A 115,343-nucleotide genomic window follows, 5' to 3' on the forward strand; every position below is an offset into this window, starting at 1 on the left:
GAGCGCCATAGACGCTCGACGATCCAGGACGCCCCCAGGGCAATGCCGCCGTGTGCGCCGAATGCCTTGGACATCGAACCACCGGCCACCACCCGGTCGCGGGAAATGCCGCACGCTTCCACCAGCGCGTAGCCATAATGCCTGGCCAGCTGCGAATGCACGCCGAAGCGGCGCAGTGCGTCGACCCCGGCTTCGATCAGGTCCGGGTGGGCGCCAAGCCCCAGGTAGCCCGACCCGCCAAAACTCAGCAGGGTCCGCCCGTCCACGTCGACCCGGGCGCAAGCAGGCGACTCCACGCGCCGCAGCGTCGTCTCGGTGATGACCGCCGCGCTCATGCCAGCTCCGGCGCCGGGTTGGCGACCGCAGGATAAAACACCTTGCCGCGCCGGCGATAAGGCAAGCGCGCGAAGTCCATGGACAGTGCGGCGCCGGTCTCGATGACGTGGCAGTTGCGGGAAAGCCTGGAAAACTCGGCGTAGTAGTGATGACTGGATTTCACCGCGATCACGACGGCTTCGTGCAGCGGCACCCCGAGATTGGTGAACGCGGTCGGCGACAGGGTTTGCTGGCGGCGGCTGACCAACACGATGTCCACCGCGCCACAACGGACCCAGGCCGCCCGCCCCAAGGGATCGACGATCGTACCGACCTGCTGGCTGTGCCGTTCGGCCAGGCCCGATACGTGCAGGGCCAGCCGCAGCGGCTTGCCGGAAGCCGGGCCCGCCTTGCCGCCGATGGACAGGTTGATGACGGCGCCGATGCCGGCCCGATGGCAGGCGTCGACCGCGGCCGGATCCCATAGCGGGCCGAAAGCGCAGCGCAAGGCCGGCCGGCGCAGCAGGGCGGCCAGCAGGACCGTATGGTCGCACGGCGCGCCGCCGCCGGGATTGTCGCCGGCATCGGCCAGGATCAGGGGGAATGGCCCGGCGGGCGCCGGGTCGAGCACCTGCTCGACGCTTTCCAGACGGGGCAGCAGCGCGTCGCGCTGCCGGTAGATCGCCTGCGCCAGTTCGCGGGCGGTGCGCGCAGCCAGCTCGCGGTCGCGGTCGGCCACCACCAGCACCTTGGTTCCGGCGTCCGGCACATCGCCCCAGGGGAAGCCATGCACGTAGCTGGCGGACAGGATGCCGGGCCGGCGCTCGACCTCCGCCAGCAAGTCGACCAGGCCGCGCATCGGTTGCGCGGTGGTGGGGTAAAAGCCCACCATGGCGCAGTCGGCGACTTCCATGACCGGCCGGGTGGCGCCGGCCGCGGCCGCGCGGCACAGTTCGAACAATTCCACGGCGCGCGCCTCGTAGTCGGTATGCGGATACTCGCGCATCAGGATGACGGCATCGGCTTCGGTTGCCATGGCATGGCTCATATGGCAATGGGGATCGAGCTCGACGCCGATCACGCAGTCCGGTCCGGCGATGGCGCGCACCGCTGCGATGAGGTCGCCCTCGCAGTCGTCCGTGCCGTCGGCCACCATGGCGCCATGCAGGAACAGCAGGACCATGTCGACCGGCATGTGCTGCTCGAGTGCGGAGAGGATTTCGGTGCGCAGTTGCTGGTAGGCGCCGGCTTCCACGGTGCCGGCCGGTTGGGCAATGGCATACACGCCCTCGTGGACCGTATCCCCATATTGTCCGGCCAGGTGGCGCCACTGTTCGACGATCGGCCCGACGTCGCTCAGCATGTCGCCCGCTATCGGGCCGCGCACGATGCCCAGTTCCTCGAACGAGCGCAGCGTGGTCGGGAAGGCGGCGAACGTATTGGTTTCCGTGACCAGCGCGGAAGTAAAGATTCTCATGCGTTGTGCTCCTTGATGGAGTGCGCGCCGGTGCACGCAGTGAAGGGCAACAGGACCAGCAGCGCCGCCAATAGCGCCGCTGCCGGCGCGCTGACGAACAGCAGGCCCAGGCGCCGCACGGCCTCGGGTGCCGGTGTGCCCTGCAACGGGCCGACCCATTCCAGTCCGAAGCCGACCACGATGCCGCCCAGGGACTGGCCCAGCTTCTCGGCTGAAAACAGGATGCCCAGGTACAGGCCCAGGCTTTCGCCCTGGCTGGATGAATGGGTGGCCGCCTCCATGGCCAGCGTCGAAATCAACACGGTCAGCATGCCGCACGACAGGCCGAACAGCACGCCGGCGGCGATCATCGATGTGTTCTCGCGGGGGCCGGCCGCGAACCACACAATGCCGGCGAGGGCGGTCGACAGCGCGGCCGCCAGCACGACATTGGGGCGCATCCGCCGCGTCAGCGCGGGCGCCGCCGCGACGCCGACCAGCAGCGCGACGAAGATCGGCGTGAGCAGCGTCGACAGGTGTTCGGGCGCGGCCTTCAGCAAATGCTGGTTGGCATAGGGGAGCGCTGCGAACAGGGCGGTCGAGCTGGTTCCGAGCAGCACCAGGATCAACACCACGCAATAAAAGGCGCGGTTGCGCAGGGTGGAGCGCAGGGCCGTCAGCAATGGCGCGGCTGCCTTGGTTTCCACCCCGACAGCCAAAGGCGTGCGCCGCACGGCAAGCCAGCACAGGCCAAGCGCCAGCGCCGACGCGGCGGCCAGCGTGCAGGCCATGGCCAGGTAGCCGCCGGCGCCGGAACCGAAGGCGCCGACCAATTGCGGAGCGAGCATGGACACCGTCAAGCCGGCGAAGGTCTGGCCCAGCGCGCGGGCCGACATCAGCGTGCTGCGCCCGGCAATCGTGTCCGTGATGTCGCTGGCGATCGCGGTGTGCGCCACCGAAAACACGGTAAAGATCAGCGACTGCGCCACCAGCAGCACGCCGATGACCGACACGCGCAGCGGCAGCGGCAGGCCGCCGGCCGGGATGAACAGCAGCACCAGCATGGACGGCAGCAGCAGCGCATTGGCTGCCAGCAGCGCGGCGCGGCTGCCTGTCCTGCGCGCCCAGCGGTCCGACCAGCGGCCGAGCCATGGATCCAGCACCACGTCGGTGAATTTCGGTATCGCCAACAGCAGGCCCGCCAGGGCGGGTGGCACGTGGGCGAATTCGGTCAGGTAGAACAGGAACAGCAAGGGGACGACGCCTGAACTCAGCGTCGCCCCCAACGCCCCGGCGCCGAAGCCGGTCCGCAGCCCGCGCGATGGGAGGAAGGTATCAGCCATGGGCAGGGCGCTCCTGCAAACGCAAGCTGCGGGTGCGCGAGGTGTCGAGTATCAGTTCGCGGCTTCCGGACGCGCCCTGCGCCAGCCGCACGGTGCCATTGAGCGGCAGGTGTTCATCGAGGCTGCTCAGCAGGCAGAGGTCGTGCCGCAGCGGCAGCAGCTTGAACGCGTTGCGGCCATACAGGCCAGCGATGCGCAGCGTATCGTGTTCGCCCGTTTCCACCACGATGTCGGCGCCCAGCTCGTCGCTGCGCCATTTGCCGTAGAACCGCTCGACGCTGGCGGCGTCCGTGCCTGCTTGCCCGATGCGTTCGCAATAGTGGGTCCTGCCTTGTTCCATGACGTTGATGGCCGTCACGACGTCGCGGCTGTCGCGCACCGGCGCGACGCCCAGCACTATCACGGACAGCAAGTTCACCTTGAACGCGGCGTCGCCGTCCCGCAGCAGCGGCAACGGCATGCCAAAGCTCTGCAGGAACATCTTCCCGTCGCGCACTTCGATGGCGAAGTGCCTGCCGCTCTGGCTGCAGTAATAGTCGCCGCTGAGTGCCTCGCCCGATTGCGGATCGGCTGGCTCGTCTTCGGATGCCAGTTGTGGCGCCACCAGCGCGACCAACAGTTTCTCGGCAATGTCGGCTGCCGAGATGTCGCTGCGGTTGCTCATCACGATGACCTGGATGTCCTGTTCCGGCGCCGCCAGCATCTGGCACGTCCCGCCCACGACGCCGCCGGCGTGGTGGAGCACGGTAATGCCGCGCCAGCGTTCGTGGATCAGCCCGAAACCATACGGATTGACGTAACCGTTGGGCAGCGTGGTTGGCGTCATCAGTTCATCGGACAGCGAATGCGGCCACAACGTCGGGTTGATCAAGTGGCTCAGCCAGCGCTGCATGTCGTCCAGCGTCGAGGCGACACCGCCTTCGCCCAGGATGACCGACGGGAATGTACTCTTGGTGAAATTGCCGTCGGGGTGGGCCAGGTGCGTCGTTGCGCTGCCCGGCAGTGGTTGCACATCGGTGCTCCACAGGACGGTGTCGTACATCGACAGCGGCTCGAACAGCCGTTCGCGCATGACTTGCGCAAGCGGCTTGTCCAGCACGCGTTCGATCAGCAGTGACAGCATGCGATAGCCGCCGTTGTTGTACATGAACTGTTCGCCCGGCGTGAAGTTTTCTTCCTGCTGGCGGCACTGGTAATCAAACGCGGCTTGCTCGGGCAAGATGGCCAGGCCGTTGGACAACAGCGACAGGTCCAGGTAGTCGCGCGTGCCGCCGGTATGGTTCATCAGTTGGCGCACTGTGCGGGCGCTCTGGGAGGGCGGCAGTTCTGGCAGCCAGCGTGCGATCGGCTCGTCGATCTGCAGCTTGCCCTCGTTGCGCAGCATCAGCGCCAGCACGCAGCAGAAATGCTTGGTGGTCGAGCCGATCCGCATTTTGGTGGACGGCGAATTCACCAGCCCTGAATCCAGGCTGGCCAGGCCGCAGCCACGCCGAAGCAGGGGCACGCCGCCACGCAGCACGCTCGCGATCACACCGGGGCCGCTGTCGATTGCCAAGCCGGACAACACTGCTTCAAGTTTTTCCATGTCATTACTGGTCATTGCGAACTCTTTCAATATAAAATGAATAAACAATCATTCTTTTTTAAATCCCATGCCTAAACGAGATCCTGGCCATATGGCCGCCGTGCGTCAGCAAATCCTGGCCGCAGCGCGTGCCGTGTTTGAGCGCAAGGGCCTGTACGAAGCTTCCGTAAGCGACATCAGCAAGGAAGCCGGCCTGTCGGTCGGTACGCTGTATGTGCATTTCCGTTCCAAGGAAGCCATCCTGGTCGCGCTGATCGAGACGGCCGAAGTCAAAGGCGAAGTGTTTGCCGAATGTGACAGCGCTGGCGCTCTGCTGAAGCTGGTGGAAACCATCCTGCGCCGCCAGGAAGCGCCCGACATGGCGGCGCAGGCGGCGCGCACGGCACTGGAGGTGGCGGCCATAGCCCGTCGCAGCGCCGAGGTGCAAGCGGTGGTGGTCCGGAACTACGAGCAGATGCGCGGCGCCTTGCTGGCGGCGGTGTCCAGGATCAATACGCAAGATGCCGGGCTTGGCCCTGCCGAGGTGCTGGCCATCGGCGAAAGCCTGCTGTCGCTGCTCATTGCGGCGCAGTCGCAAATGCTGATAGGCGTCCCGGCCTCGACCGAAGCGAAGATCGGCGCGGCGCGTATGCTGATCAGCCGCCTGCATGGCGCGCCTGTACGGAAGAAGCGCTGACGCTGGAGGACGACAGCACCGGCTGCGCATAGGCTGCCGGATCGAAATCGATGCGGCCACCCACGTAGCTGGCGGACGGCGCGCTGTCGTTGGCCATCAGCAGGGGCGCGTCGAGGTCCACCAGGTCGGCGGCCTGGGCCGCGATGAACGCGGGCAGCAAGGCCATCGAACGGCCGCCCATGCATCCCACCATGACCTCCAGTCCGAGTTGCCGTGCGCTGGCGGCCAGCGTCAGCGCCGCCGTGAGCCCGCCATACTTGTCCAGCTTGATGTTGGCGACCTGGTAGCGCTGCGCCACCTGTTCCAGCTCGTCCTGCGTCTGCAGCGATTCGTCGGCGGCCAGGCGGATCGGAGAGCTGAAGTGGTCCAGCGCCGCGTCGCTGTTGGCCGGCAGTGGCTGCTCGATGAGCTCGACGCGGTGCTCCAGCAGGGTGCCCATCATGCGGTCCAGGTGTGCGATAGTCCAGCCTTCGTTGGCGTCGACCGACAGGCCGACATCCGGCCGCGCCCGGCGAACGGCGGTGACCCGTTCCGCGTCCTCGGCCGAGCCATCGAGCTTGAGCTTGAGCGCGCGGGCGAAAGGATAGTTCAACGCCATGGCCGCCATGTGTCCGGCGGCGGCGACGCCCAGCGTGACCATGGTGGTCCTGGCGCGCAGGCCTGGCAGATGGGCCAGACTGTACGCAGGTATGCCGCGCTGCGCCGCCTCCAGTTGCCAGACGATCCAGTCGAGCGCATTGCGCGCGCCGCCTGGCGGCATCTGCTGGACCCGGCTCCACATGTCGGGCAGGTCGCCTGGCGGGTCGGCCAGCCACTCGTGCACCTGCCGCTGCATCGTGGCGCCGGATTCGCCGCGATAGAACACGCCGGCCGCTTCGGCTTCGGCCACCCAGCCGCGGTGGCGCGCCGAGATCCGTAGCACCTGCTGGCCCACCAGGGTGCGCCCGGCAATGGACAGAGGCTGCTTAAAGACGACCTCTTCGACAAAAGTTGATATCAGCATGGGAAGTCTCCGTCAGAAGAAGGCGTAGGAAAGTTGTATGCCCAGCGTGCGGGGCGCCGCGACATTCACGCGGGCCGGGCCGCCAAGCGCGCTCAGTGCGGTGTCCGCGGAAGTCTGCGCCCGGCGGTCAAGCAGGTTGCGGACAAACATGCCGACGCTGGCACGCCCGAATTCAAGGCCGCCGCGCAGGTCGATCATGGTGTAGGCGGGGAGCCGGTAGAGCGGATTGGCCGGCGGCCGCGCGAAAGCGTTGAAGCGCTCGCCGGTATATCGCAAGGATGCGCCCCAATAGGCATGGTTGCCGTCGACCGAGAAATCGCGCTCCAGCTGCAGCGCGCCGGCCACCCGCGCCGTATCGGGCAGGCGTTCGCCTGCTTTGCCGCCGAGCTCGGGACTGTCGTCGAGCAGCTGCGCATCGATCAGGCTGAGTGCCGCGGCCAAGCGCACCCCTTCGGCGGGCCTGGCGCGCAACGTCGCCTCGATACCGCGCGAGCGGGCGCTCCCGGCATTGCCGATGCCGGAAAATCCCGCGTTGGAGGTGAACACCTGCATGTTTTTCCAGTTGATCTGGTAGACGGCCAGCTCGGCCGACACATTGCCGGGCACCACGTCACCTTTCCAGCCAGCTTCATAGCTCCACAAGGTGTCGGAACCGAACGACGGCTTGTTGAGCGGCTCGCCGGTCAGCGGATTGCGGATGATCGCCAGCGGGCCGCCGGGACGGTAGCCGCTGGCGGCGCGCAGGTACAGCGCCTGCCGCGGCGCCGGGCGCCAGCGCGCTGTCGCCATCCAGGTCGTGACGTCTTCGGACGACTCGGCCGCCGGCTGCGGGGCAGGGGCGAACAGGCCGTCGAAGCGCTGGTCCAGGTGCTGGGCGTTTTGGCTGTGGCGTACGCCAAGGGACACGTCGGTGCGCTCGTTGAGGAAATAGGTGCCGGTTCCAAACACGGCGGCCTCGCGGAAAGTGGAGGGAAATTGAGCGTCGGCCAGCAGCGGCTGGGCCGGCTCGAAGGCGGCGGTCAGCGGCTGCAAATGCTGCGACTTGAAGCCGGTCTCGTTGGTATAAAAGGCCCCGGCCAGCCATTCGAAGGCCCGGCTGGCGGGCGAGGTCAGCCTGACCTCCTGGGTTGCCTTGCGGTTGTAAAACGCGTAATCCATGGCATATCCCGGCGCGTTGATGCCGAGCGGCGCCAGGTAGGGCACGTACAGGACGGACGGGTCGGCCCGTCCATCGTTGCGCGAGCGCTGCCAGCCGCTGATCGCGTCCAGCGTGGCCCAGTGCAGGTCGGCTTTGATGGCCAGCGACACCAGGTCGTTGCGCACATTCACCGGCTCGGCGACGAACAGCCGCTTCGCCTGGCTTCCGTCCAACGGTTGTCCGGTAGCGATGCTGGTGTCTTCCGTCGATGAGCCATCACGTTTGTGGGACTGGGACAGGGCCGTGAAGCGGACCGACAGATCTTTGCCGGGGGTGAGCAGCAACGCCACCCGGGCGCCGTTGGTCATCGAGCCGTCGGCGACGCGGTCGCCATGGTTACGGTCATGCACGAAGCCGCCTTCCTTCCGTTGATACAAGGTCGCGCGCAGCGCGGCGACGCCTTCGCTCAGTGGAATGTTGAGCACGCCTCGCGCCACATGGCTCAACTCGCCATGCCTGGCGTTGGACAACTCGGTGGTGACATTGGCCACCCGTTCGCTGGCGTCGGGTTCGACCGCGACATACTTGATCAATCCCCCCATGGCGCCGGCGCCGTAGAGCGTGCCCTGAGGACCGCGCAAGACTTCGGCGGCCGCAAGGTCGAACAGGCCCAGGTCCAGCGCGCTCGATCCACCTCCCGCATAACCGGAGCTGGAGCCGAACGGAACATCGTCGATGTACATGCTGACGGTAGCGCCGACCTGGGCGCCGGTCGAGATGCCACGCATGGTGACCTGGCTTTGTCCCGTACCACTGCCGGCTTCATTGTAATTAACGCCCGGCAGCAGGGCGGCCAGGTCGCCCAGCGACTGGTAGCCGGATCGTTCGAGCGCCTCACCCCTGACGACATCCGCGCTGAGAGGCACTTCGCGCGCAGGCTCGCGGCGGCGCTGCGCAGTGACGACCACCGTTTCAATTGGCTCGGACGCCGCCGCGGCATCAGCGCGGGCGTTCTGCGCCTGCGCGCCAATCGGAAGGACACTGAGCGTGGCCAGCGCCGCAAGAGTCAGTGGGGCGCCGCTGAAGGTGGGGCCGGAACCAGGTATTCGCCTACGCATCTTGTCTCCTTTAATGAATGATCGCTCGTTTTTTTTAAGGATTATGGATTCACTATTCATTCGAGGCAAGAAGAATTTGCAAACTGTTGCAAGGCGGTCTGTCGCGCGGTTTTCCAGGGCGGTGCTAGAATCTTCCGCTCTACCGTTGTTCCCAGACCAAATCAAATGAGGCTTTCCATCGCATCCCAAACCAGGCTGAAGCCATTTTTCGCGTTCGTGGCGGCAGCCGCAATGCTGGCGCCAGCCTATGGCGGCGAAGTTGCGAGGGCGAGGCTGGATGTTTTGCAGTGGCCGCGCATGTCCGTGCGTGATTTTGGATGCATGCTGGAACAATCGCTCGGTCATCGCGAACCAAAATTCAATTGCTCTTTGAAGAAATTCAAGCCAGTGGAAAATCCCTGCGCAAGCGCGTACTACGAAGGGTTCGAATTCCCCCCCGCGCTGGTTTCAAAGGTTCACCCGCTTCTAAGCAATATTGAACTCGCGTGGGAGCATGGTCAGTTGCAATCGGTGTCCCTCGATTTCAAAAGAAAAATTGACGCGAATGCGTTAAGAAAAGCGTTTGGCCTCGATAAAACCCCGGCCTATCCCGAAAATGTCATGAGTGTGGATATTCAGGATTGCAGCCGTGACAGCGTGTGCTTGTTGATACAAGGTTTCGATCACATGGGAGCGGGCGACGTCGACTGCGGTAAATGAAAACGGAATAGACATCGATCAATCGCTGCCGCCCCCGCCGCAGCCCCCGCCGCAGCCCCCGCCGCAGCCGTCCCCGCCGCCGCCATCGCCACCACAGCCTGAATCCGAGCCGGAATGGCCGTGCGCCCCGTCGCCGGAATCGCCGCCGCAACCGGCGGCGGATCCACCCAGGTCTGCGCCACAGTAGATCGTGGCGCCGCCACCGGCCTGGCGTGCGACGCCGCTGCAATCGACGGCATAGGTAAAGCCATTTGGCACGTTCAATTGGGCGTCCAACGCAAACAGCAAAGGAAGCCGGGTGGGGCGGCGCGGGTTGATATTTTCCTGGTGACAGACCTGGAACCAGCACCGGTGTATCCCCGCATTGCCCCGCTGGCGCTTGCTCAACACGGCGGCTGGCGAATGATGCAGGAATTGGCCGAAGCCACGACGGCAGAATTGCTGATAATTTTTAGTGTGGAGTATGAATTCGTGCCACAGGTCGTCAACGATCTGGGATCGGTGTCATGGGGCAGCTCCCAAATTGGTGATGCCTGCCGGACTAATATTCCATGGCTTTGAGGAGACCGCAAGTGGATATGGCAAGAAGCGTTATCGCAGCGCGCTGGCCAGGTCGCCCGCGTCCGCGCAGGCTTGGCACAGATACATGAGCGCCATGGCCTGTTCCGCGCCGGGATGGTCGAGATAGCGGCGCAAGGCATCGGCCACCAGATCGAGTCCGCTGGCGCGCAGGAAGCTTTGCATGGAGGCGAGGCTGTTCCGGTCTTCGCCCGTCACGTGCAGGCGGCCGGTGAGCGCCTTGTCTTCCATGATGAGCCGCAGGTGCTCCAGCCAGTCGCTGTGCGGGGCCGCCGGCGCCGCACCGGTTTCGGGCGCGCCGGATTTGAACAGGCGTGAGATCCGCTGCAGCAGCGACATGCCGGCGCGATTGGTCGGCGCCTCATAATCCAGCGAGACGGCGCGCAGCGCGCCATTCCGTTCGACGACCAGCGACAGCGGTTCCAGCCTGCAGCCGTGCAGGTCGCGCTCCAGCCGCGCCAGCACGCCGCGAATGACCGGCCCTTGTTCGGCCCATCCCTGGATATTGTCGATGCGCAGATGGCGCTCCGGGCCGCAGGACAGGCGCAGCGTCAGCGCCTCTCCATGCACATCGCGCAGCGTCCAGCTGGAGACCTGGCGTATCTCGTCCAGCACCGGCTGGTCGAAATCGGCTGGCTTGAGCAGCACGCAGTCGATGTCCTCGCCGCGCAGGCCGGCGCCTTGACGTATGGCCTCGGCCAGCGTGGTCCAGTCGTCATGGCCGGCGGCCAGCCAGCGCGGGTCGTCGGCGCGCCACGGCGGCAGCATGCCGGCGCTGGTTTCGGCACTGAGGCTGATGCGGTGGTCGTCCGATGCGCGCACGTTCGCCAGCGCCAGCGTGCCGCCGCCCAGCGCGCACACCGCGCCCACGCCCGGCCACAGGGCACTGCCGCTCCAGGCGATATCGCGGTTGAAAGCGCGGTCGGCGCCATCGCGCCGCGCCAGCGACGCCTGCATGATGCGCTGTCCGGCGGGATCCCAGAACGCCATGGTCAGGCCGCGCGCACCGCCGCGGAGTTCCCACCAGTGCGCGCCCAGCGGCAGCAGTTCCAGCGTGCCGGTGCCATTGAAACTGCGGCGCGCCGACCCGCGCAAGTCGCGCAGCAAATCGCCCCGGGCGCCTTCCAGCGCGTGCGACAGGGCATAGATGCGTACCGCCAGCCGGATGGCCTGGCGTTCATCGGCGCCCAGGTCGCGCTTCGCCAGCAGGTCGGTGGTGCCGGCCAGCGTGCGCAGCATCGCGGCCAGGCGCGGAAAGGACTCGATCCGCGCCGACATCGCCAACGCGCGCAATTGCGCCGGCATGATCTCGCTGACGTGCGCCCATCCACCCTGGCAGATTTCCTGCACCAGTGCGCGCAGGCGGACCAGGAACTGGCGCTCGTCGTCGGACAGGCCGTCTTCCGCTGCGGCTGACGGCGCGGCTGCGGCAAGGGCCTCCGGCCAGGCGAACTCCCTGCCGTGGCGGCGCCAGACCGCGAGGAGCGCCAGCAGATGGACGACCGCGCGCGAGGCGGCGGGCGCTTCGGACACCATGCTGGCATAGCCGCCGCCGGCGATGTAAAGGCAGGGAGCGTCCAGCGCCGGCAGCTGTATCGACAGCGCGCCGGGCGTGCCGGTGATGACGGCGCCCTCGGTGTCCGCCAGCAGCGCGGCGGCCTTGCGGGTGGCGGCCACGCCTGCGGCCTTGAAAACGGCGGCCGGTTCCAGCCGCAGCACTTCGGCCAGCACGTCCACCGGCGCCGCCTCGCCGTCGGAGGAGGAGGGCGCGGCGGCGCGCAGCCACAAGGCGGCGGCCAGTATGTGCTTGCAGATGCCGGGCGCGGGACAATCGCAGCTGGCCTTGGCCGGGCCGCCAGGGTTGAGCGTCACCAGCTGGCCGTCCGCGCGCAGCGTGGCATGCTTGCCGTCCGGCGGCGACGCCCACGCCACCTTGTCCGCATCCACATCCTTGGCGGCGCGGCGCACCAGGCCTGTGCTGGCCAGCGCCGCCAGCGCGTTGTCGTCGAAGTTGCGGTAGATTTGCAGCCAGTCCTGTTCCATGCGCTACCCCATGACCTCGGCCAGCCACTCGGCAAAATGCGAGGGCGTGAGCGCGGCGATTTCCATGCCGCGCCCGGCCAGCTTTTGCGCCATGCTGCGGTCGTAGACCGGCTGCGCGCCTTCGTCCAGCGCGGCCAGGCCCAGCATCTTCACGCGCGACTCGGCCAGGCGCTGCACGCTGTTCAGCAAGGGGCCGGGGAACGCGCCTTCCTCGAAGTCGCTGATGAGCGCCACCACCGTGCGGTGCGGCGTCCGCACCAGCGTTTCGCAGTATTGCAGCGCGCGGCCGATGTTGGTGCCGCCGCCCAGCTGCACGGTGAGCAGCACCTGCACCGGATCGGCCGCGATGTGGGTCAGGTCGACCACGTTGGTGTCGAAGACCACCAGCCGCACATTGACCGCCGGCAGGCTGGCCAGGATGCCAGCCACCACGGCGCTGTACATCACCGAATCGAGCATCGAGCCGCTCTGGTCGACGCACAGGATCACGTCCCAAGGCAGGTTGCGCTTGACGCGCGCGTTGAAGATCGGCCGTTCGATCACCAGCCGCTTGCCGGCCGTGTCGTAGTGGCGCAGGTTGGCGGCGATGGTGGCGCGCGGGTCGAAGTTCTGCGCGCTGGGCACGTGCGATCGGCGGAAGCGGTTGCGCCGGCCCACCAGCGCGTTGACGAACTGCGGCCGCAGGCGGCGGTTGATGTCGTCCACCACCTTGCGGATCACTCCTTGCACCACGTCCCTCACTTCCGCGCTCAGGCGGCCGCGCAGGCCGAGCAGGGTGCGGGCCAGCGCCTGGTTGGGCTCCAGCGAGCGCAGCACCGCCGGATCGTCCAGCAGTTCGGTCATCTGGTAGTTGTCCACCGCGTGGTGCTGGATGCGTTCGAATACCTCCTGCGGGAACAGCTTGCGGGTGCGCTGCAGCCAGTCGATGGCGGTGACGGCGCTGCCGTCCAGCGATCCGCCGCTGCCCGCCGGCGCGCGCATCATGCCGCGGCCTTCGTACTCGCGGCTGTACAGGTAATCCAGCGATTGCTCCATCAGGCGATCGCGGTCGCTCATCACCGCCCGATCCATGGACTGTTCGGCGTAGCGGCCCAGAATCAGGCGCCAGCGGCGCAGCATTTCCTGGTCAACCATGCGATGCTCCCGATGTTCCCAGCCATGCCCCGAGGCCGTCGCGCGCTAGGCTGTCGGCCAGCGCGGCCTGCATGGCGGCACCGGCCAGCAGGTCGGCTTCGGTGGCGTTGTAGTGCAGTTCGGCCAGCAGCTTGTCCTGCCGCGCGCCGGCCAACGCCTCCGCCAGTTCCGCGGTCTCCCGTGGCCTGAGCGCGGCGAAGGTCTGGCGCAGGTCCGGCAGGAAGGAGACGAAGGTCTGCTCGTCCCAGCCGGACATGACGGCGTTGAGCGCGGTGCGCAGGCTGGCTTGCGTCAGCAGCAGTTCGGGCGCCGCCGCCATCAGGCCTTTCAGCGCGCGCACGGCATCGCCGGGCAGGGCGCCGGGGCCGAAGCACGCTTGCAGCATGGCCGCCAGCTGCGCCTCGTTCCAGCTGCCGTCGATGAACAGCATGGCGCCGGCGGCGCTGCCGACGCCAGGCGCCTCGGGCGTCGCGGCGAGGCGCCGCAGGTGCTGGCGCCACAGGGAGTGATCCACTTCGTCGTCCGCCAGTTTTCGCAGGGCGCCGTGCAGCGTGTGCATGGAGCGCAGGCTTTCGACGGCGGCGGCCTCCTCATCCCGCTTCATTTGCGCCAGTTGCGGCATCAGGAAAAGCGCGGTGCGCCAGGCTTGCAGCAGCAGCCGGCGCAACTGCGGGTGCTCCTGCAAGCCGAGTGGTTCGCGGCCGCGCCACAACAGCAGCAGCTTGTGGGCGCAGGCGATGACGGAACCGGCATTGGCATCCTCGTCCAGCGTGGACGATATCAGCTCCAGCAACGCGGGCAGCTGGCGGTGCAGGCCTATCAGGCAGGCGCGCGTCAGCAGGTCGGTCGCCTGTACCGCCGAACGTCCCTGGCCCTGCGCCGCCAACTGCTCCTGGTCCTTGCGCAGGCGCGCCATGGCGACGGCGGACAAGGACGCGCCCAGCGTCGCCAGCTCGATCAGGCGGGCTTCCACCATCGGGTTCCAGGCCACGCGCCATTCCTCGGCCAGCATGTCCAGCGATGCGCCGCCGATGAAGTCGGGGCCGGACCGCCATTGCGCCAGGCCGGTGTCCAGATACGCCATCAAATGCAGGAAGCGGCTGCGGGCGCGGTGCCTTTCCTTGCGGTAGATGTCCAGCCGCACGATGCGCGGCAGGCTGTCGTCCACTCGGATACGCATTTGCGCGGCGGTGCGGCGCGCGTCCTCCACCAGCGGCGGCGAGCCTGCGGATGGCGGAATGTCGCCAAGCCTGCTGCCGCCCAGGAAGCGCTGGAGGTCGGCGGCCAGGCCGCTGGTGCCGTCGTCGATGGCGCTTTTGATGAAGCAGGAGCGCACCGCGTCCAGCAGGTCCTGCCGGCCCGGTCCCGCATGACCGCGCAGTTCGGCCAGGCGCGTGGCCTGCAGCAGCGCGGCCTGCACGTCGGCGGTGGAGATTTGTTCGGCCAATCCCAGTTCGCGCGATTGCCGCGCCAGCGTGGTCAGCGCGCCGGCCGCGACGTCCAGCAACGCCGGGCCGTCCGCCGCCGCGTTGGCGCTGTCCCATACCCATTGATAGTAGGCCGGCGCCGGCATGCCCGCCGCGTAGCCGCTCAGGGCGTCGAGCCGGTCAAAGCTGTAGCGTATCAGCCAGTTGCCGATGCGCTTGCCCGTCACGGCTTCCGCCGGCGGCGCGTCCAGCTCCAGCATCTGCTGCAGGGCGATGGTGTGGAAGCCGCCCGTCACCACCACGATGGCGCCGTCGGTCCTGGCCCGCCAGGCGCGCAGGTGGGCGGCCATGTGCCGCTCGCGTGGCAGGCTGCCGTCGGCTTCCAGCACGGCGGTTTCGTAACCGGCGCGCGCCATGGCGCAGTAGGCGAAAACGTCGGCGAACAGGCGCCGCCAGTCGCGCAGGCCGGCGGCCTCGCGCAGCTCGAACAGATGGTCCCACAGTTCGTCCTGGTCGCGGCAGCCGCTGCGCGCGGTGAGTGCCTTCAGGGCCTCGCTGTGGGCCAGGTAGCGCTCGGACATCAGGCTGCGCACTTCCTCGTCGTGCTCATCGCCGCCGCCGCGCCAAGGGCGGTCGATGAAGGCCAGTTGCGCGCCCAGCGCGCGGCCCTCGTGCAGCGCCACCCATTCCGGACTGTAGTCGCAGAAGGGATAGAAGGCCGAGCGCACGCCCGCCGGCGGCGCGTCTTCCTGCGGTAGCTGCTCCGCCAGCGCCGCCTGCGACAGGATGGCGACCGGCGGCCGGGTGGCGGGATCGAGCAGCAGCGGCAGCAGCGCGTCGAAGTCGTCCGGTCCTTCGATCAGCACCACGGCCGGACGCACCTCGCGGATCAGCGCCTGCAGCGCCAGCGCGCAGGCGGGGCTGTGATGACGGACCGGCGCGAAGTACAGGCCATCGGCGGCCAGCTTCTCCAGCCCCGCCTGGACTTCCCGGCTTATGGCCACAGGCCGCGTGCGGCGTCGCGGAACGCCTTCCAGTTGTCGTCGCGGCGGGCGCGTTCGCGCACCACGGTGTCGAAATAGTGCTGCACGCGTTTCAGGTCGTCCGCATTGTCCTTCAGGACCACGCCCTGCAGCTGGTTGGCCAGTTCGCGCGGCGTCAGGCGGCCATCGCCCAGGTAGCAGGCTTCCAGCGCGGCGGCGTAGGCGACGTTGACCGCTTCGGCGGTCGACATCACGGTGTCCGGCGTCTTGATCGCCGTGCCTTCCTGCGTCTGGCCGGCGCGCAGTTCCTGGAAGGTGGTGACCAGCAGGGCGATGACGTCGCGCTCGATCCGCACGCTGGCGTTGGCGCTGCCCAGGTCGCGCTGCACCTGGCGCATCACCAGTTCCACCTCGAAGGCGTGATCGCGTATCGGCCGCACGGTCTCGAAATTGAAGCGGCGTTTCAGCGCCGACGACATCTCGTGCACGCCCCGGTCGCGCAGGTTGGCGGTGGCGATCACGTTGAAGCCGCGGTTGGCGTGCACGCGCGCCTGGTCGCCCAGCTCCGGCACCATGACCTGCTTGTCGGACATCAGCGAAATCATCACATCCTGGATCTCCGGCGGGCAGCGCGTGATCTCCTCGAAGCGCACGATCTTCCCGGCCACCATGGCCTGGTACAGCGGCGAGGGCACCATGGCGCGCTGGCTCGGTCCTTCCGCCAGCAGCAGCGCATAGTTCCACGAATATTTGATGTGGTCCTCGGTGGTGCCGGCCGTGCCCTGGATGGTCAGCGCCGAATCGCCGCTGATGGCGGCGCTCAGCAGCTCGGACAGCAGTGATTTCGCGGTGCCCGGCTCGCCCACCAGCATCAGACCCTGGTGGCCCATCAGCGTGACGACGGCGCGGTCCACCAGCGGATCGTCGCCGTAGAATTTGCGGCTCACGCCCAGCGCCTCGTCGCCGAGGATGAAGCGGCGCACGGCGCGCGGCGACAGGCGCCAGCCCTGCGGGCGCGGGTCCTTGTCGGTTTCCTGCAGGCGCAGCAGCTCCGCCTGGTGGCGCAGTTCGGCGCTGCTGCGCAGGATGTCGGTCGTACTGGATGTACTCTGTGTGCTCATGCGGTTCCTTACCAAGGCATTTTCTTTTCCCACTCCGGATCATAACCGCTGCACGCGGCCGCCACGGCGAGATAATCGCCGTAGGCCTCGGCCAGCAGCACCGGCGGGATCTGGTCCAGCGCGAGCGGGCGATGGCCGTGGCGCTGTCCGTTCATGCTGCGGAATTGCAGGGACTTCAGCGCCGCCGGCAGGTTTTCCTCCGGCAGGGCATTGCCGGTAAACTCAACCACCACCGTCATGCCGACGCTGGCGAATTGCTTGGTGTATTCCATGAAAACGCCGCCATCCTCGGCCGAGCCGCGCTGGTAGCCGCGCTTGTTGAAGGCGCCGCGCAGCGTGAACGTGTCGCTCACCCAGCCCAGGCGGTCGGTGTTGCTGTCGCCGCTGCGCTGTGCCGGCGGCTTGTGCGCCATCTGCGCGAACAGCGGCTTCAGTTTGTAGTCCTTGAAGTGGGCCAGCCATGCGGCGGCCTCGCCATCGTCCAGCAGGGCGCTGTGCGCCAGGCGCACGCTGGACCCTTCCTCCAGCGTGACCTCGTCGTCGTTGGCGTCGATCAGGCTGCCGTCCTCGGTCGGGCGGAACAGGCGCACCGCCTCGCCGCCGGCGGACACCTCCTGCCACACCAGCTGCTGCACCAGGCGTCCGACCACCGGGTGCCGCTGCAGATAGGCGCGCCATTCGTCCACCGGCCATAGACGGCTGGCGCACATGGCTTCGTACAGGCGGCCGGTCTGCATCTCCACCACCTGCTTGACTTCCTTCTTGCAGGCCGTGAGCTGCTGCTTGGCTTCCTTGACCGCTTCCGGCGCGTCGTTCTGGCGCGGCGCGGGCAGGGCGCCGACGGTTTTGCCTTCCTCGTTGCTCAGCACCGGCTTGAGCGCGGCGTCCAGCGTCACGAAGTACTGGCGGCTGCCGTATTGCAGCGTCATGCGGCCGCTGTCATCCAGGCTGCAGGATGGCACGGTGCGGTCGCCTAGCTGGTCCTGGGTCCAGTCGTTGCGCTCGGCGATGCGCTCCACCAGCTCGCGCGCCTTCTGCTGCACCGAGGCGGTACGGTAGCGGCGCGCGATGCCCAGCGTGAACTGGATTACGCTGGCGTCATTCGACACGCAGGCGGCTTCCAGCAGCGCTTCGATCTGGGCGCGGCGCAGATAGTGGTCGCGCATGTAGACCTGGATGACGCTGACCAGCTCATGGCCAGGCACGCCGGAGACCAACGCCAGCAAGCCCCTGTCGTTAAGGGCGCTGCCCAGGTAGACGCCCATCTTCTCGCGCTTGACTTCCTCGAACACCTGCTCCGGCGTCAGCTTGCCCTGCGCCTCGTAGTAATCCGGATAGCGCTTGGCCGCGTCCTGATAGTTCTGGTAGCGCTGGGGCGCCTTGGCCTGCGCCCACGCGATGCCTTCCTCCAGCGACGGGTGTACGGTGTCGCGGGCGATGAACTGGTGCAGCAGCCAGCCGCCCAGCGTGGCGCGGGACGGCTGCGCCAGCAGGCCGAGATAGCGCTCCAGCAGGCCGTTGCCGGCGGGTTCCTTGAGCTTGCAGGCCAGGATCACCCACCAGCGGATGATCTCCGGTTCGACCGGCGTGCCGTCGCTCCAGGCGCAGGCCGGCGCGCCGTCCAGGGCGAGCCAGGATATGCTGCTCGGCGCCTTGCCCTTCAAGCCCTTGCGCGCCTGCTTGAGCAGCGTGGCCGGCGCCAGGTACGGCGAGATGTCGTCGCCCAGCTGCTCCAGCGCGGTCATGATGGCGGCGCTGGCGGTTTCGCGGCTCTCCTTTTCCAGCGCGGTGCGCAGCGCCGGAACGCCGGCGCGGTAATCGAGCGTGGCCAGCCAGCGCGCCGCTTCAATGCGCAGTTCCTGTTTGCTGGACTGCAGGGTGTCGCTCACCAGCTTGCCGATATTGGACATGCGCGACAGCACCTGCTGGGCGGCGGCGCGGTGGGTCTTGCCTTCGCCCAGCGCCAGTTCCATCAGGCGCGGCATCCAGCGGGCGGGAATCACCGGGAAGGTGTCCAGCACGGACAGCGTGGCGCCCAGCTGCGGCGCGCCATACTCGCTGCTGGAGGCGTCCGCCATGCCCAGCCCTTGGTCGATCAGGTCCGGACGCGCGGCAAACAGCGGCCATACCCGGTCGGGCGGCAGCACATCTTGCGGCGCCAAGCGGCCAGCGTATGAATCGAACAGACACACGCGATAGATCGACTCCGGGTCGCCGCCGCATCGCGCCGTCAGCGCCGCCAACTGGCGCAGGTCGACGCCATCCTTGTCCTGCCGTCCCAGCCAGGACTGGAAATGGGGATGGTTCCACACGCCCCAGCGGCGGCCGCGGTCCTGGGCGGCGGTCCAGCGCAGCACCTGCAGCAGGCCGAAATCGGCGCGCGCCTCCATGCGGCCGGAGGCCGCCAGCGTCATGCCCACCTCCGAATCGCCGAGGATGGAATCGACGGCCTTGCCTTCGCCGTTCAGCGCCTTGATGGCGGCGCGCAGCTGGCGCTCGTCGAGGCGGCGGTATTGCGCATAACTGTCCTGCCGATACGTGGATTTGTATTTGGCGGTGCGATTTTCTTCGACTTCCTCGGCGGCTTCCCGGCGGAAGCGTTCCAGCAGCTCCTCGCGATTCTTCAGCAGCAGGTCCAGCACATCGTCGGCCAGCACTTCCCGCGGCTCGGGCGGCAACGGCGGCGGTTCCGGCAGCTGCAGGTCGCCGGCATCCTCCACCACCTGCAGGCGCGTGATGGCGTTCTGGATCGCCTGCCGCACCGGCTTGCCGGTCTCGCCGGCCAGCGCCGCCTCCAGCACCGGCAGGGCGCTGTCGCCCTGGGTGCGGGCCAGCAGCTCGGCCGCGTTGGCGCGTTCCTCGGGATGGCCGGTGCGCAGCACCTCGGCCAGCAGCGCGGCGGCCTGTGTCCGGTCCATGTTGCCGATCAGGCTGGCGGCGCTGGCCGCTGCGATCTTGCTGTCGCCGACGGCCACCTTGACCAGCACCGCGCCCAGCGCCGCGACCAGCCGTGGCTGAGCGCCGATGCGCTTGACCAGCAGGTTGCGGCCCACGGCGGAAAGGGCCTTGACCGCCGCGTCCACGGCGGGGACGTTGGCCAGCAGGTAGTCGTCCAGCGCGCCCGGGGCGAGCATCCGGCCGAACAGGTATTTCTGGTGGTAGCTATCGAGGTCGCGCCGGTCGAACAGGATGGGCAGCACCATCCCTTGCGGATAGCCCTCGGCCGCCAGCAGCGCGGCCAGCAGGTTGACGTCCCAGGCCGGGCGATCGTCATCGGCGGTTGTCGTGTCGCCGCGCGGACAACAACTCCACAGCGCGTCGTTGAGCAGGTACTGCAGCCAGTCCGGCGCGAAGGTGCCGGTGTAGGTCAGCGAGTGCTTCTGGTCCGCCGCTTCCAGCACCTTGCCCAGGCGGGCCAGCATGGCGACGTGCGCCTCGTCGTGGACCACCCGCCGGTACAGCGCGTGGCGGGCGGCGAGGCTGGCCTTGGCCGCGGCGTCGCTGGCGTCGCCCCTGGTGTGGGTGGCCCAATCCAGGTGGCCGGGACGCCCGAGCACCACGCCCGCCGCGCCACGGCTGCTCGCCAGCTCCAGCAGCACCGCCGGATCGCCGCCGTTGGCGACAAAATCGGCCGCGCGGCTGGCGAGCTGCTTGCCGATCAGGTCCAGCCCGCCCAGGCCGTCGGCGATCGCTGCCTGTTCCGACGAGCCGAACGCACGCCGCGCGCTGTCGAGCACGCCCAGTATTTTATTTAACATTGGTTATTTTGTAAGTCAGCACAGCCGCATGCTGCCATGAAAAACCGCTTTGGGCAAACGACGCGGCGTCTCTGCTGTGCGGTCCGCCGTGCGCGAACTGCTGTTGCAATTTTGTAACAGCAGGAGGGCGCGGACCTTGCCGCCGGAATTCGGGACTAGAATTGACTCATATGCACAAATCTCCCGCCGACGCGATCGCCCGCTTCACCGACCTGCTGATGGACGCCGTCTGCATGGTCGATGTTGACGGCCATTTTGTGTTCGTCAGCGCCGCCTGCGAGCGCATCTTCGGCTACGCGCCGCAGGAGATGGTCGGCATGCGGATGATCGACCTGGTGGCGCCGGCGGACCGCGAGCGCACGCTGGCGGCGGCGCGCGCCATCATGGACGGCCAGCCCAACTCCCGCTTCGAAAACCGCTACATGCGCAAGGACGGGCAGATCGTCCACATCATGTGGTCGGCGCGCTGGTCGGAGGCGGACCAGCTGCGCGTGGCGGTGGCGCGCGATGTCACCGCCAGCAAGCAGGCGGAGCGGATGCAATACACGCTGTATGCGATCTCTGAGGCGGCCCACGCCAGCGACGATCTGCCCGCGCTGTTCCAGCGCATCCATCACATCGTCGGCGCGATGCTGCCGGCCAGCGGCTTCGCGGTCGCGCTGCGGGACGAGCAGGGCAGGGGCCTGCGCTTCGCCTATCACGCGCACCCCGGCGGCGACGCCGCGCCGCACACGCTGGCGCACTGGCTGGGCGAGGAAGTGCTGCGCGGCGGCGCGCCGGTGTTGCTGACGCCGGCGACGTTGGCGCTGGCGCCGCCCCCGGTGCGGGCCGCGGCGGGCGCCGAGCCGGATTGCTGGATAGGCGTGCCGCTGACCACCACCCAGGGCGATATCGGCGTGCTGCTGCTGCAGGGCGGGGACGCCCCCGGCCAGGCCGGCTATACCGACCAGGAGCAGGAGTTGCTGACGTTCGTCTCCAGCCAGGTGGCGACGGCGATTCATCGCCAGCAGCTCAATTCCAGGCTGCGCTTCATGGCCCAGCACGACGAGCTGACCCAGTTGCCCAACCGCCGGCTGTTCCTCGACCGGCTGCAGATGGCGCTGGCCCGCGCCCAGCGCCACCAGGGCCAGCTGGCGCTGCTGTTCATCGACCTGAACAAGTTCAAGCTGGTCAACGACGAGCATGGACATGACTGCGGCGACGAGCTGCTGCGCGAGGTGGCGCGGCGGCTCAGGCACTGCGTGCGCGAGTCCGACACGGTGGCGCGCCTTGGCGGCGACGAGTTCGTCATCATCGTGGAGGAGGTGCTGGTGGCCGACGACGCCTTGCGGATCGTGGAGAAGATCCACCAGGCCCTGGCGGTGCCGATGCGGCTGGCCGATGGCGTGAGCCTGGGCGCCACCGCCAGCATCGGCGTGGCGCACTACCCTGAACATGGCGACGACATCCATCAGCTGATGCGCCAGGCCGACCAGGCCATGTACGTCAGCAAGCTGCAGGAGGTGCATTCGAACTAGGCCGCCGTTGCTGGCGGCGGTGAAAAAATCAGCTTGAATGTTCGTAATATATTCAATACAATCGGGCTCCGCCGCCCGCTCTCGCGGGTGCTAATCCCAATAACGAGAATGGTATGAAGAGACGCGAAATTCCGCAGCAAATGGCCGGTGGCGCCATGATCAAACCCCTGTTGACGACGCTCGCGGCGGCGCTGCTGCTGCCGCTGGCGCAGGCTTCGGCCGCGCCGGCGCTGGTGTCGTCGCCCGACGGGCGCACCTCCATCCGGATCGACGACGACGCTGGCCGCTTCACGGTCGCGCGCCGGGGCGAGACCGTCATCGCACCGTCGCCGCTGGGGCTGGAGCTGGACGGCGTGCCGGAGCTGGGCGCGCTGCGGCTGGAGCGGCGCGAGGACGTCAAGGTCGACCGCACCATCGCGCTGACGGCCACCAAGGCCGCGCAGGCGCGCGACCGCTATCGCGGCGCCACGCTGGTGTTCCTCGAACAGGCGCCGGCCGGCCGCCGGCTATACCTCGACGTGCGCGCCTATGACGACGGCGTCGCCTTCCGCTACCGGCTGGACGGCGCCGAACCGGTGCGCCTGCGCGGCGAACGCACCGCCTTCGTGCCGGCCGGCGATCCGGAGTGCCTGGCCTCGGTGGCCGACGGCGCGCACGAGGTGCCGTTCGAACGCATGAAGGTGTCGCAGCTGCGCGCCGGCCAGGCCTACGACGTGCCGCTGGTCTGCACCGCGCCGTCCGGACGCACCGCGTACGCCATCACCCAGGCCAGCCTGGCCGGCTACACCGGCGCGGCGCTGCTGTCCGAGGGCGGGGCGTTGCGGATACGGCTGTCGGCGCCGCCCAAGCGGCCGGCGCCGGCCTTTGTGTCGCAGGCCGGGTTGACCACCGCGTGGCGCGTGGTGATGATGGGCGACCGCATCGGCGACATGATCCCGTCCCAGCTGATCGGCAACCTCAACCCGCCGCCGCAGGGCGACTTCAGCTGGGTGCGGCCGGGCAAGGCGGCGTGGGACTGGTGGTCCGGCCCGCTGGTGGGCATGAAGCCGGGCATGGACAACTACAAACGCTTCATCGATTTCGCCGCCGCCTCCGGCCTGCCGTACTACTTGATCGACGCCGGCTGGGCGTCCGGCCCGGGCGGCTGCTGCGACGCGAATCCTGCCACTGACGTCACCCGCGCCGCCGACGGCATCGACATGCCGGAACTGGTGCGCTACGCCGCCGCCAAGGGCGTGGGCCTGATGCTGTGGGCGCACTGGGAGCACGTGGCGGGGCGCATGGACGAAGTGCTCGACACCTACGCGCGCTGGGGCATCAAGGGCGTCAAGATCGACTTCATGAACCGCGACGACCAGGACGTGGTCGACTTCTACCAGCGCGTCGCGGCCGCCACGGCCAAGCGCCACATGCTGCTGGACCTGCACGGAGCCTACGTGCCGGCTGGCCTGCAGCGCAGCTATCCGAACTTCATCACGCAGGAGGGCGTGCGCGGCGCCGAGTGGGACAAGATGGACAAGTCGATCACGCCGCGCCACAACCTGATGCTACCGTACACGCGCATGCTGGCCGGCCCGCTCGATTACACGCCGGGCGGCTTCCACAACGGCACGCCGGCCACCTTCGCGGTGCGCGAGGTCATGCCGCAGACCCAGCACACGCGCGGCCAAGCGCTGGCGATGTACGTGGTGTACGACAGCCCGCTGCAGATGGTGTCCGACGATCCCGAGGTCTATCGCGGTGCCGCCGGCTTCGACTTCATCCAGCGCGTGCCGACCGCCTGGGACGAGACGCGCTTCCTGTCCGGCACACCGGGCGAGGACATCGTGCTGGCGCGCCGCCAGGGCCGCGACTGGTATCTGGGCGCGATGACGGCGGACGAAACGGCGGGTGGGCGCGCCGAACCGGTGTCGCTGGGCTTCCTGCCGGCCGGCCGCTTCCGCGCCACGCTGTGGGAGGACGGCGACACGCCCAATGAACTGCGCCGCGTGGAACGCGAGGTGACGGCGCGCGACACGCTCACGCTGCGCCTGGCGCCGGCGGGCGGCGCGGCGGTGATCCTCGAACCATTGCACTGACACCCCACCATCCACTTGACGAGAACGACATGAAAAGACGTGAACTCCTGCAGCACCTGGCGGCGGCCATTCCCGCCATCGCCTTGCCCCGGCTGGCGCAGGCGGCGGGCGGTCCCGGCCAGGAAGCGATGGCGGCCGGGCCGTTTTCCCCGAGCTGGGCGTCGTTGACGGCCTACCGGACGCCCGACTGGTTCCGCAACGCGAAATTCGGCATCTGGGCGCATTGGGGGCCGCAATGCGAACCCGAGTACGGCGACTGGTACGCGCGCGAGATGTATATCGAAGGCAGCGCCGCCTACAAGCACCATCTGCGGAAGTACGGGCATCCATCCGAATCCGGCTTCAAGGAGGTGATACGCCAGTGGAGGGCGGAGCGCTGGGACCCGGACGCGCTGGTGGGCTTGTACAAGCAGGCCGGCGCGAAATACTTCGTCGCGCTGGCCAACCACCACGACAACTTCGACCTATACGACAGCAAGTACCAGCCCGGCTGGAACGCCACCAAGCTGGGGCCGAAGAAGGACCTGATCGGCGGCTGGAGCAAGGCGGCGCGCCGGCACGGCTTGCGCTTCGGCGTCAGCGTGCATGCCAGCCACGCGTGGAGCTGGTACGAAGTGTCGCGGCGCGCGGACCAGGGCGGCCCCAAGGCCGGCATCCCCTACGACGGCGGGTTGACGCAAGCCGACGGCAAAGGGACCTGGTGGGAAGGCCTGGATCCGCAGGCGCTGTACGCGCAAAACCATCCGCTGGGCGAACGCAGCGCCGACAACGGCGCGATCCACCAGCAGTGGGGTTGGGACAACGGTGCGGCCGTCCCCAGCCAGGCGTATTGCGAGAAGTTCCACGACCGGACCATAGACCTGATCAACTCCTACGATCCCGACCTGGTGTACTTCGACGATACGGCGCTGCCCTTGTGGCCGGCCAGCGAGGTTGGCCTGCGCATCGCCGCCCACATGTACAACCGGAGCGTCGCGCGCAAGGGCGCGGTCGAAGCTGTCATCAACGGCAAGATACTCGATGCGGTCCAGCGCAAGACCATGGTGTGGGACATCGAGCGTGGCCAGAGCAACCAGATCGAAGCGTTGCCGTGGCAGACCTGCACCTGCATCGGCAACTGGCACTACGACCGCCCGCTCTACGACAGGAAGGGCTACAAGAGCGCGCAGACGGTGGTGCAGACGCTGATCGACGTGGTCAGCAAGAACGGCAACCTGCTGCTCAGCGTGCCGGTACGCGGCGACGGCACCATCGACGAGCAGGAACGCGCCATCGTCGAGGAAATCGGCCGCTGGATGGCCGTCAACGGCGAGGGCATCTTCGACAGTCGTCCATGGTCGGTGTTCGGCGAGGGCCCCGTCATGGAGACTGCCGCGCCGATCTCGGCACAAGGCTTTAACGAGGGCCGGAACCAGCCGTTCACCTCGGCCGACATCCGCTACACCGTGAAGGGCAACGCCGTGTATGCGTTCGTGATGGGATGGCCGGCCGACGGCAAGGTGGTTCTCAAGTCCATGGGCAGCGCCAGCGCGCACCTGAAGCAGCGCGTCGCGCGGGTGGAGCTGGTGGGGCGGGGCGATCCACTGCCGTTCAGGCAGACGGCGGAAGGCCTGCACCTGACGCTGCCGGCCGATGCGCCAGCGCTGTCCTATGCGGTCGCGCTCAAGGTGAGCTAGCCGTCAGGCGCCGCCAGCCAGGGTACGGGTCACGCGCTGCAGATGGACGCGCATCGCGCTTCGCGCTGCGACCGGATCGCTGCCGGCGATGGCGTCGTAGATCGCGCGGTGATCCACCAGCGTGGTCTTGCGCAGTTCCTCGGTCCGGTAATGCTCCTTGAGCCGGTGCCACAGGCTGCTGCGCTGGCGCCACAGGTAGTCGACCACGCCCACCAGCGCCGTGTTGCCGCTGGCGCGCGCGATGGCCAGGTGAAAGTTGCGGTCCGCCTGTTCGTTGCTGGAGCGGTCTTCATGGCTGCGCTCCATCTCCAGCAGTGCCGCACGGATGGCGGTCACCGCGGTGGCGGTGGCGTTCTTGGCGGCCATCGCCGCGACTTCGGTCTCGATCATGCTGCGGGCGGACAGCACCTCGAACGGTCCCGGCCCGGCCTCCGGAACGGTGGCCGGCGATGTCCCCGATTCGCACACGTACACGCCGGAACCGCCGCGCACCTCGACCACGGCGCCCAGTTCCAGCGCGATCAGCGCCTCGCGCAGGGACGCGCGGCTGACGCGCAGCGACGCGGCCAGTTCGCGCTCGGCGGGCAGGCGCTCGCCGGGGGCGATGCCTTGTTGGGCGATCAGCTCTTGAATGCGTTCAGCCACCACGCGGTACATGCGCGGCTCGGACGGGCGGTTGGCCGATGTCTGCGGTTCGGTGAGAGTGGCAGGTTGCATATCAATCGATCCGGTAAAAGCGGCGGGCGTTCAGGCCGAATACGGCCGAGCGCTGCGCCTCGTTCAAATGGGCCAGCAGCGCCTCGCTGGCAGCCAGCCACGCCGCGTAGCCGGAGGCCAGCGTGAGCACCGGCCAATCGCTGCCCCACATCACGCGCTCCGGCCCAAAGGCTTGCAGCACATGCTGGGCGTAGGGGCGCAGCTGCTCCACGGTCCATTCGGGACCGGCCTCCGTGACCATGCCGGACAGCTTGCATTCCACTTGCGGCAGCGCCGCCAGCTTGTCCATGTCGTCGCGCCACTGCGCGTGCGGCGCGCCATCCATGGCCGGCTTGGCCGCGTGGTCGATCACGATCGGCAGCTCGGGATGGCGGCGTGCGAAGGCCAGCAGCGCCGGCAGATGGTGCGGCAGCACCAGCCCGTCGAGGCGCAGGCCGTGGCGCAGCATGGCGTCCACCGCCGGCGCCAGCGCGGGATCGTCGATCCAGCGGTCGTCGTCCAGATCCTGCAGCATAGGCCGCAGGCCGCGCAGTTTGGGGTGCGCGGCCAGGGCGGTGATGCGTTCGGGCGCGTCGGCCGCCTTCAGGTCGGTCCAGCCGACCACCGCGCCGATGAAGCTGTGGCGGTCCGCCAGGTCCAGCATGTAGCGGGTGTCCGCCTCGCTGGGCATGGACTGCACCAGTACTGTGGCGGCGACGCCGTTTTCCGTCAGCAGCGCGCTCAGGTCGGCGGGGTGGAAATCGCGGTGGATGGCGGCGAGTTCCGGCGGCGGCCATGCGCCCTGGCGCGCCGCCAGTTGCCAGAAATGCTGATGGGCGTCGATGCGCATCAAGGCTCCGTGTTCAAAGAGGGAAGGGCTGCAGCCGGTATGATAGCGCCCGGATGCGTCACCACGGCGGCGGCCACCGCGCAGCCGAATTCCGCCGCCTTGACGCTGGACGCGCCGCGCAGGCGTTGCGCCAGGTAGCCGGCGTTGAAGCTGTCGCCGGCGGCGGTGGTGTCCACGGCGCGCACGGGCAGCGCGGGGACGTGCGCCGCATGCTCCGCCGCGCCGCCGATCAGGCAACCGTCGGCGCCCAGCTTGAGCACCACTTCCGGCACGCCGAGCGCCGCGATGCGCGCCAGCGCCTCGGCCGGACTGCGGTCGCCATGCAGCAGTACCTCGTCGTCAAAGCTGAACAAGGCGTGGGTGCAGACCTGCGCTGCGCGGTCCATCCACTCGCGCGCGGTGGCGACATCCCACAGCGCCGGGCGGTAGTTGTTGTCCAGCGCGACCCAGCCGCCGGCGGCACGCACCTGCGCCGCCAGCGACAGCAGGGCGGCGCGCCGTTCGTCGTCCAGGATGGCCAACGTGATCCCGGTCAGCAGCAGCACGCGGCACTCGGCCAGCCGCCCGCCCAGTTGCGCCAGGTGCGGGGCGGACAGCATGCCGCGCGCGGCGGACTGCGCGCGCCAGTAGGTGAAGCGGCGCTCGCCGTTGGCGTCGGTCGCGATCGCGTACAGTCCCGCAGTGCCGCCGGCGCGGATGTCGATCAGGCTGTCGTCAATGCGCTCGTCCCGCATGTGTTCGCGGATCAAACCGCTCATCGCATCGTCGCCAAGTGCGCTGACGTAGCGTACCGGCATGTCGGGCACCAGCCGTTTCAAATAGACCGCCGTGTTGTAGCTGTCGCCGGCCGCCGCGTGGGCGAGGGTGCCGTGCGATTGCGGACGCAGCTCCAGCATGCACTCGCCCGCGGACCAGAAGGCGCCGCTCATATGTCCGTTCATGCCGCCTCCCGTAGCAGCGCGGCGCGCAGGCGCGGCTGCGCCAGCGCCAGGCCTTGTTCGGCGGCCAGTTCCACCACCGGCAGCAGGCGGCGCTGCTTCTTCTGCTCGTGGTTCTGCGCGATATCGGCCAGCCGGTGCGCCAGGAAGGGATTGGTGAAGCGGTCGCGCACTTGTGCCAGGTATGCGCGCGCGATGTCGGCCTCGCCCAGTGCGTCGAACACCGGCAGCACTTCCTCCTCCCACAACGCCTCCAGCTGTGCGCGCAGATCAGGATCGGCCATCGCCCGCAGCACCGTCTCGTCGATGGCGCGGCTGGTTCGCAACCATTGCTCGGCGAGGAAGGTATGGCCCAGGTTCAGCAGGAACAGCTTGCGCCGCTCGTACGGCTCCAACTGTTCCGTGACGACGATCTGCGGATGGGTGCAAGGCAGCACCATGCCGGGCTGCGCCTCGATCACCCAGATGGCGTAAGGCTCGGCCACCGCGCCGGCCGGCTCGATCGGCTCGGAGACGATGCGGTCCACCAGTGAATTGATCCACACACAGGCGCCGCCCAGGTAGGCGAGGAAGCCATCGTCCAGGCCCCACTCGCGCGCCAGCCGGCACACCAGCTCACGCAGCACGCTGCCGTTGTTGGCTACCAGCTCGCACGGATACAGCGTGACCGGCGCGGCGCCTTGCAGGTAGCGCCCGTGCAGCAGCACCAGCAGCTTGGCTGGGAAGCTGCGCGGCGGCGTGTCCGCGTCCAACAGCGCCGGGCCGTCCTGCGCCGACAGCTCGTAGCCACGGTCGCCCGTGTTGGAGACGATCACCCGCACCGGGCCGGCGGCCAGGGCGCGGATCGCCGGCCAGTCATGGTCCGCCTGCAGCGCGGCCTCGATGGCGGTCACGCGGTGCTCCTGCTCGACCACCGCGCCGTCCGCGCGGCCACGGATACGCACCGGATAGCCGCCCGGCGCGTTGAACGCCGCCACCCGCTGCGCACTCTGGGCGCTGCCGGTGGTTTGCACCACGGTGATGCGGCCCAGCGCCTGTCCGCTTTCCAGCGCCTGCTGGACGAACAGGTCGACGTGCGCCTGGAGGAAGCGGCTGGTGCCGAATTGCAGAATAGGCGAGGCCATTTACACCTCGACGATGGCTTTGATGACGCCCGCCGCCGGGTCCATCCACTGCGGCAGCACCGACACGAAATCGGACAGCGTGGTGCGGTGCGTGTTCATCAGGCCAGTCGGCACCAGGCCCGCCTTCATCGCCGCCAGCACTTCGCGGAAATCGTCGGCGGTGGCGTTGCGGCTGCCCAGCAGGTTGGTCTCGCGCTTGTGGAATTCCGGGTCGGCGAAGGAGATGCGGTCCAACACGATCGACACCAGCACATAGGTGCCGCCGTGCGCGACGAATTCCAGCCCGCGCTCCATGGCCTTGACGTTGCCGGTGGCGTCGAACACCACGTCGAAGAACTCGCCGTTGGTCAGTTCCGACAGCTGCGCCTTGTCCTGGTCGCCCAGCGCCACGGTGCGCGGGATGTCGAGCGCATCGCGGCAGAAGGCCAGGCGGTCCTCGCGCCCATCCAGCACCGTCACGCTGCCGCCCTTGAGGCGCGCGAACAGCGCGGCGGCGATGCCGATCGGACCCGCGCCCACCACCAGCACGTTCTGGCCGGGCCGCACGCCGCCGCGCCGCACCGCGTGCGCGCCGATGGCGAGGAACTCCAGCATCGCCGCGTCGTCGAGGGAAATGCCGTCGGTCTTGAACACGAAGCGCTCGGGCAGCGCCAGGTATTCGGCCATGCCGCCGTCGCGGTGCACGCCCAGCACCTGGATATTGGTGCAGCAGTTGGTCTTGCCCTGGCGGCAGGCGATGCAGCCGCCGCACGACAGATAGGGCATCACGTAGACCTGGTCGCCGGCCTTCAATTCGCTGCCCTCGGGCGCGGTGACGATCTCGCCGGACAGCTCGTGGCCCATCACGCGCGGATACTGCAGGAAGGGCTGGGTGCCTCGGAAGATATGCATGTCGGTGCCGCACAAGCCGATGCGGCGCACGCGCACCAGCACTTCGCCGGCCGCCGCCTGGGGCACCGGGCGCTCGACCAGTTGCAAGTCGCCGGGAGAGAGGCAAACAACGGTTTTCATCATGGATTTTTTCCGTATCGAGGTTGGATGTGCTTGTATTGTACGTGATATATCGAATACAATCGAGCGGTTGATGCCGACTTTTATGCGTAAGGAACCATCCATGTCCACACCCATTCCCCCTTCGGCGCCGCGTTTGCTGCTGATGGCGCCCGAAGACAACTGCCTGATCGCCCGCGTGCCGCTGGTGGCCGGCGAAACGCTGGAGATCGACGGCGCGGCCGCCGTCCTGGCCGAGGACATCCCACTGGGTTACAAGGTGGCGCGCCGCGCCCTCAAGGCCGGCGACAAGGTGCTGCGTTACGGCGCCATCATCGGCACCGTCACGGCCGACGTGGCGCCCGGCGCCATGCTGCACACGCATAATCTCGTCAGCGACTACATCCCGACCTACACCCTGGCGTCGGACGCCCATTCCTTCATCGGGAGCACCCACTGATGTCTCACGCCTCACTGCCCGCACTGTCGGGATACCTGCGCGCCGACGGCCGCAAGGGCATCCGCAACGTCGTCGTCGTCGCCTACACCGTCGAATGCGCGCACCACGTGGCGCGCCTGATCGTCAACGCCTTCCCCGGCCAGGAGGTGCACCTGATCGGCTTCCCCGGCTGCTATCCCAACGACTACGCCGACCGCATGATGAAGCGCCTGGCCACCCATCCGAACGTTGGCGCCGCGCTGATCGTCTCGCTGGGCTGCGAGAGCTTCAACCGGCGCGGCCTGGAGGAGGAAGTGGCGGCCAGCGGCCGGCCGGTCCACACCATCACCATCCAGCAGAACAGCGGCACCCGCACCAGCGTGGCCGACGGCGTGGAATGGGTGCGCTGGGCGCGCGAGGCGCTCGACACGCAGCAGCGCGTGCCGATGCGGCTCGATGAACTGGTGGTGGCCACCATCTGCGGCGGCTCGGACAGCACCAGCGGCATCACCGCCAACCCGGCCGTGGGCGTGGCCTTCGACCAGCTGGTGGCGGCCGGCGCGGCCTGCATCTTCGAGGAGACGGGGGAACTGGTGGGCTGCGAGTTCCACATGAAGAGGCGCGCCGCCACGCCGGAGCTGGGCGAGGCCATCGTCGCCTGCGTGAACAAGGCGGCACACTACTACACGGTGCTGGGCCACGGCAGCTTCGCGCCCGGGAACGCCGACGGCGGCCTGACCACGCAGGAGGAAAAATCGCTGGGCGCCTACGCCAAGAGCGGCGCCTCGCCGATCAGCGGCATCCTCAAGCCGGGCGACCAGCCGGACGCCGGCGGCCTGTATCTGCTGGACGTGGTGCCGGACGGCGAGGTGCGCTTCGGCTTCCCCAACATCTCCGACAACGCCGAAATCGTCGAGCTGATCGCCTGTGGCGCGCATGTCACGTTGTTCACCACGGGGCGCGGCTCGGTGGTAGGCTCGGCGATCTCGCCGGTGATCAAGGTGTGCGCCAATCCTGCCACCTACGAGCGCCTGGCCGAGGACATGGACGTGAACGCGGGACGCATCCTGAGCGGCGACGCGACGCTGGAGCAGGTCGGCGCCGAGATCGTGCAGCTGGTGGCGCAGGTGGCCAACGGCGCGCAGAGCTGTTCGGAGGCGCTGGGGCACCAGGAGTTCATCCTCACGTATAAACAATTCGAAGCGTCCGGCCCCGGATGCTTCCCCTTGAAAGCGGCCTGACATGCAAGTCGACGACCCGCGCATCCTGCCGCGCAGCGGCATGGCGCTGAGCAGCCTGGGACTGGGCTGCGCCCAGCTGGGCGGCCTGTACGAGGCGGTCAGCGACGCCGAGGCGCGCGCCATCGTCGATGCCGCGTGGGACCTGGGCATCCGCTATTTCGACACCGCGCCATACTACGGCTACACGCTGTCCGAGCACCGGCTGGGCGCCGCGCTGCGTGAGCGTCCGCGCGACAGCTTCGTGGTCAGCACCAAGGTCGGGCGGCTGATGCGGCCCGACGCCGGCGTGCGGCCCGGCGAATCCGGCTGGGCGCAGCCGCTGCCGCTGCGGCCACACTTCGACTACAGCTACGACGGCGTGATGCGCTCGCACCAGGACAGCCTGCAGCGCCTCGGCATGGACCGTGTCGACATCCTGTATGTGCACGACATCGGCCGCGTCACCCACGGCGAGCGGCACGGCCATTACTGGAACCAGCTGACGCAGGGCGGCGGCTTCCGCGCGCTGACGCAGTTGCGCGACGAAGGCAGCGTGGGCGCCATCGGCCTGGGCGTCAACGAATGGGAGGTGGTGGCCGACGCCATCGACGCCTGCGATATCGACTGCGCGCTGCTGGCCGGCCGCTACACCCTGCTGGAACAAGCCGCGCTGGCGCCGTTGCTGGACCGCTGCGCGCAGCGCGGCATCGGCATCGTGATCGGCGGACCATTCAATTCCGGCATCCTGGCCGGCACCCGCAAGTTCAACTACGAGGACGCACCGGCCGACATCGTGGCCCGCGTGGAAGCCATCGCCGCGGTCTGCGCGCGGGTGGGCGCGCCGCTGCAGGCGGCGGCGCTGCAGTTTCCGATGGCGCATCCGGCGGTGGTGTCCTGCATCCCCGGCGCGCAAAACCCGGCGCAACTGCGCCAGAATGCCGAGTGGTTTGCGCAGCCGCTGCCCGCCGCGCTGTGGCAGGCGCTGATCGAACAGGGCCTGGTCGACCGCAACGCGCCGACGCCGCCGGGCGCATGAATTTTTTGAAGTGACGTATAAGGGAAATCAATGAAATTGTTACGCTTTGGCCCAAAGGGCAATGAAAAACCGGGCCTGATCGATGCGCAAGGCCAGCTGCGCGACCTGTCCGGCGTGCTGCCGGACCTGACCTCGGCCCACCTGGGCCGCGCCAGCCTGGATCGCATCGCCTCGATCGACGCCAGCCAGCTGCCGGCGGTCACGGAGCCGGTGCGTTACGCGCCCATCGTGGCCGACATCGGCAAACTCATTTGCGTTGGCCTGAACTATTCGGATCACGCGGCCGAATCGGGCATGGCGGTGCCGTCCGAGCCGGTGTTGTTCGCCAAGGCCACCAGTTCCATCATCGGCTGCAACGACCCGGTGGTGCTGCCGCGCGATTCCATCAAGAGCGATTGGGAGGTGGAGCTGGGCGTGGTGATCGGCACCCGCGCGCGCTACGTCGAGGAGAGCGAGGCGCTGGACTACGTGGCCGGCTACTGCGTGGTCAACGACCTGTCCGAGCGCGAGTACCAACTCGAACGCGGCGGCCAGTGGGACAAGGGCAAGGGCTGCGACACCTTCGGCCCGGTGGGCCCGTGGCTAGTGACCGCCGACGAGGTGCGCGATCCTCAGAACCTCGACATGTGGCTGGACGTGAACGGCAAGCGCTATCAGACCGGCAGCACGCGCACCATGGTGTTCACGGTGGCGCAGCTGGTGAGCTACATCAGCCGCTTCATGACGCTCAATCCCGGTGACGTGATCAGCACCGGCACGCCGCCGGGCGTGGGCCTGGGCCAGAAGCCGGAGCCGGTCTACCTGCGCGCGGGCGACCGCATGGTGCTGGGCATCGAGGGACTGGGCCAGCAGAGCCAGACCGTGCATGCCTGGGACCCGGCGCTGATCGACGGCTAAGCCCAGCCAAGTTGTGGTAACACCGCCGCGCCCAGACAGCGCGGCGGCTGAAGTGGATAGTAGAACACAAAGGCGCACAAGCGCCGCATACGGAGACTCCATGACACCAACCGCACCAGCAAGCGGGCATTCCTACCGGTTTGCCTTTGTGATGATCACCACGCTGTTCTTCATGTGGGGCTTCGTCCATAATCTCGACCCGATTCTGATTCCTCACCTGCGCAAGTCCTTCAGCCTGACCGTGCTGCAATCGGCGCTGGTGGATTCGGCGGTGTTCATCGCGTACTTCGTGATGGCGCTGCCGGCCGGCCTGTTGATCCGCAAGGCCGGCTACAAGAACGCCATGCTGACCGGCCTGGCGCTGTTCGCCACGGGCGCGCTGCTGTTCATTCCGGCCGCTGACACCCAGCGCTACGTGTTCTTCCTCGGCGCGCTGTTCATCATCGCCTGCGGACTGACCGTGCTGGAGACGGCGGCCAATCCCTACATCACGCTGCTGGGCCGTCCCGAGCACGCCACCCGGCGCCTCAACCTGGCGCAATCGTTCAACGGCCTGGCCGCCACGCTGGCGCCCATCGCCGGCGCCCGCGCCATCCTGGTCGGCGGCACCAGCGACGCAGAGCTGCAGACCATGTCCGACGGCGCGCGCCAGGCGGTGCTGGCGGCGGAGGCGGCCAGCGTCAAGGGCCCGTACCTGCTGGTGGCACTGGTGATCATGGCCATCGCGCTGGTGTTCTACTTCCTCAAGCTGCCGGCCACCACGGCCGCCGCACACAACGCGCCCGCCAGCGGCGCCATCCTGCGGGCGCTGCGGCGCGCGCCGATCCGGCGCGCCGTCATCGCCCAGTTCTTCTACGTCGGCGCTCAGGTGTGCGTGTTCAGCTTCTTCATCCTGTACGCGTCCAAGGCGGCCGGCATCTCGCAGATCAAGGCGGCGGACTACCTGGGCTGGGGCTGCGGCGCCGCCTTCGTGGTCGGCCGCTTCGCCGGCACCTGGCTGATGAAGTACATCGCGCCGGCGCGACTGCTGCTGGCCTATGCGCTGGCCAGCGTGGCCTTGTCGGCGCTGGCGATGTTCGCCAGCGGAGCGGCCAGCCTGGCGGCGGTGATCGGCATCGCCTTCTTCATGTCCATCATGTTCCCCACCATTTTCTCGCTCGGCATCGGCAACGCCGGCGCCGACACCGAGATGGGCAGCAGCTTGATCATCATGTCCATCGTCGGCGGCGCGGTGCTGCCGCTGATGTTCGGCGCGATCAGCGACATCACGCACAACCTTCAATTCGGCTATGCCGCACCCTTGCTGTGCTTCCTCGTGATCGCGTGGTTCGCGCGGGCGGCGCTGCGGGAGGCGCGGCAGCCGGCCGTCATCACCTCGACTGGGAGTATCGAAACATGTTTGAATTAACGGGTAAACGGGCCGTCGTCACCGGCGGCGGCAGCGGCATCGGCGCGGCCATCGCCACGCTGTTCGCGCGCAACGGCGCCGTGGTGCACATCCTCGACGTCAGCGAGGCCGCCGGCGCCGGCGTGGCGCGTGCCATCCGCGAGGAGGGCGGCCAGGCCACGGCGCATGGCTGCGACGTCACGCGCCAGGCGCAGGTAAGGGCGCTGTTCGAGGAGATCGGCGCGATCGACATCCTGATCAACAACGCCGGCATCGCCCACGTCGGCAAGGCAGATACCACCGGCGAGGAGGATTTCGACCGCGTCATCAATGTCAACGTCAAGGGCGTCTACAACTGCCTGCACGCGGCCATCCCGCAGTTGCGCAAGAACGGCGGCGTGATACTCAACATGGCGTCGGTGGCGGCGTGGGTGGCGGTGCCGGAGCGCTTCGCCTACTCCACGGCCAAGGGCGCGGTGATGGCGATGACGCTGTCGGTGGCCAAGGACTACCTGGCGGACGGCATCCGCTGCAACTCGATCTCGCCGGGCCGCGTCCACACGCCGTTCGTCGACGGCTTCCTGGCCAAGAACTACCCCGGCCAGGAGGCGGAGATGTTCGAGCGCCTGTCGAAAACGCAGCCTATCGGCCGCATGGCGCGGCCGGACGAGGTGGCGGCGCTGGCGCTGTATCTTTGCAGCGACGCGGCGTCCTTCATCACCGGCAGCGACTACCCGATCGACGGCGGTTTCATCACGCTCAACGCCTGATCCGGCGCGGCGTCACTGCGGGTGGGCGTGGTTCTCGCGGTGGTGCAGCGCATTGAGCATGGTGGAGCGCGACGAATGCAGGTGCTCGCGCATCGCCGCCATCGCGGCCGGCACGTCGCCCCGCACCAGCGGGCGCAGGATGGCCAGGTGCTCCTGCACCGCGTGCTGGTTGCGCGGCAGCTCGTCGCGCTTGTCCCACTGGTAGTGGTAGTGGTACACCATCGACACCGCCTCGTTCAGGTTTTCGGCGAAGCGGTTGTCAAGGAGGCCGATCAGGAAGGTATGGAACTCGCGGTCGAGCGCGGGGAATTCGACATGGCTTTCGGCCGATTCCTTGCCCAGCGCCTCGTGGCGCGCCAGCAGCTCGCGCAGGCGGGCGAAGGCCGGGTCGGACGGCGGCAGGGCGGCGATGCGTTCGATCGCCTTCAACTCGAACATCTCGCGCACCTCGCCCAGTTCCTCGGCGAACTTGGTGTCGAAGGCGCACAGGCGCCAGCTGCCGCGCGGGGTTTTTTCGATCAAGCCGTTGCGCGAGAAGCCGATCAGGAACTCGCGCACGGCGATGGTGCTCACGCCGGCCGCGCGCGACAGCTCGACCTCGGTGAATTCCGCGCCGGGCGGCAGGTCGCGCTCGTAGATGCGCTCCATCAGCACCTGCTGCAGCTGTTCGGTGGCGCTGTGCAGTTCGGCCACGTTGAAGTAGTCGCTGGGCTTGGGCTTGCGCAGCAGGTAGCGTTGCTTCATGCCGGCGATCAGGCCATGCTCGACCAGGTGGGCCAGCGCGCTGCGCACCGCCGTGCGGCTGCTCTCGACGATCTCGGTCATCCGCATTTCGGTCGGCAGGGCGTCGCCCACCTTCAGGTTCTGGGCGGCGTGATCGAGCAGCAGGTTGATGCTGCGCCGGGTGGTGATGGGAAGCTTGGCCATGGTGGCGGCGAACAGAGTAAAAGTGGCATTTTACCTTTTTATCCAATCAAATGAAGGAGAAACGATGGAACGCATGGGCATGGTGATCGGGATCGTCCCCGAGAAGATCGACGAATACAAGGCCTTGCACGCGGCGGTGTGGCCGCGGGTGCTGGCCACGCTGGCCGCGGCGAATGTGCGCAACTACTCGATCTTCCTGCGCGAGCCGGAGAATCTGCTGTTCGGCTACTGGGAATACCACGGCAGCGACTTCGACGCCGATATGCGCGCCGTGGCGGAGGACCCGGAGACCCAGCGCTGGTGGACCTTCTGCGGCCCGTGCCAGCGCCCGCTGGCGAGCCGCGCGGATGGCGAGCATTGGGCGATGATGGAGCCGGTGTTCCACGTCGACTGACGAATACACCAACCACCATCCTCAGGCGCCGGCGGCGAGGGCCGCGCCCGACCGGCCGTCACGGCGCCGGCTTGCGTTCCGGCGCCATGAAGGCCACGCCCTCCTCGAAGGAGCGCAGCACCACGTCCACGTGGGGCTGGACGGCGGCCAGCTCGGCGGCGTTCTCGTCGAACAGCGGGCGTATCGTCGCCAGCAGCGTCTGCGGCAGCGCTGCGCGCAGCTCGGCCACCGCCGCCGTCCACGCGGCCAGCGTGTCCTGCAGCGGAAACGGAATGAAGACGGTGGCCAGCAGGCGCGCCTTGTCCGGCCCGTGCTCGTCGTAGGGCAGCGGCAGCGTGATGCTGCGGGCGTCGATGCCGGCGCCGCGCAGCGCCCGCACCAGCAGCTCGCTGGCCAGTTCGTCGCGCTCGGCCGCCAGGCCGGCGCACAGCACGATCGGTGCAGCGGCGCGTCGAGCGAGCCTTGCCAGCGCCCCAGGCGCGCCTCGCGCAGCGCTGGCGCAGGTGGGCGCCGACGTTGGCGTCGAGCGGGGAGACGTGGCGCCGGCGCCGGCCGCGCGCCGCGACGCCGGCCGGCGCCAGCGCCTCGGCCACCTCGGCCACGGTGCGGCGCGGCTGCTCGCCGCTGGCCGGCGGCGATGTGCCCGGCGCGCAGTTCGGCCACCGTCGCCAGCGCCAGGCCGGGCAGCAGGATGTGGTCGCAGTAGCGCGCGAAGCCGGCGCGCCGCAGTACGGGCAGGCGTCGCGCACGATGGCCAACGGTCTCGCCCGACAGCGCGCGCCGGTAGAAGCGCTGCGCCGCGCTGACGTCGGGCGCTCGCCCAGCAACACCGACAGCGGCTCCAGCGCCCGCACGTGGCGGCCCGCCACCACCAGGCACACCGTCAGCGGCGTCGAGATCAGCAGCCCGACCGGTCCCCACAGCGAGCCCCAGAACAGCGCCGAGATGATCACCGCCAGCGGCGAGATGCCGGTGCTGTGGCCGTACACCTTGGGCTCGACCAGGTTGGCGACGATCAGCTCCAGCGCCGCGAACAGGCCCAGGCAGGCCAGCGCCGTGCCCCAGCCCGGATCGACCGCGGCGGCGAACACGGCGATCAGGGCGCCGCTGCCCAGCGCGCCCAGGTAGGGCACGAAGCGCAGCACGGCGCTCAGCGTCCCCCACAGCACGGCGTGCGGGATGCCCAGCAGCGCCAGGCCGGCGCCGATCGCCAGGCCGAAGGTGGCGTTGACCACGAACTGCGAGAAGAAGAAGCGCGCCACGCCCTGCGCGGCGTCGGCCAGCGCGCGCACGGTGCGGCTGGTCTCGGACTGGCCGGCCAGCCGGATCAGGCGGTCCTGCAGCGACTCGTGTTCCATCAGGATGAACAGCAGCAGCACCAGCACCGCGCCGGTCTCGCCCAGCGGGCCCCAGGCGGTGGCCAGCAGGCGCCCGATGGTGTCGGTGGTGGACGGGCGGGCGGCGCGGATCTCGACCGGCACCGGCTGGCCGGAGGCGGCGGCCTGCGCCAGGCGCTGTCCGGGGTCGCCGTCGAACGACAGCGGGCCGACCGCGTTCAGGCCGGCCTCGAACCAGGCGAAGGGGCGCTCGGCCAGCGCGCGCAGCTGGTCGGTCTTGCGCTGGATGGCGGCCTGGTACTGCGGCAGCTCGGCCGTCACGTTCATCAGCTGCACCGTCAGGATGGCGGCGGCGCCGGCGGCGACCGCCCCGGCCAGCGCCAGCGCCGCCAGCAGCGCGGGCAGGCGGCGCAGGCCGCGCCGGTACAGGCTGTGGATCAGCGGCGCGATGATCAGGCTGAGGATGACGGCCAGCGCGATCGGCTGCAGCACCGCGCGGCCCTCGCGCAGCAGCAGTAGCGCGCAGGTGGCGCCGATCAGGGTGGTGGAGGTCGGGCGGGCGGGTGTCTGCATGGTCGGGCGGTGGCGGTCGGTAGGGAATCGCCGGATTGTATCATAATGTACGACATGTCATTATGAATCGGCGGCCGCCGCCGGTTTGATTGACCGACTGTCATAATGACGATATACTCAATATGAAATCGCCGGCGCCGTGCCGGCCGTGCCGTCTATTGAAAGGAAATCGTATGTCGTCTTCCACCCTCCGGGGGCGGGCGTGAGGCTGCGCCGGGTCTGGCTGGGCCTGTCCGCGCTGGCGCTGGCGACGGTGCTGCTCAACGTGGCGCTGGTGCTGCTGATCCAGCGCGCCCACACGCAGGCGGTGGGCGCCCAGGCGCAGCGCCAGCTGGCCCAGGGCCTGACCGCCGAACTGCAGCAGGAGGCCGAGCAGCTGGCCAGCCTGGCGCGCAGCTACGCCGCCACCGGCCAGCCGCGCTACCTGTGGACTGCTACCGCGACATCCTGGCCATCCGCGCCGGCGAAAGGCAGCGCCGGACGGCCTTCCAGCCGGCCACCTACTGGAAGGAGGTGATCGCCGGCGAACGGCCGCACCGCCTGCCGGCCGGCGGCGCGCGGCGCTCGGTGCGGGCCCGCATGCGCGAGCTGGGCTTCGGTGCCGACGGAATTCGCCGGACTGACGCCGGTGACGGCCATCGCCGGCGCGCTGCGGGGCGATCGAAGCAGGCCTTCGACGCGGCCCAGGGCTGGCGGCGGACGGCGCCGGCCGCGCCGGCGCGCCGCGTCCGGCGCAGGCCGGCGTGCTGCTGTACGGCGCGGCGTACAACCGGCTGCAGGCCGAGGCGGCGAAAGCAGGCCGGGGCTATTGGCCGCCGCCACCGGGCTTCCGCACCGACGCCGCCGTGCGCGCGGCGCAGGACCAGCTGCGCCGGCTGACCGAGGCCACTGGCCTGCCTGCACAGCCAGCGTGGCGCTGGTAACGCTATTGGCCACGCAGGTGATGCATCGCCAGGTGCTGCGGCCGCTGCGCCGGCTGTCCTCGGCCGCCCGCGCGCGCTGGCGGCGAACTACGCCAGCCGCGTCGGCGCCGGGCCGCTGGACCACCGCTTCGGCGCCCAGGAGCTGGTGGCGCTGGGCCGCACCTTCGACGGCATGGCGCGGGCGATCGAGCGCGACCTGCACCAGCGCGCGGCGGCCCAGCAGGCGCTGGAGCAGGCGCGCCAGCAATCCGAGGACGCCACCCGCGCCAAGTCCATGTTCCTGGCCAATATGAGCCACGAGATCCGCACGCCGATGAACGCCATCATCGGCATGACCTGCCTTGCGCTGCGCACCGAGCTGACGCCGCCCCAGCGCGACTACGTGGACAAGGCCAACCACGCGGCCACCGCGCTGCTGGGCATCATCAACAACGTGCTGGACTTCTCCAAGGCGGAGGCGGGCAAGATGGAGCTCGACTGCGCGCCGTACCGGCTGGAGCAGGTGGTCGGCAACGCGCTGGCGCTGGTGCAGCTGCCGGCGCTGGACAAGGGGCTGGAGCTGGTGCTGGACCTGCCCGACGACGAGCTGTTGGACGAGGGCGCCATGCTGGTGGGCGACGCCATGCGGCTGGGCCAGGTGCTGACCAACCTGCTGGCCAACGCCGTCAAGTTCACCGAGCGCGGCGCCGTGCGGCTGTCGGTGCGGGTCGAGCGGCGCGATGCGCGGGGCGTCGACCTGCGCTTCGAGCTGAGCGACACCGGCATCGGCATGGACGATGCCCAGCTGGCGCGGCTGTTCCAGGAGTTCGCCCAGGCCGACGGCTCGACCACGCGCCGCTACGGCGGCACCGGGCTGGGGCTGGCGATCGCGCACAAGCTGGTGGAGTTGATGGGCGGGCGGATCTGGGCCGAGAGCGCGCCCGGCGTCGGCAGCAGCTTCATCTTCACGCTGCGGCAGGCGTGCGCGGCGGGCGGACCGGCCGTCGCCGTCCCGCGGCCCGCCGTGGCCGCGCCGGTCGCGCCGCCCGCCGGCCCATCGCCGGCCGCCGGCCCGCCGCCGGCCGGCTGGCAAGGCACAGCTGCGCCAGATGATGGACGCCTGCGACGGCGAGGCGCTGCCGCTGTCAGGAGCGCTGCAAGGCCGGCGGCCATGCTGTGGGGCGCGCAGGCCGCGCGCCGCATCGGCGTCGCCCTGGCACATTTTGAATTCGACCGGGCGCTCGCCGAGCTGGCGGCGCCCCTCCGCACTGAAGGCTGAAACCATGAACACCCCAGCCGCCGCCGCGCCACCGTGCTGGTGGTCGACGAAACCACCCCATAATCTGAGCCTGCTATCGGAGCCTGCTGCGCGACAAATACCGCGTGTTGCTGGCCAGCTTGGCGGCGCCAAGGCGCTAACTGTAGGGCGAGCGCCCCGCGCTAATCCTGCTGGACGTGATGATGCCGGAGATGGACGGCTACGAAGTATGCCGCCGCCTGAAGGCGAAGCCGGGCTGGCGCAGGTGCCGGTGCTGTTCCTGACGGCGCGCGCCGGCATCGAGAGGACGAGGCGCGGCCTGGCGCTGGGCGCTGTCGGCTTCATCCACAAGCCGATCAGCCCGCCCATCGTGGCGGCGCGCATCAGAGCACAGCTGGAGGTGCGGGCGTGGCAGGACTTCCTGCACGACCGGAACGACTGGCTGCAGGCCCAGGAATCGCAGCGGCTGGCCGAGATCCACCATTGCAGGACGCCGCCATCGACGTGATGGTGTCGCTGGCCGAGTTCCGCGATGAGACCACCGGCAGCCACGTGCGCCGCACCTCGGAGTACGTGCGCCTGCTGGCCGCTGCAGCCTGGCCGCCAGCCGCGCGACGCGCCGCGCAGCTGACGCCCGAGACCATCGGGCTGATGGTGAAATCGGCGCCGCTGCACGACATCGGCAAAGATCGCCATCCCCGACCACATCCTGCTCAAGCCAGGCAAGTTCGAAGGAGCCGGACGGAAGTGGGCCGTCATGCAGACCCACGCGCAGCGCAGCCACGGCATCCTGCGCGCGCCGGCGACCAGATGGGCGTGCGCGGCCGGTTCCTGGCGACGGCCATGCAGATCGCCGGCAGCCACCACGAAAAATGGGACGGTTCCGGCTACCCGGAGGGCGCTTGCCGGCGAGGCCATTCCGCTGGCCGCGCGCCTGATAGCCGTGGCCGACGTGTTCGACGCGCTGGCGCGCCGCCCGTACAAAGGCCGATGCCGGCCAGCGTCGCCGCCGGCATCTCGCCAGGGACGCGGCACCCACTTCGACCCGTGAACGGACGCCTTCCTGCCTGCTGCCACCGGTTCGAGCGGGTGGCGCTCCGGCTGGCCGACGCCGCCTGATCGCAGCCCGCTCACCACAGCGATCCAGCCGGACCTGCGTGAAGGTTCCCGCCGCGTTGCGCGAGGCGGTGGTGGCGATGTACTGCCGTCACCACCGTGTCAGTGGGCGCGATCTTCGTGGTGAAGAAGGCGCCGGTGTTGGTCGAGCTTGGAAGCGGCTGGTGCCGAAGCGGATTGTGGTCATCGTCGCTGGTACTGGCGCAGGTGGATCGCGTGCAGCCCGACCACGCCGACCGGCGTCTTGTAGCCGGCCGCCAGCTCCGCAGCCCAGTTACCGCTGCGGAGCTGGTTGTCGTGGTTGCGGCTGTTCAGGCCCAGCGACGGCAGCGGCCACCGCCACGTCGAGCGTCGGCAGACCAGCAGTTGCAGCGTGGGCCGCAGCGTGGTGTAGTGGCCGGTGCCGATGTGGGCGCCGGGCCGCTGTCATGCTTCCGGTCGGCAGGATCACCGAGCCGCCCGCCAGCACCGCACCCGTTCCCCCACATACAGCCAGCCGTTGCGGCTCGATGCCCGTCGCCGATGCCGCTGAGCGTTCCGGTGGCGTCGGCGCCTTCCGCCGCCAGCGCGCCCTGGTACTGCGCGCCGAACTGCCCCTGCACGGCGGCCTGGGTGGCGGCCGGCACCGCCGGGTTCCACTGCAGCGCCGGCGTCGGCGCACCCGCCACGATCGATTGCTGCTTGCGCGCATACGGCAGGTCGACCACGAAGGCCAGCCGGCCGTCCCGCGTAGCAGTCGGTGGTCAGGTGATAGGCCAGCACCATGTCCGAGCGGGTGAATGTGCCGGTGCCGTCGATGGTAAGCGCGGTTGCCGGCATACGAGGATACAGCGCCGGCGGCGCAGCAGCGCAGCAGCAGCGCGCCGCCGGGGATGGGCTGGCCGAGCTTCTGGCCGTCGTCGCCGATCACCTTCTCGACGCGGATGCGGGTGACGGCCAGCGCGCGCCGGCCCAGCCGGTCTGGTCGGGCGGCGCGAACAGCTCGCCGCCCAGGCTGCCGGCGAGGTTTGTAGCGCGGTTCAAAGCCTTCGGCGCGCGGGCCGCGCCGCCGGCCATGACGGCAAACGCCGCGAACGCCGCGGGAGCAGGGGGTATCGATCGGGTCATGCTGTCTCCTTTGTGGTGTGCTTCGATGATTTTTATAATGACATGTTAGTCATCCTGAAAATGATGTCAATCAATTTTCGAAAAGCGTCCAAAAAATCCCGCCGCATTGCTGCGGCGGGACAAGCACCCGGTGCGATGAATCACTGGTGGGGCCGGGGAGGAGTTCGATTTGTTTAGCCGGCGGCCCCAGCAAGGCCAGGGCGGTGCCGACGATGTCGTCGACCTGTTCCAGCGGGCCGTGGTAAAGCACCGATGCGGTCAACCGCACCACGGCCACCCAGCCGACCAGCCGCCGCGTTCGGCACCAGGCAGTCGGTCATGTCCTCCCACGAATCGGCCGCGCGCTGGCTGGCCGCGATGGCGCAGCTGCACGACCGCGGCCGCCGGCGCGCTGCCAGCGCTCACAGCGCCGGGCTGAGCGCGACCACGCGTCGCAGCCAGAAGCCGATCAGGTTCAGGTGCGGCCCCAGCGCGTCGTCGCTGGGCGGGCAAAAGCGTGGCGGTGCCGCTGCGCACCAGCCTGCGGCGGCAAGCCGCCGCGCACCAGGCGCGACCGGCCCGTCCAGCTGGAACAGGCCCCGTCCGAAACGGTTCTGCGGCCCGATCTTCCGGGTCCTGGAACCGGGCGCGCGTCACCGGCAGCCGCTGCAGCAGCGCCATCAGCCGTGCACGCCCAGCGCCGCCAGCGGTTGGCCGGCATCCCACCAGCCTGCCCATCAGCGGCGCCAGCTGGATGATGGACTTGGCGTGCGGACGGCGCTCGGTGTCGTAGCTGTCGAGATGGCCGGCGACGCCCGCCCGTGCACCACCACGCCAGCTTCCAGCTCAGGTTGGCCACGTCGCAGGCCGGCCACCAGGCCCTGGCCCACGAACGGCGGGTTGTGATGTGCGCGGCGGCGTCGCCCGCCAGGAACCGCGCCCGCGCGAAGCGCTCGACGATGCGCGCATGGAAGCGGTACACCGCCGTGCGCTCCACCGTGACCAGATTGGTGTCGCACCACGGCGCCAGCAGCGCGCGGATCTGCTCGGCCGTTCCATCTGCTCGCGGGTTTCGCCCGGCGCCAGCTTGAACTCCCAGCGCTGGCGCCCGCGGCGCCACCATGTGCGGCGTCGGCCGGCGCCGGATCGCAGATGAATTCGATGTGGTCGATCGGATCGGGCACGCCGATCGCGTCCACCACCAGCCAGTCGCTGAAGGTCTTGCCCTCGAAGCCCAGGCCGGCGCGGTGGCGCACCGGCGAGCCGGCGCCGTCCACCCCACCAGGTAGCGCGCGTGCACCGTGGCCGGCGTGCCGTCAGCCGCCTGAGGTCTTGACGGCCACGCCGTCGGCGGTCTCGGCGTAGTCCAGCATCTCGGTGCCGAGCGCGGTCTGCACGCAGGCATATTGCGCCAGCCGCTCGCGCAACACCAACGCTCGAGCTCCCGGCTGATGAAGGTGACCAGGCGCGGATGGCCGTCCAGGTCGCCGGCGGTGTTGTACGCGTACGGTCGAACAGCGGCGAGTGCATCTGCACCTTGGAATGGCGTGCACCGCGAACGCGCGCCTTCCTCAGGCCGGCCAGCTGCAGGATGCGCAGCGCCTCGTTGTCGAGCGCGATGGCGCGCGGCATCGTGAACACCTCGGTCGCCTTGTCGATCGCCAGCGTGCCGCGTACGCCGGCGGCCCAGCAGGTTGGCGGCGGCCGCCGACGCCGGCCCCAGGCCGATCCAGCAGCAGCACGTCGACCGACTCCGGCAGGGCTGTGCTAGGCGCAGCTCATGTTGGCTCCTTTCCGCCCGCCGGCGCCAGATCGACCGGATAGCCGTAGCGGGCCAGCGCCGCGCCCGGGCCTGCTTTCGGCCTGCGGCGCGGTCACATCGACCACCGCACCGCGCCGCGCGCCGGCTGTCGGCCCGCATCGCGACGCCGGCCGCGATGCAGCTGCTCCAGCTTCTGGCCGAACACGTGGGCGGCGGCGCGCATGCAACTCGGCCTTGGCGATCTTGCCGATCGCCGTCAGCGGTATCTGCGCCAGCAGCTCGGTACGTACCGGCGCGGCGGCCCGTTCGGCCACCAGCTCGCGCACCTCCGCCAGCAGCTGTTCGGCCGCGATCGTGGCGCCGGCCTTCAGCATGACGTAGGCCACCGGCAGCTCGCCGGCATGCTCGTCCGGCGGCCGACCGCCGCCGCCTGCCGCCACCGCCGGATGGCGCAGCAGCGCGTCATGGCCGGGTCGATATTGTGGCCGCCGCGGATGATCAGGTCGCCCGGCGCGCCCGGTCAGGTGCAGAAAACCGTCCGCGTCCAGGTAGCCCGGAGTCGCCCGTGTTGAGCCAGCCCGGCGCCAGCCAGATGCGCTGGTTGATCGTGCGCGTTCAGGTAGCCAGGGGAACACGTTCCGGCCCGGCGATGCCGATCACGCCCACTTCGCCGGCGGCGCAGGCGGCGCTCGCCAGGCCTGCGCCGTCCACGCGCCGCGCCTGCAGCGACTGGTGCGGCGGGCACGGCCGCACTGCCGGCGCGGTGGCGCCGCCCGGTCGGGTTGACGCTGGAGGATCACGGGCGCCCTCGGTCAGGCCGTAGCCCTCGCACAGCCAGGATGCCGGCGGCCGCCTCGAAGCGGCGCGCACCTCGGCCAACAGCGGCGCCGGCGCCGCAGAAGGCGTGCCCTGGCGAGGATATGTCGGCGCCGTCAGCGCGGCGCCAGGTTGGCCAACGCCGCGAAGATGGTCGGCACGCCGCTGAAGGTGGTGGCGCGGAAGCGCTCCACCAGCCGCCAGAATTGCGGCAGCACGTCCTTGCCGCGATAGCCCTGCGGCGTCAGCATCACCACCTCCCAGCCGCCGTGAAAGGCGGCCAGCCCGGTCACCATCGCGCCGTTGACGTGGAACAGCGGCAGGCCGCACAGCACCACGTGCGTGCGCGGCTCCAGCGCGCCCAGCATGCAGGCGACGAAGGTCTCGTTCAGGTGGGTGTGGATGGCGATCTTCGGCAGGCCGGTGGTGCCGCCGGTGTGGAAGTAGGCGCAGCGCTCGGCGCCGTCGATGACGCGGCCCGACACCAGCCGCTCCGGCGGCTCGGCGCGCAGCGCGTCGTCGAACAGCACGATGCGCAGGCCGTCGCGCCGCGGCTTGGGCGCGGCCTGGTACAGCGCGTCGAGCGCGGCGCGCGTGGCCGGGTCGAGGCAGGGCGACGGCGCCACCACGAACAGCGTGCGCAGCGACGGGCAGCGCTCGGCCACCGCCACCGCCTTGGCCCAGATGTCGCTGTCGGGCGCGGGCGCCAGCGCCACCAGCGCGACGGCCCCGGTGGCGTCGACGATGCCGGCGATGTGCTCGACGTCGAGCATCAGATTGACCGGGCTGGCGATGCCGGCCGCCTGCGCGCCCAGCAGCGCGTAGTGGGTGGCGGGCGGGTTGGGCGGCAGCAGCGTCACCGCCTGGCCGGGCGCGACGCCGGCGCAGTGAAGAAACCGTTGGCGGCGCGCGTCACCTGCTCGTGCAGCGTGCGGTAGTCGACGGCGTATTCCGGCGCGTCCGGCGCGCCGGTCGGCACGAAGCGCAGCGCGGTGCGCTGCGGATGCCGCGCGCAGGCCTGGCGCAGCAGCTCGTAGGTGCTGCGGGCCGGCAGCCGCTGCTGCCAAGGGGTTTGCTCATAGGCGATCAGCTCGTCCAGCGAGCGGATGCCGGCGGGGGTAGGGTCGGACATGGATGGTCTCCTTTTTTTTGGTTTAAAAATGATTGGGCAACAGCACGGCGCGGCCGAGGCGGCGCTCCTCGACATGGGCGTGCGCGGCGGCCACGTCGCCCATGCGGAAGGCCTGCAGCGTCGGCGCCACCTTGCGCGTGACCGCGTACTCGGCCAGCCAGTCGAGCGCGCCGTGGTCGGGCCGGAACACGGTCCACGCGTAGCGGCCGCCGGGCGGCGCCCCGGCCGCGCTGCGCCGCTTGCGCAACAGCGCCGCCAGCGCGCCGCCGGCCAGGCCGTAGCGGTCGATCTGCGCCAGCAGCGGATGCACGGTGGTGGCGTGGCCCAGCGCGTCCGGCGCCAGCCGCGCCACCAGCGGCGCGTCGTCCTGCCAGTGCGCGAAGTTGAGCGTGGCGGCGAAATGGCGCGGCAGCCGGTCCAGCGGATGCAGGCGGCGGTCCAGCACCAGGTCGGCGCCGGCCGCGCGGCAGGCCGCCAGCCCGTGCTCGCCGGCCGTGGTGGTCACGTGCGCGCCCAGCTGCTTGAGCAGGGCGATGGCGATCATGCCCAGCCCGCCCGACCGCCGTGCACCAGCACCGTGCGGCCCGGCGCGCGAAAGCGCAGACCGAGCCGGCGCCGGCCAGCGCGCGGCACACGCACGGTCAGGAAGTTGTACGGCAGCGTCGCCAGCTGGACCGGAGCGATGCGGGCCGGCTGCGCCAGCAGGTGGCGCGCGTCGACCGCCACGTGGCTGGCGTGGGTGCTAAATGGCGCGGCACAAGCAATGGCGCCGGGCTGCGGCGTCGCCCTCGCGCCAGTTGGCCACGCCGGCGCCGACCGCGCACACGGTGCCGGCGAAGTCGTTTCAGTACGGCCGGGCGCCGCGCCCATCAGGCCGAACGGCTTGCGGCCGTAGCCGGCGCGCCGGCGCACGTCGATCGGGTTGATCGACGCCGCCGCCACCCCGCACCACCACTTGGCCGCGGCCGGGCGCCGGCGGCGGCGTCTCGCGCTACGCGCGCACGGCCGGTGGACGTCGCCGAACTGCTCGACGACGGCCGCCATATGAGACGCGCTCGCCGCTACCGCAGTTCTGCCGCTGCTCGCCCAGGTCGAGCCGGCCGTCGTCGCTGCGGATGGCGGCGGTGACCACGTCGCCCGGCCGCAGGTAGGCCGGATTGTCCAGCCCCTTCCGGATGAACAGCCGCCATTTGGTGGCGTCCGACATGAAGTGCTTCATGATCCACATCACCAGCTTGCCCGGCGCGCGCGCGGCGCAGCCGGCCGGCGTGCCGGTGGCGATCAGGTCGCCCGGCTCCAGGTTGTGCAGGCCCGACACCTCGGTCAGCGTCTGGTGCGGCTTGTAGAGCATGTCGCCGCACAGGCTGTCCTGGCGCGGCTGGCCGTTGACCGCCAGCCGCATGCGCAGCTCCGGCCAGCGCAGCCATTCGGCCGCGTCCAGCAGCAGCAGGTAGGGGCCGGCCGGGCCGAAGGTGCGGTAGCTCTTGCCCTTGTAGAACTGGCCCTGCGGCAGCTGCACGTCGCGCGCCGAGATGTCGTTGACGATGGTGACGCCGGCCAGCCAGTGGTGCAGCTCGCCGCTGCCGATGGTGGCGGCCGCGCGCAGCGGACGCTTCATCACCAGCCCCAGCTCGATCTCGTAGTCCAGCAGGCGTACGTGGGCCGGCCGCACCACGTCGTCGTGCGCCGAGGCCAGCGACGATGGCGCCTTGGTGAACAGCGTGTTGAAGCCGATGCGGGCCGGGTCCATGCCGGACTCGCGCACGTGGCTGGCGTAGTTGATGCCCTGGCACAGGAACTGGCGGTCGCTGGTGATGGGCGAGAGCAGCGTCACCAGCTCCAGGTCGAGCAGCGCCTGCTGCGGTGTGCTGGCCTGGGCCGCCGCCATGCCCTCGTTGATGAAGTCCGCCGTGCTGGCGTAGCGCTGCGGCAGCGGCGCGATGCGGCCCTGGTGGACCACGCCCCAGGTGGCGTTGCCCTCGTGCAGAAAGCGGACCACGGTGATTGCCATATTGTTCTCCTGTCTTGAATGGGTGGGGATGAAGAGGCGCGGACTACAGCCACGGACGCGGGCGGCCCATGGCGCGCCCCAGCAGCTTCAGGCGGGCCAGCGAGAGCCGGCCCTGCCACAGCAGCCGCGCCACCTTGAACAGCGTGCCGAGGTCGCGCCGCACGCCCATCGATGCCGGCACGTCGTCGCCCCAGGCCCAGATGCTGGCCAGCTCCAGCGGCACGTAGTGGGTGGGATGGTCGGCGGTGAACACGTCGCCGTCGGTGTAGTGCTCGAACTCCATGCCGTCCGGGTCGTACCAGTAGTCGAACAGCTGGCTGCCCAGCACGTGGCGGCCGATGCCCCACATGTGGCGGTGGCCGTTGGCGCGCAACACGTTGTGGCCCTGGCCCAGCGCGTCCAGGTCGACCACCTCGTAGGCGCTGTGCTCGTACTTGTCCTCGATGCCGCCGGCCAGCACGAAGCTGTGGTGGTCGGCCGGCGCCGCGCCTAGGTCGAGCCGGAAGAAGCACAGCGTGGGCGTGCCGTCCTCCAGGTACTGCACGTCGGTGGGGATCAGGCCCAGGTGGCGCATATACCACTGCGCCATGTTGGCGAAATCGACCGTCTGCAGCACCACGTGGCCCAGCCGCGCGATGGCGGCCGGCTCCAGCGGCGGGCGCACGGTGGCGTTGATGCGCGGCAGCAGGCCGACGCTGTTGGTGTGCGGATGCAGCGGCGCGCGCAGCGGCAGCGGCGCCAGCGTCTGCTGACCTGGGCCAGCCAGCAGGTTGCCGGCCGGGTCCACCAGCTCGACGCCGCTGCCGCCGCCGGCGCCGCGCCGGCCGGCAGGCGGCGCACCGACCACCTGCGCTTCGAGCCGCGCCAGCCGGCCTCGCCGGCCACGCTGAAGGCCGCGCCCGTAGCGCGAGCGGCTCGCCACGCCGCGCCAGGTGGATGCGGGGGCGTCGCCGGCGCCGCGCATCAGCAGCCGCTCGCCGTCGCGCGCCACCTGCCGCATGCCGAAGTCGGCCAGGAAGGCGGCCGTCGCGTCCAGGTCGGGTTTTTCAAACATCAGGAAGGCCAGCGCCTGCGCCTTGACCAGCGCGGCCGGGCGCGGCAGTTTTTGCACCCCCGGCGGCAGCGCGTGTTCCGGATAGGCCTGCGGGGTGCGCAGCGGGGTGCGTTTCGATCCGTTCATCATGTCTCCTTGAGGACGGTGTCGCCGTGGCGGCGATCGGTTATGGTTTGAAAGTGACATTATCGTCAGAATGACTTTGATGTCAATGGAAATTTTCGTATAATCGAAGGCCAGGCGCGGCATTGCGCCGCACAGAACCAACTATGAATCCAGACGAGATACCCAACCACCGCACCAGGGTCGCGGCCGAACGCCGCGAGAAGACCCGCGCCCGCCTGCTGGAGAGCGCGCTGCACGTGTTTTCCCGCAAGGGGCCGCAGGCGGTGATCGACGACGTGATCGCGCAGGCCGGCATGGCGCGCGGCTCGTTCTACAACTACTTCCGCACCAACGAGGAGCTGCTGGCGGCGCTCGCGAGCGAACTGAACAACGAACTGATACGGGCCATCGACCCGCTGGTGCTGGGCCTGGACGATCCGGCCGAGCGGGTGGCGCGCGGCGCCCGCATGCAGCTGCACGCGATCACCCAGTTCCCGTACCTGGGCGCCTTCATCTCGCGCCTGCCGTTCCCGACCGCCAACAGCAGCCTGCTGGGCCTGCGCTTCCTGACGCGCGACATCGCGCACGGCATCGCCGCGCAGCGCTTCCGCCAGATCCAGCCGCGCGTGGCGATCGACCTGGTGGCCGGCGTGGTGCTGAGCGCGGCCTACGCGCTGGCCTGCGAGCCGCTGGCGGCCGACTATCCGGAGCAGAGCGTGTGCCAGATGCTGCAGGGGCTGGGGGTGGACGGGGCGGAGGCGCAGCGCATCGTGGCGCTGCCGCTGCCGGAACTGAGCTTGCCGGACAGCGCCATCTTGTTGCGCGTCGGGGCTGATTCCGCGTAGCGCGATCTGGTATGATCGCGGGCAGAGCCAACTGCCCGACGAGAAAAACCAGAATGCCAGCCGCCACCAAAGACACTATCAAAGCCGCCACCGACCACCGTCCCCGCGTCGCCGCCGAGCGCCGCGAGCGCATGCGCAAGCGCCTGATCGAAAGCGCCTTGATCGTCTTCGCCCAGAAAGGCGTGGGCGCCAGCGTGATCCCGGAAGTGGTGGCGGCGGCGGAGGTGTCGCAGGGTTCGTTCTACAATTATTTCCGCACCAACGAGGAGTTGCTGACGGCCGTCAGCGAGGAGCTCAGCAACGAGATGCTGCAGCTGATCGAGGGCGTGGTCGGCGCCATCGCCGATCCCGGCCTGCGGGTGGCCACGGCGCTCCGCTGCTACCTGCAGCTGGCGCGCGGCAACCGTCTGGCGGCGCGTTTCCTGGCCAGCGCCGGCATGCGCGTCGGCGGCGAGCACAGCATGGTGTACGACGTGCTGCCGCCGGACTTGGAGGAGGGCGCCCGCCTGGGGCAGTTCGACCCCGCCGCGCTGACGGTGGCGGTGGACGTCATCAAGGGCACGGTGCTGATGGCCATGCACCGCATGGCGCACGGCCGCATCGCCAAGGACTACCCGGAGCAGATGGTGCAGGCCATGCTGCGGTCACTGGGCATGGGCACGGCCGACGCGGTCCGCCTGACGGCTGTGCCGCTGCCGCGCCTTGCCATCCCGGCCGAATCGCTGCTGGCCCGCGTGCAGGCCCGCGCCGCCGTCAAGGCCGCCGAGGGCTGATCGCGCCGCGCGGCCGGCTACGGCGCCAGCGACGGCACGGCGGCCGCCATCTCCAGCCGGATCACGGTGTCGACCGCATCCCGCTCCCCGGCCGGCACCTCGACCGACACGCCGCTCGCGCTCTGCTCGACCAGCACTTTGCGCCCGTCCATGCGCGTGGCCGCGATGACGCGCTGCGCCAGCGGCGGCAGGTTCAGGCGCTGCCCCGGCCACGCCAGCACATGCAGATAGACATCGCGTCCCTTGACGGTTGAACCGTACACCCCGTCCACCGGCTGATAAGGCCCCGGCCTGGTATCCTGCAGACTGGCGCCGTTGCGCCCCATCCACGCGCCGATCGCGCGCAACGCCGCCACCTGGTCCGGCGGGACATCGCCATCCGGGTCCGGGCTCATGTTGACCAGCACATTGCCGTTGCGGATAGCCGCGTCCACCGCCAGCCGGATCACCCGCTCCGGCGCCAGCGCGCCGCCGCCCGGCGTGTAGCCCCAGGCCCGCAGCGACAGCGAGAACGTCTTCTCCCAAGGCTTGGCCCGCACCGGCCCGGTGATCGGCGCGTCGCCTTCCTCGGTATCGAAGTCCCCCTGCCAGCCCGAGCGCGGATTGATCACCACCTTCGGCTGATAGCCGCGCACCATCTTGTTGAGCACCTCCGGCTGCCAGAACCAGGCCGCATCCGCGTCCGAGCCCTGGTGCGCCAGCCAGCCGCCGTCGTACCACAGCACGTCGATCTGCCCGTAATTGGCCATCAGCTCGCGCACCTGCCCGTAGGCCTGCCGCTTCATCAGCGCCGCGTTGTCGGCCAGCTCGCGCGGCGCGAAATAGCCGGGGAAGCGCCAGTCCATCGGCGAATAATAGATGCCGACCTTGAGCCCCTGCGCGCGCGCCGCCCGCACATAGCCGGCGATGAAGTCGGTGTGGGCCGCCGAACGCATCGCGTCGTAGCCGCCGTAGCTGGACGGGCTGTCGAACATCGCGAAGCCGTCGTGATGGCGCGCCGTCATCACCATGTAGCGCGCGCCCGCGTCCCTGGCCAGCGCGGCCCAGCCCTCCGGCCGGAAGCGGGCCGGATGGAAGTCCTGCGCCAGCCGCGCATACTCGGCCGCCGGCACCTTGTCGTTGTACATATGCCATTCGCCCTTACCGGGCAGCGCATACAGCCCCCAGTGGATGAAGATGCCGAGCTTGGCGTCGCGCCACCAGGCCATGTCCTGCGCGGACAGGCGCAGCTCCGGCGCCAGCGAGCCCGGATCGGCCAGCGACTTGGCGGCCGAGCGCTGCTCGTCGGTGAGTCCGGCCTGGCCGAATGCCGGCTGCGGCGCGTGGGCCACCACGCAACAGGCGAGGGCGGCCAGCAACTGCAAGTAGGTGCGCTTCATATTTTCCAATCAAAAAACATTGTGATGACCGGCGATTCTGCCGCCGCCGCCCGGCCGTGGCAATTGCAAAAACCACCAACACCGCCAACAAAATTGACGTTCTTCCCACAGGAAATTTGTAACAAAAGTGAAAATGAACATAGCGTCATAATGACAAAGACGTCGTTATGGTATATATTGCCCTCATTAAACACTTTTGCCGGCCCGGATGGGACGGACTACAGACCCCGACAGGAGGATGGAAAATTGAAAACGCACTACCAGTCCACGGCCCTCGCCGTCATCGCCGCCCAGCTCCTGGCCGGCTGCACGCCCGCGCCCACGGCGCCCCATGAGGAGGTGCGTCCGGTGCGCACCGTGGTCGCCGGCCGCAGCGCCGGCACCGTCGGCGCCGCCTATTCGGGCGAGATCCGCGCCCGCTACGAGAGCCAGCTCGGCTTCCGTACCGGCGGCAAGATCGTCGCGCGGCTGGTGGAGGTCGGCGCCCATGTGCGCCAGGGCCAGCCGCTGCTGCAGCTCGATCCGTCGCAGGAACAACTGCAGATGGCCGCCTCCGGCGCCGACACCGACGCCGCCCGCAGCCGCGTGGCGCAGGCGCGCACCGACCTGCAGCGCCTGATGCAGCTGCAGGCCCGCAACTTCGCCTCGGCGGCCGAGCTCGACCAGCAACGCCTGGCGCTCGACCAGGCCGAGGCGCAGCTGCGCGCGGCCCAGGCGCGCCAGCAGATCAACAGCAACCTGCGCGGCTACACCACGCTGGTGGCCGACCGCGACGGCGTGGTCAGCGCCATCGGCGCCGAGGCCGGCCAGGTGGTCGCGGCCGGCCAGCCCATCGTCACGCTGGCGGCCGACGGCGAGCGCGAAGTCACCATCAGCATCCCGGAGTCGCGCGTCGACGAGCTGCGCAACGCCAGCGCGCTGCAGGTGACGGTGTGGGCCCATCCCGGCCAGAGCTGGAAGGGCGCACTGCGCCAGCTCAGCCCCGACACCGACAGCGTGACCCGCACCTACTCGGCCCGCATCACCATCGTCGAACCCGATCCGGCGCGGCTGCGCCTGGGCATGACCGCCTCGGTGGCGGCGCCCGACGTCGACGGCCAGAGCGCGATCCGCCTGCCGATGACGGCCATCGTCGACCGCGACGGCCGCCGCCAGGTGTGGGTGGTCGATCCCAAGCAGGGCCGCGTGGCGCCGCGCCAGGTGCAACTGGGCAGCGCGCAGAACGACAGCGTGCTGGTGGTGGGCGGCCTGGCCGGCGGCGAGACCGTGGTCAGCGCCGGCGTCCACATGCTGCAGCCGGGCCAGCGCGTCGCGCTGGAAGCCGGAGGTGCCAAATGAAGGGCGTCAACTTGTCCGAATGGGCACTCAAGCACCAGCAGATGATGGCCTTCCTGCTGTTGCTGCTGTCGGTGGCCGGCGTGCTGGCCTACTGCAGCCTGGGGCAGAAGGAGGATCCCGAGTTCACCATCAAGACCATGGTGGTGCAGGCCAACTGGCCCGGCAGCTCGGCCCAGCAGATGGCCGACCAGGTCACCGACCGGCTGGAGAAGGCGCTGCAGGAAGTGGCCGAGGTGGACTACCTGTCGACCTACGTCAAGCCGGGCGAGACCCAGATCAAGGTCAACCTGCGCGAGGACGTGCCGCCGCGCGTGGTGGCCGACGTCTGGTACCGCGTGCGCAAGAAGGTGGGCGACATCCGCCACACGCTGCCGCCCGGCACCCAGGGGCCGTTCTTCAACGATGAATTCGGCGACACCTTCGGCAACCTGTACGCCATCACCGGCGACGGCTTCAGCTACGCCGACCTGCGCAAGATGGCCGACGCGGCGCGCAACGAGTTCCTGCGCGTGGGCGACGTCAACAAGGTCGACCTGGTCGGCCGCCAGGACGAGAAGATCTACGTCGAAACCTCGACCGCCAAGCTGGCCTCGCTGGGCGTCGATCCGGCGCTGATCGCCGCCACGCTGGCGCAGACCAACGCCGTGGCCGCCGCCGGCACCGTGCAGACCACGGCCGAGCAGGTGCGCCTGACCGTCAGCGGCGAGTTCGACTCGGTGGAGAACATCCGCGCCATCGGCATCCGCGCCGGCCAGCGCACCTTCCGCCTGGGCGACATCGCCGACGTGCGGCGCGGCTTCGTCGAGCCGGCCACGGCGCGCATGCGCTTCAACAGCCAGCCCGCGCTGGGCCTGGCGGTGAGCATGCGCAAGGGCGGCGATGTCATCAGCCTGGGCAAGCAGCTGGAGGCGACCGTCAAGCGGGTCCAGGCCAGCCTGCCGGTGGGCGTGCAGATCCACGCCGTCAGCGACCAGCCGCAGGTGGTGGCGCACTCGGTGTTCGAATTCAAGAAGAGCCTGGCCGAGGCGGTGCTGATCGTGCTGGCCGTGAGCTTCTTCTCGCTGGGCATGCGTACCGGCCTGGTGGTGGCGCTGTGCATCCCGCTGGTGCTGGCCATGACCTTCCTGGCCATGTATGTGATGGGCATCGACCTGCAGCGCATCTCGCTGGGCGCGCTGATCATCGCGCTGGGCCTGCTGGTGGACGACGCCATCATCGCCGTGGAAATGATGGCGCTCAAGCTGGAGCAGGGCTGGGACAAGTTCCGCGCCGCCACCTACGCCTACACCGCCACCGCCTTCCCGATGCTGACCGGCACCCTGATCACGGCGGCCGGCTTCCTGCCGGTGGGCTTCGCCAAGTCCGGCACCGGCGAGTATGTGTATTCGCTGTTCCAGGTGGTCGGCATCGCGCTGGTGCTGTCGTGGATCGTGGCGGTGCTGTTCACGCCCTACATCGGCTTCAAGCTGCTCAAGGAGCACGCCCACGCCGGCCACGACGAGGACGCGGTCTACCAGCGCGGCATGTACGTCAAGTTCCGCCGCCTGGTCGAGCTGTGCCTGCGCCGCCGCCACTGGGTGATCGGCGCCACGCTGGCCCTGTTCGCCGGCTCGCTGCTGCTGTTCCAGCTGGTGCCGCAGCAGTTCTTCCCGGCCTCCGACCGCCCCGAGCTGATGGTCGACCTGTGGCTGCCCAAGGCCGCCACGTTCGAATCGAGCGAGCGCGAAGTGCGCCAGATGGAGGCGCTGCTCAAGGCCGACCCGGACGTCGCCGCAGTGACCAGCTTCGTCGGCAACGGCAGCCCGCGCTTCTACCTGCCGCTGGACGTGCAGACGCCCAACCTGAACCTGGGCGAGCTGCTGGTGATGACCAAGGGCGGCGAGGCGCGCGAGCGCGTCATGGGCCGCCTGCAGCAGATGTTCGACCAGCGCTTCGCCAACGTGCGCGGACGCGTCAACCGGCTGGAGAACGGCCCGCCGGTCGGCTATCCGCTGCAGTTCCGCGTGTACGGCAACGACAACGCCAAGGTGCGCGAGATCGCCGACCAGGTGGCCGCCATCGTGCGCGCCAACCCCGACGTGCGGCGCGTGAACCAGGACTGGGGCGAGCGCGTCAAGCGGGTGCGGGTCGACGTCGACCAGGACAAGGCGCGCGCGCTGGGCATCAGCTCGCGCCAGGTCAAGGAGACGCTGGAGGCGTCGCTGTCCGGCACGCCGATCACCGAGTACCGCGAGGAAGACCAGAGCATCGCCGTGGTGGCGCGCCTGGTGGCCTCCGAGCGCACCGACCTGAACAACCTGAAGGACGCCCGCGTCTATCTGCGCGACGGCAAGTTCGTGCCGGTGTCGCAGCTGGCCCGCCTGACGCTCGACAGCGAGGACAGCGAACTGTGGCGCCGCAACCGCATCCCGACCCTGACGGTGCGGGCCGACATCGCCGGCGCCCAGGCCCCGGACGTCACCCGCGCTCTGCTGCCCAAGCTGGACGCGCTGGCCAAGACGCTGCCGCTGGGCTACGGCATCGACACCGGCGGCGCCTTCGAGTCCAGCGCCAAGGCGCAGCACTCGGTGTTCGCGGTGATGCCGGTGACGCTGATCGTGGTGCTGGTGCTGCTGATGGTGCAGCTGCAGGACATGAAGAAGATGGCGCTGGTGCTGCTGACCGCGCCGCTGGGCCTGATCGGCGTGAGCATCATCATGGCCGCCTTCCGCATCCCGTTCGGCTTCGTGGCGATGCTGGGCGTGATCGCGCTGGCCGGCATGATCATCCGCAACTCGGTGATCCTGGTGGTGCAGATCGACCACGAGGTGGCCAACGGCATGCCGCTGTGGACCGCCATCGTCGAATCGGCGGTGCGCCGCCTGCGCCCCATCGTGCTGACCGCGCTGGCCGCGATCCTGGCGATGATACCGCTGACCGAGTCGGTGTTCTGGGGCCCGATGGCGTGGGCCATCATGGGCGGCCTGGCGGTGGCCACGCTGCTGACGCTGATCTTCCTGCCGGCCCTGTACGCGGCCTGCTACCGGGCCCTGCGCCCCAGCGCGGCCTGAGCGCCGCAACGAAAGGATACGCAACATGAAACAGTTTTCTCATCTGGGCCGCGGCCTGCTGCTGGCCGCCTCCGCCGCGCTGTGGCTGGCGCCGCAGGCCGGCCGGGCGCAATCGCTGGACCTGGTGGCCGCCTACCGCCAGGCGCTGCAATACGACCCGACCATCCAGGCGGCCGGCCAGGCGCTGGCGGCAGGCCGCGAGCTGGCGGTGCAGGGCGACGCCCTGCTCAAGCCGCGCGTCAACCTGCAGGCCGGCGTGAGCCGCATCCACGAGCACATGGACAGCGAGCTGCCGGGACCGGCGGCCGGGCTGCTGCCGTCCGACAGCAGCGGCACCGCGCGCCAGGCCACGGTGCAGCTGGTGCAGCCGCTGTACCAGCAGGGCGCGCGCGCCACGCGCCGCCAGCTGCATGAGCAGAGCGCGCTGGCCGGCACCCGCTACGACGGCGAGCGCGAGCAGCTGGTGCTGCGCGTGGCCGAGGTCTACCTGGGCGTGGTGGTGGCGCAGGAGGCGCTGCGCGTGGAGCAGGCCGAGCTGGCCGCCGTGCGGCAGCAGCGCGACCGTGCCCAGGCCCGCTTCGAAGTCGGCCACGGCAAGATCACCGAGGTGCACGAAGCCCAGGCGCGGCTGGACGCGGTGCGGGCCCGCCTGCTGACCGCGCAGTCGCAGCTGGAGCTGAGCCAGGCGCGGTTCAGCGAAACGGTCGGCAGCGCGCCGCAGCAGCTGGCGCCGATGGCGGACGGCTTCGCGCCGCGCCTGCCGGAGCCGGCCAGCCTGGCCGCGTGGCAGGCGCGCGGCGAGGCCGGCAACACGCTGGTGCGCAGCCAGCGCTCGGCGCTGGACATCGCCGGCGCCGAGCTGGACAAGAACAGCCTGAAGGCCCGCCCGACCATCGACCTGGTGGCCAGCTACGGCGCCAAGAACCAGAGCGGCGGCCTGTCGGCGCTGGTGGCGCCGAACGGCGAGCGCAACGCCTCGATCGGCCTGCAGTTGAACGTGCCGCTGTACGCCGGCGGCGGGCTCGATTCGCGCCAGCGCGAGGCGGTGGCGCGGCGCGCCGAGGCCGAGCAGCAGCTGGCCGCCGCACGCCGCGACGTGCGCCTGAAGGTGCAGGAAGGCTATCTGGCCGTGACCACCGGCGTGGCCCGCGTGGCCGCGCTGGAGCAGGCGCTGCTGTCGGCGCGCAGCGCGCTGCAGGCGACCACGCTGGGCCGCGACGTCGGCACCCGCACCGCGCTCGACGTGCTGGACGCGGAGCAGCGGGTGGCCTCGGCCGAGCGCGAGCTGGTGCAGGCGCGCGCCGACTACCTGCTGGGCCGCCTGCGCCTGTCGGCGGCGGCCGGCGAATTGAGCGAAGAGAGCCTGCGCGCGCTGGGGCCCTGGTTCGCATCCTGACACACGGCGCGTAACGACCGGGAGAACGACATGTTGAAAACGATCCACGACCAGGGCGCCCATCCGAGGCCGGGCCAGCCGCGCGAGCGGGTGCTGCCCATCGACCCGGCGCCGTTCCGCGCCGCCATCGACTTCTACCGGCTGGACGCCGAGCGCCGCAAGCCGGCGCCGCGCGCCGCCTCCAACCAGACCGCAAGGCAACCATCATGCGACAAAACCTGCCCGTGACCTCCGTCGAATACCCGCTGGACGAGGGCAAGCCCCTGGTCTCCAAGACCGACCTGCGCGGCAGGATCGTGTACGCCAATCCGTATTTCGTCGAGGCCAGCGGCTACAGCGAAGAGGAACTGCTCGGCGCGCCGCACAACATCGTGCGCCATCCCGACATGCCGCCGGCCGCCTTCGCCGACCTGTGGGGCACGCTGCAGGCCGGCCAGGCGTGGAACGGCCTGGTCAAGAACCGCCGCCGCAACGGCGACTTCTACTGGGTCGAGGCCAGCGTCATGCCGGTGCGCGAGCACGGCAAGGTGGTGGGCTACATCTCGGTGCGCACCAAGCCGGCGCGCGCCCAGGTCGAGGCCGCCGCCGGCGCCTACCGCCGCATGGCGGACGGCAACCGCGAGCGGCTGGCGCTGCGCCAGGGACAGGTGCGCCGCCTCGGCTGGAACGGTGTCGGCGCGGCCTGGCGTTGCCTGTCGACCGAGGTGCGCACGCTGGCCGCGCTGGGCGCCATCTGCGCGCTGCTGCTGGGCGGTGGCGGCGCCGGCGCCTTGCTGCTGGGCGGGCGCGCCGGCGCCTGGTTCGCGGCCGGCGGCGTGGCCGGGGCCGCGCTGATCGGCGTGCTGTGGCACGGCCTGCAGACCACCTTCGTGGCGCCGCTGCGGGACGCCATCGGCGCCGTGCGTACCATCGCCAGCGGCGAGCTGGGCGGCACGCTCGACACCAGCCGCGACGACGACGTCGGCCAGCTGCTGCGCGCCACCCAGCAGATGAACCGCAACCTGGCCGCCATCGTCGGCGACGTGCACGCCAACGTCGACGGCATCCGCGCCGCCACCAGCGACATCGCGGCCGGCAACGCCGACCTGGCGCTGCGCACCGAGGCGCAGGCGGCCAGCCTGGAGGAATCGGCCGCCAGCGTCGAGCGGCTGGTGGTCACCGTCAGGCAGACCGCCGGCAACGCCCAGGTCGCCAGCGAGCTGATGGCCCAGGCCGCCGTCGTGGCGCGCAAGGGCGGCGCCGCCGTCGGCCGCATGGGCGTGACGATGGGCGACATCAGCCAGGCCGGCCGCCGCATCGAGGAGATGATCGCGCTGATCGAAGGCATCGCCTTCCAGACCAACATCCTGGCGCTGAACGCGGCGGTGGAGGCGGCCCGCGCCGGCGAGCAGGGGCGCGGCTTCGCGGTGGTGGCGTCGGAGGTGCGCCACCTGGCGCAGCGCTCCACCGCGGCGGCCAAGGAGATCAAGGCCCAGCTGGGCGACACGGTCGACAAGGTGGCGCACGGCAACCTGCTGGTGCGCGAGGCCAGCCAGATGGCCGACGAGATCGTCGGCGCGGTCGGCCATGTCTCCGGCCTGATGCGCGAGATCGCCGTCGCCAGCGGCGAGCAGAGCGCCGGCATCGCGCAGGTCAGCGGCGCGCTGGACGAGCTCGACGAGCGCACCCAGCAGAACGCCGCCCTGGTGGAGCAGGCGGCGACGGCGGCGGCCAGCCTGCACGACCAGGCCGGCCGGCTGACGCAGGCGATCGGCCTGTTCACGCTGGAGCGTCCGGCCGGCAACGCGCGCCCGGCGCGCACGCCGCTGCGGCAGCTGCGTTGAACGGCGCGGTGAACACCGGCGAGATGCTGCGCGACGCCGGCAAGCTGGCGCGGCTGGCCGCCGCCATCCTGGAGGACAGCGCCGACCTGCTTGAGCGCGTGATGGCGCTCGCCAGCGAGGGCGTCGACGACAGCGACCGGGTGACGGCGACGATCCGCGCGCTTCAGCGGCAGCTGGAGTCGGCCGCGCCGCGCCCGGGCGGCGAGCGGGCGGCGGGCGCCGAACTGCGGGCGGCCAGCGCGGCCGCGCGCCTGCTGATGCTGAAATCGGCCGCCACGGTGGTGCGGATACGCCAGCTGATCGGCAGCGCAACCATCTCCGAGCGCTACCGCTGGGGCACCAGGGCGCCGGGCGCGAGCATGGTCCAGGTCTACGCGGACCTGGACGAGCTGGCGCGGATCGCGGCGGAAGCGGCCGCCTGCTGGCCGGTCGCCAGGGCCGAGATCCAGGCGGTGGAACGCGGGATCGCCACCATGTGCCATGTGGCGCGCCACCACCGCGCGGTGGCCGGGGATGCGTTGCAGGCGGTGGAAAAGCTGCACGAGCGCGTCACCCTGTTCGTGCGCATGCTGCGGCAGGCCGGGTTTTCGTAGGACCGCGCCGGAATTATGCAAATCACCAACCGGCTTAACGAAATGTACTAACGGTTACGTCTCCTATGTCGGATGCTTATCGCAAGTGCTAGCATCCCGGCAATAATCAGCCTAGGAGACCGTCTCAATGCAGCACTTCCGCCCCATTTGCCTGGCAGCCATCGCCTCGCTCTGCCTTCCACTGTCGGCCAACGCCGGCCAGCCCGCGCCGCGCCGCATCGTCGTGGACGCCGCGCAGGCGCTCCAGCCGCTCGACCGTTTCTACGACCTGTCGGTCGGCTCCGACTATCCCGGCACGCTGCAGCGCGACGACAGCATGGCGCAGCTGAAGACCACGGTCGATGAGCTGGGCTTCCGCTACCTGCGCTTCCACGCCATCTTCCACGACGTGCTGGGCACGGTGCGGATCGAGGATGGCAAGACGATCTACGACTGGACCAAGCTCGACCAGCTGTACGACAAGATGCTGGCCCGTCACATCAAGCCCTTCGTCGAGCTGGGCTTCACGCCGCAGGCCATGGCGACCTCGCAGAACAAGATCTTCTACTGGCAGGGCAACACCTCGCATCCCGATCCGGACAAATGGAAGGACCTGATCGCGGCCTTCGTGCGCCACATCGAGCAGCGCTACGGCCAGGAGGAGGTGCGCAGCTGGTTCTTCGAAGTGTGGAACGAGCCCAACCTGGACGGCTTCTGGGAACGCGCCGACCAGAAGGCGTATTTCGACCTGTACGTCAACACCGCCAACACCATCAAGTCCATCGACCCGGCGCTGCGCGTGGGCGGGCCGTCCACCGCCGGCGCGGCGTGGGTGCCGGAGTTCCTCGACCACGTGGCCAAGAGCGGCGCCGCCGTCGATTTCGTCACCACCCACACCTACGGCGTGGACGGCGGCTTCCTCGACGAGAAAGGCGAGGGCGACACCAAGCTGTCGCCGTCGCCGGACGCCATCGTCGGCGACGTGCGGCGCGTGCGCGAGCAGATCTCGGCGTCCAAGTTCCCCAAGCTGCCGCTGTACTTCACCGAGTGGAGCACCAGCTACACGCCGCGCGACCTGGTGCATGATTCCTACATCAGCTCGACGTACATCCTCAGCAAGCTCAAGGCCAGCAAGGGCCTGGTGCAGGGCATGAGCTACTGGACCTACACCGACCTGTTCGAAGAGCCGGGTCCACCGACCAAGCCGTTCGAGGGCGGCTTCGGCCTGTTGAATCCGCAGGGCATCCGCAAGCCCGCGTATTTCGCCTACAAGTACCTGCATGCGTTGAGCGGCAACGAGATCCCGGTGGCCGACGCGCAGGTGATGGCGTCCTCCGACGGCCGCAAGGTGACTGCCGTGGTGTGGGACTTCCAGCAGCCGGAGCAGAAGGTCAGCAACCGGCCGTTCTACAGCCGCGTGGTGCCGTCGTCGCCGTCGGCGCCGCTGGCTGTGCATTTCAGTCACGTCAAGCCCGGCAAGTACCGCCTGCGGTTGCACCGTACCGGCTTCCGCGCCAACGACGCCTACTCGGCCTACATCGAGATGGGCGCGCCGAAGACGCTGACCACCGCCCAGGTCGACCAGCTGCACGCGCTCACCCGCGACCTGCCCGAGACCGACCGTGTGATCAAGGTCGGCAAGAGCGGCGCCGTCGACGTCAACGTGCCGATGCGCAGCAACGACGTCGCCCTGGTCACGCTGACGCGGGAGGATTGAGCGTGACGCGTCGCCTGCTGAAAATCGCCGCCGCCTGCACGCTGGCGCTGGCCGCGCTCGGCCCCGGCCACGCCGCGGCTCAGGGGGCGCCCGGCCATCCCGACTGGCCGGGCGCCGGCCAGCTGTTCGTCGGCACCTGCTACCAGCCGGTCGACCGCAGCCGCGAGCAGATCCAGCGCGACATCGCCCTGATGCGCGAGTCCGGCTTCAAGGTGGTACGCATGGGCGACCTGTCGTGGGATTATTTCGAGCCGGCCGACGGCAAGTTCGAATTCGCCATCTTCGACTGGATCATGGACCAGATGCACGCCGCCGGCATCCGCGTCATCGTCGACATCGCCGGCCTGCCGGCGCCGCTGTGGCTGCACCACAAGTACCCCGGCGTCGACCTGGTCACGCAGCAGGGCAACCGCCTCGACGCGGCCGAGCGCTACATGGACAATATCAGCGACCCGGACTACAAGCGCCTGGTGGCGCGCTTCGCCGACAAGCTCACCAAGCGCTACGCCAGGCATCCGGCGCTGCTGGCGATCGGCTTCGACAACGAGATCGGCAACGGCTTCATGTCGTACTCCGAGGCCGACCGCAAGCGCTTCATCGTCTGGCTGAAGAAGAAGTACGGCAGCCTCGCCGCGCTCAACCAGGCCTGGGCCACGCAGCGCTGGTCGCGCCACATCGGCGACTGGGACGAGGTGCGCCTGCCGTACGCGGAAGGCCCCGGCGCCTACGAGCGCCAGATCGACCTGCGCCGCTACTGGTCCGACGTCACCATCGGCACCTTGAAAGACCTGGAGGCGATCCGCCGCCGCAACACGCCCGACAAGCCGGCCATCTCCAACCTGTGGGACAGTGCCGGCCGCAAGGGCTTCGACTACCTGTCGAGCTACCGCGACTACGCCCACTACGGCGCGATGGGCTTCTACCCCGGCTCGCCGGTCGGCTCCGGCTTCGAGGCGCTGATGATGAAGGGCGCCATGTCGACGCCGATCTGGTTCAACGAATTCACCGCCGGCGGCCCGGGCTACTACGGCACCAGGGGGCGCTCGCGCATGTGGGCGCACTTCGGCCTGCTGCTGGGCGCGCAGACGGTGCTGGCGTGGACCTACAACAGCCACCTGGGCGGCGAGGAGCAGGCGCTGTTCGGCCTGCTGGACCACGACGACCGGCCGTCGTGGAAGCTGGGCGAGTTCGCCACCATCGCGGCCGACTTCGACAAGCTGCAAAAGCTCGGCTTTCCGCGCATGACGCAGCCGAAGGTGGCCTTCGCCTACTCGTTCGACAATATGCAGGCCACCAACCCGGCGGGACCGGACAACACCAACACCGTGCGGCCCTACATCACCACGCCGTACCTGACGCAGGCGCACAACGCCTTCGAGCCGCTGTTCAAGGACAACATCGACGTGGCCGTCATCAACATCGCGCACGAGGACCTGAGCCGCTACAGCCTGCTGGTGGTGCCGGGCCTGTACCTGATGGACCAGGCCAGCGCCGACGCCATCCGCAAGTTCGTCGGCGACGGCGGCACGGTCATCATGACCGCGCTGTCGGACAAGGTCAACGAGCACAACCAGTGGTTCAACACGCCGCTGCCGGGCCGCCTGACCGACGTGTTCGGCCTGCGCACCAACGAGTTCTACAACGGCGGCACGCTGCTGACCAAGATCGGCGACGAGGAAGTCAAGGGCAGCATCGGCCACTACGAGGTGCTGGAACCGTCCACCGCGCAGGTGCTGGCGCGCTTCAGCAACGTCGACGGCACGCCGCCCTCGATCACGGTCAACAACTACGGCAAGGGCAGGGCGATCTATGTCGCCACGGCGGCCCAGCCGCAGATCATGCGGCCGCTGTACCGCCAGCTGTACGCCAGCCTGGGCATCGCGCCGGGGCCGAAGACGCCGGACGGCGTCTACGCCCGCACGGTCGAGGGCCGCACGCTGTACGTCAACACCACCGGCGAGGCCAAGGAGGTGGCGATCGACGGCGCCATGACGGGCGTGCTGGGCGGCAAACAGTGGACCGGCACCCTGCGGCTGGAGCCGCTGGGCGTCGAGCTGCTGGCCAGGTAATTCCGGCGGCGAGCGCCCCCGCGCCGCGTGCCCGCGGCCGGTGCCGGCGTCGCCGCCATCATCCAACAGAGGATTCCATACCCATGCGATATTTCCAGTACTTGTGCCTGTGCGCGCTCACGTCCGTTTGCCTGGCGGCGGCCGCGTCCGACCCGGTTCCCTACGCGACGGAACACGTGATCGCCGCCGGCGACAGCGCCGCCGCGATCGCCGAGAAGGCGGCCAAGGTGCTGCCGCGCCCCAACCAGAGCGCCTGGATGCGGATGGAGCGCACCTTCTTCCTGCACTTCGGCGTCAATACCTTCAACGAAGTGGAGTGGGGCAGCGGCCGCGAGACGCCGTCGCTGTTCAACCCCGAAGCGCTGGACGCGCGCCAGTGGCTGGGCGCGGTCAAGCAGTTCGACGGCAAGATGATCGTGCTGGTGGCCAAGCACCACGACGGCTTCGCCATGTGGCCCAGCCGCTACACCGCCCACTCGTCCGCCGCCAGCCCGTGGCGCGGCGGCAAGGGCGACCTGGTGCGCGAGGTGGCCGACGCCGCCCGTGCGGCCGACGTCAAGCTGGGCATCTACCTGTCGCCGGCCGACCTGTACCAGCTCAAGACCAACCCGTCCAATCCCGCCGGCTACTACGGCAACGGCAGCCCGGTCGTGATGTCGGCCATCCCCACCGACCCGGCCAGCTTCCAGAGCGACCCGTCCCGGGGCCGCGCGCCGACGCCCGGCTTCCAGTCCTACCACTACCGGGTCAACGACTACAACCGCTACTTCCTCAACCAGCTGTACGAGCTGCTGACCCAATACGGCCCGGTGCAGGAGGTCTGGTTCGACGGCGCCAACCCCGACCCCAGCGTGGCGGAAACCTACGACTACGAGGCGTGGTACGACCTGATCCGCAAACTGCAGCCGCAGGCCGTCATCATGGGCAAGGGCCCGGACGTGCGCTGGGTCGGCACCGAAAGCGGCTACGGCCGCACCACCGAATGGAGCGTGGTGCCGCTGCCCACCGCGCCCGCGCAGTTCCGCTGGCCGGACATGCACGGCCAGCTCGGCGGCCGCGAGCAGCTCAAGCCGGGTTCGCACCTGTGGTGGTATCCGGCCGAGACCAACGTCACCATGCTGGCCAACGGCCAGTGGTTCTGGGCCCGCGACAAGCGCCCGCGCCCGGTCACGCAGCTGGTGGACATCTTCTACTCGTCGATCGGCCGCAACGGCAACCTGATCCTCAACCTGTCGCCCGACCGGCGCGGCCTGCTGCCGGACGACCAGGTCGCCGCGCTGGGCCAGGTGGGCGAGATCGTGCGCGCCACCTTCGCCACCAACCTGGCGGCCGGCGCCCAAGCCTCGGCCGACCACGCGGCGCCGCGCCACGCGGCCGGCGCCGCGCTGACGGCAAGCTCGACACCTGGTGGGAGGCCGCCCCCGGCCGCAGCGGCGGCACGCTGACGCTGGCGTTGCGCCAGCCGGCCCGCTTCGACGTGGTGTCGCTGCAGGAGGCGGTGGACCGGCGCGGCCAGCGCATCGAATCGTTCGCCATCGACACCTGGGACGGCGCGGCTTGGGTCGCGGCCCGGCCGATCGCGTCGGACGAGCTGACCACGGTCGGCCACCGCCGGCTGGTGCGGCTGCAATCGCCGATCACCACGGACCGGGTGCGCGTGCGCGTCACCGGCGCGCGGCTGGCGCCGACCTTGGCCGAGGTGGGCCTGTACCTGCAATCGACCGAACTGCTGCCGCCGGCCATCGCCGACCGCGACGCCGACGGCAGGGTGGCCATCAGCCATCCGGACGGCGGCACCATCGTCTACACCACCGACGGTTCCGCGCCGGCGGCCGGCTGCCGGTGTACGTCGCGCCGCTGGCGCTGGCGGCCAGCGGCACGGTGCGAGCCGCCCGGCTGCTGCCGGACGGGCGCCTCGGCGTGGCCGGGCGGCGCGACTTCATCGGCCTGTCGCCGCGCGGCTGGAAGGTGGTGGCGGTCGACAATGAGGACGCCGGCCACCCGGCTGCCTTTGCCATCGACGGCGATCCGTCCACCTGGTGGAACACCCGCTGGGGCGACGACGTGAAGCTGCCGCACGCCATCACGGTCGACATGGGCCGGGCGCACCGCATCGCCGGCCTGGTCTACCTGCCGAGGCAGGACGGCCAGCTCGGCGGCACGGCCGAGAACTACCGCTTCGACACCAGCGAGGACGGCGTGCACTGGAACGCCGCCATCGAGCGCGGCACTTTCGCCAACATCCGCAACAACCCGGACAGCCAGCAGGCCCGCTTCGCCCCGGTGAACGCGCGCTACTTCCGCTTCACCGCGCTGGACGAGGTGTGGCACGGCGGCGCGACCAACGCGGCGGAACTGTCCGTGATCCCTGCCGACGCCGACTAAGCAACCTTGGGAACAACGACCATGCTTAAACAACGCATCCTCATCCTGGCGCTGCTCGCCTGCGGCCACGCCGGCGCCGGCGAGCGCCTGTCGCTGGACGCCGGCTGGCGCTTCCTGCAGGGCGACGTGGCGCTGCCCGCCATCCAGGGCCACGGCGCCAGCTACCTCAGCGCGCAGACCGGCCAAGCGCACGGCCCGGCGCAGGCCGACTACGACGATTCCGACTGGCGCCGCGTCGACCTGCCGCACGACTGGGCGGTCGAAGGCCCGTACGACGCCGCGCAGAACAAGTCGCAGGGCTACCGTCCGCGCGGCATCGGCTGGTACCGGCGCTACTTCACGCTGCCGGCCTCGGACCGGGGCCGCCATCTGGAGCTGCAACTGGACGCGGTCGCCACGCACAGCACCGTGTGGGTGAACGGCATCGTGGTCAACCGCAACTGGTCCGGCTACAACGGCCGCGCGCTCGACATCACGCCCTATGTGCGCTACGGCGACGAGGTCAACACCATCGCTGTGCGCGCCGACGCCGAGGTGATGGAGGGCTGGTGGTACGAGGGCGCCGGCATCTACCGCCACACCTGGCTGGTCAAGCGCGACGCGCTGCACATCGCCACCGACGGCGTGCACGCCAACCCGGTGCTCAAGGACGGCCGCTGGACGCTGCCGGTGACGGTGCAGCTGGAAAGCAGCGCCGAGGCGCCGCGCAAGGCGGTGCTCGACGTGCGCGTGGTCGACCCGGCCGGCGCCGAGGTGGCGCACGGCAGCGTGCCGGTGCGGGTGGACGCGCTCGGCAAGGCCAGCGCGCAGCTCGCGCTGGCGGTGCGCGATCCGAAGCTGTGGAGCCCCGGGCATCCCGATCTGTACCGCGTGCGGACGACCCTGCGCGACGGCGCCGCCGAGATCGACAGCAACGAGCTGCGCACCGGCTTCCGCACCATCCGCTTCGACGCCGCGCGCGGCTTCTTCCTCAACGGCGAGCCGGTCAAGCTGCAGGGCGTGGCGATCCACCAGGACCATGCGGGCGTCGGCGTGGCCGTGCCGGATTCGATCTGGGAGTTCCGTCTGCGCCAGCTCAAGGCCATGGGCGTGAACGCGATCCGCTTCGCCCACAACGCGCCGGCCGCCGAGGTGGTGGACCTGGCCGACCGCCTGGGCCTGATGGTGATGGACGAGAACCGCAACTTCAACCCGTCGGCCGACTACCTGGGGCAGCTGCGCTGGCTGGTGCAGCGCGACCGCAACCACCCGAGCGTGATCCTGTGGTCGATCTTCAACGAGGAGCAGTTGCAGGGCAGCGAGACCGGCTACCAGATCGCGCGCCGCATGGTGGCGGCGGTCAAGGAGCTGGACCCGACCCGGCCGGTGACGGCGGCCATGAACGCCGGCCTGTTCGCCGACCGTAACGCCGCGCAGGCGCTGGACGTGGCGGGCATCAACTACCAGGTGTGGGAATACGACCGCTTCCACAAGACCTTCCCGGACAAGCCGGTGTTCAGCTCCGAGGACACCTCGGCCTTCATGTCGCGCGGCGAATACACGACCGACTGGAACCGCCACCTGGTGGCCAGCCTGGACGACGACGCCGCCGGCTGGGGCCAGACCCAGCGCCGCAGCTGGAAGCTGATCGACGAGCGGCCCTTCCTGGCCGGCGGCTTCGTCTGGACCGGCATCGACTACCGGGGCGAGCCGACGCCGCACGAGTGGCCGAGCGCCTCGTCCTTCTTCGGCATCCTGGACCTGTGCGGCTTCCCCAAGACCGCGTTCTACATCCGCCAGGCGCTGTGGCGCAAGGACATCACCATGGTCAAGCTGGCGCCGCACTGGACCTGGCCGGGCCGCGAAGGCCAGCCGGTCAAGGTGCTGGTGGCCAGCAACGCCCCGCGCGTGCGCCTGCTGCTGAACGGCGCCGTGATCGGCGAACGCGACGTCGATCCCTACGACATGGCCACCTTCGAGGCGCCGTACGCGCCCGGCCGGCTGAGGCGGTGGCGTTGCGCGCCGGCGCCGAGGCTCTGGCCGCGACAGCGTGCCGACACACCAGCGGCGTGCTGGTGCTCACGCGCCCGACCGCGCCGCGCTGGTTGGCGACGGCGCCGACGCGAAAGCCGGTGACGGTGAGCGCGGTCGACGCCCAGGCCATCCGAAAGCCGACCGCTAACCTGCACGTGCGCTTCGAGGCCAGCGGCGCGGGCGCCATCATCGGCGTCGGCAATGGCGATCCGAACTCGCACGCGTCGGAGAAGGCGCCGGAGCGCGACCTCTACAACGGCCTGGCGCAGGTGATCGTGCAGAGCCGGCGCGGCGGGCAGGGCGGGTTCGCTGCTGCGCCAGCGCTGACGGCCTGCAACCGGCCGAGACGGTGCTGGCGGTGCGGGCGGTGGCGCCGCTGCCGGCCGCGCCCGAGGCGCAGCCGGTGGTGCGCGTGGGCGGCTGGCGCATCTCGCCGGCGCAGGCCGCGTCCCGGATCCGAACCTGATGCTGGCCGACAGCGACATGAACAGCTGGGCTTCAGCGCGCCGCCGCTCAGGCAGGCGGCCGAGGCGCTGCGCTGGCGCACCTACCGCGCGCCGCTCGGTCTGCGCGGCGACCGCAACGACGGCCGCGCGCGTCTGGTGTTCGGCGAAATCGCCGGCAGGGCCGAGGTGTGGCTCGACGGCGTCAAGCTGGGCGAGAAGGGCGCGGCGGAGGCGGGACCGCTGTCGCTGCCGCTGCCGAAGGGCGCGGCGTGGCGCACGCTCACCGTGCTGGTGGAAGCGCAGCCGAACCAGCCATCCGGCCTGATCGGCCCGGTGCTGGTGGAACCAGGCGCGCCATGAGGCTGGCGGCCATCCTGCTCGCGCTGGCGGGCGCGGTGCCTCGCGCGTCTGCCGCGACCGCCACCCCCGGCGGGCACGGCAAGCGCTGCCGCCAGTTCCCGCGCCGCGCCGCGACCGCCTCTGGCGGCCACGGCGTCGCCGCATTCGCGACCGTAATGGGGACAACGCCGCCCTGGCCGTCGGGCGCCACCGTCACCGTCGGGAATGGCAGGGTGCTGGAGGTGGCGCTGCGGCGCGCGCGTCGACCGGCGCATCCCCGCTGCATTGCGCTGGGCTACGCCGGCACCTACGAACTGGCAGCCGCTGCTGATCGACGAGCGCTCGTCCGGCACCACCGGCGCGCCGTTCGAGCTGTCCGCCGCGCCCCGCGCGCAAGTGGTGCTGAGCGGCGCGATCCATCTGCCCGCCCTGCGCTGGGAACCCTGGCGCGACGGCATCTGGCGCGCCCGCCATGCCGGCCCGCCGTTCCAGCGCCTGTGGCTGGGCAAGCAAGCCCTGGTGCGCGCCCGTTATCCGAACGCCGACCCAACGCAGTCCGGCTTCGGCGGCGCCTCCGACGCCACCGGCCCCGAACGCGTGGTGCGCTGGCACGATCTCCGCCGGCGCCGCCGCATGCGCTGCACGGCACCGCTGGGGCGCCCGCAGGCCGATCCTGCGCGAATGCCGACGGCAGCCCACCTACGGCGCCCAGGTCGGCAACAACCGCATCATGCCCCCGAGCGCGACCGACCGCTACGTCGAGAACGTCTTCGAAGAGCTGGACGCCCCCGGCGAATGGTTCGACGACCGCCGCGACGGCTGGCTGTACCTCGCCAGCTCGACGGCGCCCGCCCGCCGGCGCGGGGCTTCCGCGCCGGCATGCACGAGGCGCTGATCCGCATCGAGGGCCACGGCGCGCAGGTGAACCATGTCCGCATCCGCAAGCTCGGTTTCCAGGACACCGAGCCGACCTTCCTGAAAGCGGACGAACCGCTGCTGCGCTCGGACTGGAAGTTCTACCGCGCCGGCGCGGTGACGATCGAGAACGCCGCCGACGTGCGCATCGAGGACGGCGACTTCACCGGCCTGGGCGGCCACGCCATCGTGGTCAGCGGGCGCGCGCGGCAGGTCCGGGTGAGCGGCAACCATATCCACGCGATCGGCGGCACGGCGGTGGCCTTCGTCGGCCGCCCGGAGGCGGCGCGCTCGCCGCTCTACGAATACCACGAGCACCTCGACCAGGCCGCGCTGGACCCGGCCCCCGGCCCGCGCTCGGACGCCTATCCACGGGACTCGGCCGCCGTGGACAACCTGATCCACGACGTCGGCCAGATCGACCGCCAGGCCGCCGGCGTGCAGATCGCCATGTCGGCGCGCATCACGGTGGACCACAACTCCATCCACCACGTGCCGCGCGCCGGCATCAACATCGGCGATGGCAACTGGGGCGGCCACGTCCTCACCAACAACGACGTGTTCGACACGGTGCGCGAATCGGGCGACCACGGCGCCTTCAACAGCTGGGGCCGCGACCGCTACTGGGACCCCGACCGCAAGGAGATGGAGCGCCGCGTGGCGTCCGATCCGCGCCTGCCGCTGCTGGACGCGGTCGAGCCCATCATCATGCGCCGCAACCGCTTCCGCTGCGACCACGGCTGGGACGTCGACCTCGACGACGGCGCCTCCAACTACGTGATCGAACAGAACCTGCTGCTGGCGGGCGGCCTGAAGCTGCGCGAGGGCTTCGCCCGCGTCGTGCGCAACAACATCATGGTCAACGGCACCTTCCACCCGCACGTGTGGTTCGCCGACAGCGGCGACGTGTTCGAAGCCAACGTCGTCATGGCGCCGTACCAGCCGATCGACATCGCGCACTGGGGCCGCAGCGTGGACCGCAACCTGTTCGCCAGCGCGGACGGCCTGGCCGAGGCGCAGGCGCGCGGCACCGACGCCGGCTCGGTGGCCGGCGATCCACGCTTCGCCGCGCCGGCCGAGGGCGACTACACCGTCACCAACGCCGCGCTGGCGGCGCGCATCGGCTTCGTCAACTTCCCGATGCGCGATTTCGGCGTGCGTCCGGCGCGGCTGAAGGCGCTGGCCGCCGCGCCGGCCTATCCGCAGCCGAGCGCCGCCGCCACGGCCGCCGCGCCGCCACGCAGCGCGCAGACGCTGGAAGGCTTGCTGCTCAAGCCGGTCGAGACGCTGGGCGAACAGTCAGCCGCCGGGCTGGGCGCGGCCACCGGCCTGCGCGTGCTGGCGGTGCGGGCCGGCAGCCGTGGCGAAGCGGCCGGCCTGCGGGCGCGCGACGTCATCATCGGCGCCGGACGGGCGGGGCAGGGCGGCATCGCGCCTGTCGCCGAATTCGTTTCGCTGCAAGCGCTGCTGGCCGCCGGCGGCGATCTGGAACTGCTGGTCGTGCGCGACCAGGCCCGGATTGTCGTGCGCTGGCAACAACCCGCCGCCGCGACGGGCGGCGCGCGCCCGTAAGTCTTGCGTCGTCGAGCCGGTTCTCCATTTTCAGTTCCGGCTTTGATCCTTTTTGTAATTGCCGCGTCAAAGCGCGCCTTGCAGAATGCAATCACCGAGACGATGGAGACGCAATTCAATGAAACAATATTCCTGTGTAATCGCGGTGGCGACATCGCTGCTGCTTGCCGCCGGCGTTGCCGCGTGCAGCGGCGGCGCCGCGACATCCGATCCCGTGGCCGCCGCGACGGTGGCCACGGCGCCCGCTCCGGCGGCGGCCCCGAGCGGCATGCGCGCCCTGACCAGCACGGAGCTGGCGAAGCTGATGTCGCCCGGCATCAACCTGGGCAACACGCTGGAAGCGCTGCCCAATGAAACCGCGTGGGGCAACCCGGTGCCGACGCAGGCGCTGATGAACGCCTACAAGGCGGCCGGCTTCAACACCGTGCGCATCCCGGTCTCGTGGACCCAGTACGCCGACGCCAACAACAACATCGGCGCGGCGTGGCTGGCCCATGTCCGCCAGGTGGTGGACTACGCGCACAACGCCGGCCTGTACACGGTCATCAACATCCACTGGGACGGCGGCTGGATGAACCACACCACCTACGATCGGCAAGCCGCGATCAACGCCAAGCTGACGCGCTTCTGGACGCAGATCGCCAGCAATTTCAAGAACGACGACGACACCTTGCTGTTCGCCGGCAGCAACGAGGTCGGCCAGGACAACACCTACGGCGCGCCGACGGCCGAATACGCGGCCGTGCAGAACAGCTTCAACCAGACCTTCGTGGACGCGGTGCGCGCCACCGGCGGCAACAACGCGCTGCGCCATCTGGTGGTGCAGGGCTACTTCACCAACATCGACAACACGGTCGCGACCAACACGGTGCCCAAGGACAGCGTCGCCAACCGCCTGTTCATGGAAGTGCACTACTACGATCCCTTCCATTTCACGCTCGACGACAAAAGCAAGATCTGGCAGTGGGGCGCGCAGGCCACCAATCCGGCCGCCGTCGAGGCCTGGGCCAACGAGGCGTGGGCCGACGCCGAGTTCCAGAAGATGAAGACCGCCTTCGGCGACAAGGGCGTGCCGGTGCTGCTGGGCGAGTACGGCGCCGGCATGAAGGCCGCGTATCCGGGCATGGACGTGTACCGCAAGGCCTGGGACCGGTACATCACGCAGTCGGCCTTCCAGCACGGCCTGGTGCCGGTCTACTGGGACACCGGCGGCATGATAGACCGCAAGACGGGCGCCCAGCTGGACCCCGACGTGATCGCGATGATCGTCAAGGCGACCCGGTGAACGGCGGCCGGTGTTGTGGGCCTGCGTCGGTTGCGTGATTTTGTGTCGGGACTTGACGGATTTTAGTCTTGTCGCCGGCCTGGCCGTTCCACAGAATAGCCAGGGCGGTGGCGGAAAGCGGCGGCCGGGCGCAGGTCCGGTCGTTGTGCAGTGCAAGGCGGGCCCGCCCGCAACCTCCGTGCCATGCGCTGGGCATGGCCGGAGTGGTGTTTGCGACCGCGCGGCGGCCGCGGACTTATGGAAGCAATAGGAGACAATTAAAGTGAATAATCCAAAAAAAACAGCGATCGCCATGGGCGTGGCACAGTTGGTCCTGATGGCAAGCGGCGCCGTGATGGCGCAAACCGCGCCGGCCGTTGACGCGACCCCCACGGTGATCGTCAGCGGCCAGCGCGCGGCGCTGCAGTCGGCCCAGAAGCTCAAGCAGAACGCGGACGAGATCATCGACTCGGTGGTCGCCGACGACATCGGCAAACTGCCGGACAAGTCGGTCACCGAGGTGCTGCAGCGCATGCCCGGCGTCACCATCAACCGCACCCTGAGCCGCTCCGATCCGCTGCAGGGCGTGGGCGAGGACGGCCGCTTCGCCGCCGAAGGCACCGGCGTGTCGATCCGGGGCCTCAATTATGTGCGCTCCGAGCTCAACGGCCGCGACTCGTTCTCCGCCAACGGCGGCCGCGCGCTGAGCTTCGAGGACGTGCCGCCCGAACTGCTGGCCGGCGTGGACATCTACAAGAATCCGTCGGCCGAGCAGATCGAAGGCGGCATCGGCGGCCTGGTCAACCTGCGCACCGCGATGCCGTTCGACTTCAAGGGCCTCAAGGCCGCGGTCTCGGCCGAGGCCTCGCGCGCCAGCCTGCGCGGCAACACCAAGCCATCGCTGTCGGGCATGGTGTCGAACCGCTGGGAGACGCCGCTGGGCCAGTTCGGCGCCTTGCTCGACCTGTCGCACTCGGAGATCTCCACCCGCAGCAACGGCATGGGCGTGGGCCACTACTACTCGCGCACCGACGCCGTGATCGGCGACACCAGCGGCCAGGAGCGCTGGATCACCCCCGGCGTGAACTGGAACACCAGCGACTTCGACCGCACCCGCGACGGCCTGTACGGCGCCTTGCAGTGGAAGAAGGGCGACATCCTGTCCGGCCTGACCTACTTCAAGTCCAAGTACAAGCTGGTCACGGCGGAGAACGCGTTGTACACCTCCTCCAATCCGCGCAACGTCACGCTCGACCCCGGCGCCACCTTCGACGCCAGCGGCGCGCTGTTGACCGGCACGCTGCGCAACACCAAGGACAACGGCATCGGCTTCGGCTCCAACGCGCGCAGCGTGGGGCGCGAGTCCGAGACCACCGACATCGCGTGGAACACCAAGTGGCGGGTCTCGCCGCAACTGCAGGTGCAGGCGGACCTGCAGCACACGCGCTCGACCACGGACGGCAGCGACAACCTGGTCGCGCTGGCCGGCCAGATGCCCAAGCAGACCGTGAACCTGTCCGGCTCGATTCCGGTGCTGACTTTCGACGACGCGGACCGGGCCTTCCTGGCCAAGCCGTCGAGCTACAACTGGGACTCCACCCAGCAGCACCGCGATCACGCGGTGGCCACCCAGAGCGCGCTGCGCCTTGACGGCACCTACAGCTTCGATCATCCGGTGCTCAACGACCTGCGTTTCGGGGTGCGCGCCACCGACCGCAGCTCGCTCACGCAGGCGAACACGCCGAACAGCCAGTGGACCGCCCTCGGCGCGACCTGGGCCACCGGCGACGCCGGCTGGCAGCCGCTGAGCTCGTTCATCAACCTGGCCGATCCGCGCTTCGCCGGCAACACCACCACCCAGGCCTTCAACGGCTTCTTCAACGGCAAGACGCCGCTGCCGGCGCCGCTCATCGTGCCGGACGCGTCCCTGACCACCGGCGGTTCGCCGCCGCCCGGATTCACCACGCTGCACAACTTCGTGCAGGCGGTCTGCAAACCCGACCACAAGAGCGACGGCATCTGCAACTGGACGCCGGCGCCCTTCGGCGACCCGATCGCCCGCAACCAGCAGAGCGAGCGCACCACGTCGGCCTTCGGCCAACTGCGCTTCGGCTTCGAGAACCTGCCCTACCCGGTGGACGGCACCGTCGGCCTGCGCGTGGTCCGCACGGAGGAGACCGCGGTCGGCCGCACGCTGTTTACGCCGCCGACGGTGGCCGCCGGCCTGGTCGGCGTGCCGGTCATCGCCGCGATCAACGACGAGCAGACGCTGCACCACAACTATACCAACACCTTGCCCAGCCTGAACCTGCGCTTGAAGGCGGGCAGCGAGCTGCAATTCCGCTTCGCGGTGTCGCAGGGGATCTCGCGGCCCGATTTCTACCGCATGCAGGCCTATACGACGCTGGGCGTGAATCCGAAGACGCACAACGACGCGGCCGGCAATCCCGTGCTCGACTCGATCGAGTACACCGGCTCGGCCAACGGCAACACCATGCTCAAGCCGACCCGCTCGAACAACTTCGACCTGACGGCGGAGTACTACTTCGGCGCGTCGAGCTCGGCCACCCTGTCGCTGTTCCACAAGAAGCTCAAGGACATCGTGGTCGACAAGACCACCTACTACCCGCTGACCGATTCGGCCGGCCAGGTCCACAACTTCCTGCTGAACTCGCCGGTCAACGGCGCCGACGGCCGCGTCACGGGCTTCGAGGCCGCCTACCAGCAGTATTTCGACAAGCTGCCGGGACTGTTGTCGGGCATCGGGGTATCGCTCAACTACACCTACATCGACAGCCGCCTGGACATGGGCCTGCCGAAGGACCGCCAATGGTGCACGCCGTCCAGCGCCGGCAACGACCTGGTCGCCTCGCTGGGCGGTTGCGACACCAACGGCCGCTTCCTCGGCGACCTGCCGGTCTCGGGCCTGTCGAAGAACGCCTTCAACGTGGCGCTGCTGTACGACAAGGGACCTTGGTCGGCCCGCCTGGCCTACAGCTGGCGTTCGCAGGCCCTGGGCTCGGTCCACACCTGGGGCACGTACGGCACCGACGGCATCGACCGCAACCCGGCCAGCCCGAACGCCGGCAACGGCTATTCGGTGAACTACGTGGTGCCGTCCTGGAGCGGCGGCTATGGCCAGGCCGACCTGGGCGTGCAATACAAGCCGACCGAGAACACCACCCTGGCGTTCGACGTGTCCAACCTCACCGACGCGCTCTACAAGTCGTACAACCAGCAGGGCATCGGCCTCAAGCTCACCGGCGTGAACTACACCGGCCGCCGCTTCACCCTGCAGGCGCGCTACTCGTTCTGATGCCTCCCGGCTGAAACCGGCTCCCGCCGTCGATGCCGACGGCGGGAGCTTTTTACGTCCACCCTCTCTTTTGCGAACACACGATGAAACCATCCAGCATTTTCCGTCTCGGCCTGTACGGCCTGGTGATGATCGCGGCGCAGGCGGCCGCCGGCGCCGAGGCGCACGACGCCATGCCCCGCCTGGTCCAGCAGGACGGCCGCCACGCGCTGATCGTCGACGGCCAGCCCTTCATCATGCTGGGCGTGCAGGCGCACAACTCCAGCAACTATCCGGCCGCGCTGGGCAAGGTCTGGGCCGCCGTCAAGGATGCCCACGCCAACACGCTGGAGATCCCGGTGGCCTGGGAGCAGATCGAGCCGGCCGAGGGCAGGTTCGACTTCAGCTACGTCGACACGCTGGTGGCCGAGGCGCGCCGGAACCAGGTGCGGCTGGTGCTGCTGTGGTTCGGCACCTGGAAGAACACCGGGCCGGCCTACACGCCGGAGTGGGTCAAGTTCGACAACCGGCGCTTCCCGCGCATGGTCGACAAGGACGGCAAGACCAGCTACTGCCTGTCGCCGCTGGGCGGGGAGACGGTCAAGGCCGACACCAAGGCCTTCGTCGCGCTGATGGACCACCTGAAGCGGATCGACGCGGCCGAGCGCACCGTGATCATGGTGCAGGTTGAAAACGAGGTCGGCACCTACGGCACCGTGCGCGACTTCGGCCCGCAGGCCGAGGCGGCGTTCCGCCAGCCGGTGCCGGCGGCTGTGCTGGCGCGCAAGAAGGCGCCGGTGCCGGGCGCGGCCGGCGGCAGCTGGTCGGAAGTCTACGGCCCGTATGCCGACGAGTACTTCCACGCCTATGCGATCGCCAGCCATATCGAGCAGCTCGCCAAGGCGGGGCGCGCGGTGTACGACCTGCCGATGTACGTCAACAACGCGCTGCGCGATCCGGTCGAGCCGATGGCGCCGTGGAAGGGCAACTTCGCCAGCGGCGGCCCGGGCTATGACGTGATCGACATCTACAAGGCCGCCGCGCCGCATATCGACGTGGTCGCGCCGGACATCTATGTGTCCGAGTCGAACAAGGTGGCGGCCACGCTGGAGCAGTTCAAGCGCCGCGACAACGCGCTGTTCGTGCCGGAGATGGGCAACGCGCAGCACTATGCGCGCTACGTCTACCAGATCCTGGGACGCGGCGCGATCGGCGTGGCGCCGTTCGGCGTCGACTATGCCGACTACAGCAACTACCCGCTGGGCTCCAAGCTGAAGGACAAGGCCATGGCCGAACCGTTCGGCAGGATCTACGAGGCCTTCCGCCCGATGGCGCGGCAGTGGGCGCGCTGGGCGCTCGAGGGCCGCACCGACGGCCTGGCCGAGACCGAGGCGCGCACGCCGCAGAGCCTGAAGTTCAAGGGCTGGGACATCAAGGCCTCGTTCCGCGAGTGGCAACTGGGCGGCCAGCCCGACCCGGCCCACATCACGGACGCGCCGCCGGGCACGGAATCGCCGTCGGGCGGCGCGGCGGTGGCGCAGATCGGCGACAACGAGTTCATCCTGTTCGGCCAGCACGTCCGTCTCCATCTTGAAGCCACCGGCGCCAACGCCGGCAAGCCGTATATGTTCGCCCGCGTCGAGGAGGGGCATTTCGATGCGCAGGGCAAGTGGATCATGGAGCGCAACTGGAACGGCGACCAGACCGACCACGGCCTCAACTTCACCGGCCAGCCGATTACGTTGAAGGTCCGGATGGGCAGCTATTGATCGCCGGGGGAACAGCATGAAAATGAACAGATATTCCGCGCTGGCCGCCGCCGTGGCGGCCGCGCTGGCGTCGTTGCCGGCTGCGGCCGAGATCGGCGTTACGATCGAGGCCGCCAAGCCGGGGCCGGTGATCAGCAAGTACGTGTATGGCCAGTTCGCCGAGCACCTGGGCACCGGCATCTACGGCGGCCTGTGGGTGGGGCCGGATTCGGCCATCCCCAACACGCGCGGCTGGCGCAACGACGTGGTGGCCGCGCTGAAGGAACTGCATGTGCCGGTGGTGCGCTGGCCGGGCGGCTGCTTCGCCGACCAGTACCACTGGCGCGACGGCATCGGCCCGCGCGCCGGGCGGCCGGTGCGTATCAACACCAACTGGGGCGGCGTCGACGAGGACAACGCGGTCGGCACGCACGAGTTCTTCGAGCTGGTCGAGCAGCTCGGCGCCGACGCCTACGTCAACGGCAACCTCGGCTCCGGCACCGTGCAGGAGATGGCCGAGTGGGTCGAGTACCTGACGGCGGGCGGCAAGTCCAGCCTGGCCGCGCTGCGCGCCCGCAACGGCCATCCGGCGCCGTACAAGGTGGCGTTCCTCGGCATCGGCAACGAGGCCTGGGGCTGCGGCGGCAATATGCAGGTCGAGCAGTACGCCCGCGAGTACCAGCGCTACGCGAGCTTCGTGCATCCGGCGTCGGGCAACACGCAATTCATCGCGGCCGGCGGACACGACGACGACACCAGCTGGACCGACCACCTGAGTTCGAAGGTGCAGGGCCGGTTGGACGGGATCTCCTTCCACTACTACACCTCGCCCGGCGCCGACAGCAAGGGCAAGTACGGCGCGACCGGCTTCGACGAAAGCCGCTGGATCGCGACGCTGCGGCAGACGCAGCGCATGGAGGGCTTCATCGCCAACAACGTCGCCAGGATGGACCGGCACGACAAGCAGAACAAGCTGGCCTTCGTGGTCGACGAGTGGGGCACGTGGTACGACGCGGAGGAGGGCAGCACCCCGGGCTTCCTGGTGCAGCAGAACTCGCTGCGCGACGCGCTGGTGGCCGCGCTCAACTTCAACATCTTCCACGCCCATGCGGACCGGGTGCGCATGACCAGCATCGCGCAGATGGTCAACGTGCTGCAGGCCATGATACGCACCGACGGCGGCAGGATGGTGCTGACGCCGACCTATCACGCGTTCCGGATGTACGTGCCGTTCCAGGACGCGACGTCGGTGCCGGTCAGGCTGGCCAGCAATCCGCAGTACAGCCACGGCGGGGTCGGCATCCCGGCCGTCAGCGCGTCGGCCGCGCGCGGCAGGGACGGCCGGCTGCACCTGGCGCTGGTCAACACCAATCCGGGGGCGGTGGCGGAGGTGGCCGTCGACATCGACGGCGCCAGGGCGGTTTCCGCGTCCGGCACGGTGTTGACCGCCGGCGCGATGGATGCACACAACACCTTCGACGCGCCGGAGACCGTCAAGCCGGCGCCGTTCTCCGCCACGGCCAGGGGCGGCAGGCTGGTCATGACACTGCCGGCCAAGTCCATCGTGGTCGTCGCGGTGCAGGCGGCCGCGGACTGATGATTTTCGCAAGCTTGGCCGAACGTCAACGCGGCCCCCGCCTGGATTACAACAAGACAACGAAATTCCCTGCACCGTTGAAATTTGTCCCATAAATTCAAGTACTATTTGAACGAAATCCGCCTCTCTCCGGCGTGGAGACGCCGCCTCTCACACTGATCAAGGAATACTTATGATTCAGGTAAAGACATCACGGCAGGTGCAGCTTGAGCGCGACGCGTTCGAGACCGCCACCGACAGGAACCTCACCCGCGTGCTGATCGCGGCGGCGGGCGGCGATTTCTCCCAGCGGGTCGACAGCGACGCCTTGCCACCCTCCCTGGCCAAGGCGGGCGCCGCCGTCAATCGCCTGCTGGACAACCTGCAGGCGGTCCGCGCCGAGATGGGCCGGATGAGCGCGGAGCACGAACGGGGCGACATCGACGTGGCGATCGACGCCCACCGGTTCGAGGGCGATTTCCGCACCATGGCGCAGGGCATCAACGCGATGGTCGAGTCGCACATCGCCACCAAGAAGTCCGCCATGGGCGTGTTCAGGGAGTTCGGCCGCGGCAATTTCGACGCCGCGATGGACAAGCTGCCCGGCAAGAAGGCCTTCATCAACGACACCATCGAGCAGGTGCGCGGCAACCTCAAGGGCCTGATCGCCGAGATGAACCGGATGTCGTCGGAGCACGACAAGGGCGACATCGACGTGATGATCGACGCCCAGAAATTCGAGGGCGATTTCCGCCACATGGCGCAAGGCATCAACAGCATGGTGGCGGGCCACATCGCTGTCAAGAAGAAAGCCATGGCCTGCGTCAAGGCCTTTGGCGAGGGCGACTTCAGCGCGCCGCTGGAGACCTTCCCGGGCAAGAAGGCGTTCATCAACCAGACCATCGAGCAGGTGCGCGCCAACCTGCTGGCCCTGATCGAGGACACCGGCACGCTGGCCAGGGCGGCCCAGGCCGGCGAGCTCGACACGCGCGCCGACGCCACCCGGCACGCCGGCGACTTCCGCCGCATCGTGCAGGGCGTGAACGGCGCGCTCGACGCCATCGTGGTGCCGCTGCGCGAGGTCCAGCAGGTGCTGGCCAGCATGGAGACCGGCGACCTGTCCAAGACCATCCGCGGCGACTACCAGGGCGCGTTCGCCGAGTTGAAGGGCGCCGTCAACAGCATGGCCGCCAAGCTGGCCGAGGTCGTGCACGAGGTGTCCAGCGGCGCCGCCGCGCTGGCCAACGCGTCGGAGGAGGTCAGCGCCACCGCGCAGTCGCTGGCGCAGGCGGCCAGCGAGCAGGCGGCCGGCGTCGAGCAGACCAGCGCGTCGATCGAGCAGATCACCGCCTCGATCTCGCAAAACACCGACAACGCCAAGGTCACCGACGGCATCGCCACCAAGGCCGCGGTGGAGGCGGCGCAGGGCGGCATGGCGGTCAAGGAGACCGTGTCGGCGATGAACCAGATCGCCAAGAAGATCAGCATCATCGACGACATCGCCTACCAGACCAACCTGCTGGCCTTGAACGCGGCGATCGAGGCGGCGCGCGCGGGCGAGCACGGCAAGGGCTTCGCGGTGGTGGCGGCCGAGGTGCGCAAGCTGGCCGAGCGCAGCCAGGTGGCGGCGCAGGAGATCGGCGAGGTGGCGATCAACAGCGTCAAGCTGGCCGAGAAGGCCGGCCTGCTGCTCGACGAGATGGTGCCGAACATCAAGCGGACCTCGGATCTGGTGCAGGAGATCACGGCGGCGTCGGAGGAGCAGGCCACCGGCGTGGACCAGATCAATTCGGCGGTCGGGCAGTTGAGCGAATCGACCCAGCAGAACGCGGCGAGTTCGGAGGAGCTGGCCGCCACCGCCGAGGAGATGAGCGGCCAGGCCGACCAGCTGACGCAGACCATGTCGTTCTTCAAGCTGGCGGCCACGAAACGCCCGGGCGCGCCGGCGTTCGCGCCGCCGCCGGCCTGGGATGCCGTCGCCAAGCCGGATGTGCGCCGGCTGCATGCCAAGGGCGCGGCCAAGGCGAACGGCGCGCCCAACGAGCAGCGCTTCACCCACTTCTAGCCCGCCCGCCGCGGTCTCGCGCCTCAGAACGGCGGCAGGCTGCGGCGGCCCTTGACGGTCAGCCGCAGCTTGACGCCCGACGACGGCCGGGTCACGGTCGTCCCGCCCGGCTGGCCGCCGCCCACCCATACGCTGGCCGGTCCGGCTTCGACGCTGCGCCTGCCGGCCGCGTCCACCGTGCTCAAGGCCTTGGCCTCCAGCCTGAAGCTCACCTTGCGGTGCTCGCCCGGCTTCAGCGAGACGCGGGCGAAGCCGGCCAGCGTGCTGTTGGGCGCCGCGTCGCCGGGGCGGCTGACGTACACCTGCACCACCTCGTCGCCGGCGCGCAGGCCGTCGTTCTTCACGTCGACCGTGAGCGTGACGGCGCATCCCGCGCAGACCTGCTTCGGCGTGGCGGCGGCCGTGTAGCGGAAGCGCGTGTAGCTCAGGCCGTGGCCGAAGGGGTAGAGCGGCTCGCCCCTGAAGTATTTGTAGGTGCGTCCCCGCATGCCGTAGTCCTTGAACGGCGGCAGGTCGGCGGCGGATTTGTAGAAGGTCACGGGCAGGCGTCCGGCCGGGCTGTAGTCGCCCGCGATCAGTTCGGCGATGGCCTGTCCGCCTTCGCCGCCCGGATACCAGGCTTGGACGATGGCGGGCACGTTGCGGTCGGCCCAGTTCAGCGCCATGGCGCTGCCGCTCAGGTTGACCAGCACCAGCGGCCGGCCCAGCGCGCCCAGCCGCTCCAGCAGCGCCTCCTGCGGCGCCGGCAGGTCGAGGCTGGTGCGGTCGCCGCCGGCGAAACCGGGCGCGTGCACCGTCATTTCCTCGCCCTCCAGCTGCCAGTTCAAGCCGGCGGCATAGACCACCAGGTCGGCCTGGCGGGCCGCTTCCAGTGCGGCCGCATCGTCGAAGCTGGGCTTGGTCCATTGCAGCTGCTGGTCGCCATCCCAGCCGGTCTGCTGTGCTTCGACCTCGATGCGGTAGACCTTGCCGGCGGTGAGGCTGAGTTCAGTCTTCGACGTCGGCCAGGCCAGATCCCACAGGTCGGTGACCAGCCGGCCGTCGACGCGGATGCGGTAGCCCTGGTTGCTCTTCAGCCGGAAATTGTGCACGCCGCTTTCGGTGGCGCGCAGGTAGCCGCTCCAGCGGGCCGAGGTCTTGCGGTCGTAGGCGTTCGGCCAGCCCCATTTGAACTCGGCCCTGGCGATGGTCTCGACCGTGGCGGGCGCGCCTTCCAGCGCCAGGTTGTCGTAGCGCTCCAGCTTGACGCCGGGCCGGGTGCACGCTTCGTCCAGGCACAGGCTGGACGCCGGCACGTCCTGCAGCGGCGGCGCCACCCAGCCGGTGCCTTCGATGTAGTCCACCCGCGCGTTCGGGAACCTGGCGCGCAGGCCTTGCAGCACGGTGACCGGGTGCGACGGCGTGCCGTTGTAGTTGCCGACCAGCGCGTCGACGCTGTCGGCGTTCGGGCCGATCACGGCGATGCGCGCCGGCGCCTGCCGCAGGGGCAGCAGGCCGTCGTTTTTCAACAGCACCAGCGACTGGCGCGCCGCCTCCAGGTTCAGGGCGCGGTTGGCCGGGGTGTCGTAGTCGCTGGCGGTGATCCGCTGGAACGGGCGGTCGGCCGGCGTCTCCAGCAGGCCCAGGCGGATGCGCGCTTCGAGCAGGCGCAGCACGGCGCGGTCGACGTCGGCCTCGGCCAGCAGGCCCTGCCGCACGGCGCGCACCGTGGTGGCCGGGGCCGCCGTCGGCGAGCCGCCGAATTCGCAGAACACGTCGGTGCCGGCCTTGATCGCCGCCGCCACCGCCTGCTCGGGCGTGCCGGTGTAGCGGTGCGCGCCCTCGGTGTGGATGTCGGCCACGGCGCCGCAGTCGGACACCACGTGTCCCTGGAACTTCCACGCGCCGCGCAGATAGTCCTTCAGCAGAGGCTCGTTGGCGCAGGCCGGCACGCCGTCCACGGCGTTGTAGGCGCACATGATGGACAGCGCCTTGCCTTCGGTGATGGTGGCGTGGAAGGCCGGCAGGTAGGTCTCGGTCAGGTCGCGCGGCGACGGATGGATGTCGTCGCGGTGGCGGTCGGACTCGGGGCCGCTGTGCACCGCGAAGTGCTTGACCGTGGCCGAGACCTTGGGCGCGCCGGGATCGTCGCCCTGCAGGCCGCGCACATAGGCCACGCCGATGCGCGAGGTCAGGTGGGGATCCTCGCCGTAGGTCTCCTGGCCCCGGCCCCAGCGCGGATCGCGGAAGATGTTGACGTTGGGCGACCACACCGTCAGGCCGCGGTACATGGCGGTGCCGCCGTCGGGCGCGACCGCCTCCAGGTACTTGGCGCGGAACTCGCCGGCGACGGTGTCGCCGACCCGCTCGATGAGCGCCGTGTTCCACGTCGCCGCCAGCCCGATGGCCTGCGGGAAAACGGTGGCGTTGCCGGCGCGCGCGACGCCGTGCAGGCCCTCGTTCCACCAGTTGTAGCGGGGGATGGCCAGGCGCTCGATGGCCGGCGAATCGTGCTGGAGCTGGCTGGCTTTTTCCTCCAGCGTCATGCGCGCCAGCAGGTCGCCGGCGCGCTGTCGGGCGTCGGCCGGCGCCGCCTGGGCGTGCAGGGACAGGCTCACGGCCACGGCCGCCGCGACGGCGGTGCGGGATGGATAGCGATTTTTCATGGTCATTTCTTGTAGGGTTTTACGCGCCGGACGCCGCGTGCCGGCTGCTTGCGGCGGATGGTAGCACCGCAAATCCGGCCCGGCGGCCGCCGGATCGCCGGTTGGGATAAATGATGTTCGCCGTTGGCGGTTTTCATAATTCGTGCGGCGCGCTTTTATGCATAAGATGTCGGCATGGACCACAGACGTCCGGAATTATCATAACTATAAGGGGACGAAATGGCTGACAAGGCTATTCGAAAAATCGTCATCGTCGGCGGCGGCACCGCCGGCTGGATGACCGCCGCGCCGCTGGCGCTCAAGCTGGGCAGGGCCTGCGACATCGTGCTGGTGGAGTCGCCGGAAATCGGCACGGTCGGCGTGGGGGAGGCGACGCTGCCGACCATCCGCTACTTCAACCAGGCGCTGGGCCTGGATCTGTCCGACTTCGTGGCCAAGACCAAGGCGACCTTCAAGCTCGGCATCGAGTTCAAGGACTGGGGCCACCTCGGCAACCGCTTCTTCCACGGCTTCGGCGACTTCGGCCCGGACATCGAAGGCCGCAGCTCCTACCTGTACTGGCAGCGGCTGGCGCGCGAGATCCACGACATGCCGCCGTACGAGGACTGGTCGGTGGCGGCGGTCATGGCGCGCAACCAGCGCTTCACGCCGCCCAGCGGCGACCAGCCGTCCGCCAGCAACGCCTATTCCTACGCCTACCATTTCGACGCCGGCCTGTACGCCGCCTATCTGCGCGACTACGCCGTGGCGCGCGGCGTGGCGCGGATCGAGGGCTACATCGACGAGGTCGAACAGCATCCGCAGACCGGCAACATCGCCGCCGTCAAGCTGCGCGACGGCCGCCGGGTCGAGGGCGACCTGTTCATCGATTGCTCGGGCTTCCGTGGCCTGCTGATCGAGGGCGTCTACCAGGCCGGCTACGACGACTGGAGCGCCATGCTGCCCTGTAACAGCGCGCAGGCCGTGCCGTGCGCCAGCGTCGAGCGGTTCACGCCGTACACCGTCTCGGCCGCCAAGAGCGCGGGCTGGACCTGGCGCATTCCGCTGCAGCACCGCACCGGCAACGGCCACGTCTACTGCGACGGCTTCACCTCCGACGCCGAAGCCGCGCGCGTGCTGCTCGACGGCCTGGACGGCCGCGCCCTCGACGAACCGCGCCAGCTGCGCTTCACCACCGGCCGCCGCCGCAAGATGTGGATCAAGAACTGCGTCGCCATCGGCCTGTCGGGCGGCTTCCTGGAACCGCTGGAGTCGACCAGCATCAACATGATCGAGAACGCGGCCGGCTGGCTGCTGGAATTGTTCCCCGACCGCGACTTCCGTCCCGAGCTGGCCGACGAGTTCAACCGCCGCGCCGCCAGCCGCTACGAGTCTGTGCGCGACTTCATCGTCCTGCACTACAAGCTGACCAAGCGCACCGATTCCGAGTTCTGGCGCTACTGCGCCGACATGGCCATCCCGGACACGCTCACGCACCAGATCGAGCTGTTCCGCGAAACCGGGCGCATGGTCATCTACGACAAGGAGGGATTCTCGGCCTCGTCGCACATCGCCATCCTGGCCGGGCTGGGCGTCGTGCCCAGGGCCGACGATGCGCTCATCCATCTGATGGACATGCGCAAGCTGCACGCGCATTACTACCAGCTGCGCCAGGTCATCGCGCAGACCGTCAACGCCATGCCGGACCATACGCACTATCTCCGGCAGCTGGCAGGCTAGCCGCCCCACGCGGGCGGCCCGCCGATACAAGTTAGTACCGGTACTGCGCCAGACGTGGCGCGACCCTTGTTCGTCCTTACCTCACTATCCTGGAGTATAAAAATATGAAGAAGAGACACATCGCCGCCGTCACCGGCGTGCTGGCGGCCTTGCTGGCGGCCTGCGGCGGCAGCGGCACCGACAGCGGCACCAGCAAGTCGGCGCAGACACTGGCCAGCGTCACGACCAGCGGCGTCGCCAACGCGCCGACCCGCTGGGCCAGCCTCAAGTTCGGCGGCGGCGGCTACGTGCCCGGCCTGGTCTATCATCCGACCAGCCCCGACGTGCTGTACGCGCGCACCGACATCGGCGGCGCCTACCGCTGGGATGCCGCCACCAAGGCCTGGGTGGCGATCACCGACGGCTTCGGCAGCACCGAGGGCTTCTACCACGGCACCGAAACCATGGCGCTCGATCCGAACGACGACCAGCGCGTCTACATGAGCGCCGGCATGTACCTGTCGGACAAGCCCGATGCGCGCCTGTACATTTCCACCGACCGTGGCGCCAACTGGCAGCACGTCGACCTGCCTTTCTCGGCCGGCAGCAACAACCAGGGCCGCGCCGTCGGCGAGCGCCTGATGGTGGACCCGAACAAGCCGTCGATCCTGTTCTACGCCACGCGCGCCAACGGCATGTGGAAGAGCAGCGACTACGGCCAGACCTGGAGCCAGGTGGCGTCGCTGGCCACGCACAACATGACCAAGGACGAGATCAACGCCGTGACCTGGAGCGGCGTGGTCGGCTTCGAGCAGGTGATCTTCGACACCAACACCAAGGGCACCGGCAGCGCCACCCAGACCATCTACACCGCCGTCGGGCGGGATTACGCCGCGGTGGCGGGGCTGAACCACAGCATGTACAAGACCACCGACGGCGGCGCGACCTGGCAAGGCATCGCCACCCCGGCCGACGTGGCCGGCTTCTTCGTGCCCCACATGGTGCGCAACAAGGACGGCATGATGTACGTGGCCTTCACCAAGGAGACCGGTCCGGGCGCCGGCGGCCCTTCGCGGCTGTACAAGTTCGACGGCGCCAACTGGACCCTGCTGAAGAAGTACGACACCGAGCAGTGGGTCAACTTCGGCATGGGCGGCCTGTCGGTGTCGGGCACCGGCGCCAGCACCCGCATCGCGCTGGGCGTGACCAACTCGTGGGGCAACTACGACGGCCAGCCGGTGGTGCAGCTGTCGGACGACGCCGGCGCCACCTGGCGCGAGATCGCCGCGACGGCGCCGCACCTGCCCGCCAGCAGCGGCTTCTCGGGCTGGACCGACGACGTCGAGATCGACCCGAACAACCCCGAGCACATCCTGCACGTGCACGGCGGCGGCGTGTGGGAGACCCACAACGCCTCGGCGGCCAAGCCGACCTGGACCGACGCCTCGGGCGGCATCGAGGAGGTCGCCACCAGCGCCCTGATGGCGCCGCCGCCGGGCGCCAGCTACACCTTGCTGCGCAGCGCGGGCGACGTCGGCACCTCGGTGCAGACGGAACTGCTCAAGTCGCCGACACGCGGCTCGTGGGGCATGTTCAACAGCACCTACAGTTCCGACATGGCTTGGTCCAATCCGGCCTATATGGTCACCACCGGCAGCCACGTGTGGAACAGCACCGCGGCCGGCGCCTACTCGCTCGACTCCGGCGTGACCTGGAAGGCGTTCGCGGCCAACCATCCGGACGCGCTGGCCAACGAGAGCGGCGCGGGCAACCTCGCCGTCACCAAGCTCAACAACGTGGTCTGGGCGCCGTCCCATTCGGCGCCGGCCTACACCACCGACAACGGGGCGACCTGGACCTACACCAATCTGCCGGCCCTGAATCACGTGGGCATCGACCGCGCCTACCATCTGGTGGCCGACCGCAAGAATCCGAACAAGGTCTACGCCTACAACTCGGGCGGCGCGTGGTGGTCGCAGTGGTCGGAGACCGCGCACTTCTACACGTCGACCGACGGCGGCCACACCTTCACCGAGAGCGCCACGTTCGCGGCCAATTCGTGGACGGCGGACTTCTACGCGACCTCGATCGCGGTCAATCCGAACGCGGAAGGCGATATCTGGGTGGTGGATGGCAAGAGCATCCTGCACTCGCTCGACTCGGGCGCGACCTGGACCAAGCTGAGCGCGGCCGCGCCGATCTGGGGACAGTCGGCGTACCAGCCCGACGTGTACGGCGCCACCTCGGTCGCGCTGGGCAAGGCCCCGTCCGGCGCCAAGTACTCGGCCTCGGTGTATGTGGTCGGCGTGATCAACGGCGTGTGGGGCGTGTACCGCTCGGATGACGGCGGCGCCATCTGGACCCGCTTCAACGACGACAAGCACCAGTTCGGCGGCATGGGCCAACTGGCGGCCGACCAGAACGTCCCGGGACGCCTGTACGCCGCCGGAGGCGGTCGCGGCGTGCTGTTCAGCTCACCTAAACGCTGGGCCGGGCGCCGACGCAAGGCGCCCGGCCCGGCAATGAATCACACCCTATCTGGAGAATCAAATGAATCGCATGAAATTGAACAAGTTGGTCGCTGCCCTGGTCTTGGGTGTGGGCCTGGGCGCGTTGGCCGGCAGCGCCGGCGCGGCTGTGCTGACCTTCGACGGCATCGCCGAGCTGGTCATGTACGGCAACACCGGCGAGCTGCCGGCCAATATGCACTACGACGGCAACAACCTGACCTACGAGGAGGCGGGCTTCCTGCTGACGCTGAACGCGCCGAACGCGGCGTCCGGCATGGCCCACATCGGCGACGGCACGTTCGAGCCGCAGACCTACAACTGGCACGACGGCCTCGAGAACGGCGCGGGCACCTACGTGACGCTGACACGGGTGGGCGGAGGCCGGTTCAGCCTGGCCGGCTTCGACTACAACCTCGACGCCAGCACGTTGTCGGCCGATGGCAGGCAGATCGGCACGCTGCAAGGAGCGGGGAGCTGGGTCATGGCGCAGAACGGCATCAGCGAACTGCGCCTGAGTTCGGGCGCCTACAACCAGCTCGACAACATCGATGTCAGCGCCGTGCCGGAACCGGAGACGTACGCGATGCTGGGCGCCGGCCTGGGCCTGCTGGCCTTCCTGCGCCGCCGTAAAAGATGTGATGAATAGCCCGCGCCGGCGCAACGCCGGCGCGGGCGGCCTACGATTCGCGGTATCGGGACGGCCGGCCTGGCCGTCCTCCTCGACGATGGCCAGTTCCCACGGACCCAGCGTCATCGCCTCGTCCGGCTTCACGCGGCGCGCACCCAACAGCTCGACGCCGGCCTGGTGGCGGTAGTTGAAGTTGACCGCCGTGCCGGAATAGTTGAAGTAGTAGCGCACCGCACGGCCGAAGCCGTTGACGCCGGAACGCTCGTGCACGTTGGCCGGCAGCTGCTGCTCCGGCGCCCACATCCCCAGCTCCTGCAGCGACGACTGCAGCACCGCCTTCTGCAATTTATCCGACAGATAGGTGCCCTCGTAGACCACCTTGCCCGAACCGTACTGGTTGGCCGTGATGGCGGGCCAGCGGCCGAAGAACGGATGGTCGTACCACGCCAGCGCCTTGGCCGTGTCCAGCTGCAGGAACTCGGCCCAGTGCCGCACCTGGTTGTCGGCGCCGGTCTGGAAGGGATCGCCCTTCAGGGCCAGCGGCTGGGCCAGGTTGGAGAACTCCTGGTAGTGGAAGCCGAGCGCCTCGCGCAGCGGGCCCGGCGCCATGGTCCAGCGCACGGCCGCGTTCTCGTTGGCGAAGCCGCTCTTGAAGGTCATCACCACGCGGCCGCCCTTGCGCACATACTCGGAGATGCGCTTGAGCAGGGCCTCGTCCGCCACGTACAGCGACGGCACGATCAGCAGCTTGTAGCCCGAGAAGTCCTGCGTGTCCGCGAACACGAAGTCGGCGCCGACGTTCAGCTCGTACAGCGCGCGGTGCATCTGGCGCACCAGCCCGCCGTAGTCGGCCTTGGTGCCGCCGCCGCCCCACTGGCTGTCCTTGGCGAAGGGCATGTCGCCGAGCGCGTTGAGCGAGTCGCGGCTCCACAAAATGGCGACGTCGTTGTGCAGCTTCAGGTTGACCAGGCGCGGGCCGATCTTCTGCAGCTCGCGGCCGGTGCGGCTCATCTCGGCGTAGGCGCGGTTGGGCTCCAGGTCGTGCGACAGCACGCCTTTCCAGTAGGTCTCCTGGTTGGCGTGGATCGACGCCCAGTGCCAGTACTCGACCATGTTGGCGCCGTTGGACAGGTGGGTGTAGACGTCCTCGCGGAACTGGCCGTCGTACGGCGGGTACTGGAACGACGACGACCAGTCGGTGGTCTGGGCGTTGGTCTCGGTGACCAGGAAGTTGCCGCGCTTGAGCGAGCGCGTGAAGTCCGCCTGCAGCGTCTGCTCGGCGCCGTTGTACCACTCGCGCTGGCCCCAGTGGTAGATGTTGACGGCCGGCGTGTCGAGCGCGCGCGCCACGTCCACCTCGTTGACGTCGGCATGCATGGAGCCGGCGAAGTCGTGCGTGACGAACTGGCGCGGCGACGCGCATTCGCGGATCAGGCCGGCCTGCCAGGTGAGGAAGTTGGTGACGCGCATCTGGCTCCAGCGCGTCCACTCGAGCTTGTAGCCGGTGCTCTGCGCGCCGTCCGGGCGCGGCAGGTCGGTCCAGCTGTGCAGGTCCTGGCCCCAGTAGTTCAGGAACCAGGCCTTGCTGAGGTTTTCCGGCGTGCCGAATTTCTTCTCCAGATAGTGCTGGAAGCGGATGAAGACGTCGTCGTTGGCGGCGCCGTAGCTGCCGGTCTCGTTGTCGACCTGCCAGCCGATGACGTTGGGGTTGTCCTTGTAGCGCGCGGCGATCTTGCGGATCAGGCGTTCGGCGTAGAAGCGGTAGGCCGCCGAGTCGGTGTTCATGTTCTGGCGCATGCCGTAGGTGTTTTGCGCACCGTTGAACTTGCGGGCCAGGATCTCCGGGTTCTGCCGCGCCATCCAGGCCGGGATCGAATAGGTTGGCGTGCCCATGATGACCTTGATGCCGGCCTTGCCCATGGCGTCGATGACGCGGTCCATCCACGCGTATTCGAAGCGGCCGTCCTCCGGCTCCCACAGGCTCCAGGTCGATTCGCCCAGGCGCACCACGTTGAAGCCGGCCTCCTTCATCATCTGCACGTCCTTGTCGAGCCGCTCGTAGGGCATGTACTCGTGGTAGTAGGCCGTGCCGTACAGGACGGTGGGGAAGGGCGGCGGCGTGGCGGCCGGCGCGCAGGCGGCGGCGGTCGCGTAGGACAGCGCCAGCGAGAGCAGGGTTCGTTTTAGCATGTTAAGTCTCCATAATAGTCAGCAAGCCATTGTGGAGACTCGCGGCGTGGCCGCGCAATTATGAAAATTGCCAATGCCTTCAATGTTTTATTGTGATCCGCCGCCGGCTGCGCAATTTCACTCCCATGTTGGTGGTTTTAACAATTGCGGCAGGCGGAGGCAACTCCCACAATGTATCTCAAGGACTGCGCGGCGGCATCGCGATGCCGGGTGCGCCGGGCAGTCCCCGTTTAGTGCTCTCCAACTACCTCTCCGGTAGTATTTTCGGGCGGCTTAGGCCGCCCGGTTTTTTTTGGGAGTGTTGCCATCCAGCCGTGCTCGCATTGCCAGATGATCAGTGGCCGGGTAACATCGCGTACCGGCAGCCAGCGTTTCGTGCGCGACAGTCATCTTCTCTGATCCAGGCTTTCAATGCATGAATTTTATAAAAAGGCACTAGTCGGGTGCTTTTGCCTTATCGCGGCGTGCGTCCTCCTCGGCTACATTTGCGTTAAACAGAGCTATTTGCAGGTATCGCTGCTGCCCGCGGCCGACAGCCCGCTGGCGTGGAAGGGCGAGCAGAGCTGGGACACCCGTCCCGGCGGCAAGGCGACCATGCACCTGTACGAGGCCGCGCAACGGCTGCGTTTTGATTTCCGCATCGCCAAAACGGACGAGGGCTTCGCCGGCGCCGAACTGAATTTCAAGGACGGCAAGGGACAGCCGGTCCACCTCGACCTGTCGCGCTATTCGTCGATTTCCCTGCTGGTGAAATGCTCGCCGGCCAATACGCTGGTGCTCAGCCTGCCCACTTTTGTCGGCAGGCGCTCCGACCAGCAGGAGTTCCTGGGCTACCGCAGCCCCTTGTCCTACTTTTCCTGCGACGAGAACGAGTCGCGCGTCGAGCTGGACCTGACGCGCCTGGAAACGCCGCAATGGTGGTTCCTGATGAAGCAGCAGGCCTTGTCGGAACATTCTTATAAACTCGACAAGGTGCCCAAGATCACCATCGGCAGCACGCCGCAAAGTCCGCGCGAGGTCAGTGTGGAGGTGCAAATCCGCGAGCTGAACCTGAAAGGCCGCGACCGCCGCTATCTGGTGTTGTTCGGGGTGTTGCTGATCGTCGTCTGGAGCGGCTTCGGCGTGTGGTTCTTCCGGCAGCACGCGCTGGCCGTGATCGACGATGTCAAGGTCAAGCTGCAAAGGGATATGCCGTTCGTTGCATACCAGCAACTCTCGTTGGAGCCGCACCGCGACAAGGAAAAGACCACCATCCTGCAGTTCATCGCCAGCCGCTACGCCGACGCTGAGCTGGACCTGGACCGGGTGGTCGAGGAAACCGGGGTCAACCGCAACAAGGTCTACGAGATCCTGAAGACCGAATTCGGCTACACCTTCAGCGGCTATTTAAACAAGCTGCGGCTGACCGAGGCCGCGCGGCTGCTGGCCGAGAAGGACACGGCGACGGTGGCGGAAATCGCCTATTCGGTCGGCTATGCCAATGTTTCCTATTTCAACAAGCTGTTCAAGGAGGAGTACGGCTGCACGCCCAAGGCCTTCCGCAGCGCCTGCCCGGTGGCCGAGGCCTAACACTATCGTCATTAATTCTTTAACTTCCCTCGTTTTGCTAGCAATTTCCCACTGAGCGCTACCTGCCGCCATGCGGAAATTCCTATTCTCTATGTAACGCTCCGGCATAGCCGAGAGGGTACACAGAAAAATAACGAGAAGGAGGAGACTATGACCTGGACACCAATGAGGGGGGCCGGCGGCCCCGTGGGCATCGATTCAAGCAAGGCGCCGACGTGATATGGGCGCCACGAAAACATACCGGATCGCACTGCTGTTCAACGCCAACAAGACATTTGACAGGGAGGTATTGGCAGGCATCGCCGACTATCTGGGCAGCACGCGGGTGGCCTGGGAAGTGTTTCTGGAGGAGGACTTTTGCCTGCGCCTGGCCGGCATCGGCAACTGGCAGGGAGACGGCATCATCGCCGACTTCGACGACCCGGACGTGGCGGCGGCCCTGGCCGATTGCCAGCTGCCGGTGGTGGCGGTGGGCGGCTCCTACGCCGCCGAGGACCAGTATCCGCCCGGCGTGCCCTACGTGGCGACCGACAATTTCCAGCTGGTCAAGCAGGCCCGCGAGCATCTGATCGACGTCGGCCTGCAGCGCTTCGCCATGTTCAGCCTGCCCGAGGCGCCCGAGAACCGCTGGGCCCAGGAGCGCGAGCACGCGTTCCGCCGCCTGATGTGGAACGACCGCAGCGAAGCCGAGGTCTTCCGCGGCTGCGCGACCGCCCCCTGTTCCTGGGACGAGGCGCTGCACGGCCAGGTCGAATGGCTGCGCAGCCTGCCCAAGCCGATCGGCATCATCGCCGTGACCGACGCCCGCGCCCGCCAGTTGCTGCAGGCCTGCAGCATGGCCGGCATCGCGGTGCCGGGCGAGGTGGCGCTGGTCGGCATCGACAACGATCCGCTGGTGCGCCTGCTCACGCCCATACCGCTGAGCTCCGTCATGCACGGCGCGCGCGAGATGGGGCGCACCGCCGCGCATCTGCTGAGCCAGAAGCTGCATCGCGTGCGGGTGGCCAACGCGCCGGTGCTGGTGCCGCCGGCCGGCATCAAGGTGCTCGCGTCCAGCCTGCACCAGCCGGCCGGGCATCCGCTGGTGATGCGGGCCTGCTACTACATCCGCCAGCATGCCTGCGAAAGCCTCAAGAGCCACCAGGTGGCAATGTACCTGGGGGTTTCACGATCGTCGCTGGAGGCGTATTTCCGGCAGGAGCTGGGGTGCAGCGTGCATGACGTGGTGTTGCGCTACAAGCTGGAGGCGGCCAAGGCCGGTTTGGACAGCGGCGAGCGCAGCATCGCCGAGGTGGCGCTGGGCTGCGGCTTCGGTTCGACCCAGTACATGCACCTGGTGTTCAAGCGGGAACTGGGTTGCACGCCGCGCGCCTACCGGGACCGCGAGTTCGAGGCGCCGGAGCTGCTGTCCGCGAACGGCTAGAGGACCTGCCCGACAAGCCGCCCAGACGGGCGGCTTGGGGCCAGGCCGGGACTTACCACCAGGCCGTGTAGATCGTGGCCAACAGGACGCAGATCACGGCCGAGCCGAAGGCGAACGCGCCGTCGACGCGGAACAGGCCGTGGTCGATTTGCAGGTGGCGGGTGTTGGCGTCGCGCCGCGCTTCGGCCATCTTGCTGATCACGACCATGCCGGCCACCACGAACCAGAACACGATGAACATGCGGTCGAGGAAGGGGATCTCGAACACGCCGCTGCCGTTGTCCTTGGAGAAGCCGATCGGTGCCAGGAAGGACAGGTCCATCATCGTCGGCAGGAACTTCAGCACGATGGAGCCGGCCAGGCCGCCCAGCGTGGCGAACATGGCCGCGCCGGACGTGGTCTTCTTCCAGAAGAAACCCAGCAGGAACATGGCCAGGATGCCGGGCGAGACGAAGCCGGTGTACTCCTGGATGTACTGGAAGCCGCCTTTCTTGTCGATGCCCAGCATCGGCGCGATCAGCACGGCCAGGGCCATCGCCACGACCACGCTCACGCGGCCGATCCACACCATGCGCTGCTCGGTGGCTCCCTTGTTGAAGGCCTTCTTGTAGATGTCCAGCGTGAAGATGGTGGCGATACTATTGGCCTTGCCGGCCAGCGAAGCGACTACGGCGGCGGTCAGCGCGGCAAACGCGATGCCCTTCAAGCCCGAAGGCAGCAGGCCCAGCAGGATAGGGTAGGCGCGGTCGGGATTGACTTCACCGCCGACCTTCATGGCGTCGCCCAGCGCGCCGGACTTGTCCAGCGCGTAGGCCGCGATACCAGGCAGCACCACGATGACCGGCATCAGCAGCTTCAGGAAGGCCGCGAACAGCAGGCCCTTGCGGGCGGTCGGCAGGTCTGCGCCCAGCGCGCGCTGCGTGATGTATTGATTGCAGCCCCAGTAGTTCAGGTTGACGATCCACATGCCGCCCAGCAGGACCGACAGGCCAGGCAGGTCCATGTAGTTCGGGTTGTCGCGCTTGAGGACCATGTCGAAGTGGCCGCGGGCGTGGTTGTACAGTTCGGAGAAGCCTTGCAGCGCGCCGTGCTTGTTGCCCAGCGCGGCGACCATGTCGAGCGCCAGCCAGGTCGTGACCAGGCCGCCGACCACCAGGCAGGTGACCTGCACCACGTCGGTGTAGCCGATGACCTTCATGCCGCCCAAGGTGATGATGGCGGCGAACACGGCCAGGAACAGCATGCAGGGCAGCAGGGCGATGCCCGACAGGCTGCTGATCGCCAGTGCGCCCAGGTACAGGATCGAGGTCAGGTTGACCACCACGTACAGGCCCAGCCAGAACAGCGCCATGGTGGTGGCGACCGCCTTGCCGTAGCGTTGTTCAAGGAACTGCGGCATCGTGTAGATGCGGTTCTTCAAATAGACCGGCATGAAGAACACGGCCACGATCACCAGCGTGGCGGCGGCCATCAGCTCATACACGGCCACGGCCATGCCGATGCGGAAGCCCGACCCGCTCATGCCGATGAACTGCTCGGCCGAGATGTTGGAGGCGATCAGCGAGGCGCCGATGGCCCACCAGGTCAGCGAGCCTTCGGCCAGGAAGTAGTCATGCGAGGCGAGGCCGGAACCGGCCTGCTTGCGCCGGTAGACCCACAGGCCGTAGCCCGCGACCATGACAAAGTAAACGAGGAAAACAATGGTATCTAGTGCCGAGAAAGTGTTCATTAAGAAGTCGGTAGGAAGATTAAGTCTCAAATGCGGACAGTCGCGCTGAAGTCGCTGTCCGTCGTGTCCGAGCGGGGCCGGAAGTTGCTGGCGCTTATTGTGCCGGGTAACTTTGCCGCTGTGGCGCGGTTGACAAGAAACACTGGGCAGGTTGGTGATTTTCATAATTGATACGGCGCGGCGCCGGTTGCAAAATCGCTGCACCCACCGAATCGAAAAGGATGATCCCCATGCCCAGCCGCCTGGCCCTGTTGTTGATGACCGCACTGACCGTCCAAGGCGCCATCGCCGCCGATGCGCCCGCCGCCCAGACCCCGCGTCAGTGCGCGTTGACGGCGGCGCCGCGCGCGGTCGAGTACCCGTGGATGTCGATCGAGCGCTGGCGCGGCATGCACGCGGAGCAGGTGGCGCGCGCCGCCAAGGGCGATGTCGACGTGATGTTCCTCGGCGATTCGATCACCGAGATGTGGTCCAAGCCGGTGTGGGACGCCAACTTCGGCCAGCTCAAGGCGGCCAACTTCGGCATCGGCGGCGACCACACCGGCAACGTGCTGTGGCGCCTGCAGGACCCGGCCATCGCGCGCCTGCAGCCCAAGCTGGTGGTGCTGCTGATCGGCGTGAACAACCTCAATCTGTGCGGAGAGACGCCGGAGCAGGTGTTCGGCGGCATCCAGGCCGTGGTCGCCAAGTTGCGCACGCAGTATCCGGCCGCGCGCATCCTGCTCAACGCCGTGCTGCCGTCCGGCGCCAAGCCCGACGAGCCGGTGCGCCAGCGCATCGTCGCGCTCGACAAAATGGTGGCGACGCTGGACGATGGCCAGCACGTCTTCTTCCACGATTACGGCGCGCACTTCATCGGCGCGGACGGCACGCTGTCGGCCGAGAACCAGCCGGACTTTTTGCATCTATCGGAAAAGGGATACCGGATCTGGGCCGCCGCGATGCGGCCGGACATCGAGCGCCTGCTCAACCAGCCGCGCCCGGCCCAGCCGGTGGTGCTGGCGGCCGACGACGTGCGTGCCTTCGCCGCCGCGCCGGCCGGCTTCGACCAGGCGCGGGCGGGCGTGGCGCAGGGCCGGATCGAGGAGTTCAGCTACGAGTCCAGCATCACCGGCACGCGGCGCAAGGCCAATGTGTACCTGCCGCCCGGCTACACGGCGCAGCGGCGCTACCCGGTGCTGTATCTGCTGCACGGCATCGCCGGCAACCATGACGAATGGCGCGGCTACGTGCACGCGCAAGCCATCCTGGACGACCTGATCGCCGACGGCAAGGCGGTGCCGATGATCGTCGTCATGCCCAACGGCCGCGCGCTGGCCGACGACCGCCCGCCGCCGGGCGAACGCACCTTCACGCCCGCGCACATCGCCGGCTTCACCGCCTTCGAGCGCGAGCTGCCGGAGGTGCTGGTGCCGGCCATCGACGCCAGGTATCCTACCTTGAGCGGTGGGGCGCAACGCGCGATCGCCGGCTTGTCGATGGGCGGCGGCCAGTCGCTGAACATCGGACTGGGCCATCCCGAAACCTTTGGCTGGGTCGGCGCCTTCTCGGCGGCGCCCAACCTGAAGGCGGCGGCCGCGCTGCTGCCTGAGAGCGGGCACGTCCAGCCACGACTGCTGTACCTATCCTGCGGCAATCAGGACGGGCTGATCGCGGGTTCGCAAACGTTGCATCGCTATCTGAAGGAGCACGGCATCGCCCACGTCTGGAACGTGGACGAGCATGGCCACGACCGCGAGAGCTGGGCGGACAACCTGTACCACTATGCGCAGCTCATCTTCCGCCAAGGTGGTGGCGCGTCCGCAGCGCCGCAGTGAGGCGGCACTATTACTTCGCAGGAGCCTGTTGAGGATTTTGCTGGGCCTGCTGCGCCTTCCTGGCGTCAGCCTCCGCCTTCTCTTTTTTTGCCTTCTCCTTGGCCATATGACGGCCAACCAGGCAACCTCCCACGGCCCCGGCAACCGCATGGTGTCCCGCAACGTGGCCAACAACCGCACCTGCCGCCGCGCCTTTGACGCAGCCGGCGGCAGACGCGCCGCCGCTGACCAACATCATTCCCGTCAACAGCAATACAAAATAGTTCTTCATGGTATCCCTCTTGTAACCCGGTTCGATGGCGATCAGTTCTTGGCTATTGTGCCACTTTCGCGTGGATCTCCAAAGGTAGCTAGATCATTGAAATTAGTAGGGATATTCCATTTGATGGAGAATATTAGAATATGGGAGGAGGCCTTTGCCGACATCGATCCAGTCGACTGAAACAACCTGCATAAGCGTAAGGAAAATTGACGGATTTCCCCAGGACCGACCATCCTGAGGAGTGTCCACTGGCTGTCTCCTAGGCGGCTAACGCACCAGGTCGTTGATGCAGTTGGCATAGCTGTGATTGCTAGCGCAGCGTCGGACGTTGCGAGATCACCATCAAGCGAATTGAGGCGATGCGACAGCACATTTCCGAATCATGCCGGGTTTCCCGTTAAATGATTACAAATTGAAGGCCCTGTAAATCCATCATGGTATTAAATTATGAAAGACAGTCCGTGCGATCAGGATATCGGCACTATGCCCATGGTTTCAAACCAATTGTTGTGGTCCGCATCGACGCCGCCACCCCAAGCGTTGTAGTTAATTGTTAATTCTTCGCCTTGATATATTGTTGTAACCGCAATAAACAGAAGCAATTTACCATCACGATCTGCTGCATACCTAAGGTTGCTTGGATTGCTATGGTTATACATACTTCCGAATCCAGCAGCCAACGCATATAAGTCTTCGGCTTTAGCCAAGGTCGTCCAATCAAACAAAAGAGTTTGAACTTCAATTGGCAAGCTTAACTGTTTCGGGATTAAAATTACTGGACACTTTTCGACAATTTCACCGCAATGAAACATCTGATTGGCATAAACCCCTCGTCCTTTTTTCGTACCTGTATCCTTTACAATTAGTTTCGAAGTAAAAACGACGAAGCCGTCTTCACTGAAATCCGACGAATCACTCAATGGCTGGCCTAAATTCATGTCTTCTCGCGTGCGCTCAAAGAGTCAGCGTCTTGAAGCGCGTTTTATTTGAAATACGTCGATTTCTATCTTGACTTACCTTTAGTGCACCAGGTTGAGCTGGCGTAATAAGAATACTCAATCCAAGTCGAAATTTTTTTACGTTAGCCAACTTCTTGTTGTCGCCGATGAGAAACTGAACCTTCCAGGAGCTTAGCGGACTAATTCCAAAATACGCATCCCCTGCGCTAATTTCAGTAAGATTATTGGGAGATTTCGTATTGTCGTCGATCGACAGTCCGACTGGCAACGAACTAAATTCAATAACACTCCCATCTGTAGACTTTATAAACCTTTGCTCTCCCAAATGGTATAAAATTCCATGGAGACCTATAAAAGTTGGTTCGGTATCAAAGCTGTAGTGTGTCATTCGCAACTCTGTTTTTCCCTCATCGAACTGGTTGATTGGGACCCTCAGAGTAAGGATCCCACTCTTTACTAGTTGATTTCTGTCAGCATCAGACAACGTGTATTCGATGACATACGGCCCAAGTGCTTGATGCAATGGGTTTGTTCTGAAGTCATTGATTTCAGAAGCAAGACCGATATTGGTATACATTGCTTTTAGATCATCGAGACTACTAGTGTCATACCTATTATCGACAGACATTAGTTGGGCAGCACTGCTGTGGATGAACGACGGATTTAGTTCACGAAGCGCAACAGCTCTAGTTGCATACCAAACTAGTTCTCTTAACGTATCAAGTTGCCATTCCTGCGCGATTTGCAAATGTTTTAAATAGGTTTCTTGGTCTGGCAAATTATTGTTATCAATGAATTTCGCCAAATCTGTATCAAGTTGGTTGGCTTCTAACGTTAACATGATACAGACTTGTGCCGCAGCTTGTATCTGCAATATAATTGAGTCATGTTCAATCAGTTTCTTGTTTTTTGTTTGTATTAAATTTACCAATTGGTGCATCGCATCTATAAATTTCTGTTCGATGTCGGGCGATATTCCAGCGTGCATTACCGTAGAATCAAAAGAATTTAATCGATCGATCGTTTGGTCATCATAATATGATGGATCTACCATGACCTTGACTCTATCAGATTCAGCTAAAGTCTTATCTAGGCCGTCGAATGCTTGTTGAATTTTTTTGAAATCGGCTTCAACAACCTGAACCTGCTTTACAAAAGTTTGACATGATGCATAGAGAGCCTCAAGCGATTGGATCATATTGGTCACATCTATTGCTGTTCCGACGGCACCTGCGGCGCCTACAACTGCAGCCCCATCAGCGTATAGTGCCTCTAGAGAGGTTCCCGCCGTATAAATGGCTGCTGCTACGGCAACGACAGCTACTACAATGCCAATAACTTCCGAAACGCTACAACCGTCACCGCCAGTTGCAGTACGTAAAACGGCGGCTTTGAATTGTTTTTGGCATTCGTCGACAATAATCTTTTGGGCGTCTATTTCATTTTTTAGCTGTTTGATAAAATCCTGCATGTCTCTGACATTTAACTGCGCCTTGGCGATATCCGCAAGCATTCTCTGTCGTCTGGCGTTGACTGATTCCGTGGCCTTTTGTTTTGTCAATTTCACTGCAGCATTAGATACACCAATAGAGTTGAGCTGTGCAAAATCGAGCATTAACTGCTCAGCACTATTGAAATATGTATCAAGTGCGCCGGGCGTATATGTGTTTAGCGGTACCCAGTTTCGGGGTTGTCCGTAGTACCCGAGGCCTTTTTGCAATTGCCGTAACAAGACGTCCGCTTGATTCGCAATAAGAATCGGATTGTCTTCCAGGAATTTAGGCACAGGCGGCACCTGCAATAGAGAAACCCCTGAATTTTTCAAAGCCGCTTCACGTTCCCTTTGCATCTGAAGGGCTGTAATTTGAGTGCCAAATACATGTCCGAAAGGAATAGCGCTCGCGGCCATTCCACAGATAAATTTGCGACGTGTAATGCCAATGCGATAATTGGTCATGACTTCCCCACTTGATTCATCGACAATGCCTTTGCCATACGTTGCACCCAATATAGCCTTGCTGCTGTTTCACCCAGCGGCATTTTGTCGTTGTAGTAGTCCTGTTTTGCCACGTTCAATATGTACCAAAGTTGCGACGCGTTGCAATGGCTCGCAAAAGCTCTGTCTTCCAATATAATTGGTACAAACTGGTCACGACTGCCCCTCCCGTTTAGCTGACCATCGACCCCAGCCATAGGTGCTGTTTGAGGTGGGGTAGGGTCTGGAGAGATTGTCGGGCCACGACGCGAGGGATCCGAGCGACTTAAGATTCTCCAACCGCCGCCGCCGCCTTTGCCGCCAGCGCCTACTCGACTCTCATAAATTACGAGTCCTCCGGGTGCGCTGTTTCCCGGTATTCCGTTGAGCGCTGGCTTTGCCGGTTCTCCCCCCTTAAGGTTCAAAATTCCAATTTGAACCCTGGGAGCCCCTTGACCAAGGCTTATTGATACATTGCCTCCATTCCCTGCTGGTCCCGCCGCACCAGCCTGCCCACCACTTCCGCCTTTTTCTCCTACGGGCCCCAGAGCGGCGACGTCGCAAAGAACTGCTGGAGTTCCACTACCTTTTACACCCGGAGGAGGCGGTCGTCCTGGCTCATCAGTGCAATTAACTCCGCGGATCTTAACTGGTGTTATCCAATCTTTTACAACAATGTCCGTTATGCCTGGTCTGCCATTACCTCCATCACCACCATCTTCTCCACGACCGCCTTTTCCGCCGCGTGCGATGGCGTTGACCGAGCCGTCGATACGTTGTGCGAAAATGTAAATGTTTCCAGCGTTATTCCCTTTCTGTCCGCTTCGGCCTGCAGTACCTGCTTGACCAGCAGTCTGTGGATTCGGTTTTACGCCAGGAACGAAGTTTAGTTGTGCATCATCGCCGGAGGTGTTAAGTATACCCACAGTGGTGAACTCGATTGTGTGGGCAACTATCGTAATGTCCTGCCCTCCCGTCAGCACCTCAGAATCCACAATTACGTGGAATGCGCCTATGTACGTTGCTGACGTCTTATAAACTGGTGTTTGCGAGGTGAAAACAGTATCTCGATTGATTGGCGGACTAGCTACCACAGGATCATCTGGCACGGTTCGCTCCATTTCTTGGTTTTTTTGTTAGGCAGGATATACGGCGACCGCGAAATCGACACCTGGTTTGGTCGATAGGTTGCAATAAATCCGCGATTTTCGGTGTTTGCAATGCATCATTAATCATCTGTCGGTCTTACGAAAATTGTCAATAAATCATTAGTTCGCTGTTGCAAATTCTCCACATGCGATATCAACATATGAATTGTTAGGTGGCGAGCTTCCCTCGCTGCGTCGGTGACTCTGCTCAGAAACCACGAAAATACGAATGAATGCAATCATATTCGGCAACACTTTTTATTGCATTCATAGACCAGTTATTGATCCATGTGGCGCATCATGTCAATGGCTCCGGACGGCCCGGGTTGCCTGATTTTATGAGTCGCAATGGTGTTTTTCGTAATTGCGCCTCCATGCGCTTGCTCGGACAATGCGCGCAGGACTTCCCGAATCCACGATGGAACCAAAAATGAAGAGACGAGAATTATTGCGACACCTGGGGGCGGCCATTCCGGCGCTGGCGCTTTCCCCCTTTACCTTCGCCGCCCAAGCGGCGCCGTTCGGCGGTCATGAGAAGATGGCCCCCGGCCCCTTCACGGCGGACTGGGATTCGCTGGCGGCCTACCAGACCCCGGACTGGTTCCGCAACGCCAAGTTCGGCATCTGGGCCCACTGGGGCCCGCAGTGCGAGGCGGAACATGGCGACTGGTATGCGCGCGGCCTGTACGAAGAGGGCAGCGATCACTACCGCTACCACGTGGAGAAGTATGGCCACCCGTCCAAGGTCGGCTTCAAGGACGTGATCCACCAGTGGAAGGCCGAGCGCTGGGATCCCGACGCCCTGGTCTCGCTGTACAAGAAGGCCGGCGCGAAATATTTCGTGGCCCTGGCCAACCACCACGACAATCTGGACCTGTACGCCAGCAAGTACCAGCCGCAGTGGAACTCGACCAAGGTTGGCCCGAAGAAGGACCTGATCGGCGGCTGGGCCAAGGCGGCCCGCAAGCAGGGGCTGCGTTTCGGCGTCAGCGTGCACGCGGCCCACGCCTGGACCTGGTACGAGACGTCCCAGGGCGCCGACAAGCAAGGTCCGTACGCCGGCATACCCTACGATGGCCACCTGACCAAGGCCGACGGCAAGGGCACGTGGTGGGACGGCCTCGATCCGCAGGCGCTGTACGCGCAGAACCATCCGCTGAGCAAGGGCGGCGGCGGAGGCGTGGGCGGCGACCAGTGGCACTGGGGCGACGGCGCATCCACCCCGGACCAGGCCTACTGCGAGAAGTTCTACGACCGCACCATGGAGCTGATCAACAACTACGATCCCGACCTGGTTTACTTCGACGATACCGTGCTGCCGCTGCACCCGGTCAGCGACGTCGGCCTGCGCCTGACCGCGCACATGTACAACCGCAGCATCGCGAAGAAGGGCAAGCTGGAGGCCGTGGTCAACGGCAAGATCCTTAGCGAGCAGCAGCGCAAGACCATGGTGTGGGACATCGAGCGCGGCCAGAGCAACGCCATCGAGCCGCTTCCTTGGCAGACCTGCACCTGCATCGGCAACTGGCACTACGACCGCAGCGTCTACAACAACAAGTCGTACAAGAGCGCGCAGACGGTGGTGCACACGCTGATCGACGTGGTCAGCAAGAACGGCAACCTGCTGCTCAACGTGCCGGTGCGCGGCGACGGCACCATCGATCCGCTGGAGCGCAACATCGTCGAAGAAATCGGCCGCTGGATGGCGGTCGGCAGCGAGGGCATCTACGACAGCCGTCCGTGGGCGGTGTTCGGCGAGGGGCCGGTGATGGAGGAGGCTTCGGCGCCGATGTCGGGCGCGGGCTTCAACGAGGGCAAGAACAAGCCGTTCTCGGCGGCCGACGTGCGCTTCACCGCCAAGGGCGAGGCGGTGTACGCCTTCGTCATGGGCTGGCCGGCCGACGGCAAGGTGACGATCAAGTCCATGCGCGCCGGCAGCCCGCACCTGAAGCGCGGCATCGCGAAGGTCGATCTGGTGGGTGGCCAGGCGCTGGCCTTCGAACAGGCAGCCGACGGCCTGCGGGTGACGCTGCCTGCCGCAGCCCCGGCGCTGTCTTACGCCTTCGCGCTGCGGATCGTCTAGTTTCCAGCCGTCCGCGCGTGGTGTTCAAGCATGGCTCCTTCGGGAGCCATGTTTCGTTTCGGCCCCGGTTGTGCCGATTTCGTTCCTTTCCAGTGTCAAGACTGCCAAGACGCGCCCATCCGGGCCACGTAAGCTCTGTTGCGATTCGATAGCCTCGTTGAGCACGCTATCGAAGCAAACCGGCAGTTTGATTATTACGATCCCGCACGCTCGATGTGGGACGTCATCACTAGGAGACGAGCATGATGTTTCAGGAAAAAATAGGTGTGCGCTGGGTGAAGTTGGCGCTGGCGTTGTTGTCGGCGCATGCGGTGGCGATGGCGCAGGAGCAGCCGGAGCCGAAGATGGAGCGGGTGGAGATCACCGGCAGTAACATCAAGCGGGTCGTGCAGGAGGGCGTCTCGCCGATGACCTTGATCACCAAGGAAGACATCAAGCGTTCCGGCGCGACCTCGGTGCTGGACGTGTTGCGCAACCTGCCGGGGGTGGGCGGCAACGGCAGCGAATTCGGCAGCGGCAACGACTTCCGCAACGGCGCCACCACGGCCAGCCTGCGCGGCATGCCGACCCTCATCCTGTTGAATGGCAACCGCCTGCCGGTGTCCGGCTCGGACAATTCCAACGGCTTCACCTCGGTGGACTTGAACATGCTGCCGCTGGCGGCGATCGAGCGCATCGAGGTGCTTAAGGACGGCGCCTCGGCCATCTACGGCACCGACGCGGTCGGCGGCGTGATCAACTTCATCATGCGCCAGAACTACCAGGGCACGGACCTGAGCACCAGCTACGGCGCCACCACGCTGGGCGGCGGCGACGTGCGCAAGCTGTCGGTAGCCGGCGGCTACGGCGACCGCGCCACGCAGAAATTCAACCTGACCTACGCGGCGATGTACGAGGACACCAAGCGCATCAAGGGCACCGACCGCGACTGGGCCAACCACATCGACTTCGGCGCCAGCGGCGGCCTGCAGTACGCCAACGTGTACGGCGCGCACGGCACCGACGCCGGCACGCTGTCGATCGGCGGCAACCGCTTCCCCGATCCGGGCTGCCTGCCCGGCTCCAAGCTGCCGTATCCGAGCGGCGCCGAATGGTTCCCTTCGCCGACCCGCAACGGCTGCCTGTCGGCCACGGCGGAATTCACCGACCTGGTCAAGCCCTCGCGCCGCGCCGGCGCCACGGCCGCGCTGAACTGGGACATCGCGCCGGACCTGACCTTGTTCGCCAACGCCTTCTACACCAATTTCGACAAGCGCATCGTCGGCCAGTCGTCGTGGCTGCAGAACCGAGCGCGCAACAACCTGGTGATCCCGGCCTCGAACCCCTTCAACACCTACGGCAAGCCGGTGACGGTGCGGCGCGATTTCCCGGTCTACGAGGGCGGCATCAAGACCGACGTCGACAACCTCTGGCTGCTGACCGGGCTCAAGGGCGAGATGGCGGGCTGGGACTGGTCGGCGACGCTGTCGCACGGCGAGGAGCGCGGCCGCACCGACACGCTGGGCGCCTACAAGCTGGAGGAGCTGAACAAAGCGGTCGACGACGGGCGCTTCAATCCCTTCGGCGCGAACAGCAATTCGGACGCACTGATCCGCGAGCTGTCGGGCGAGATGTATGTGAAGACCCGCAGCAAGACCGACTCCATCAAGCTGCAGGCCGGGACCGAGTTCGGCGAGCTGCCGGGCGGGAAGATCGGCGTGTCGCTGGGCTCGGAGCTGCGCAAGAATTCGCTGTCGTACACGCCGTCGCAGGATTGGCAGCAGGGCCTGCTGGGCCAGTACGCCGTGCTGCCGCCGATCTCCGGTTCGGAGAAGCTGTCGGCCGTGTATGCGGAGCTGAGCCTGCCGCTGCTGAAGACGCTGGAGGCCCAGGCCGCCGTGCGCTACGACAAATACGAGCTGGCCGGTTCCACCACCAATCCCAAGCTCGGCCTGAAGTGGAAGCCGAGCAAAGAGATCATGCTGCGCGCGAACTACAGCACCGGCATGGTGGCGCCGTCGCTGCCGCAGCGCTTCAGCCAGGGCCGCGACGCCTTCTACCAGACCAAGGATCCGCACCGCTGCGTGGAAGGCGATGTGTATTTCGATCAGTACTGCACCCGTCAGGTCAAGGCTTCCAACGTCGGCACCAAGGACCTGCAGCCGGAGAAGTCGAACCAGTACAACGTCGGCTTCGTCATCGAGCCGATCAAGGACCTGAACATCGGCCTGACCTACTACGACATCAAGTGGAAAAACAAGATCGACATCCTCGATACCACGACGGTGCTCGACAACGAGGACGGCGCCTACAAGGACCACGTGACCCGCAAGGACGTTACGGCCGACGACATCGCGGCCTACGCGGCGCTGTCGGCGGCGGACCGGGCGCGGCTGGGGCCTTTGCGCGGCGAGCTGTCCAACATCAAGACCGGCTGGGTGAACCGCTTCGAGTCGCACACCTCGGGTATCGACCTGGACGCGTCCTACACGTTCCGCACCGATAAGCTGGGCCGCTTCAAGGTGTTCGGCGACGCCAACTACACGATCCGCTACGACACGGTGCTGCTGGCCGATAACGTCTACATCAACTGCCCGAACAACACCTCGTGCGACGCCGGCGAGTACAACAACCCGCGCGTGCTGGCGAACGTCGGCGTGAACTGGGACCTGGGACCGTGGAGTGCCACCGGCATCGTCAAGTACGTGGCCGGCACCAAGGTGGACCGCTCGCCGTCGGCGGTGCAGAACCAATGGTATGACTTCTATGCCAAGGGACGCCGCATTCCGGCCATCGCCACGATGGACGCGTCGGTGAGCTATGCCGGCATCAAGAACGCGGTGATCCGCGTCGGCGCCAACAACGTGTTCAACCGCGACCCCGCCTTCGACCCCGGGTCCTCGCTGGGCTACAACGACAGCTGGGGCGATCCGCGCGGCCGCTTTGTCTACGTCAGCCTGGATTACAGCTTCAAATAAGCGGTACCGGCGGTATCCGGCCGCGCCGGATCGCCGCCGCTGCGTGGAACCATCGTTCCGGAGATTCGTCATTTTCATAATTGCCCGGGCCTGAGCCCCACAGGCACAATCGCCGGCAAAACTCGTTAAGAAAGTGATGGAGACCCATGAAATTGAAGACAAAAATCAGCCTGTTGTCGGCTGCCGTGGCGCTGTGCTGCGGTGGTGTCGGCGCGCAGATCGGCGCGGCCGGGGAAGTCGCTGCGCCCGCTGCCACGCCGTGGATGAACGCCCAGCTGGGCGCGGAGGAACGCGCCTCGCCTGGCGGTCGCGGCGATGACCGGACGAGAAGCCTCGCTCGTCTACGGCTACCTCGGCTCCGGACATGGAATCGAAGAAAAACCACGCGGCCGGCGCCGTCGCACAAGCAGTCGGCCGGTTTTCATCTACGGGCGTGCCGCGCCTGGGCATCCCCAACCTGTGGGAAACCGACGCCGGCGTGGGCGTACGCCAGTTGCGCCGGCTCCGGACGCGCGTCCCGGCACGGCGCTGCCGTCGGGCCCGAACACGGCCGCCACCTGGGACCTGAACACCGCCTACGCGGGCGGCGCTACGACGCGCGGGAGGCGCGCGCCTGCGGCTTCAACGTGCCGCTGGCCGGCGGCGTCAACCTGATGCGCGAACCGCGCAACGGCCGCAACTTCGAATATGCCGGCGAGGATCCCCGTTACCGGCAAGATCGTTTGCGCGCAGATCAAGGGCATCCAGTCGAACCGCATCGTGTCCACGCTCGCAATTCACGCGCTGAACGACCAGAAACCAATCGCACCTCGCTCAACGTCAAGATCGACGACCGCTCGGCCCGCATGTCGGACCTGTCGGCCTTGCAGATCGCGAACGAGGAGGGCAATCCGGGCGCGTAAATGCCTACAACCGCGTCAACGGCGTGTATGCGTGCGAGAACAGCTACCTGCTCAACGAGGTGCTGAAGAAGGACTGGGGCTTCAAGGGCTGGGTGATGTCGGACTGGGGCGCACGCACGGTGCCGGCCGCCAACGCCGGGCTGGACCAGCAATCGGGCATGCCGTTCGACCTCGCCGACTACTTCGGCCCGCCGCTGAAGGAGGCCGTGCTGAACGGCTGGGCGCCGCAGTCGCGCCTGGACGACATGGTGCGCCGCATCCTGCACGCGATGCCGCGCACGGCGTGGTGGACCATCCGGTGGCGCCGGCGCCGCAATCGATCGACTTCGGCGCGCACGCGGGCCGTGTCGCGCAAGGATGCAGTGGAGGGCATGGTGCTGCTGAAGAACAGCACCGGCGCTCTTGCCGCTGAGCCGCTCGGCCGAAGACTGCGGTGATCGGCGGCTATGCCGACCGTGGCGTGCCGCCGGCGGCGGCTCGTCGCTGGTGTACCCGGCCGGTGGCAACGCGGCGCCTGAGCTGATGCCCAAGACCCGGCCCGCCCGGTCATGGTGTATCCGTCGTCGCCGTTGAAGGTTGCATACAGGCGCGCCTGCCATCGGCCACGGTGGCCTACGCCGACGGCAGCGACCGCGCCGCCGCCGCCAAGCTGGCGCGCGAAAGCGATGTGGTTCTGGCTGCGTGACCCAGTGACGGGCGAGGGCTTCGACATGCCGGTGAACCTGTCGCTGCCGGACAAGCAGGACGAGCTGATCTCCACCGTGGCCGAGGCCAACGCCAACACCGTCGTGGTGCTGGAGACCGGCGGTCCGGTGACCATGCCGTGGGCTGCCGAAGGTGTCGGCCGTATTGAGGCGTGGTATCTGGGCACCAGCGGCGGCGAGGCGATCGCCGGCGTGCTGCCCGGCGAAGTCAATCCGTCGGGGCGTTTGCCTGCCACCCGCTTCCCGGCGTCGGAATCGCAGCGCTGCCGCGTCCCGCGCTGGACGGCTTCCCGGAGGTGGCGGACCGCCGCTTCGACGTCAACTACAGCGAAGGCGCCGCCGTCGGCTACAAGTGGTTCGACCTGAAGGCCTCACGCCGCTGTTCCGGCCATGGCTTGTCCTACACCGAGTTCGCCTTCGGACCTGGCCGCCAGCGTCAAGGGCGGCGTCGTGCGCGCCTCGTTCACGGTGAAGAACACCGGCGCGTCGCGGGCAAGCAGGTGGCGCAGGTCTACGTCCGCCGCTGACGGTCTGCTGGGAAGCGCGCTGAAGCGCTCTGCCGGCTTCCAGAAGGTCGAGAGGTGCAACCGGGCGCCGGCGTGGTGCCTCCGTGACCGTCGATCCGCGCTTGCTGGCCGTGTTTGGATTCGGCATCGAAGACGTGGAAAGTCGCCATGATGACTACAAGCTGACCCTGGCGGCCAGCGCGGCCGACAGCAAGCGCCGTCAGCACGGTGGTGCATCTGGACGCAGCCGCCCACGATGTGAACGGCAAGCCGACCTGCCAAACGTTGGGCGGTAAAGGGCGGGCGCGCAGATGCAGCGCCCGCCCTTTTTATTTGTACAAGCGCGGACCAGACATGGATCGCCAGATGAGTTAAAGTTCTGATAAGTTCACATTAAAGGATGCATTACCGATGAATCACGTGTTCACAGCTTCCGTTCCTCTCCTTCAGACAGAACGACTTCTGCTTCGCGAATACAGGCGTGCCGACTTCGACTTGTTTGCAGACCATTTGGGGCATCCAGAAAGTTCAGCTCACCTGGGTTCATCCGACCGCCAGGCGGCTTGGCGAATCTTCACTTCGCATGCTGGACTATGGCTGGTCCACGGAGCTGGCTGGTGGGCTATCGAGGATAAGCAGACTGGCCAGCTCGTAGGCACTGTGGGGGCCTTCTTTCGCGAACAATCAACTGTGATGGAGATGGGGTGGAATACCTATCGAGCATTCTGGGGGAAAGGAATTGCGAACGAGGCGGCTTCGGCGGTCTTGAAGTATGTGTTCGAGGTTCGAGGCGAACTGAAAGTCCGGGCTCTTGTCAGCGCCGGCAATGAATCATCGCGCCACGTCGCCGAGCGATTGGGAATGACCTACGAAATGGAGACTGAGCTGAACGGCAAGGCAATCAGTAGTTACGTGCGTGAGCGCACGTGAATTGGGACACAAATGAAAAATTATGTTCGCTTAGAAAGGCTTATTGTGAATAATGTCAAAACTTCCGCTTTAGATGATATTCCAAGTGATTCCGAGGGGCTGCGAAAAGTTAAGGCACTTTATCGGGCGCTAAAGTCGAAAGACCAGCAGTTGATAAAAGAAATATTGGTTGACGAACCCGTATGGGATGTTTCACCAGGTTTTCCAGAGGGCGCAATATATCGCGGCATATCCGAAGTATTTGGCGGGTTTTATCACAGGCTACTTGCTCGCGTTCATTCTTTTGGTGCTTTTCCAGACAAATTTGTGGATGGTGGGGACACGGTCGTAGCACTTGGTCACTATCGAATTACAAAAAATGAAGGTGGCGACCCAGCATTGGTACGCTTCTCTCATGTTTGGGGCATCGATGACAAGGGGCGAGTTAAAGGGGTGTGGCAAGTTGCTGACTCTGCTCAGTTCTTTGCTTCTTAGACCATAAAGCCACGCAACGCCGGTTAGCTCTCCGTTATGAGAAAATGTTTCGAGTTAAAATGATAATCAAAACAAAAATAATAGGAACTTTATGCGTCGTCGAATTCTCAATGTTGTACTTGGAACCACCGCCGCGTTGCTGACGTGCAGTGCCATAGGCGCTGCTGATAGGCGTCATATTGAAAAACGCTTATTAGGAACGTGGCGTTCAGATAAAGAGCGTACCATCGCCCACTGGAAGTATCAGAAAGAACTAGCTCCTGAGGTACAGGAACGATTTGAAAGAATATTTGGAAAGTTCACTCTGCGTTTCACTGAAACGCATATTTACACAGAGTTCGAGGATACAAAGCACACGGTCCCTTATTCAGTTGTTGCGCAAGATGCGGTTTCAGTGGTCATCGCTTGGCACGACGAGAGGGAGCGTTCGCTCCAACAAATTCATTTCGAAGATGATGGTTATTATGTTCTGAGCGGATACAACGTTGAATTCTACAAGCGCATTGCCTAGTCTTTTGGGCACAGGTAGGCAGCTTCTGCAACCGGTTGAATTCGCAGCCCAAAGCAGACTTGGCAAGTTTGGAGATAACTAGTGTTTGGGAATCCAAAAAGATATTCGATGCCGTGGACATCTTTACTACTGGCTCCGTTCGCTAGCATTCCTGTCCTGGCAATCTTGGGATTAGGTAGCTCGGACGCAGGCATGGCAAGTGAGGTGCGCGTTGGGCTTTTGTTCGGCGTTATTCTAGGGGGACAGCTTCATTTATAGGCGTCACGATTGTCGGCTTGCCGGCGTATTTTTTGCTGCGGAAATTTGAGTCCCTTCGATTGTGGATAGCGTGTTCCATCGGGGCATTGGTCCCGTTTTTGTTGCTTTTTAAGGATGCGCCGATTGGGAGGTTGTGTGGCGGGTCTCGCAGTTGGGGCAATGGCCTATGCGCTGCGCCCACCTGAACAGTAATTCCGACGGAAACCGGCCAGAAGCGGAGGACTTTGTATTGTGCAGCCGTATGAATATGCTACGTTAAAAAGCCGCATGAAAAGAATATTTTTTATTTCGTTATTTATTGTTTCGGGAATGGCATTTTGTGCAGACGAAATTACGCTGCCAGCGAGAGGTTTTTCCTCGGCCGAAAGCATTTGAAACTGCCGTTTCCGCAATTTCTAGTATTCTGAACGATGAAAAAGAACACCATTATGCGGCAGCGAATCACAACCACACGCCTGGCATATTCGGACGACTGCTTGTCACCGTAGTCTCTGGTGCGACAGAGTCTGTCATATGGTTGGGAATGCGCCTTTAGGAAAGATAATGATGATGCGCTTAGGTGAACGATTGTCGTGCAGTGTTGACGCTACCGTTGGCGAAGAATGCTGGGGTGTAGTTGGGGGCGAAGGTACGGGATCCGTTATTTTGCTGAGCATCGGCGAACGCTTCCTTCGACGCAGGCCACTCACTAATCCGCACTTAAGCGAACTATGTCGCTTCTACGACGCAGCATATTCGTTGAGGATTATGTGCCCCTGGCGAATTGACTCTCCATCGAAAGTGGTCGCTGGCAGCCACATGTGCAATGCAAATGATGGCCCAATGGTGGAAGGATTAAAGGAAATCTGTGGACAAAAAATTCTCACGGTACTTTGCTTGGCGCCCGCTTATGACATCACAATTCACTTTGAGAATCAAATGACGCTCATGGTTCATTGCAGCGATATCGATTGCAATTATGATGAATTCTATAGCTTTGGCACGCCATCAGGCTACTACGTTGTAGGACCCGACGGCAATATCTCGTTTGAAGAATAATGGGAGTCGACCTCGCTCGGCAATGAACGCACTGCACGATTGATCGAGCGCTACAAAAAAGCTCCCGGAAAAACCTTGGACATGTTTTCGCGTTTGCGAACTGGATCGGATGCGAACGTCCATGATGGAGGGCGGATTCAATTGGTCGACGCAACACGGCGGTCATGGTCTCGGTCTCGAAACGGCCAGGAGCTGCACTATACGACAAAATGATTTTCTGAACACCCGGTTACTGTTGGCCCTTTTGTTAATCGGCTTCGCTTTCGTCGGCGGAGGTGTATGGCATTATCTGCCATGGTCCAAAGGTCCGATCGCGCATGCATTTCCGCTTGGAGTAGGCGTGGGCCTACTTGCCGCAACGGTTGTGTACTTTGTATGAACTCATGTCGGCTGCTGGGCCAAGCCTACATCGGGCCAGAAGCAGCCGCACAGCAGCGGGCCTTTTATCTAGGGATAGCAGATGGAAACACTAGCACGCGTATTAATTCTAGCCACAAAATATGTGGGCGATCTCGCATGTGATGATGCATTTGACGACGATATCGCAGTGCTCGAAAGCATCTCGGATGAGCTGAAAAAATGCACAATGGACGAAAAAAGTTGCCTTGTACGAGTTTCCAAAGAGCTAGGATTCCCATCGTGGCCGGATGAAATGGGGATTGTGTAAATTTAGGCGTAAAACGCATCCCCCTAGTTCGGCTATGGAGGCTGACTCTGGAGGATCGCAAGCAGGCTGACAGCGGTTGTCAGATCGAGCCTGAGCTTCCGGTACTGTCTCGACGCGGTTGTGGACAGCACCAGGGCGCGCCGCATGCCTTTTTGTCCGTGTCCCGCAGTCGGATCGAGGTTGACCATGACAACGTCGCCGCGTCCAAACTTCTACGGTTCACCACGCTTCACGTCCCGCCGGCTTCATTTGCGACCACTCTGCCATATCGGCCGGTTAGGCCGCAGAAAGGTCACATTGCGCCACTAGGTTAGCCAGGGAATACGACGGGCGTGCGGCTTTCAGCAGCACGCCTTCGGGCAGCACATTGACACCGAGCTTGTCGCCCAAAGTCACCTTGGCATGCCCGGTAGCTCAGCAGGTCTTGGTTACCACCAGAGGCTGTAGATCGTCGTCAGTGCGATGCCGATAACAGCCGAACCTAGCGCGAAGGCGCCGTCGACGCGGAACAGCGAGGTGTCGATGTGCATGTGCTTGACGTTGTCGCGCTTGGCGTCGGCCATCTTGCTCATCAGGACCATGCCGGCGATGACCACCCAGAACACGATGAACATGCGGTCGAGGAAGGGAATCTCGAACACGCCGCTGCCGTTGTCCTTGGAGAAGCCGATAGTCGCCAGGAAGGACAGGTCCATCATCGTCGGCAGGAAC

The 115,343-nt window shown here is 67.3% G+C and carries 92 protein-coding genes and 5 pseudogenes (1 of these 97 running past the window's edge); 57 read left to right on the forward strand and 40 right to left on the reverse strand.

Annotation, left to right across the window (positions count from 1 at the left end):
• From HUX88_RS24435 to HUX88_RS24450, 4 genes and pseudogenes are all read right to left on the reverse strand, one after another.
• Positions 1–335: pseudogene (locus tag HUX88_RS24435) on the reverse strand (hypothetical protein); the annotation flags it as partial.
• On the reverse strand, positions 332–1,792 hold the full coding sequence (locus tag HUX88_RS24440; RefSeq protein WP_176363458.1) for a M81 family metallopeptidase: 1,461 nt from the start codon (positions 1,790–1,792) through the stop codon (positions 332–334). The pseudogene HUX88_RS24435 and the gene HUX88_RS24440, both read right to left, overlap by 4 nt.
• Entirely contained in the window at positions 1,789–3,114 is a 1,326-nt protein-coding gene (locus HUX88_RS24445) for an MFS transporter (protein ID WP_176363459.1), read from the reverse strand. Before HUX88_RS24445 ends, HUX88_RS24440 begins: the two co-directional genes overlap by 4 nt.
• On the reverse strand, positions 3,107–4,699 hold the full coding sequence (locus HUX88_RS24450) for a serine hydrolase (RefSeq protein WP_217916431.1): 1,593 nt from the start codon (positions 4,697–4,699) through the stop codon (positions 3,107–3,109). The genes HUX88_RS24445 and HUX88_RS24450 overlap by 8 nt, the downstream gene beginning before the upstream one ends.
• Positions 4,700–4,766: 67 nt before the next feature.
• Here HUX88_RS24450 and HUX88_RS24455 point away from each other — a divergent pair, with 67 nt between their 5' ends.
• A complete protein-coding gene (locus tag HUX88_RS24455) occupies positions 4,767–5,375 on the forward strand; it encodes a TetR/AcrR family transcriptional regulator (RefSeq protein ID WP_217916432.1) in 609 nt (202 codons plus the stop codon).
• Here the strand turns inward: HUX88_RS24455 and HUX88_RS24460 are convergent.
• Both HUX88_RS24460 and HUX88_RS24465 read right to left on the reverse strand, forming a co-directional pair.
• Positions 5,335–6,378 carry an enolase C-terminal domain-like protein gene (locus tag HUX88_RS24460; protein ID WP_176363462.1) on the reverse strand — a complete coding sequence of 348 codons (1,044 nt, stop codon included), beginning with the start codon at positions 6,376–6,378 and terminating at the stop codon, positions 5,335–5,337. The genes HUX88_RS24455 and HUX88_RS24460 overlap by 41 nt on opposite strands.
• Before the next feature lie 12 nt (positions 6,379–6,390).
• Positions 6,391–8,634 carry a TonB-dependent receptor gene (locus HUX88_RS24465; protein ID WP_176363463.1) on the reverse strand — a complete coding sequence of 748 codons (2,244 nt, stop codon included), beginning with the start codon at positions 8,632–8,634 and terminating at the stop codon, positions 6,391–6,393.
• 165 nt (positions 8,635–8,799) lie between these two features.
• Here HUX88_RS24465 and HUX88_RS24470 point away from each other — a divergent pair, with 165 nt between their 5' ends.
• Together HUX88_RS24470 and HUX88_RS24475 are read left to right on the forward strand one after the other, a co-directional pair.
• Positions 8,800–9,333 carry a hypothetical protein gene (locus HUX88_RS24470; RefSeq protein WP_176363464.1) on the forward strand — a complete coding sequence of 178 codons (534 nt, stop codon included), beginning with the start codon at positions 8,800–8,802 and terminating at the stop codon, positions 9,331–9,333.
• Between the two features lie 114 nt (positions 9,334–9,447).
• Positions 9,448–9,894: a hypothetical protein gene (locus tag HUX88_RS24475; protein ID WP_176363465.1), complete on the forward strand. Its 447-nt coding sequence runs from the start codon at positions 9,448–9,450 to the stop codon at positions 9,892–9,894.
• A gap of 30 nt (positions 9,895–9,924) precedes the next feature.
• Here HUX88_RS24475 and HUX88_RS24480 read toward each other — a convergent pair whose 3' ends face one another.
• From HUX88_RS24480 to HUX88_RS24500, 5 genes are read right to left on the reverse strand one after another with little or no spacing between them, the layout of a single operon-like run.
• The gene (locus tag HUX88_RS24480) at positions 9,925–11,955 is read right to left on the reverse strand and encodes an SWIM zinc finger family protein (RefSeq protein ID WP_176363466.1); all 2,031 of its coding nucleotides are present in this window, start codon (positions 11,953–11,955) and stop codon (positions 9,925–9,927) included.
• Positions 11,956–11,958: 3 nt separating this feature from the next.
• On the reverse strand, positions 11,959–13,089 hold the full coding sequence (locus HUX88_RS24485) for a VWA domain-containing protein (RefSeq protein ID WP_176363467.1): 1,131 nt from the start codon (positions 13,087–13,089) through the stop codon (positions 11,959–11,961).
• Positions 13,082–15,520, reverse strand: coding sequence for a DUF5682 family protein (locus HUX88_RS24490; RefSeq protein ID WP_176363468.1), 2,439 nt, complete (start codon positions 15,518–15,520; stop codon positions 13,082–13,084). Before HUX88_RS24490 ends, HUX88_RS24485 begins: the two co-directional genes overlap by 8 nt.
• Positions 15,511–16,620 (reverse strand): AAA family ATPase, encoded by a 1,110-nt coding sequence (locus HUX88_RS24495; RefSeq protein WP_176363469.1) that lies wholly within the window; start codon positions 16,618–16,620, stop codon positions 15,511–15,513. Before HUX88_RS24495 ends, HUX88_RS24490 begins: the two co-directional genes overlap by 10 nt.
• Before the next feature lie 8 nt (positions 16,621–16,628).
• Positions 16,629–20,378, reverse strand: coding sequence for a DUF4132 domain-containing protein (locus HUX88_RS24500; protein WP_229219515.1), 3,750 nt, complete (start codon positions 20,376–20,378; stop codon positions 16,629–16,631).
• Between the two features lie 170 nt (positions 20,379–20,548).
• Here HUX88_RS24500 and HUX88_RS24505 point away from each other — a divergent pair, with 170 nt between their 5' ends.
• The 3 genes from HUX88_RS24505 (at position 20,549) to HUX88_RS24515 (ending at position 25,649) form a co-directional block, all read left to right on the forward strand.
• On the forward strand, positions 20,549–21,895 hold the full coding sequence (locus HUX88_RS24505; protein WP_176363470.1) for a diguanylate cyclase domain-containing protein: 1,347 nt from the start codon (positions 20,549–20,551) through the stop codon (positions 21,893–21,895).
• Positions 21,896–22,008: 113 nt separating this feature from the next.
• The gene (locus HUX88_RS24510; RefSeq protein ID WP_217916433.1) at positions 22,009–23,973 is read left to right on the forward strand and encodes a glycoside hydrolase family 97 protein; all 1,965 of its coding nucleotides are present in this window, start codon (positions 22,009–22,011) and stop codon (positions 23,971–23,973) included.
• 29 nt (positions 23,974–24,002) lie between these two features.
• Complete coding sequence (locus tag HUX88_RS24515; protein ID WP_176363471.1) at positions 24,003–25,649, forward strand: alpha-L-fucosidase; 1,647 nt, start codon at positions 24,003–24,005, stop codon at positions 25,647–25,649.
• Positions 25,650–25,652: 3 nt separating this feature from the next.
• Here HUX88_RS24515 and HUX88_RS24520 read toward each other — a convergent pair whose 3' ends face one another.
• From HUX88_RS24520 to HUX88_RS24540, 5 genes are read right to left on the reverse strand one after another with little or no spacing between them, the layout of a single operon-like run.
• On the reverse strand, positions 25,653–26,366 hold the full coding sequence (locus tag HUX88_RS24520; protein WP_176363472.1) for a FadR/GntR family transcriptional regulator: 714 nt from the start codon (positions 26,364–26,366) through the stop codon (positions 25,653–25,655).
• A gap of 1 nt (position 26,367) precedes the next feature.
• Entirely contained in the window at positions 26,368–27,195 is an 828-nt protein-coding gene (locus HUX88_RS24525; RefSeq protein ID WP_176363473.1) for an amidohydrolase, read from the reverse strand.
• Positions 27,195–28,136, reverse strand: a complete 942-nt coding sequence (locus HUX88_RS24530) for a sugar kinase (RefSeq protein ID WP_176363474.1) — start codon at positions 28,134–28,136, stop codon at positions 27,195–27,197. The genes HUX88_RS24525 and HUX88_RS24530 overlap by 1 nt, the downstream gene beginning before the upstream one ends.
• Positions 28,133–29,257, reverse strand: coding sequence for a mannitol dehydrogenase family protein (locus tag HUX88_RS24535; RefSeq protein ID WP_176363475.1), 1,125 nt, complete (start codon positions 29,255–29,257; stop codon positions 28,133–28,135). The genes HUX88_RS24530 and HUX88_RS24535 overlap by 4 nt, the downstream gene beginning before the upstream one ends.
• Positions 29,258–30,268, reverse strand: coding sequence for a zinc-binding alcohol dehydrogenase family protein (locus HUX88_RS24540; RefSeq protein ID WP_176363554.1), 1,011 nt, complete (start codon positions 30,266–30,268; stop codon positions 29,258–29,260).
• A 103-nt stretch (positions 30,269–30,371) separates the two neighbouring features.
• On the opposite strand from HUX88_RS24540, the gene HUX88_RS24545 reads away from it, so the two are divergent.
• The 6 genes from HUX88_RS24545 (at position 30,372) to HUX88_RS24570 (ending at position 35,996) form a co-directional block, all read left to right on the forward strand.
• On the forward strand, positions 30,372–30,707 hold the full coding sequence (locus tag HUX88_RS24545) for a UxaA family hydrolase (RefSeq protein ID WP_176363476.1): 336 nt from the start codon (positions 30,372–30,374) through the stop codon (positions 30,705–30,707).
• Positions 30,707–31,927: a UxaA family hydrolase gene (locus HUX88_RS24550; protein WP_176363477.1), complete on the forward strand. Its 1,221-nt coding sequence runs from the start codon at positions 30,707–30,709 to the stop codon at positions 31,925–31,927. The genes HUX88_RS24545 and HUX88_RS24550 overlap by 1 nt, the downstream gene beginning before the upstream one ends.
• A gap of 1 nt (position 31,928) precedes the next feature.
• Complete coding sequence (locus tag HUX88_RS24555) at positions 31,929–32,942, forward strand: aldo/keto reductase (protein WP_176363478.1); 1,014 nt, start codon at positions 31,929–31,931, stop codon at positions 32,940–32,942.
• A gap of 30 nt (positions 32,943–32,972) precedes the next feature.
• Positions 32,973–33,839 (forward strand): fumarylacetoacetate hydrolase family protein, encoded by an 867-nt coding sequence (locus tag HUX88_RS24560; RefSeq protein WP_176363479.1) that lies wholly within the window; start codon positions 32,973–32,975, stop codon positions 33,837–33,839.
• 100 nt (positions 33,840–33,939) lie between these two features.
• Positions 33,940–35,247, forward strand: a complete 1,308-nt coding sequence (gene fucP / locus HUX88_RS24565) for an L-fucose:H+ symporter permease (RefSeq protein ID WP_229219516.1) — start codon at positions 33,940–33,942, stop codon at positions 35,245–35,247.
• Positions 35,235–35,996 (forward strand): SDR family NAD(P)-dependent oxidoreductase, encoded by a 762-nt coding sequence (locus HUX88_RS24570; protein ID WP_176363480.1) that lies wholly within the window; start codon positions 35,235–35,237, stop codon positions 35,994–35,996. Before fucP ends, HUX88_RS24570 begins: the two co-directional genes overlap by 13 nt.
• Before the next feature lie 12 nt (positions 35,997–36,008).
• On the opposite strand, the gene HUX88_RS24575 is transcribed toward HUX88_RS24570, so the two are convergent.
• Positions 36,009–36,923 (reverse strand): GntR family transcriptional regulator, encoded by a 915-nt coding sequence (locus tag HUX88_RS24575; protein WP_176363481.1) that lies wholly within the window; start codon positions 36,921–36,923, stop codon positions 36,009–36,011.
• 64 nt (positions 36,924–36,987) lie between these two features.
• Here HUX88_RS24575 and HUX88_RS24580 point away from each other — a divergent pair, with 64 nt between their 5' ends.
• Complete coding sequence (locus tag HUX88_RS24580) at positions 36,988–37,317, forward strand: L-rhamnose mutarotase (RefSeq protein ID WP_176363482.1); 330 nt, start codon at positions 36,988–36,990, stop codon at positions 37,315–37,317.
• 923 nt (positions 37,318–38,240) lie between these two features.
• Here HUX88_RS24580 and HUX88_RS32610 read toward each other — a convergent pair.
• Positions 38,241–39,227 (reverse strand): annotated as a pseudogene (locus tag HUX88_RS32610) (AI-2E family transporter); the annotation flags it as partial.
• A 202-nt stretch (positions 39,228–39,429) separates the two neighbouring features.
• Here HUX88_RS32610 and HUX88_RS24590 point away from each other — a divergent pair.
• From HUX88_RS24590 to HUX88_RS33320, 6 genes and pseudogenes are all read left to right on the forward strand, one after another.
• A complete protein-coding gene (locus HUX88_RS24590) occupies positions 39,430–39,744 on the forward strand; it encodes a hypothetical protein (protein WP_176363483.1) in 315 nt (104 codons plus the stop codon).
• Positions 39,745–39,970: 226 nt separating this feature from the next.
• Positions 39,971–40,150, forward strand: coding sequence for a hypothetical protein (locus HUX88_RS24595; protein WP_176363484.1), 180 nt, complete (start codon positions 39,971–39,973; stop codon positions 40,148–40,150).
• A gap of 145 nt (positions 40,151–40,295) precedes the next feature.
• A complete protein-coding gene (locus tag HUX88_RS24600; RefSeq protein ID WP_176363485.1) occupies positions 40,296–41,408 on the forward strand; it encodes an ATP-binding protein in 1,113 nt (370 codons plus the stop codon).
• Positions 41,409–41,616: 208 nt separating this feature from the next.
• Positions 41,617–41,895 carry a two-component system response regulator gene (locus tag HUX88_RS33020; RefSeq protein ID WP_301549491.1) on the forward strand — a complete coding sequence of 93 codons (279 nt, stop codon included), beginning with the start codon at positions 41,617–41,619 and terminating at the stop codon, positions 41,893–41,895.
• Positions 41,895–42,293 (forward strand): annotated as a pseudogene (locus HUX88_RS33315) (HD domain-containing phosphohydrolase); the annotation flags it as partial. The gene HUX88_RS33020 and the pseudogene HUX88_RS33315, both read left to right, overlap by 1 nt.
• A gap of 46 nt (positions 42,294–42,339) precedes the next feature.
• Entirely contained in the window at positions 42,340–42,438 is a 99-nt protein-coding gene (locus tag HUX88_RS33320) for a hypothetical protein (protein ID WP_373886836.1), read from the forward strand.
• A gap of 376 nt (positions 42,439–42,814) precedes the next feature.
• Here the strand turns inward: HUX88_RS33320 and HUX88_RS24610 are convergent, their stop codons facing one another.
• From HUX88_RS24610 to HUX88_RS24620, 3 genes are all read right to left on the reverse strand, one after another.
• Positions 42,815–43,210: a hypothetical protein gene (locus HUX88_RS24610; protein WP_176363486.1), complete on the reverse strand. Its 396-nt coding sequence runs from the start codon at positions 43,208–43,210 to the stop codon at positions 42,815–42,817.
• A 199-nt stretch (positions 43,211–43,409) separates the two neighbouring features.
• Complete coding sequence (locus HUX88_RS24615; protein ID WP_176363487.1) at positions 43,410–43,610, reverse strand: hypothetical protein; 201 nt, start codon at positions 43,608–43,610, stop codon at positions 43,410–43,412.
• 70 nt (positions 43,611–43,680) lie between these two features.
• Positions 43,681–43,878 carry a hypothetical protein gene (locus tag HUX88_RS24620; RefSeq protein WP_176363488.1) on the reverse strand — a complete coding sequence of 66 codons (198 nt, stop codon included), beginning with the start codon at positions 43,876–43,878 and terminating at the stop codon, positions 43,681–43,683.
• 1,182 nt (positions 43,879–45,060) lie between these two features.
• Here HUX88_RS24620 and HUX88_RS24625 point away from each other — a divergent pair.
• A complete protein-coding gene (locus HUX88_RS24625; protein ID WP_176363489.1) occupies positions 45,061–45,360 on the forward strand; it encodes a hypothetical protein in 300 nt (99 codons plus the stop codon).
• On the opposite strand, the gene HUX88_RS32625 is transcribed toward HUX88_RS24625, so the two are convergent.
• The 8 genes from HUX88_RS32625 to HUX88_RS24650 all read right to left on the reverse strand — a co-directional run bounded on the left by HUX88_RS32625 (position 45,357) and on the right by HUX88_RS24650 (position 50,490).
• A complete protein-coding gene (locus HUX88_RS32625) occupies positions 45,357–45,986 on the reverse strand; it encodes a hypothetical protein (RefSeq protein ID WP_373886833.1) in 630 nt (209 codons plus the stop codon). The two genes, HUX88_RS24625 and HUX88_RS32625, sit on opposite strands and share 4 nt — an antisense overlap.
• On the reverse strand, positions 45,967–46,104 hold the full coding sequence (locus HUX88_RS32630; protein ID WP_229219518.1) for a hypothetical protein: 138 nt from the start codon (positions 46,102–46,104) through the stop codon (positions 45,967–45,969). Before HUX88_RS32630 ends, HUX88_RS32625 begins: the two co-directional genes overlap by 20 nt.
• Before the next feature lie 179 nt (positions 46,105–46,283).
• A complete protein-coding gene (locus HUX88_RS32635) occupies positions 46,284–47,027 on the reverse strand; it encodes an AMP-binding protein (protein WP_373886834.1) in 744 nt (247 codons plus the stop codon).
• Entirely contained in the window at positions 47,024–47,299 is a 276-nt protein-coding gene (locus tag HUX88_RS32640; RefSeq protein ID WP_229219519.1) for a hypothetical protein, read from the reverse strand. The genes HUX88_RS32635 and HUX88_RS32640 overlap by 4 nt, the downstream gene beginning before the upstream one ends.
• A 22-nt stretch (positions 47,300–47,321) precedes the next feature.
• Positions 47,322–47,843: a hypothetical protein gene (locus tag HUX88_RS24635; protein WP_176363490.1), complete on the reverse strand. Its 522-nt coding sequence runs from the start codon at positions 47,841–47,843 to the stop codon at positions 47,322–47,324.
• Entirely contained in the window at positions 47,840–48,211 is a 372-nt protein-coding gene (locus HUX88_RS24640) for a hypothetical protein (protein ID WP_217916434.1), read from the reverse strand. Before HUX88_RS24640 ends, HUX88_RS24635 begins: the two co-directional genes overlap by 4 nt.
• Positions 48,212–48,290: 79 nt before the next feature.
• Positions 48,291–49,310, reverse strand: a complete 1,020-nt coding sequence (locus tag HUX88_RS24645) for a fumarylacetoacetate hydrolase family protein (protein ID WP_176363492.1) — start codon at positions 49,308–49,310, stop codon at positions 48,291–48,293.
• Between the two features lie 43 nt (positions 49,311–49,353).
• Entirely contained in the window at positions 49,354–50,490 is a 1,137-nt protein-coding gene (locus tag HUX88_RS24650; protein ID WP_176363493.1) for a VOC family protein, read from the reverse strand.
• Positions 50,491–50,633: 143 nt separating this feature from the next.
• On the opposite strand from HUX88_RS24650, the gene HUX88_RS24655 reads away from it, so the two are divergent.
• Positions 50,634–51,314, forward strand: a complete 681-nt coding sequence (locus HUX88_RS24655; protein WP_176363494.1) for a TetR/AcrR family transcriptional regulator — start codon at positions 50,634–50,636, stop codon at positions 51,312–51,314.
• A 53-nt stretch (positions 51,315–51,367) separates the two neighbouring features.
• A complete protein-coding gene (locus HUX88_RS24660) occupies positions 51,368–52,087 on the forward strand; it encodes a TetR/AcrR family transcriptional regulator (RefSeq protein ID WP_229219520.1) in 720 nt (239 codons plus the stop codon).
• A 17-nt stretch (positions 52,088–52,104) separates the two neighbouring features.
• Here the strand turns inward: HUX88_RS24660 and HUX88_RS24665 are convergent, their stop codons facing one another.
• On the reverse strand, positions 52,105–53,466 hold the full coding sequence (locus HUX88_RS24665) for an alpha-L-fucosidase (protein WP_176363495.1): 1,362 nt from the start codon (positions 53,464–53,466) through the stop codon (positions 52,105–52,107).
• 246 nt (positions 53,467–53,712) lie between these two features.
• Between HUX88_RS24665 and HUX88_RS24670 the strand changes: the two genes are divergently transcribed.
• The 19 genes from HUX88_RS24670 (at position 53,713) to HUX88_RS24760 (ending at position 83,049) form a co-directional block, all read left to right on the forward strand.
• Positions 53,713–54,804: an efflux RND transporter periplasmic adaptor subunit gene (locus HUX88_RS24670; protein WP_176363496.1), complete on the forward strand. Its 1,092-nt coding sequence runs from the start codon at positions 53,713–53,715 to the stop codon at positions 54,802–54,804.
• On the forward strand, positions 54,801–57,854 hold the full coding sequence (locus tag HUX88_RS24675; RefSeq protein ID WP_176363497.1) for an efflux RND transporter permease subunit: 3,054 nt from the start codon (positions 54,801–54,803) through the stop codon (positions 57,852–57,854). The genes HUX88_RS24670 and HUX88_RS24675 overlap by 4 nt, the downstream gene beginning before the upstream one ends.
• A gap of 25 nt (positions 57,855–57,879) precedes the next feature.
• Positions 57,880–59,250, forward strand: a complete 1,371-nt coding sequence (locus HUX88_RS24680; RefSeq protein WP_176363498.1) for a TolC family outer membrane protein — start codon at positions 57,880–57,882, stop codon at positions 59,248–59,250.
• A 30-nt stretch (positions 59,251–59,280) separates the two neighbouring features.
• Positions 59,281–59,478 carry a hypothetical protein gene (locus tag HUX88_RS24685; RefSeq protein WP_176363499.1) on the forward strand — a complete coding sequence of 66 codons (198 nt, stop codon included), beginning with the start codon at positions 59,281–59,283 and terminating at the stop codon, positions 59,476–59,478.
• Entirely contained in the window at positions 59,457–61,073 is a 1,617-nt protein-coding gene (locus HUX88_RS24690) for a PAS domain-containing methyl-accepting chemotaxis protein (RefSeq protein ID WP_176363500.1), read from the forward strand. Before HUX88_RS24685 ends, HUX88_RS24690 begins: the two co-directional genes overlap by 22 nt.
• An 8-nt stretch (positions 61,074–61,081) precedes the next feature.
• Positions 61,082–61,666 carry a hypothetical protein gene (locus tag HUX88_RS24695; protein WP_217916435.1) on the forward strand — a complete coding sequence of 195 codons (585 nt, stop codon included), beginning with the start codon at positions 61,082–61,084 and terminating at the stop codon, positions 61,664–61,666.
• A 127-nt stretch (positions 61,667–61,793) separates the two neighbouring features.
• On the forward strand, positions 61,794–63,362 hold the full coding sequence (locus tag HUX88_RS24700) for a beta-xylosidase (protein WP_176363502.1): 1,569 nt from the start codon (positions 61,794–61,796) through the stop codon (positions 63,360–63,362).
• Positions 63,363–63,364: 2 nt separating this feature from the next.
• Entirely contained in the window at positions 63,365–65,431 is a 2,067-nt protein-coding gene (locus tag HUX88_RS24705; protein WP_176363503.1) for a beta-galactosidase, read from the forward strand.
• Between the two features lie 83 nt (positions 65,432–65,514).
• On the forward strand, positions 65,515–66,876 hold the full coding sequence (locus HUX88_RS24710; protein ID WP_176363504.1) for an alpha-L-fucosidase: 1,362 nt from the start codon (positions 65,515–65,517) through the stop codon (positions 66,874–66,876).
• An 8-nt stretch (positions 66,877–66,884) separates the two neighbouring features.
• Positions 66,885–67,499, forward strand: coding sequence for a hypothetical protein (locus HUX88_RS33325; protein ID WP_176363505.1), 615 nt, complete (start codon positions 66,885–66,887; stop codon positions 67,497–67,499).
• The gene (locus HUX88_RS33330; protein ID WP_176363506.1) at positions 67,403–67,816 is read left to right on the forward strand and encodes a discoidin domain-containing protein; all 414 of its coding nucleotides are present in this window, start codon (positions 67,403–67,405) and stop codon (positions 67,814–67,816) included. Before HUX88_RS33325 ends, HUX88_RS33330 begins: the two co-directional genes overlap by 97 nt.
• A 21-nt stretch (positions 67,817–67,837) precedes the next feature.
• On the forward strand, positions 67,838–69,931 hold the full coding sequence (gene galA / locus HUX88_RS24725; protein WP_176363507.1) for a beta-galactosidase GalA: 2,094 nt from the start codon (positions 67,838–67,840) through the stop codon (positions 69,929–69,931).
• Positions 69,865–70,635 carry a hypothetical protein gene (locus HUX88_RS24730; RefSeq protein ID WP_217916436.1) on the forward strand — a complete coding sequence of 257 codons (771 nt, stop codon included), beginning with the start codon at positions 69,865–69,867 and terminating at the stop codon, positions 70,633–70,635. The genes galA and HUX88_RS24730 overlap by 67 nt, the downstream gene beginning before the upstream one ends.
• 204 nt (positions 70,636–70,839) lie before the next feature.
• On the forward strand, positions 70,840–73,101 hold the full coding sequence (locus HUX88_RS24735) for a peptide-binding protein (protein WP_176363509.1): 2,262 nt from the start codon (positions 70,840–70,842) through the stop codon (positions 73,099–73,101).
• Between the two features lie 118 nt (positions 73,102–73,219).
• Positions 73,220–74,386 (forward strand): glycoside hydrolase family 5 protein, encoded by a 1,167-nt coding sequence (locus tag HUX88_RS24740; protein WP_217916437.1) that lies wholly within the window; start codon positions 73,220–73,222, stop codon positions 74,384–74,386.
• A 262-nt stretch (positions 74,387–74,648) separates the two neighbouring features.
• Positions 74,649–77,681 (forward strand): TonB-dependent receptor, encoded by a 3,033-nt coding sequence (locus tag HUX88_RS24745; protein WP_176363510.1) that lies wholly within the window; start codon positions 74,649–74,651, stop codon positions 77,679–77,681.
• A gap of 83 nt (positions 77,682–77,764) precedes the next feature.
• A complete protein-coding gene (locus HUX88_RS24750; RefSeq protein WP_176363511.1) occupies positions 77,765–79,429 on the forward strand; it encodes a DUF5597 domain-containing protein in 1,665 nt (554 codons plus the stop codon).
• Positions 79,430–79,445: 16 nt separating this feature from the next.
• A complete protein-coding gene (locus tag HUX88_RS24755; RefSeq protein ID WP_176363512.1) occupies positions 79,446–81,005 on the forward strand; it encodes an alpha-N-arabinofuranosidase in 1,560 nt (519 codons plus the stop codon).
• Between the two features lie 172 nt (positions 81,006–81,177).
• Positions 81,178–83,049, forward strand: coding sequence for a methyl-accepting chemotaxis protein (locus HUX88_RS24760; RefSeq protein ID WP_176363513.1), 1,872 nt, complete (start codon positions 81,178–81,180; stop codon positions 83,047–83,049).
• 23 nt (positions 83,050–83,072) lie between these two features.
• On the opposite strand, the gene HUX88_RS24765 is transcribed toward HUX88_RS24760, so the two are convergent.
• Positions 83,073–85,694, reverse strand: a complete 2,622-nt coding sequence (locus HUX88_RS24765; RefSeq protein WP_229219523.1) for a glycoside hydrolase family 3 C-terminal domain-containing protein — start codon at positions 85,692–85,694, stop codon at positions 83,073–83,075.
• Positions 85,695–85,913: 219 nt separating this feature from the next.
• On the opposite strand from HUX88_RS24765, the gene HUX88_RS24770 reads away from it, so the two are divergent.
• Positions 85,914–87,413 (forward strand): tryptophan halogenase family protein, encoded by a 1,500-nt coding sequence (locus tag HUX88_RS24770; protein ID WP_176363515.1) that lies wholly within the window; start codon positions 85,914–85,916, stop codon positions 87,411–87,413.
• Between the two features lie 3,072 nt (positions 87,414–90,485).
• Positions 90,486–90,548, forward strand: coding sequence for a hypothetical protein (locus HUX88_RS32650; protein WP_229219538.1), 63 nt, complete (start codon positions 90,486–90,488; stop codon positions 90,546–90,548).
• A 300-nt stretch (positions 90,549–90,848) separates the two neighbouring features.
• Here HUX88_RS32650 and HUX88_RS24785 read toward each other — a convergent pair.
• A pseudogene (locus HUX88_RS24785) lies at positions 90,849–92,720 on the reverse strand (beta-galactosidase); the annotation flags it as partial.
• A gap of 504 nt (positions 92,721–93,224) precedes the next feature.
• Between HUX88_RS24785 and HUX88_RS24790 the strand changes: the two are divergent.
• Entirely contained in the window at positions 93,225–94,289 is a 1,065-nt protein-coding gene (locus HUX88_RS24790; protein ID WP_229213266.1) for an AraC family transcriptional regulator, read from the forward strand.
• Positions 94,290–94,509: 220 nt separating this feature from the next.
• A complete protein-coding gene (locus tag HUX88_RS24795; RefSeq protein WP_117011172.1) occupies positions 94,510–95,712 on the forward strand; it encodes a DNA-binding transcriptional regulator in 1,203 nt (400 codons plus the stop codon).
• Between the two features lie 52 nt (positions 95,713–95,764).
• Here the strand turns inward: HUX88_RS24795 and HUX88_RS24800 are convergent, their stop codons facing one another.
• Complete coding sequence (locus HUX88_RS24800; RefSeq protein WP_229213546.1) at positions 95,765–97,390, reverse strand: sodium/solute symporter; 1,626 nt, start codon at positions 97,388–97,390, stop codon at positions 95,765–95,767.
• 281 nt (positions 97,391–97,671) lie between these two features.
• On the opposite strand from HUX88_RS24800, the gene HUX88_RS24805 reads away from it, so the two are divergent.
• Complete coding sequence (locus HUX88_RS24805) at positions 97,672–99,258, forward strand: alpha/beta hydrolase-fold protein (RefSeq protein WP_176363516.1); 1,587 nt, start codon at positions 97,672–97,674, stop codon at positions 99,256–99,258.
• A gap of 10 nt (positions 99,259–99,268) precedes the next feature.
• On the opposite strand, the gene HUX88_RS24810 is transcribed toward HUX88_RS24805, so the two are convergent.
• From HUX88_RS24810 to HUX88_RS24825, 4 genes are all read right to left on the reverse strand, one after another.
• Positions 99,269–99,529: a hypothetical protein gene (locus HUX88_RS24810; RefSeq protein WP_176363517.1), complete on the reverse strand. Its 261-nt coding sequence runs from the start codon at positions 99,527–99,529 to the stop codon at positions 99,269–99,271.
• 458 nt (positions 99,530–99,987) lie between these two features.
• Positions 99,988–100,458 carry an SET domain-containing protein-lysine N-methyltransferase gene (locus tag HUX88_RS24815; RefSeq protein WP_176363518.1) on the reverse strand — a complete coding sequence of 157 codons (471 nt, stop codon included), beginning with the start codon at positions 100,456–100,458 and terminating at the stop codon, positions 99,988–99,990.
• A 16-nt stretch (positions 100,459–100,474) separates the two neighbouring features.
• The gene (locus HUX88_RS24820) at positions 100,475–102,436 is read right to left on the reverse strand and encodes a hypothetical protein (protein ID WP_176363519.1); all 1,962 of its coding nucleotides are present in this window, start codon (positions 102,434–102,436) and stop codon (positions 100,475–100,477) included.
• Complete coding sequence (locus HUX88_RS24825; RefSeq protein ID WP_176363520.1) at positions 102,433–103,563, reverse strand: hypothetical protein; 1,131 nt, start codon at positions 103,561–103,563, stop codon at positions 102,433–102,435. Before HUX88_RS24825 ends, HUX88_RS24820 begins: the two co-directional genes overlap by 4 nt.
• A gap of 469 nt (positions 103,564–104,032) precedes the next feature.
• Between HUX88_RS24825 and HUX88_RS24830 the strand changes: the two genes are divergently transcribed.
• From HUX88_RS24830 to HUX88_RS32665, 5 genes are all read left to right on the forward strand, one after another.
• Complete coding sequence (locus HUX88_RS24830) at positions 104,033–105,685, forward strand: alpha-L-fucosidase (RefSeq protein ID WP_176363521.1); 1,653 nt, start codon at positions 104,033–104,035, stop codon at positions 105,683–105,685.
• Positions 105,686–105,927: 242 nt separating this feature from the next.
• Positions 105,928–108,642: a TonB-dependent receptor gene (locus HUX88_RS24835; RefSeq protein ID WP_229219524.1), complete on the forward strand. Its 2,715-nt coding sequence runs from the start codon at positions 105,928–105,930 to the stop codon at positions 108,640–108,642.
• Positions 108,643–108,788: 146 nt separating this feature from the next.
• Positions 108,789–109,544: a hypothetical protein gene (locus HUX88_RS32655; protein ID WP_229219525.1), complete on the forward strand. Its 756-nt coding sequence runs from the start codon at positions 108,789–108,791 to the stop codon at positions 109,542–109,544.
• A 23-nt stretch (positions 109,545–109,567) separates the two neighbouring features.
• Positions 109,568–109,981 (forward strand): hypothetical protein, encoded by a 414-nt coding sequence (locus HUX88_RS32660; RefSeq protein ID WP_373886835.1) that lies wholly within the window; start codon positions 109,568–109,570, stop codon positions 109,979–109,981.
• A 228-nt stretch (positions 109,982–110,209) separates the two neighbouring features.
• Positions 110,210–110,614, forward strand: a complete 405-nt coding sequence (locus HUX88_RS32665) for a glycoside hydrolase family 3 C-terminal domain-containing protein (protein ID WP_229219526.1) — start codon at positions 110,210–110,212, stop codon at positions 110,612–110,614.
• 5 nt (positions 110,615–110,619) lie between these two features.
• Here the strand turns inward: HUX88_RS32665 and HUX88_RS32670 are convergent, their stop codons facing one another.
• Positions 110,620–110,835 (reverse strand): hypothetical protein, encoded by a 216-nt coding sequence (locus tag HUX88_RS32670; RefSeq protein WP_229219527.1) that lies wholly within the window; start codon positions 110,833–110,835, stop codon positions 110,620–110,622.
• 23 nt (positions 110,836–110,858) lie between these two features.
• Here HUX88_RS32670 and HUX88_RS32675 point away from each other — a divergent pair, with 23 nt between their 5' ends.
• The 6 genes from HUX88_RS32675 (at position 110,859) to HUX88_RS24865 (ending at position 114,632) form a co-directional block, all read left to right on the forward strand.
• Positions 110,859–111,050, forward strand: a complete 192-nt coding sequence (locus HUX88_RS32675) for a hypothetical protein (protein ID WP_229219528.1) — start codon at positions 110,859–110,861, stop codon at positions 111,048–111,050.
• 115 nt (positions 111,051–111,165) lie between these two features.
• Complete coding sequence (locus HUX88_RS24845; protein WP_176363522.1) at positions 111,166–111,684, forward strand: GNAT family N-acetyltransferase; 519 nt, start codon at positions 111,166–111,168, stop codon at positions 111,682–111,684.
• 12 nt (positions 111,685–111,696) lie between these two features.
• Positions 111,697–112,158 (forward strand): nuclear transport factor 2 family protein, encoded by a 462-nt coding sequence (locus tag HUX88_RS24850; RefSeq protein WP_176363523.1) that lies wholly within the window; start codon positions 111,697–111,699, stop codon positions 112,156–112,158.
• Positions 112,159–112,249: 91 nt separating this feature from the next.
• The gene (locus HUX88_RS24855; protein ID WP_147330444.1) at positions 112,250–112,669 is read left to right on the forward strand and encodes a hypothetical protein; all 420 of its coding nucleotides are present in this window, start codon (positions 112,250–112,252) and stop codon (positions 112,667–112,669) included.
• Between the two features lie 801 nt (positions 112,670–113,470).
• The gene (locus tag HUX88_RS24860) at positions 113,471–113,965 is read left to right on the forward strand and encodes a hypothetical protein (protein WP_147330443.1); all 495 of its coding nucleotides are present in this window, start codon (positions 113,471–113,473) and stop codon (positions 113,963–113,965) included.
• Between the two features lie 460 nt (positions 113,966–114,425).
• A complete protein-coding gene (locus tag HUX88_RS24865) occupies positions 114,426–114,632 on the forward strand; it encodes a hypothetical protein (RefSeq protein ID WP_147330442.1) in 207 nt (68 codons plus the stop codon).
• A gap of 32 nt (positions 114,633–114,664) precedes the next feature.
• Here the strand turns inward: HUX88_RS24865 and HUX88_RS33025 are convergent.
• Both HUX88_RS33025 and HUX88_RS24875 read right to left on the reverse strand, forming a co-directional pair.
• Positions 114,665–114,823 (reverse strand): annotated as a pseudogene (locus HUX88_RS33025) (hypothetical protein); the annotation flags it as partial.
• 237 nt (positions 114,824–115,060) lie between these two features.
• On the reverse strand, positions 115,061–115,343 hold the 3' portion of the coding sequence (locus tag HUX88_RS24875; RefSeq protein ID WP_176363524.1) for a sodium/solute symporter. The gene runs 1,391 nt beyond the window's last position; the window shows 283 of its 1,674 coding nt (coding positions 1,392–1,674); its start codon lies beyond the right edge, outside the window — the gene reads right to left on this strand; it ends in the stop codon at positions 115,061–115,063.

This window comes from Duganella sp. BJB1802 (genome assembly GCF_013369445.1).
Taxonomy (GTDB): domain Bacteria; phylum Pseudomonadota; class Gammaproteobacteria; order Burkholderiales; family Burkholderiaceae_D; genus Rugamonas; species Rugamonas vulcania_A.

Coding starts and splice junctions, on each gene's coding strand:
- HUX88_RS33020 (WP_301549491.1), top strand. CDS start 41,617: ATGCCGCCGCCTGAAGGCGAAGCCGGGCTGGCGCAGGTGCCGGTGCTG.
- HUX88_RS24495 (WP_176363469.1), bottom strand. CDS start 16,620: ATGAGCACACAGAGTACATCCAGTACGACCGACATCCTGCGCAGCAGC.
- HUX88_RS24485 (WP_176363467.1), bottom strand. CDS start 13,089: ATGGTTGACCAGGAAATGCTGCGCCGCTGGCGCCTGATTCTGGGCCGC.
- HUX88_RS24555 (WP_176363478.1), top strand. CDS start 31,929: ATGCAAGTCGACGACCCGCGCATCCTGCCGCGCAGCGGCATGGCGCTG.
- galA (WP_176363507.1), top strand. CDS start 67,838: ATGCTTAAACAACGCATCCTCATCCTGGCGCTGCTCGCCTGCGGCCAC.
- HUX88_RS24635 (WP_176363490.1), bottom strand. CDS start 47,843: ATGATCGCCATCGCCCTGCTCAAGCAGCTGGGCGCGCACGTGACCACC.
- HUX88_RS24710 (WP_176363504.1), top strand. CDS start 65,515: ATGCGATATTTCCAGTACTTGTGCCTGTGCGCGCTCACGTCCGTTTGC.
- HUX88_RS24510 (WP_217916433.1), top strand. CDS start 22,009: ATGAAGAGACGCGAAATTCCGCAGCAAATGGCCGGTGGCGCCATGATC.
- HUX88_RS24660 (WP_229219520.1), top strand. CDS start 51,368: ATGCCAGCCGCCACCAAAGACACTATCAAAGCCGCCACCGACCACCGT.
- HUX88_RS24560 (WP_176363479.1), top strand. CDS start 32,973: ATGAAATTGTTACGCTTTGGCCCAAAGGGCAATGAAAAACCGGGCCTG.
- HUX88_RS24470 (WP_176363464.1), top strand. CDS start 8,800: ATGAGGCTTTCCATCGCATCCCAAACCAGGCTGAAGCCATTTTTCGCG.
- HUX88_RS24805 (WP_176363516.1), top strand. CDS start 97,672: ATGCCCAGCCGCCTGGCCCTGTTGTTGATGACCGCACTGACCGTCCAA.
- HUX88_RS24455 (WP_217916432.1), top strand. CDS start 4,767: ATGCCTAAACGAGATCCTGGCCATATGGCCGCCGTGCGTCAGCAAATC.
- HUX88_RS24735 (WP_176363509.1), top strand. CDS start 70,840: ATGGCAGGGTGCTGGAGGTGGCGCTGCGGCGCGCGCGTCGACCGGCGC.
- fucP (WP_229219516.1), top strand. CDS start 33,940: ATGACACCAACCGCACCAGCAAGCGGGCATTCCTACCGGTTTGCCTTT.
- HUX88_RS24550 (WP_176363477.1), top strand. CDS start 30,707: ATGTCTCACGCCTCACTGCCCGCACTGTCGGGATACCTGCGCGCCGAC.
- HUX88_RS24580 (WP_176363482.1), top strand. CDS start 36,988: ATGGAACGCATGGGCATGGTGATCGGGATCGTCCCCGAGAAGATCGAC.
- HUX88_RS24460 (WP_176363462.1), bottom strand. CDS start 6,378: ATGCTGATATCAACTTTTGTCGAAGAGGTCGTCTTTAAGCAGCCTCTG.
- HUX88_RS24475 (WP_176363465.1), top strand. CDS start 9,448: ATGGCCGTGCGCCCCGTCGCCGGAATCGCCGCCGCAACCGGCGGCGGA.
- HUX88_RS24685 (WP_176363499.1), top strand. CDS start 59,281: ATGTTGAAAACGATCCACGACCAGGGCGCCCATCCGAGGCCGGGCCAG.
- HUX88_RS24850 (WP_176363523.1), top strand. CDS start 111,697: ATGAAAAATTATGTTCGCTTAGAAAGGCTTATTGTGAATAATGTCAAA.
- HUX88_RS24690 (WP_176363500.1), top strand. CDS start 59,457: ATGCGACAAAACCTGCCCGTGACCTCCGTCGAATACCCGCTGGACGAG.
- HUX88_RS24750 (WP_176363511.1), top strand. CDS start 77,765: ATGAAACCATCCAGCATTTTCCGTCTCGGCCTGTACGGCCTGGTGATG.
- HUX88_RS24530 (WP_176363474.1), bottom strand. CDS start 28,136: ATGAACGGACATATGAGCGGCGCCTTCTGGTCCGCGGGCGAGTGCATG.
- HUX88_RS24645 (WP_176363492.1), bottom strand. CDS start 49,310: ATGGCAATCACCGTGGTCCGCTTTCTGCACGAGGGCAACGCCACCTGG.
- HUX88_RS24755 (WP_176363512.1), top strand. CDS start 79,446: ATGAAAATGAACAGATATTCCGCGCTGGCCGCCGCCGTGGCGGCCGCG.
- HUX88_RS24855 (WP_147330444.1), top strand. CDS start 112,250: ATGCGTCGTCGAATTCTCAATGTTGTACTTGGAACCACCGCCGCGTTG.
- HUX88_RS32640 (WP_229219519.1), bottom strand. CDS start 47,299: ATGTCCGACCCTACCCCCGCCGGCATCCGCTCGCTGGACGAGCTGATC.
- HUX88_RS24845 (WP_176363522.1), top strand. CDS start 111,166: ATGAATCACGTGTTCACAGCTTCCGTTCCTCTCCTTCAGACAGAACGA.
- HUX88_RS24625 (WP_176363489.1), top strand. CDS start 45,061: ATGGCCGTCCAGGTCGCCGGCGGTGTTGTACGCGTACGGTCGAACAGC.
- HUX88_RS24500 (WP_229219515.1), bottom strand. CDS start 20,378: ATGTTAAATAAAATACTGGGCGTGCTCGACAGCGCGCGGCGTGCGTTC.
- HUX88_RS24520 (WP_176363472.1), bottom strand. CDS start 26,366: ATGCAACCTGCCACTCTCACCGAACCGCAGACATCGGCCAACCGCCCG.
- HUX88_RS24450 (WP_217916431.1), bottom strand. CDS start 4,699: ATGGAAAAACTTGAAGCAGTGTTGTCCGGCTTGGCAATCGACAGCGGC.
- HUX88_RS24740 (WP_217916437.1), top strand. CDS start 73,220: ATGAAACAATATTCCTGTGTAATCGCGGTGGCGACATCGCTGCTGCTT.
- HUX88_RS24615 (WP_176363487.1), bottom strand. CDS start 43,610: ATGACCCGATCGATACCCCCTGCTCCCGCGGCGTTCGCGGCGTTTGCC.
- HUX88_RS24480 (WP_176363466.1), bottom strand. CDS start 11,955: ATGGAACAGGACTGGCTGCAAATCTACCGCAACTTCGACGACAACGCG.
- HUX88_RS24535 (WP_176363475.1), bottom strand. CDS start 29,257: ATGGCCTCGCCTATTCTGCAATTCGGCACCAGCCGCTTCCTCCAGGCG.
- HUX88_RS24860 (WP_147330443.1), top strand. CDS start 113,471: ATGATGATGCGCTTAGGTGAACGATTGTCGTGCAGTGTTGACGCTACC.
- HUX88_RS24765 (WP_229219523.1), bottom strand. CDS start 85,694: ATGAAAAATCGCTATCCATCCCGCACCGCCGTCGCGGCGGCCGTGGCC.
- HUX88_RS24545 (WP_176363476.1), top strand. CDS start 30,372: ATGTCCACACCCATTCCCCCTTCGGCGCCGCGTTTGCTGCTGATGGCG.
- HUX88_RS24680 (WP_176363498.1), top strand. CDS start 57,880: ATGAAACAGTTTTCTCATCTGGGCCGCGGCCTGCTGCTGGCCGCCTCC.
- HUX88_RS24770 (WP_176363515.1), top strand. CDS start 85,914: ATGGCTGACAAGGCTATTCGAAAAATCGTCATCGTCGGCGGCGGCACC.
- HUX88_RS24800 (WP_229213546.1), bottom strand. CDS start 97,390: ATGGTCGCGGGCTACGGCCTGTGGGTCTACCGGCGCAAGCAGGCCGGT.
- HUX88_RS24760 (WP_176363513.1), top strand. CDS start 81,178: ATGATTCAGGTAAAGACATCACGGCAGGTGCAGCTTGAGCGCGACGCG.
- HUX88_RS24505 (WP_176363470.1), top strand. CDS start 20,549: ATGCACAAATCTCCCGCCGACGCGATCGCCCGCTTCACCGACCTGCTG.
- HUX88_RS24650 (WP_176363493.1), bottom strand. CDS start 50,490: ATGAACGGATCGAAACGCACCCCGCTGCGCACCCCGCAGGCCTATCCG.
- HUX88_RS24865 (WP_147330442.1), top strand. CDS start 114,426: ATGGAAACACTAGCACGCGTATTAATTCTAGCCACAAAATATGTGGGC.
- HUX88_RS24525 (WP_176363473.1), bottom strand. CDS start 27,195: ATGCGCATCGACGCCCATCAGCATTTCTGGCAACTGGCGGCGCGCCAG.
- HUX88_RS24570 (WP_176363480.1), top strand. CDS start 35,235: ATGTTTGAATTAACGGGTAAACGGGCCGTCGTCACCGGCGGCGGCAGC.
- HUX88_RS32665 (WP_229219526.1), top strand. CDS start 110,210: ATGTGGTTCTGGCTGCGTGACCCAGTGACGGGCGAGGGCTTCGACATG.
- HUX88_RS24675 (WP_176363497.1), top strand. CDS start 54,801: ATGAAGGGCGTCAACTTGTCCGAATGGGCACTCAAGCACCAGCAGATG.
- HUX88_RS24655 (WP_176363494.1), top strand. CDS start 50,634: ATGAATCCAGACGAGATACCCAACCACCGCACCAGGGTCGCGGCCGAA.
- HUX88_RS24820 (WP_176363519.1), bottom strand. CDS start 102,436: ATGACCAATTATCGCATTGGCATTACACGTCGCAAATTTATCTGTGGA.
- HUX88_RS24830 (WP_176363521.1), top strand. CDS start 104,033: ATGAAGAGACGAGAATTATTGCGACACCTGGGGGCGGCCATTCCGGCG.
- HUX88_RS32655 (WP_229219525.1), top strand. CDS start 108,789: ATGAAATTGAAGACAAAAATCAGCCTGTTGTCGGCTGCCGTGGCGCTG.
- HUX88_RS24795 (WP_117011172.1), top strand. CDS start 94,510: ATGGGCGCCACGAAAACATACCGGATCGCACTGCTGTTCAACGCCAAC.
- HUX88_RS24700 (WP_176363502.1), top strand. CDS start 61,794: ATGCAGCACTTCCGCCCCATTTGCCTGGCAGCCATCGCCTCGCTCTGC.
- HUX88_RS24665 (WP_176363495.1), bottom strand. CDS start 53,466: ATGAAGCGCACCTACTTGCAGTTGCTGGCCGCCCTCGCCTGTTGCGTG.
- HUX88_RS24465 (WP_176363463.1), bottom strand. CDS start 8,634: ATGCGTAGGCGAATACCTGGTTCCGGCCCCACCTTCAGCGGCGCCCCA.
- HUX88_RS24575 (WP_176363481.1), bottom strand. CDS start 36,923: ATGGCCAAGCTTCCCATCACCACCCGGCGCAGCATCAACCTGCTGCTC.
- HUX88_RS24440 (WP_176363458.1), bottom strand. CDS start 1,792: ATGAGAATCTTTACTTCCGCGCTGGTCACGGAAACCAATACGTTCGCC.
- HUX88_RS24515 (WP_176363471.1), top strand. CDS start 24,003: ATGAAAAGACGTGAACTCCTGCAGCACCTGGCGGCGGCCATTCCCGCC.
- HUX88_RS24445 (WP_176363459.1), bottom strand. CDS start 3,114: ATGGCTGATACCTTCCTCCCATCGCGCGGGCTGCGGACCGGCTTCGGC.
- HUX88_RS24835 (WP_229219524.1), top strand. CDS start 105,928: ATGATGTTTCAGGAAAAAATAGGTGTGCGCTGGGTGAAGTTGGCGCTG.
- HUX88_RS24815 (WP_176363518.1), bottom strand. CDS start 100,458: ATGAATTTAGGCCAGCCATTGAGTGATTCGTCGGATTTCAGTGAAGAC.
- HUX88_RS24540 (WP_176363554.1), bottom strand. CDS start 30,268: ATGAAAACCGTTGTTTGCCTCTCTCCCGGCGACTTGCAACTGGTCGAG.
- HUX88_RS24810 (WP_176363517.1), bottom strand. CDS start 99,529: ATGAAGAACTATTTTGTATTGCTGTTGACGGGAATGATGTTGGTCAGC.